Annotated in this window: 102 protein-coding genes and 1 other annotated feature (2 of these 103 only partly in view); of the genes, 20 read left to right on the top strand and 82 right to left on the bottom strand. The window is 34.6% G+C overall.

What is annotated here, in order from left to right:
* Together secE and rpmG are read right to left on the bottom strand one after the other, a co-directional pair.
* Positions 1-186, bottom strand: the 5' portion of a protein-coding gene (gene secE, locus C8E03_RS11500) for a preprotein translocase subunit SecE (protein WP_094377600.1). Its footprint begins 21 nt before the window's first position; 186 of the gene's 207 nt are visible here — the first part of the coding sequence; its start codon is at positions 184-186; its stop codon lies beyond the left edge, outside the window.
* A 27-nt stretch (positions 187-213) separates the two neighbouring features.
* Positions 214-363, bottom strand: a complete 150-nt coding sequence (gene rpmG, locus C8E03_RS11505) for a 50S ribosomal protein L33 (RefSeq protein WP_094377599.1) — start codon at positions 361-363, stop codon at positions 214-216.
* Positions 364-723: 360 nt separating this feature from the next.
* Here rpmG and fliD (C8E03_RS11510) point away from each other — a divergent pair, with 360 nt between their 5' ends.
* Positions 724-2,025, top strand: a complete 1,302-nt coding sequence (fliD, locus tag C8E03_RS11510) for a flagellar filament capping protein FliD (protein WP_170122982.1) — start codon at positions 724-726, stop codon at positions 2,023-2,025.
* A 102-nt stretch (positions 2,026-2,127) separates the two neighbouring features.
* Here the strand turns inward: fliD (C8E03_RS11510) and C8E03_RS11515 are convergent, their stop codons facing one another.
* Positions 2,128-2,505, bottom strand: coding sequence for a hypothetical protein (locus C8E03_RS11515; RefSeq protein ID WP_094377597.1), 378 nt, complete (start codon positions 2,503-2,505; stop codon positions 2,128-2,130).
* A gap of 370 nt (positions 2,506-2,875) precedes the next feature.
* On the opposite strand from C8E03_RS11515, the gene C8E03_RS11520 reads away from it, so the two are divergent.
* Together C8E03_RS11520 and C8E03_RS11525 are read left to right on the top strand one after the other, a co-directional pair.
* On the top strand, positions 2,876-3,067 hold the full coding sequence (locus C8E03_RS11520; RefSeq protein WP_094377596.1) for a hypothetical protein: 192 nt from the start codon (positions 2,876-2,878) through the stop codon (positions 3,065-3,067).
* A 7-nt stretch (positions 3,068-3,074) separates the two neighbouring features.
* Positions 3,075-4,247 carry a CgeB family protein gene (locus C8E03_RS11525; protein ID WP_094377595.1) on the top strand — a complete coding sequence of 391 codons (1,173 nt, stop codon included), beginning with the start codon at positions 3,075-3,077 and terminating at the stop codon, positions 4,245-4,247.
* Here the strand turns inward: C8E03_RS11525 and C8E03_RS11530 are convergent.
* From C8E03_RS11530 to flgM, 15 genes are all read right to left on the bottom strand, one after another.
* Positions 4,228-5,853 carry a CgeB family protein gene (locus C8E03_RS11530; RefSeq protein WP_110291119.1) on the bottom strand — a complete coding sequence of 542 codons (1,626 nt, stop codon included), beginning with the start codon at positions 5,851-5,853 and terminating at the stop codon, positions 4,228-4,230. The two genes, C8E03_RS11525 and C8E03_RS11530, sit on opposite strands and share 20 nt — an antisense overlap.
* A 43-nt stretch (positions 5,854-5,896) precedes the next feature.
* Positions 5,897-7,747, bottom strand: coding sequence for a motility associated factor glycosyltransferase family protein (locus C8E03_RS11535; RefSeq protein WP_110291120.1), 1,851 nt, complete (start codon positions 7,745-7,747; stop codon positions 5,897-5,899).
* Positions 7,740-8,048, bottom strand: coding sequence for a hypothetical protein (locus C8E03_RS11540; RefSeq protein WP_094377592.1), 309 nt, complete (start codon positions 8,046-8,048; stop codon positions 7,740-7,742). Before C8E03_RS11540 ends, C8E03_RS11535 begins: the two co-directional genes overlap by 8 nt.
* Before the next feature lie 155 nt (positions 8,049-8,203).
* The gene (locus C8E03_RS11545) at positions 8,204-9,013 is read right to left on the bottom strand and encodes a flagellin N-terminal helical domain-containing protein (RefSeq protein WP_094377591.1); all 810 of its coding nucleotides are present in this window, start codon (positions 9,011-9,013) and stop codon (positions 8,204-8,206) included.
* A 231-nt stretch (positions 9,014-9,244) separates the two neighbouring features.
* On the bottom strand, positions 9,245-9,727 hold the full coding sequence (locus C8E03_RS11550) for a hypothetical protein (protein WP_094377590.1): 483 nt from the start codon (positions 9,725-9,727) through the stop codon (positions 9,245-9,247).
* A 20-nt stretch (positions 9,728-9,747) separates the two neighbouring features.
* The gene (fliS, locus tag C8E03_RS11555; protein WP_094377589.1) at positions 9,748-10,119 is read right to left on the bottom strand and encodes a flagellar export chaperone FliS; all 372 of its coding nucleotides are present in this window, start codon (positions 10,117-10,119) and stop codon (positions 9,748-9,750) included.
* Between the two features lie 19 nt (positions 10,120-10,138).
* On the bottom strand, positions 10,139-11,683 hold the full coding sequence (gene fliD / locus C8E03_RS11560; RefSeq protein WP_094377588.1) for a flagellar filament capping protein FliD: 1,545 nt from the start codon (positions 11,681-11,683) through the stop codon (positions 10,139-10,141).
* An 11-nt stretch (positions 11,684-11,694) separates the two neighbouring features.
* Positions 11,695-12,105 carry a flagellar protein FlaG gene (locus tag C8E03_RS11565; protein ID WP_094377587.1) on the bottom strand — a complete coding sequence of 137 codons (411 nt, stop codon included), beginning with the start codon at positions 12,103-12,105 and terminating at the stop codon, positions 11,695-11,697.
* 168 nt (positions 12,106-12,273) lie between these two features.
* The gene (gene csrA, locus C8E03_RS11570) at positions 12,274-12,492 is read right to left on the bottom strand and encodes a carbon storage regulator CsrA (RefSeq protein ID WP_094377586.1); all 219 of its coding nucleotides are present in this window, start codon (positions 12,490-12,492) and stop codon (positions 12,274-12,276) included.
* A 1-nt stretch (position 12,493) separates the two neighbouring features.
* Positions 12,494-12,958 carry a flagellar assembly protein FliW gene (gene fliW, locus C8E03_RS11575; protein ID WP_094377585.1) on the bottom strand — a complete coding sequence of 155 codons (465 nt, stop codon included), beginning with the start codon at positions 12,956-12,958 and terminating at the stop codon, positions 12,494-12,496.
* Positions 12,959-13,109: 151 nt separating this feature from the next.
* Entirely contained in the window at positions 13,110-14,852 is a 1,743-nt protein-coding gene (locus C8E03_RS11580; protein WP_094377584.1) for a flagellin N-terminal helical domain-containing protein, read from the bottom strand.
* A 12-nt stretch (positions 14,853-14,864) separates the two neighbouring features.
* On the bottom strand, positions 14,865-16,907 hold the full coding sequence (flgK, locus tag C8E03_RS11585; protein WP_094377583.1) for a flagellar hook-associated protein FlgK: 2,043 nt from the start codon (positions 16,905-16,907) through the stop codon (positions 14,865-14,867).
* Positions 16,908-16,922: 15 nt separating this feature from the next.
* Positions 16,923-18,734: a flagellar hook-associated protein FlgK gene (gene flgK, locus C8E03_RS11590; protein WP_110291121.1), complete on the bottom strand. Its 1,812-nt coding sequence runs from the start codon at positions 18,732-18,734 to the stop codon at positions 16,923-16,925.
* A 22-nt stretch (positions 18,735-18,756) separates the two neighbouring features.
* The gene (locus C8E03_RS11595) at positions 18,757-19,272 is read right to left on the bottom strand and encodes a flagellar protein FlgN (protein WP_110291122.1); all 516 of its coding nucleotides are present in this window, start codon (positions 19,270-19,272) and stop codon (positions 18,757-18,759) included.
* A gap of 87 nt (positions 19,273-19,359) precedes the next feature.
* Positions 19,360-19,638 (bottom strand): flagellar biosynthesis anti-sigma factor FlgM, encoded by a 279-nt coding sequence (flgM, locus tag C8E03_RS11600; protein ID WP_094377580.1) that lies wholly within the window; start codon positions 19,636-19,638, stop codon positions 19,360-19,362.
* Positions 19,639-19,891: 253 nt separating this feature from the next.
* Here flgM and C8E03_RS11605 point away from each other — a divergent pair, with 253 nt between their 5' ends.
* Positions 19,892-20,278 (top strand): BlaI/MecI/CopY family transcriptional regulator, encoded by a 387-nt coding sequence (locus tag C8E03_RS11605; RefSeq protein WP_094377579.1) that lies wholly within the window; start codon positions 19,892-19,894, stop codon positions 20,276-20,278.
* A gap of 1 nt (position 20,279) precedes the next feature.
* Positions 20,280-22,076: a BlaR1 family beta-lactam sensor/signal transducer gene (locus tag C8E03_RS11610; RefSeq protein ID WP_110291162.1), complete on the top strand. Its 1,797-nt coding sequence runs from the start codon at positions 20,280-20,282 to the stop codon at positions 22,074-22,076.
* A 160-nt stretch (positions 22,077-22,236) separates the two neighbouring features.
* On the opposite strand, the gene C8E03_RS11615 is transcribed toward C8E03_RS11610, so the two are convergent.
* From C8E03_RS11615 to C8E03_RS11625, 3 genes are all read right to left on the bottom strand, one after another.
* On the bottom strand, positions 22,237-23,424 hold the full coding sequence (locus C8E03_RS11615) for a DUF6070 family protein (RefSeq protein WP_110291123.1): 1,188 nt from the start codon (positions 23,422-23,424) through the stop codon (positions 22,237-22,239).
* Positions 23,425-23,547: 123 nt separating this feature from the next.
* Entirely contained in the window at positions 23,548-25,665 is a 2,118-nt protein-coding gene (locus tag C8E03_RS11620) for a penicillin-binding transpeptidase domain-containing protein (RefSeq protein ID WP_110291124.1), read from the bottom strand.
* Between the two features lie 305 nt (positions 25,666-25,970).
* Positions 25,971-26,513 (bottom strand): PadR family transcriptional regulator, encoded by a 543-nt coding sequence (locus tag C8E03_RS11625; RefSeq protein WP_094377576.1) that lies wholly within the window; start codon positions 26,511-26,513, stop codon positions 25,971-25,973.
* A gap of 119 nt (positions 26,514-26,632) precedes the next feature.
* Here C8E03_RS11625 and C8E03_RS11630 point away from each other — a divergent pair, with 119 nt between their 5' ends.
* Complete coding sequence (locus C8E03_RS11630) at positions 26,633-28,006, top strand: MATE family efflux transporter (protein WP_094377575.1); 1,374 nt, start codon at positions 26,633-26,635, stop codon at positions 28,004-28,006.
* A gap of 504 nt (positions 28,007-28,510) precedes the next feature.
* Here C8E03_RS11630 and C8E03_RS11635 read toward each other — a convergent pair.
* The 17 genes from C8E03_RS11635 to C8E03_RS11700 form a co-directional block, all read right to left on the bottom strand.
* Positions 28,511-28,831 carry a hypothetical protein gene (locus tag C8E03_RS11635; RefSeq protein ID WP_110291125.1) on the bottom strand — a complete coding sequence of 107 codons (321 nt, stop codon included), beginning with the start codon at positions 28,829-28,831 and terminating at the stop codon, positions 28,511-28,513.
* Positions 28,828-30,687: a DEAD/DEAH box helicase gene (locus tag C8E03_RS11640; RefSeq protein ID WP_110291126.1), complete on the bottom strand. Its 1,860-nt coding sequence runs from the start codon at positions 30,685-30,687 to the stop codon at positions 28,828-28,830. The genes C8E03_RS11635 and C8E03_RS11640 overlap by 4 nt, the downstream gene beginning before the upstream one ends.
* A gap of 147 nt (positions 30,688-30,834) precedes the next feature.
* Positions 30,835-30,918: a hypothetical protein gene (locus C8E03_RS22835; RefSeq protein ID WP_242993516.1), complete on the bottom strand. Its 84-nt coding sequence runs from the start codon at positions 30,916-30,918 to the stop codon at positions 30,835-30,837.
* A gap of 28 nt (positions 30,919-30,946) precedes the next feature.
* On the bottom strand, positions 30,947-31,561 hold the full coding sequence (locus C8E03_RS11645; protein ID WP_242993500.1) for an N-terminal phage integrase SAM-like domain-containing protein: 615 nt from the start codon (positions 31,559-31,561) through the stop codon (positions 30,947-30,949).
* Positions 31,558-31,722 carry an integrase DNA-binding domain-containing protein gene (locus C8E03_RS22840; RefSeq protein WP_334294026.1) on the bottom strand — a complete coding sequence of 55 codons (165 nt, stop codon included), beginning with the start codon at positions 31,720-31,722 and terminating at the stop codon, positions 31,558-31,560. The genes C8E03_RS11645 and C8E03_RS22840 overlap by 4 nt, the downstream gene beginning before the upstream one ends.
* A gap of 14 nt (positions 31,723-31,736) precedes the next feature.
* On the bottom strand, positions 31,737-31,913 hold the full coding sequence (locus C8E03_RS21970; RefSeq protein WP_170122983.1) for a hypothetical protein: 177 nt from the start codon (positions 31,911-31,913) through the stop codon (positions 31,737-31,739).
* Positions 31,914-32,442: 529 nt separating this feature from the next.
* Positions 32,443-33,933: a lysine--tRNA ligase gene (gene lysS / locus C8E03_RS11650; RefSeq protein ID WP_110291127.1), complete on the bottom strand. Its 1,491-nt coding sequence runs from the start codon at positions 33,931-33,933 to the stop codon at positions 32,443-32,445.
* A 14-nt stretch (positions 33,934-33,947) separates the two neighbouring features.
* Entirely contained in the window at positions 33,948-34,430 is a 483-nt protein-coding gene (gene greA / locus C8E03_RS11655; protein WP_094377573.1) for a transcription elongation factor GreA, read from the bottom strand.
* A 242-nt stretch (positions 34,431-34,672) separates the two neighbouring features.
* The gene (gene dusB, locus C8E03_RS11660) at positions 34,673-35,635 is read right to left on the bottom strand and encodes a tRNA dihydrouridine synthase DusB (RefSeq protein WP_110291128.1); all 963 of its coding nucleotides are present in this window, start codon (positions 35,633-35,635) and stop codon (positions 34,673-34,675) included.
* A 12-nt stretch (positions 35,636-35,647) separates the two neighbouring features.
* A complete protein-coding gene (locus C8E03_RS11665; protein WP_094377571.1) occupies positions 35,648-36,421 on the bottom strand; it encodes a type III pantothenate kinase in 774 nt (257 codons plus the stop codon).
* A 1-nt stretch (position 36,422) separates the two neighbouring features.
* Positions 36,423-36,776, bottom strand: a complete 354-nt coding sequence (locus tag C8E03_RS11670; RefSeq protein ID WP_110291129.1) for a DUF6145 family protein — start codon at positions 36,774-36,776, stop codon at positions 36,423-36,425.
* A 67-nt stretch (positions 36,777-36,843) separates the two neighbouring features.
* Positions 36,844-37,824, bottom strand: a complete 981-nt coding sequence (locus C8E03_RS11675; RefSeq protein WP_094377569.1) for a biotin--[acetyl-CoA-carboxylase] ligase — start codon at positions 37,822-37,824, stop codon at positions 36,844-36,846.
* 1 nt (position 37,825) lies between these two features.
* Complete coding sequence (locus tag C8E03_RS11680) at positions 37,826-38,098, bottom strand: hypothetical protein (protein WP_094377568.1); 273 nt, start codon at positions 38,096-38,098, stop codon at positions 37,826-37,828.
* A gap of 57 nt (positions 38,099-38,155) precedes the next feature.
* Positions 38,156-39,145 carry an ornithine carbamoyltransferase gene (gene argF, locus C8E03_RS11685; protein WP_110291130.1) on the bottom strand — a complete coding sequence of 330 codons (990 nt, stop codon included), beginning with the start codon at positions 39,143-39,145 and terminating at the stop codon, positions 38,156-38,158.
* A 13-nt stretch (positions 39,146-39,158) separates the two neighbouring features.
* Positions 39,159-40,331: a patatin-like phospholipase family protein gene (locus C8E03_RS11690; RefSeq protein WP_110291131.1), complete on the bottom strand. Its 1,173-nt coding sequence runs from the start codon at positions 40,329-40,331 to the stop codon at positions 39,159-39,161.
* 137 nt (positions 40,332-40,468) lie between these two features.
* Positions 40,469-41,389 (bottom strand): SPFH domain-containing protein, encoded by a 921-nt coding sequence (locus C8E03_RS11695; RefSeq protein WP_094377565.1) that lies wholly within the window; start codon positions 41,387-41,389, stop codon positions 40,469-40,471.
* On the bottom strand, positions 41,377-41,823 hold the full coding sequence (locus C8E03_RS11700; protein ID WP_330410796.1) for an NfeD family protein: 447 nt from the start codon (positions 41,821-41,823) through the stop codon (positions 41,377-41,379). Before C8E03_RS11700 ends, C8E03_RS11695 begins: the two co-directional genes overlap by 13 nt.
* 271 nt (positions 41,824-42,094) lie before the next feature.
* Here C8E03_RS11700 and trhA point away from each other — a divergent pair, with 271 nt between their 5' ends.
* Positions 42,095-42,763 (top strand): PAQR family membrane homeostasis protein TrhA, encoded by a 669-nt coding sequence (gene trhA / locus C8E03_RS11705; RefSeq protein ID WP_094377563.1) that lies wholly within the window; start codon positions 42,095-42,097, stop codon positions 42,761-42,763.
* 56 nt (positions 42,764-42,819) lie between these two features.
* Here the strand turns inward: trhA and C8E03_RS11710 are convergent, their stop codons facing one another.
* The 6 genes from C8E03_RS11710 to ileS form a co-directional block, all read right to left on the bottom strand.
* Entirely contained in the window at positions 42,820-43,068 is a 249-nt protein-coding gene (locus C8E03_RS11710; RefSeq protein ID WP_094377562.1) for a GIY-YIG nuclease family protein, read from the bottom strand.
* A 360-nt stretch (positions 43,069-43,428) separates the two neighbouring features.
* Positions 43,429-44,262 carry a M23 family metallopeptidase gene (locus C8E03_RS11715; RefSeq protein ID WP_094377561.1) on the bottom strand — a complete coding sequence of 278 codons (834 nt, stop codon included), beginning with the start codon at positions 44,260-44,262 and terminating at the stop codon, positions 43,429-43,431.
* A gap of 79 nt (positions 44,263-44,341) precedes the next feature.
* Positions 44,342-45,253, bottom strand: a complete 912-nt coding sequence (locus C8E03_RS11720; protein ID WP_094377560.1) for a SpoIID/LytB domain-containing protein — start codon at positions 45,251-45,253, stop codon at positions 44,342-44,344.
* 200 nt (positions 45,254-45,453) lie between these two features.
* Positions 45,454-47,007 carry a putative bifunctional diguanylate cyclase/phosphodiesterase gene (locus tag C8E03_RS11725; protein ID WP_094377559.1) on the bottom strand — a complete coding sequence of 518 codons (1,554 nt, stop codon included), beginning with the start codon at positions 47,005-47,007 and terminating at the stop codon, positions 45,454-45,456.
* 302 nt (positions 47,008-47,309) lie between these two features.
* Positions 47,310-49,772, bottom strand: coding sequence for a glycogen/starch/alpha-glucan phosphorylase (locus tag C8E03_RS11730; RefSeq protein ID WP_110291132.1), 2,463 nt, complete (start codon positions 49,770-49,772; stop codon positions 47,310-47,312).
* Between the two features lie 231 nt (positions 49,773-50,003).
* On the bottom strand, positions 50,004-53,132 hold the full coding sequence (ileS, locus tag C8E03_RS11735) for an isoleucine--tRNA ligase (protein WP_110291133.1): 3,129 nt from the start codon (positions 53,130-53,132) through the stop codon (positions 50,004-50,006).
* A gap of 642 nt (positions 53,133-53,774) precedes the next feature.
* Here ileS and C8E03_RS11740 point away from each other — a divergent pair.
* Entirely contained in the window at positions 53,775-54,233 is a 459-nt protein-coding gene (locus C8E03_RS11740; RefSeq protein WP_094377556.1) for a hypothetical protein, read from the top strand.
* Positions 54,234-54,301: 68 nt separating this feature from the next.
* Here C8E03_RS11740 and C8E03_RS11745 read toward each other — a convergent pair whose 3' ends face one another.
* From C8E03_RS11745 to C8E03_RS11770, 6 genes are all read right to left on the bottom strand, one after another.
* Entirely contained in the window at positions 54,302-54,757 is a 456-nt protein-coding gene (locus C8E03_RS11745) for a DUF1934 domain-containing protein (protein WP_094377555.1), read from the bottom strand.
* A gap of 58 nt (positions 54,758-54,815) precedes the next feature.
* Positions 54,816-55,667 (bottom strand): glutamate racemase, encoded by an 852-nt coding sequence (murI, locus tag C8E03_RS11750; protein WP_242993502.1) that lies wholly within the window; start codon positions 55,665-55,667, stop codon positions 54,816-54,818.
* Between the two features lie 109 nt (positions 55,668-55,776).
* Positions 55,777-56,427 (bottom strand): stage II sporulation protein R, encoded by a 651-nt coding sequence (gene spoIIR / locus C8E03_RS11755; protein ID WP_110291134.1) that lies wholly within the window; start codon positions 56,425-56,427, stop codon positions 55,777-55,779.
* Between the two features lie 52 nt (positions 56,428-56,479).
* The gene (locus C8E03_RS11760; protein WP_094377553.1) at positions 56,480-57,154 is read right to left on the bottom strand and encodes a GntR family transcriptional regulator; all 675 of its coding nucleotides are present in this window, start codon (positions 57,152-57,154) and stop codon (positions 56,480-56,482) included.
* Positions 57,155-57,160: 6 nt separating this feature from the next.
* On the bottom strand, positions 57,161-58,033 hold the full coding sequence (ispE, locus tag C8E03_RS11765; protein ID WP_094377552.1) for a 4-(cytidine 5'-diphospho)-2-C-methyl-D-erythritol kinase: 873 nt from the start codon (positions 58,031-58,033) through the stop codon (positions 57,161-57,163).
* 437 nt (positions 58,034-58,470) lie between these two features.
* Positions 58,471-60,027, bottom strand: coding sequence for a DUF3794 and LysM peptidoglycan-binding domain-containing protein (locus C8E03_RS11770; protein WP_094377795.1), 1,557 nt, complete (start codon positions 60,025-60,027; stop codon positions 58,471-58,473).
* A 213-nt stretch (positions 60,028-60,240) separates the two neighbouring features.
* On the opposite strand from C8E03_RS11770, the gene C8E03_RS11775 reads away from it, so the two are divergent.
* Entirely contained in the window at positions 60,241-60,507 is a 267-nt protein-coding gene (locus tag C8E03_RS11775) for a DUF6171 family protein (protein ID WP_094377796.1), read from the top strand.
* A 43-nt stretch (positions 60,508-60,550) separates the two neighbouring features.
* Here C8E03_RS11775 and C8E03_RS11780 read toward each other — a convergent pair whose 3' ends face one another.
* The 8 genes from C8E03_RS11780 to C8E03_RS11815 form a co-directional block, all read right to left on the bottom strand.
* Complete coding sequence (locus tag C8E03_RS11780) at positions 60,551-61,576, bottom strand: glycoside hydrolase family 88/105 protein (RefSeq protein WP_110291163.1); 1,026 nt, start codon at positions 61,574-61,576, stop codon at positions 60,551-60,553.
* Positions 61,577-61,669: 93 nt separating this feature from the next.
* Complete coding sequence (locus tag C8E03_RS11785) at positions 61,670-63,331, bottom strand: type 2 periplasmic-binding domain-containing protein (protein ID WP_110291135.1); 1,662 nt, start codon at positions 63,329-63,331, stop codon at positions 61,670-61,672.
* 67 nt (positions 63,332-63,398) lie between these two features.
* Positions 63,399-64,322, bottom strand: coding sequence for a carbohydrate ABC transporter permease (locus C8E03_RS11790; protein WP_094377798.1), 924 nt, complete (start codon positions 64,320-64,322; stop codon positions 63,399-63,401).
* Positions 64,323-64,336: 14 nt separating this feature from the next.
* On the bottom strand, positions 64,337-65,308 hold the full coding sequence (locus tag C8E03_RS11795) for an ABC transporter permease (RefSeq protein ID WP_181899252.1): 972 nt from the start codon (positions 65,306-65,308) through the stop codon (positions 64,337-64,339).
* Between the two features lie 331 nt (positions 65,309-65,639).
* Positions 65,640-67,958: an AraC family transcriptional regulator gene (locus C8E03_RS11800; RefSeq protein WP_094377800.1), complete on the bottom strand. Its 2,319-nt coding sequence runs from the start codon at positions 67,956-67,958 to the stop codon at positions 65,640-65,642.
* A gap of 334 nt (positions 67,959-68,292) precedes the next feature.
* Positions 68,293-68,763 (bottom strand): Cys-tRNA(Pro) deacylase, encoded by a 471-nt coding sequence (gene ybaK, locus C8E03_RS11805; RefSeq protein WP_094377801.1) that lies wholly within the window; start codon positions 68,761-68,763, stop codon positions 68,293-68,295.
* A gap of 37 nt (positions 68,764-68,800) precedes the next feature.
* Entirely contained in the window at positions 68,801-69,211 is a 411-nt protein-coding gene (locus tag C8E03_RS11810; protein WP_094377802.1) for a protease complex subunit PrcB family protein, read from the bottom strand.
* 136 nt (positions 69,212-69,347) lie between these two features.
* On the bottom strand, positions 69,348-70,133 hold the full coding sequence (locus C8E03_RS11815) for an IclR family transcriptional regulator (protein ID WP_094377803.1): 786 nt from the start codon (positions 70,131-70,133) through the stop codon (positions 69,348-69,350).
* A gap of 505 nt (positions 70,134-70,638) precedes the next feature.
* On the opposite strand from C8E03_RS11815, the gene C8E03_RS11820 reads away from it, so the two are divergent.
* The 3 genes from C8E03_RS11820 (at position 70,639) to C8E03_RS11830 (ending at position 76,558) form a co-directional block, all read left to right on the top strand.
* Positions 70,639-71,601: a bifunctional 4-hydroxy-2-oxoglutarate aldolase/2-dehydro-3-deoxy-phosphogluconate aldolase gene (locus C8E03_RS11820; RefSeq protein ID WP_094377804.1), complete on the top strand. Its 963-nt coding sequence runs from the start codon at positions 70,639-70,641 to the stop codon at positions 71,599-71,601.
* A gap of 61 nt (positions 71,602-71,662) precedes the next feature.
* On the top strand, positions 71,663-72,694 hold the full coding sequence (locus C8E03_RS11825) for a sugar kinase (RefSeq protein ID WP_094377805.1): 1,032 nt from the start codon (positions 71,663-71,665) through the stop codon (positions 72,692-72,694).
* 483 nt (positions 72,695-73,177) lie between these two features.
* Positions 73,178-76,558 (top strand): Ig-like domain-containing protein, encoded by a 3,381-nt coding sequence (locus tag C8E03_RS11830; protein ID WP_110291136.1) that lies wholly within the window; start codon positions 73,178-73,180, stop codon positions 76,556-76,558.
* 166 nt (positions 76,559-76,724) lie between these two features.
* Here C8E03_RS11830 and C8E03_RS11835 read toward each other — a convergent pair whose 3' ends face one another.
* Together C8E03_RS11835 and C8E03_RS11840 are read right to left on the bottom strand one after the other, a co-directional pair.
* Positions 76,725-78,206, bottom strand: coding sequence for a UxaA family hydrolase (locus tag C8E03_RS11835; protein WP_110291137.1), 1,482 nt, complete (start codon positions 78,204-78,206; stop codon positions 76,725-76,727).
* 22 nt (positions 78,207-78,228) lie between these two features.
* Positions 78,229-79,722, bottom strand: coding sequence for a tagaturonate reductase (locus C8E03_RS11840; RefSeq protein ID WP_094377808.1), 1,494 nt, complete (start codon positions 79,720-79,722; stop codon positions 78,229-78,231).
* Positions 79,723-80,035: 313 nt separating this feature from the next.
* Here C8E03_RS11840 and C8E03_RS11845 point away from each other — a divergent pair, with 313 nt between their 5' ends.
* Positions 80,036-81,037: a LacI family DNA-binding transcriptional regulator gene (locus tag C8E03_RS11845; RefSeq protein ID WP_110291138.1), complete on the top strand. Its 1,002-nt coding sequence runs from the start codon at positions 80,036-80,038 to the stop codon at positions 81,035-81,037.
* 47 nt (positions 81,038-81,084) lie between these two features.
* On the top strand, positions 81,085-82,491 hold the full coding sequence (gene uxaC / locus C8E03_RS11850; RefSeq protein ID WP_110291139.1) for a glucuronate isomerase: 1,407 nt from the start codon (positions 81,085-81,087) through the stop codon (positions 82,489-82,491).
* Positions 82,492-82,588: 97 nt separating this feature from the next.
* On the opposite strand, the gene C8E03_RS11855 is transcribed toward uxaC, so the two are convergent.
* Complete coding sequence (locus C8E03_RS11855; RefSeq protein WP_094377811.1) at positions 82,589-82,822, bottom strand: hypothetical protein; 234 nt, start codon at positions 82,820-82,822, stop codon at positions 82,589-82,591.
* Positions 82,823-83,091: 269 nt separating this feature from the next.
* On the opposite strand from C8E03_RS11855, the gene C8E03_RS11860 reads away from it, so the two are divergent.
* The 4 genes from C8E03_RS11860 to C8E03_RS11875 all read left to right on the top strand — a co-directional run bounded on the left by C8E03_RS11860 (position 83,092) and on the right by C8E03_RS11875 (position 87,642).
* Positions 83,092-83,817, top strand: coding sequence for a lysophospholipid acyltransferase family protein (locus C8E03_RS11860; RefSeq protein ID WP_110291140.1), 726 nt, complete (start codon positions 83,092-83,094; stop codon positions 83,815-83,817).
* A gap of 152 nt (positions 83,818-83,969) precedes the next feature.
* Positions 83,970-84,746, top strand: coding sequence for an alpha/beta fold hydrolase (locus tag C8E03_RS11865; RefSeq protein ID WP_110291141.1), 777 nt, complete (start codon positions 83,970-83,972; stop codon positions 84,744-84,746).
* Positions 84,747-84,749: 3 nt separating this feature from the next.
* The gene (locus tag C8E03_RS11870) at positions 84,750-86,318 is read left to right on the top strand and encodes a Mur ligase family protein (protein WP_110291142.1); all 1,569 of its coding nucleotides are present in this window, start codon (positions 84,750-84,752) and stop codon (positions 86,316-86,318) included.
* A 127-nt stretch (positions 86,319-86,445) separates the two neighbouring features.
* Positions 86,446-87,642 (top strand): D-alanine--D-alanine ligase family protein, encoded by a 1,197-nt coding sequence (locus C8E03_RS11875; protein WP_110291164.1) that lies wholly within the window; start codon positions 86,446-86,448, stop codon positions 87,640-87,642.
* 272 nt (positions 87,643-87,914) lie between these two features.
* On the opposite strand, the gene C8E03_RS11880 is transcribed toward C8E03_RS11875, so the two are convergent.
* The 7 genes from C8E03_RS11880 to C8E03_RS11910 all read right to left on the bottom strand — a co-directional run bounded on the left by C8E03_RS11880 (position 87,915) and on the right by C8E03_RS11910 (position 96,361).
* The gene (locus C8E03_RS11880; RefSeq protein WP_094377815.1) at positions 87,915-89,105 is read right to left on the bottom strand and encodes a GGDEF domain-containing protein; all 1,191 of its coding nucleotides are present in this window, start codon (positions 89,103-89,105) and stop codon (positions 87,915-87,917) included.
* Between the two features lie 304 nt (positions 89,106-89,409).
* Positions 89,410-90,684: a glycosyl hydrolase family 18 protein gene (locus C8E03_RS11885; protein ID WP_094377816.1), complete on the bottom strand. Its 1,275-nt coding sequence runs from the start codon at positions 90,682-90,684 to the stop codon at positions 89,410-89,412.
* Positions 90,685-90,739: 55 nt separating this feature from the next.
* Positions 90,740-91,237, bottom strand: a complete 498-nt coding sequence (gene ilvN, locus C8E03_RS11890) for an acetolactate synthase small subunit (protein WP_094377817.1) — start codon at positions 91,235-91,237, stop codon at positions 90,740-90,742.
* 13 nt (positions 91,238-91,250) lie between these two features.
* A complete protein-coding gene (gene ilvB / locus C8E03_RS11895) occupies positions 91,251-92,975 on the bottom strand; it encodes a biosynthetic-type acetolactate synthase large subunit (RefSeq protein ID WP_110291143.1) in 1,725 nt (574 codons plus the stop codon).
* 244 nt (positions 92,976-93,219) lie between these two features.
* Positions 93,220-93,503: a binding site (T-box leader), on the bottom strand.
* A 163-nt stretch (positions 93,504-93,666) separates the two neighbouring features.
* Entirely contained in the window at positions 93,667-95,145 is a 1,479-nt protein-coding gene (locus tag C8E03_RS11900) for a glycoside hydrolase family 32 protein (RefSeq protein WP_094377819.1), read from the bottom strand.
* Between the two features lie 117 nt (positions 95,146-95,262).
* Complete coding sequence (locus C8E03_RS11905; protein ID WP_330410782.1) at positions 95,263-95,958, bottom strand: DNA alkylation repair protein; 696 nt, start codon at positions 95,956-95,958, stop codon at positions 95,263-95,265.
* Positions 95,959-95,971: 13 nt separating this feature from the next.
* Positions 95,972-96,361, bottom strand: a complete 390-nt coding sequence (locus C8E03_RS11910) for a DUF6483 family protein (RefSeq protein ID WP_094377821.1) — start codon at positions 96,359-96,361, stop codon at positions 95,972-95,974.
* Between the two features lie 272 nt (positions 96,362-96,633).
* On the opposite strand from C8E03_RS11910, the gene C8E03_RS11915 reads away from it, so the two are divergent.
* On the top strand, positions 96,634-97,434 hold the full coding sequence (locus C8E03_RS11915; protein ID WP_094377822.1) for a CPBP family intramembrane glutamic endopeptidase: 801 nt from the start codon (positions 96,634-96,636) through the stop codon (positions 97,432-97,434).
* A 220-nt stretch (positions 97,435-97,654) separates the two neighbouring features.
* A complete protein-coding gene (locus C8E03_RS11920) occupies positions 97,655-98,779 on the top strand; it encodes a M23 family metallopeptidase (RefSeq protein WP_242993517.1) in 1,125 nt (374 codons plus the stop codon).
* An 85-nt stretch (positions 98,780-98,864) separates the two neighbouring features.
* Here C8E03_RS11920 and C8E03_RS11925 read toward each other — a convergent pair whose 3' ends face one another.
* From C8E03_RS11925 to C8E03_RS11990, 14 genes are all read right to left on the bottom strand, one after another.
* Entirely contained in the window at positions 98,865-99,611 is a 747-nt protein-coding gene (locus C8E03_RS11925) for an adaptor protein MecA (RefSeq protein WP_170122984.1), read from the bottom strand.
* Between the two features lie 220 nt (positions 99,612-99,831).
* A complete protein-coding gene (locus tag C8E03_RS11930) occupies positions 99,832-103,170 on the bottom strand; it encodes an ATP-binding protein (protein ID WP_170122985.1) in 3,339 nt (1,112 codons plus the stop codon).
* Complete coding sequence (locus tag C8E03_RS11935) at positions 103,115-103,774, bottom strand: DUF4194 domain-containing protein (protein WP_094377825.1); 660 nt, start codon at positions 103,772-103,774, stop codon at positions 103,115-103,117. The genes C8E03_RS11930 and C8E03_RS11935 overlap by 56 nt, the downstream gene beginning before the upstream one ends.
* The gene (locus C8E03_RS11940) at positions 103,758-105,173 is read right to left on the bottom strand and encodes a Wadjet anti-phage system protein JetA family protein (RefSeq protein ID WP_110291146.1); all 1,416 of its coding nucleotides are present in this window, start codon (positions 105,171-105,173) and stop codon (positions 103,758-103,760) included. The genes C8E03_RS11935 and C8E03_RS11940 overlap by 17 nt, the downstream gene beginning before the upstream one ends.
* A gap of 14 nt (positions 105,174-105,187) precedes the next feature.
* Positions 105,188-105,952: a DUF6062 family protein gene (locus C8E03_RS11945; protein ID WP_094377827.1), complete on the bottom strand. Its 765-nt coding sequence runs from the start codon at positions 105,950-105,952 to the stop codon at positions 105,188-105,190.
* A gap of 145 nt (positions 105,953-106,097) precedes the next feature.
* Positions 106,098-107,021: a cysteine ABC transporter substrate-binding protein gene (locus tag C8E03_RS11950; RefSeq protein ID WP_094377828.1), complete on the bottom strand. Its 924-nt coding sequence runs from the start codon at positions 107,019-107,021 to the stop codon at positions 106,098-106,100.
* A gap of 19 nt (positions 107,022-107,040) precedes the next feature.
* Positions 107,041-107,814: an amino acid ABC transporter ATP-binding protein gene (locus C8E03_RS11955; RefSeq protein ID WP_094377829.1), complete on the bottom strand. Its 774-nt coding sequence runs from the start codon at positions 107,812-107,814 to the stop codon at positions 107,041-107,043.
* Between the two features lie 10 nt (positions 107,815-107,824).
* Positions 107,825-108,502 (bottom strand): amino acid ABC transporter permease, encoded by a 678-nt coding sequence (locus tag C8E03_RS11960; protein ID WP_094377830.1) that lies wholly within the window; start codon positions 108,500-108,502, stop codon positions 107,825-107,827.
* Positions 108,471-109,142 carry an amino acid ABC transporter permease gene (locus C8E03_RS11965; protein WP_094377831.1) on the bottom strand — a complete coding sequence of 224 codons (672 nt, stop codon included), beginning with the start codon at positions 109,140-109,142 and terminating at the stop codon, positions 108,471-108,473. Before C8E03_RS11965 ends, C8E03_RS11960 begins: the two co-directional genes overlap by 32 nt.
* Positions 109,143-109,514: 372 nt before the next feature.
* Positions 109,515-112,085 carry an ATP-binding protein gene (locus C8E03_RS11970; RefSeq protein ID WP_110291147.1) on the bottom strand — a complete coding sequence of 857 codons (2,571 nt, stop codon included), beginning with the start codon at positions 112,083-112,085 and terminating at the stop codon, positions 109,515-109,517.
* A 175-nt stretch (positions 112,086-112,260) separates the two neighbouring features.
* Positions 112,261-112,953, bottom strand: a complete 693-nt coding sequence (locus C8E03_RS11975) for a LiaF transmembrane domain-containing protein (protein ID WP_094377833.1) — start codon at positions 112,951-112,953, stop codon at positions 112,261-112,263.
* The gene (locus C8E03_RS11980) at positions 112,950-113,411 is read right to left on the bottom strand and encodes a LytTR family DNA-binding domain-containing protein (RefSeq protein WP_094377834.1); all 462 of its coding nucleotides are present in this window, start codon (positions 113,409-113,411) and stop codon (positions 112,950-112,952) included. The genes C8E03_RS11975 and C8E03_RS11980 overlap by 4 nt, the downstream gene beginning before the upstream one ends.
* A gap of 247 nt (positions 113,412-113,658) precedes the next feature.
* Complete coding sequence (locus tag C8E03_RS11985; protein ID WP_110291148.1) at positions 113,659-114,717, bottom strand: hypothetical protein; 1,059 nt, start codon at positions 114,715-114,717, stop codon at positions 113,659-113,661.
* A gap of 31 nt (positions 114,718-114,748) precedes the next feature.
* Positions 114,749-115,343, bottom strand: the 3' portion of a protein-coding gene (locus tag C8E03_RS11990) for an L-ribulose-5-phosphate 3-epimerase (protein WP_094377836.1). 251 nt of this gene lie beyond the right edge of the window; only the last 595 of its 846 coding nucleotides appear in the window; the start codon falls outside the window, past its right edge; its stop codon occupies positions 114,749-114,751.

Raw genomic sequence — 115,343 nt, forward strand, 5'->3', positions numbered from 1 at the left:
ACCGTATTTGATTACCGCATCAAGCATTGAAATAATCAAACCTAAAATAATTGATATAGCTACTACAGCCGTTGTCTGTTTTACAAGTGATTTTTGATCTGGCCAAATAATCTTATTGAATTCAGCTTTAAGGCCTTTGTACCAGCTTTTCTTTGGAGCATTTTCTACACTAACATTTTCTCCCATTCTATTCACTCCTTTAGCTAAATTAAACTATTTTGTTTCTTTGTGTAATGTGTGTGATTTACAGAACTTACAGTATTTCTTTGTTTCCATTCTGTCAGGATGAGCTTTTTTATCCTTTGTCATGTTGTAATTACGTTGTTTACACTCTGTACATGCCAATGTTATCTTTACGCGCACAACTTCCACCTCCGCTTATTAAAAAAATTTCACTGCTAATTTAAAGCACTGATTTTTAGGCATAAAAAAAAGACCTACTTCCATCGCTAGTCTAATATATCATAATAATACTATATCGTCAACTCTTTTTTGCTGTAAAACTACAAACTGATTAGTTATTTTAACATGTTATGTAATATTTTTCAAGCTTATTTTCCAAAATAAGTGATATAGTACTAAATACCAGCTGACAAGTTTAGCCAAATATATTATAATGTTTCTTATATAATGCGTATTTACATATTTTATTTATAACTCCCCTATAAATAAGTATAAGATATGCGTTATTTGCAACTGATAATAGCGAAAGGAGGCTTTCATATGCTTTATAATTTCTATAACTACTATCTAAATACAATTATGCCTAAAACAGCAAGCAGGTATGATACACATAATAAGAGTGAATTGAAAAATGTTTATAGCACAATTGTCAAGTTAAATAAAGAGTCTCCTCTTTATATGATAAATATGTCTGATGATTTACAAAATGATGTAATTGATATAAAGGAGCATGCACGTGAACTTAAAAATGTAATCACTTCTATATCCGAAAACGAAGACAACAATACTTCCAAAATGTTTAATGATAAAATTGTTACTTCCAGTAATGAAGATATTATTAGTGTAAATTATATTGGTACATCAGAGGATATTGATCATGCTCCATCCTTTAACATAGAGGTAGAAGAATTGGCTTCCCATCAAATTAACAAAGGTCGATTTATTTATTCAGACAATAGTAATTTATCAAGTGACACTTATTCTTTTAACATAAATATTGTAAACACAAATTATGAATTTCAATTTATTGTGAAAGATAATGAAAAAAACAGTGAGATATTGAATAAAGTATCAAATATGATCAATCGAGCAGATATAGGAATTTACTCTTCTTTGGAAACAGACTCAACAAAGGAAAAACAAAGAATTGTGCTTACCTCAACTGCTACAGGAACTGCTAACTTTAATGACATTATTTTCAGAATATCCGAATCTGATACCAATCATTCTAAAGGTTCAGTTCAATATATGGGTCTGGATTTAATCGCGCAAAAGCCAAGCGACTCTTATTTTACCATAAACGGCATTGCGCGTTCCTCATCATCAAATACTTTTACGGTAAATAAACTTTATGAATTGAGTCTTCATAGCACTACACCACCAGGTGAAAGCGTTAATATTAGTTTTAAAAATGATAATAAATCTATCTATCATAAAATTTCTGATTTTGTGGATTCCTATAATAATATGATTTGCTTGGCAAATGACACAAGTTCTTCTGTCAAGAAAAGTTCAAAACTTTTAGCAGATATCGGCAGCATAGCACAATGCTATAAAAGTGAATTGGAATCTATGGGAATTATGGTTAAAGATGATAGTTCATTAAAGATTGATGAATCCTTATTAACGCAGACAATCGATATGGAAGAGGCTGATTCAGGAACATTTGCTTCTTTTAGAAGCTTTCGAAATCCATTAAACATGAAAATCACTAATGTTTTGTTAAATCCCATGGACTATATTTCAAAAGTTGTTGTAACATACCCTAATACAAGTAATATGCAATCAAATGTCTATGTTACGTCTATGTACAGTGGTTTAATGTTTAATAATTACTGTTAATAAATTTAATCTTTTTAAAAATATTTTAATAAAAGGTGAATCAAGACCACTTGATTCACCTTTTATTAAAATATTAAAATAAATATATACTTTATAATTAGTTTAATTCATTTCTAATTGTGTAATTTCCATTGCTGTATTGGATACTAATTGAATAAATGGTATAATTCCAGTCTCTATCACTTTTGCTGTTTCCATATTATTTTCTTCTTTAATGGATTGATTCAAATTCACAATAACCTCATTCATCGCATCTTTTTTAATAATATCCTCTTTTTCATTAATTAGACTCTTTGTACCGTTCACTACCTGAATCACCCAATTAACACCTTTTAATATATAATTTAAATATTCCTTTGTATCTTCTTTCTGCGAGCCTCTAAGCTCTACTAACACTTCCTCTAATGCTGGAATAAGCTTCTTATTATAATCAAACACTGCCTTTAAAGCATCCAATTGTTGCTCTCTTAAATTTTCCATAATTGATTAACAGGCTAATCACTAGCCTCCTCCTTACTATATTTTATATATCGAGTGCCAATTGCAGATCTAATACATTTATTTCATAAGAGCCATGCAACTGCCATTATTCTATTTCTAATATCGACATATTTCTTATATATCTTAACGTTTTACTTATATTTTTTTTATTTTATTTAATAATTTATCGAAGAAATACCCATTTTATGGTATAATAGGAATAAAGTTTACCATTTTAACAAAAGAATTCTATCCATGTTTCATAAGAATTCAATTTTTGTGAAATTAAAAACCACAAAATGTTTTCAACATATTTGCTTTATAATAATGACTCAATATCTAGTTAGTTTTATATCTGAGAGGAGGAATTATGCTCAGAATATATATATGTACACAATGTGGTTCAACCAGAATAGTATCTAATAATCATGACAGCTCTTGTTTAGTCTGTAATAAACCAATGTCCCGTGCTCCAATCACCTATGAAAAATATATTGGTTTTGACCGTACTCAGCGAGAAGAATTTATAAAGAATTGGTTAAATAAATTAGAAGGTGAATAACAACAACATGAAAATATTATATTTATATCAGCTTGATAGCACAAAAATCGATATTCCTTTTGCCTTATCGGAGTTAGGTCACGAAGTTCATTTTATTGATGCAATGCTTACTGATTCTTTCCAAAACGAATTAATTCAGGAAAAAATTATTCAAGAAGTTCAATCAAATCCATGCGAATGCGTCATTACTTTTAATTTTTATCCTTATGTCTCAAAGGCATGTGAGTTGCTTCACCTGCCTTATGTTGCATGGCTTTTTGACAGTCCCGTTATGTATACCTATACACCTAGCATTCTTAATAGCTGCAACTATATTTTTTGTTTTGATAAAATATTATGTAATGAGCTGATTAAAATCGGAATTCAAAAAGTATTTTATATGCCTCTTGCAGCCAATACCTCTCGTCTTGATTCTTTATCAATGACAGAAGATGAATTCTCAAAATATAATCACGACATTTCTTTTGTTGGAAGATTATTTCAAGATAACAACTTTAATAAATTTTATAATCAAATAAACAGCTCATTTATGGAGTATTTCAATCAACTGTTTCAGCTTCAGTATATGACACCTAATCAAAATATTTTTTATAGTATGTTATCCGAGAAAGCTATCAATTTATTTCAAAAATTGATTCCCAATAATTTACTTGAAGATTATCCGTTGTGTGAAATAAAAAAATGCTATTCTGATATCATGCTTTCCAGAAAATTTACAGAACTGCAACGAACAAATATACTTGATTTAATTTCAAAATATAATACTATTCACATTTATACCGATTCCGATATTTCCATGCTTACTAATGTAGTAAACATGGGAGGAATAGAAAGTATTAGTGAGGCGCCCAAATTATTTTATGCAAGTAAAATCAATCTTAATTTTACTCAGATATCAATTCAGTCTGGTTTACCTTTAAGAGTCTTTGACATCATTGGAACCGGAGGCTTTCTAATCAGTAATGCTCAAAGTGAATTTAACGACCTATTCACTCCTGGTGAAGATGTTATATTATATCATAATCCAGAGGAACTAATCGAACTCATCAACTATTATCTTACTCATGATAAGGAAAGAAAAGAAATAGCTCATAATGGATACGTTCGTATTAAATCCGAACACACATATACAAATCGGCTAGAACAAATACTTCAAATAGTTACTGCTCATTCACTGTAATTAGCAGTAACTTGCATTCGCCTAATTGTAAGCTTTGAACATTATACTCACTATAGCTCTTAAACAGAGTCATATAATCCTCATCAAAATCTACAAGGATTGTATGACCTAATCGCTTCAACTGTGCCATAAGGCATAAAATTTCGTCCACCTTTAGAAATTTTAATATCTCAATCATAATTATAATATCATAATACATATCTGACATATTATCCAATTTATAAATATTTCGATAAATACATTGCTTACTAGTATGATCGATTTGATAAACTATTTCAACCCCATCAACAATATATTCGGGTGTTATACCATCTAATAAGCTTTCATTGTTATATAAAAACAGACCGACATCCAATATGTTGGTAATTTTAATTTGGCTTAGCAGACTCTTTAAGGCTAAATATTGATGTATGCTTTTATGGCTGTTAATCCCATAGCAATTACATTTATTTTTCCATACACTCTGAATTATCTGTTCTAGTCTCTTTTCATATGTATACAACTCTTTTACCTTGTGATATCCATTTTGTGCTATTTTCTTTCGTTCTTCTTCATGCTGCAGATAATATGATATTTTATAAACCAAATCTTCCAAACTTTCGTATACAACTAAATCCACATCAGGAATAAAATATTCATTAATTTCACTCTGGTAATTTGTGATTACAAAGCCCCCGCACCCCATAATATCATATACTCTCAATGGAATTCCCGTTTCGATTGTTTTGATTGTCATATTAATATTAATCTTACTGCATTTAAATATTTTAGGCATGTCGATCCTTGAATCTGCCGGTCCTTTGTTATTAACATAAGGCATACTTTTAGTATCACTAAGGGTATATAAATCGAATTTAAAATTTTTAGCCAGCTTACTTACAACTCTATGTCTTTCTACCTCGGCACACTTCTTTCCGATAAACTCAGTGAGAACGATTTCTCTTTCTGTTACCTGATAGTCTCGTCCAAGAGTATTCCAGCCTGCACACGAACTAAATTCTTTAACCGCCTCATCTGTTATAACATCATTCAAAAAGTTATATCCATATACATTTGTCTGCGCCTCTATGATACCCTCAAAATACCCCCGTAAATAGTCTGGAATTTCTACTTTATCGAAATCATGTTTATCCTCATATAAAGAACCTACAAAGGAAACATCTGTAGAAAATCTTAATCGGTCTTCCTCCGATAGCTTTATAGAATCCCAGTATTTAACATTTGTACCAAGTGGCATATAATAAATTTGAGTTGACTTTTTTCTAAAGCGTTCATACAATTGTCTTTCAAAAATAAATATATAATTACAGTCATTACTTATTGTTTCAGAATTAAAATAAAACCAAGGACTGTCAACAGTCCAGGATATGTATTTTATATGGTGAACCTTGCACACTCTTGAGATGATAGGTATATAATTAATTGAAAATAAGCAATCATATCTGCATTTTAATAATTCATTTGATACTATATTCAAATAGTCTGCATCATAATCCTTATTTTTTATCTTGGCCTTTAAAACATCTATCTCATGCCCCATATATCTTAAACTAATCTCTAAATCTGCTTCACAAATATTTCCCCATGAGCAAAATAATATTCTCATCTTAGAATTCCCTTTCCAAGTAAACTTATTAATAAAACTCTAATTATTCTACTGCTTGTTTCACCTGTGGAATAATGGTCTCTAAAGCCTGTCTCAAAGAATCCATCATAACTATTCCCCGCTTAGCTACTTCTAGCGCATCCTCTGTTGCATCGTCAGCAGAAATGCCTAAATTGCTAAGTGCAATATATTCAATTGCTTTCAACTTATGTTGAGCAACCTTATATGTCTTTGTTATTTCAATTTTATCTGTAATTTCACCAATCTCCTTACTTATCTTCAACAGTTTTTTCCTATCCGGCTTTTCAGTTTCCAGCTCAAGAATCAACTCTTTATACAATTGAAATCCCTTATCAGCATCTTCTGATAAAGTTTCAAATTGCTTTGGAATATCACGAATCAGCTTTGATAGTTCTCTTCTTTTCTCCTGATTTAGTAGGGGCGGTATATTCTTCATATATTCTTCCATATTGAATTCAATTGTACACTTTGCATCAATTGCTTCTTTCAGACTTAATATCCGACTTCCGTGGATTTTGGCTCCGCCTTCTGTGGCATCAATTGTATCAATTTCCTCGTGTAGTGAAATTTCAGTTTCAAACCAATCTAAATATATTTTAAAATCCTTAGACGTAGTAATCTTCTCTCCGTTAACATCTTCTACTTGTATAAAAATACTATCGTTATTCATATTATCATAGAAGCTATTCCCCAGTCCTTTTTCATAATGCCTTTCATTATTGGTATATGCCAAATCCTGACCTACCAATATAATCGTTCGAAATCCCATTGCCATTGCCATTGCATAGGCATTCGTAGCCACCGAACTTCCTCCGCTCCAATAGCGATATGTAAATCCCATTTTGTTAAATATTTCATCGCCGAATCCAAAGGTATCATTCATAAAAATTTTTTTGCCCTTATGCTTTTCCAAAATAACATTTTGAGAAGTCTCAAAACAAACCATAGGAATTAAATCCGTTCTTGGATCTTCAAACTTCTTGGGATTTTTATTAGAATCTATGGTTACTATGACATCAGGAATAATACTTTCTTCAAATAAACCTTTTAAAGCAGTATCCGTTCCTATGAGAAAGGCTTTATTCTTAACTCTTTTCAATTCTTTAATATTTTTTTTCAACGATGGTCCTGCACTAACTATGATCGCCGGAAAGTCATTTGGAATTGAAGTTCCTACTACTTTTTGAATCTGCTCTAAAATAGAGGAATCAGGAAGAAACTTTAAATTGTATATACTGTTCCGATAATATGCTTCCGATAACCTTATATCAGAATTTGTATAGGCTTCGAGAACCTCAATACCCCTTTTTACCTTTTGTAGATACCTCTTTCCTGCTTCTTTAAAGCATTCAAAGTAGTTAGGATGACATAAATATTTACAAACCGATAAATTGCTATATGTAGTAAAGGTTTGAAAATAGGCATCAAAATAATTATCATTTATTCCATCTATCGAAATATATACTCTTTCATCTAGAAATGATAAATCTATTTCTTTCATCACCTTTAAAAATATCTGAATACTAGGTTCATATATAATAAATATGACAGATTGATATGATCTGTCCATAATTTCTTTCAAATATAATCCATTTCCCATTCCAAACATGCAAATCACTGCCGTACTTTCTATTTTTCCTAATGTGTCTGCCCATTCCTTAACTGCATTCTTTGCCTGATATTTACTATTAAAATACCACTCGAATTGATTTATAAATGCTTTTACTATCTTAATATTATCTACTGATAGTTCCGTTTCCACATTTTCGACTTCATAACTTTCTAAATCATATTTCACTAATTCATCATATAATAATTTATCACAATTTTTTATTACTTCCAAGTTTTCTATTAATAAGTTATTATCATTCAAATGTTTCACCTATACTTTCTAAATATTCTTCCAATATAGATTTAATTTCAAACCTAACAATATCCATTGTTCCGATACTATCTCCTACTTCAGTAGCACCTAATAATTTCTCTGTCCTTTCTAAAATGACAGGACTGATTTTCAATCCTGCTTCTATTATAATAGGAAACGAATCATTTAGTCTATGAATTAATTGTGCGCTTTTTGATCTAATCTGATTCCTGTCTTCAATTAATGCAGCATTGTATATTTCATCCGTTAATGTAATACATTCCTGTAATAATACCTTTAGTTCTTTCATAACATCTCCTAACAATTAACTTATTTGCTTAATATGCATTTTGCTTAATTAATTATTATAAGTATAATCTTATCACACTTTATAACAAGACCTTTCCTATAATTGAATAAAGCTGACCGTAAGGTCAGCTTTAAATTCTTTCATTCAGCTAAATACTATTGAAGAAGTGATAATACACCCTGAGTCTGAGAATTAGCTTGAGCTAACATAGACTGTCCAGCTTGCATAAGAATATTATTCTTGCTGTATTTAACCATTTCAGAAGCCATATCAACGTCTCTGATTCTTGATTCAGCAGCCTGAGTATTTTCAGATGAAGAATCTAAGTTAGAGATAGTGTACTCTAATCTGTTCTGAAGAGCACCAAGAGCTGAACGCTGTTTTGATACAGTGTTGATAGCCTCTTGAACTTTAGTAATAGCACTATTTGCTTTAGCATGGCTTGACATTGACAATCCATTAACTTTAAGAGAAGAAGCTGTTACTTTTGAAAGAGCTAAACCGATGCTCTGTCCATTGTTAGCACCAATCTGTAATGATAAAGTCTTGCTTGATGTAAATAAGTTCATCTTGTTGAACTGAGTTGAAGAAGCAATTCTAGTTACTTCTGATGCTAATGCATCAATTTCATCCTGAATAGCATCTCTATCGATTGATTGGTTAGTATCATTAGCTGCTTTAACTGATAATTCGTTCATTCTCTGTAACATTGAATGAATTTCACTAAGAGCTCCCTCAGCTGTCTGAATTAAAGAAATTCCGTCTTCAGCGTTATCAGATGCCTGATCAAGTCCTCTAATCTGACTTCTCATTTTTTCTGAAATTGAAAGACCAGCTGCATCATCACCAGCACGGTTAATTTTGTAACCTGATGATAATTTCTCTGTTGATTTTGCAAGAGCACCTGTAGTGATGCCTAACTGTCTGTTAGTGTTAGCTGCTGACATATTGTGTTGTACTACCATAGTTAATTCCTCCTTGAATTTGCTGCAACATCCATGTTGCATTTATTTTTTATTTTGTAAATCACTTATAAGGTTAAGTAATAACCTAAAGTGATAATACACCTTGTAGTGTGACATGGTCAAGAGTTTCTTGTCAAAAATTATATAAATTTAAGATTTATAATCCCTTTTTGTTTTACAATAAGTATATCGGATAATATTTGCATATACTTTATAACAAATTATGAATTTTTATTTTTTTTTATCCAAAAAATGTGGAGGCATATAGTTGATTTTCTGCATCGTATTGTAATATGTATTTGCAATCTTTCTATTATCTCTGAAATTTTTCACCTCTCGTTTGAGTAATGAAAATTGTTGAGCAATTATCTGCCTGTTTTTTTCTTCACCGTTCTGAATCTCAACGCTCTTATCAGTTATTATACTAATCAGCTTCTGCATTTCTTTTATTTCTTCTTTATGACAATCAGCATTGTTAATTATTTCTTCTTGGATACGATTGTACAAAGCTTGAAATCCATTATCTAATAAGTTTAGCTCATCAATTAGCAGTTGCTTTTTATCAATACAGGCTTCGTATGCAACCATATTCTTTTTGATATCTACAATGATTTCTGCTTGTTCTTTATTTGCAACAATTAAGTCTTCCAAAATCATTACTTTTTTTCGCAAACTGTCAATCATGACCTTTATATAATTAACATTCTGTTCCATCAGACACCTCCATTATAAGTCTACTTTGATAGTCTTATAACTTCTTTCCATGTTTCTTTCATAGTTCTTAGATGTTCTAATACTTCTTCAAGAATAGCTTTATCCTTTTGCATATTAGCATCCGATAACCTTTGCGTAATATACACATAGACATTTTCGAAATCCTGAGCTACCGGATAGTCAAAATTTAAGGTTGCTCTAAGTTCTGTCACAATTGCGCGGCATTTTTTAATATTGTCATTTGCTTTTTCAATATTATTTTGTTCAATTCCTAACAGTGCTATATTGCAAAATTTAATTGCTCCTTCATATAGCATTAATGTTAATTCTCCAGGTGTTGCTGTCAATACCTGATTATTTTTGTAAGTTGCATAAGCATTTGGTAAAGCCATAACATTTTCCTCCTAAGAATCAGCTTCCTAACATACTTAAAAGTGATGAACTGCTTGATTGTAATTTAGCCAACGCCGTTTCCATCGCTGAAAATTGGTCATAATATTTGTTTTCCATCGTTGTAAATTTATCTTCTAACTCATCAATTTTATCTTCATAATCATCAATCTGGCTTGCCATAGTCTTGTCTTCATATACATGGTAAACACTCTTGATACCCTCTACGGATTTCATGTTTTTATCAATTTTGTCATATAAGCCTTTTGACAAAGAGGTAAAAAAGCTGATTACCGTATCAGGATCTGAGACAATTGCAGTCATCAGTTTATCTTTCTCCGTAGACACTGTGGTGTCATCAGTATTGCCGTCAAGGTGATAAGCACTTCGCTCATTTTCTTCTGTTGTAAAATACTCTCCTGTAGAAATACCAAAGCTTGCTAAGCTATATGTCTTACCATCTATTTCATATGTTTCAGTCATAGCGTTCTTCATTGCATTGGAAACACTTCCCAAAGTACTGTCTCTTCTTAATAAGGCATCCTTAATTTTCGTCTCCCACTTCTCAATTTGAGTATCTGTCATTGAATCCTTTTCATCATCAGTAAGAGGATCATACCCTTTTGCGCTATCTGCATTATAAAGACTATCCATCTCGTTAATCAAAGTATTATATTCAGACAAGAAGCTTTTAACTGTATCATAGATTCCCTGATAATCCATTGAAGTCGAAATTGAGACTGTGTCATAGATTGTATTTCCAGACGAGTCAGTGCTTGTTCCAGTTAACTCTTTTGCCACAATATTCAAGCCATTGATACTAAAAGCATTGCTAGTTGATGTAAATGTTGCACCATTTAATAAAATCTCTGAATCCTGCCCATCTATTTTAGTTGCTCCACCCTCTATTTCTGTATTAAGCCCCAGTGCTGTTAACGCATTCGTTCCATCTGAATCAGATGCCGTAATGGTAAAATCAGACGCTGCTCCACTTGATTTTGAACTAACAAAAATGCGGCTGTTGGTTGAGTCAAAGCTTGCATTTACTCCCGCTGATTTTAACTGGGTTATTACATCACTTATCGTAGTAGAACTGTTAATGGTAATCGATGTAGCGGCCCCAGAACCAACCGATACCTGAAAGCTTGTATCACCAGTAGCCGAATACCCTGTCAATTGGCTCATAGTAGAACTTGAAGAAAGCGTAGTTGAATCTGAAGTTGACAACACACTTCCCGTTAAATATCCTGGTTTTGCTAATTTTTTCACTGCCAATTCCTGCGTACCGTCAACTGCCGAACTGTCTGCTGTAATTGTAGCAACAGTAGAATCCGAAATCGTTGTAGATTTTTTATTGTATTTATCTGTAAATCGCATTTCGTTAAGAGTACCTGTATACAAAGAATAAATCTTAGAGTTCAATGTACTCCATGCATCTACTTTCCACTCCAATTTTGTTTTCTTCTTTTCAATCGTTTCTATTTTAGTACGCTGTGCTTTCATAAGCTGAGATATAATTGAATCAGTATCCATGTTTGAATACATACCCGTCATTCTAATGGTCATACTTTTCCCTCCTAAAGCTTTTCATCCACTAAAATCCCCGCAAATTCCCATATTTTTGCGAGCATCTCCAATGTTTTTTCTGGTGGAATTTCTTTGATTACTTCCTTAGTATCTTTATCCACAATTTTAATTGTTACCCTGTTTGTCTCATCATGAATTCCAAAAATAGCCTGCGTATTTTTGTTTAACTTACTGTTAATCTCACTGATAGACTTTTTCATATCATTGTTGGTTGCATTTTTAAAATTATTTACCTTACTATTATCTTCAGCTGTATAACTATCTTTATCTTCTGCCGTGGCAGAAACTGACTTGATAGCTGTTTCTTCTGCTTTATCATTTGTTGTTGGCTGAATTGGTTTGATGCTCACCTTGGTATTACTTCCTTGATAACCATTGTTGCTTACCGCATCTAGTTCCATAAAATCACCTCCATGTGACTTATCCTAAGCAGACAATAAAAACTGCTTTATTACTGGCTCATAGCTGACAACTTTAAATATTCAATTATAACATTAAATGCTAATTACTAATATTATCGGCATTTTTGATATATTCTTAATAGCAAACATATATTTTATTTATTTCTTCTATTTCAACAATTCATTCAATGCTTCCAGTCCTTCAACTGTAACAGCTTTACGGTTCTCCTCTTGAATCTGTAAATATAATTCTTTCCGGTAAATTGTTACATCTTTTGGTGCTGAAATTCCTACTTTTACTTGATCCCCTTTTATTTCTAAAATGGTAATTTCAATATTGTTATTTATTACAATTGCCTCATTTTTTTTCCTGGAAAGGGCAAGCATATTATTCACCCGCCTTTTCTTGTTTTGACTTAAGGATGTCATAAACCGGGTATTTTACTAGATATTCTTCATTCTCAACAACTATTTGACATGCTTTTCTGGTAATTGCATTAATCACAATCGGAGCTTTTAGATTAACTGTCATATTTTTTACTTCTGCCGGAATCGTCATTGTTACCAAAACAAGCATCTCCTGTGGATCTAAGTCGCCAAGAGGTTTCATCAGTTCATCATTTACTGTTGGGTTATAATCCATCCTAACCAAAAGAGGGTTAATAACCGGAATTGCAAACCCAGGTTCTTCGATTGATTGCAGCCAAGAAATCTTAGCTTTATCTCCCTTTTCTTCATCATATATAATTAAATAATTTTTCATATCAGGAAATCCTATAATTCCGTTTTCAAAATGAATGGTTTTTTCATTATCAACCGCTATATTTCCAAATAATTTTGTCTGTATTGTCATTTCTATTCTCCTTTTTCAAGAATCAATTTTATGCACAACTTTACATTTTTATGTTGCTTACAAATATTATAGCATTTCATCATAAAAAGATGAAATGCTTTTTTCGTTATATGAAAATCGGCATGAATTATATATAAACCATTACGATTTTTTATAGAAAATCCAGCAATGAATGTGTAATTATTTTACTTGACGCTGTAAGTGCTGCATCATAAGCTAAACTGGCCGATTCCTGTTCAATTAAAACGTCAGATAATTCAACCCCTATATTTTCTTCTGATAATGTCTTTAAATTGGTTAACTGATTGGATGCTCTTTCCTTAGTTAATGACAGACGGCTTATCTTACTTCCTACCTCTGTAACGGCACTTGAAATATCATTAACATATCCCTTAAAATTAGTAATACTTTGCTCTGCTAACTGTTGAAGCTTATTTTCAGCATATGTCTGCTCCTTTTCACATGCCTCAATCATTGATTCTATGTATTCCGTCTGATCACTGTATTGGGAATCCGTAAGCATTGACTCAAGTTTTTCCATCTTTGTATCTGCTGCTATCGCACTCTCTAACGCAGAAATCAAATCATCCACATCTCTTCCGATTGATTGATCAAATACATCCTTACCCTCTGTATTAACAGTAAGCGTCTGATTAAAATTAACGATATAATCTATCTCTTGCGATTCGTTTTGATTAACATATTCAGCCCCGGTGACTAAATTCGTGCAATCAAAATAATGCTCCGGCCTTAATTCACCTTTATCAAATCCTGTTTTTTCATACGTAAAGCTAATCGAATCATCTCCGGCATTTTGAAATGCCTGGTAAACGCCGGATCCCAATATTAGTTCTCCTGTTTCTTTAATAAATGTAATTTGCTCTGCTGATGTATTCAGGTATGCTGCGTCACTTCCTCCGGTATCCTCTAATGATACCGCATTTACTGTAACTGTTTTGGATGCTGTGACTGTATTACCATCCACGGAGTAATCAAATGTTCCTACCGTCGTTCCACCTGAGTCCAGTATTGATATCGTACCTGTTGAGCTGTCAACTGTGGTGCTATAGCTTCCCCCTGACGAATCGGTTCCATCTATAGACGCAGTTACTACACCACTCGCAGCATCTAAGCTAACACTGGCTTTCACATATCCTGTTGTAGAACCAGACATTGCAACAGTCAGATTTGTATTTAATTTTCCTGATGCGGTATAGGTTACATTCTGTGCTGTAGTATCGGAATTCTCACTCAAATCACCATATGACAATCTCAAACGGTATACAGAATTATTCTTAACGGTATTTGTATCATATTCCGTATCTGTATTATTTAAGATATCGCTTGAATTTACATCAATACATCCAGATACATAGTCAATACTCTCTACATCAGAACCTGAGAAGCATTCCGTTATTCGATAGCTTGCCGTTGTATCAGCTTCTGAAAAGGCTAGCTCCATATTTGTTTTGTACCCTGTTAAAATACTTCTTCCAGAAATATCCGCATTGCCTTCATCATAAATTTGCTCTCTCAGAGACTGATATTCTGCCAGCAAATCTTTCTTTTCAGATAAAGAATATTGGTTAGAGGATAGCTTTGTAGCAATTTCAAGAATTGATGAGGTACAAGTTTTCATATTCCCAAGGGCAGTCTGGGTTGCGTCCAGCCAACTCTCAGCATCCGGAATATTTTTAGAATAATACTGATTTAAGGTAGTGATACTGTTTTTTAACCTGAGTGCTCGAATTGCAACAATTGGATCCTCTGATGCTCTTGTAATCTTTTGTTGTGTTGCTACTTGTGTTGATATTTTATCAAGCAATGTTTTATTAGTATTAACATTATCCAATGAATTATTGGTCATAATCTTATTTGTTATTCTAATTCCCATTCTTTATGCCTCCTACACTCCGGTTTCATTAATTAGTTTGTCATACATCTCTTGTAAAACTGAAACCAACTTACATGATAAATCATATGCATTTTGAAATTTAACAAGATTAACTGCTTCTTCATCATTGTCAACTCCAGAAACAGACAATCTTTGATTTGTAATTGTTTTCAAAAGTGTACTAAATTTTGTTGAAAATGTAGATGCTTTTTCCGCATCCACAGAACTGTCGGAAACAAGGCAAACCAAAAATTGAGATGCAGTTCCTCCTCTAAAGGAAAGTTGACTGGTATCGCTTTGTATACTATATAAACTATTTAAAACATCGGCTGAACTAGTTAATGAAGTATTTGTTGTTGTTCCCAACAAATTAGGATCTGACAGCAACTTACTAGATACCTTTAAGTTTCCTGCTGTCAACTGATTATAACTATCTGTACTATTTGTTTTAGTAAGGGAATAAGTATCCGCATTCTTACCAACCAAGGAAGTAGATAGGCTGCCGCTTATTTGATAGGAATAAATATTTGTTGCTGAATCATAGGTATAGCTATCATAATCATATTCCACTCCATTAATATAAATACTGCCTGATTGAGCCGGTGTTGCTGTTTCTCCGCTGTCCGCAGCCACTTTTACTGTAGATGTACCACTTGACTCTGTTATTTCAGTAACAGCACCTGAAACAGCAAAATCATATTCTGCTCCTGTTACTGACGTACCTGTAAATAAAATACCTCCAATATCACCTGATGAGTTAAAGCCAGTCACCAATATATTATTTACTGACTCTGCAAAAGTTCTAGCAAATTCATTAATTTGAGACATATAATATGGTACTCCACAATAATCAACACTGGAACCAATTTTTGCATTTGTTCCAACCAAGGAAGCAGTAACCGCTGAATTATCACTGGTAATATTGAACGTATATTCATACTTATCGGTTGTAGAATTATAAGCTGCTGTGTATGAATCATAGGTATACTGCTTATTGCCCAGTGTAATCGTTCCTGCAGCATTTAAATTCATCTGATTTAAGTTATCATAAGTTGTGCTTGATATTGTAACCAAAGTATTGTTTGCATCTACTGATGTTACATTCGTAATGCTTCCAGAAAAATTATTTGAATTATTACCATCTCTTACCTCAATTAAAGCCCTTAATTTTCCACTCACATTAGAACTTGCTGCGCTGAACTTATTTCCATTTGTCCACTGCACATCATATAAACCATCTACATCTGACTGATTCACTTTCTCTGTACGTGCAACACATTCTAATTGATTATAGCTGCTGCTGTCAACCAGCTTTTGACCAACTATAGTTACTGTATAATTGGTAGCGGCAGAATCTTCGCCTTCTGAATTCTTAATTGAAACCTCTGTTACCTCGACGGGTACAATTTCCGACAGTTCGTCCACCAAAAGGGCCCTTTGATCTTTTAATTCATTTGCATTTCCGCCTGCTAGTAATGATGTATTGATCTGAGCATTCAACTGATAAATTTGCTGCGCTATACTGTTTATTTTATCCGTATAAGTTTTTATTTCTTCATTTGAATCTTCTTGTACTTTCTCAAAACTAGTTGATAAGGCATTGAAGTAATCGGCAAAGCTTTGAGCATCATTGACAAATTGCGTTAAGCTAGATGTATCCAAAGAATCACCAGCAGCTGTATTTAATGAATTAAAAAAAGTATTGAAAGCTGTCAGGTAGCCAGATGTTGTAGTGGACTCATTCAATATGTATTCTATCTGCTCCATATAATAATCTTTTGTCTCATATTCGCCTACTGCTGTATTTGTACTCCAATACTTAGCATCATAATAGCTGTCTCTAAGCTGTTCAATTGAAGTTGTTTGTACACCTGTTCCAATTTGACCATAGGTTGTGTAAGCTCTTAATGCTTCTGATGCAGATTGTACAGCATTCTGTCTTGTATATCCTGTAGTTTCTACATTGGCTATATTGTTACCAGTGACATTGATAGCCGTTTGATATGTATAAAGGCCGGATGTTGCAATTGTTAAACCTAAAAATGTTGATGGCATTATCTTTCCCCCCTATCAGCTTCTTCCTAATGAAGTAATTATAGTTTCAAGCATTTCACTTACAACATTGATGTAACGTGAACATGCATTATAAGCATTTTGATATCGCAGCATATTGCTTAATTCCTCATCTGATGAAACACCAATCACCATCTGCCTATCATCATCGAGTCCTGATACCGTGCTGGCCTGTGAATCAGAATAGCCTTTATATAAATACCCCATATTGCCTACTTCATCTACTAATTTTGAATAATAATCCTGAAATGAAGATTTTGCAGTTGAATTTGGATTTAGAGCAACTGACTTATCTGTCCATGCGCTATAAAGTGCTAAACCCTTTTCATAATCTACTGCACCATTTGAAGTATACAGTGGTAGTTTTTCTACATTATCTGTAATTGTAGAATTTACTTTCAAATTTTCCGTTGTGTACATTGAGTTAATGTCAGTTGTATCTTCTTCATTATATATATAGCTAGTATGAACCTCTCCGCTTGTATCTGTATAAGTATATTTTGTATATCTGTCTGTTGCCCCTCTTGAAAATAACTCTGTTCCAATTGTACCATCTGCTGATTGTCCACAATTATCTACATCAAGACAGGTATACGTTTCTCCTGCTGTCAGCGTATTGCCATTTTTGTCCGTCCATGTTTCGCCTGTTGCTACAGTCATTGTAGTATTGGGACACAAAATATCGTTAATTTTAGTAACAACGCTATGAATCAGTTGATCAAATTCAGCAAGTGTATTCATCATACCGGATAAAGAAGTGTTATTGTCATAATAATTCTTAGCCGCTGAATAAGCCGACTTTCCATCCGTATAAGTGGTTCCGTCAATTGTCCAGCTTCCCGTTGTCCAGTTTCCTGATGAATCCTGATAATCTTCAGCTACAGGTATATCAGAATAATCTGCTGTATCTGAACCTCTTTGAACCAAGAGAGCCTTTAATTTACCGACATTTGTATTCTTCTCAGTAGAAATCTCTACATTCATGTTGTATACATTTTTGTCCTTATAGTCTGGCCATGTAGGTGTTATAAATCCAGTCGTATCATCGATTGTATATCCCATTTCATTCACGCTGGTCGTTGTAACTAACGGAACACCTTCCGCACTAACCGTAACCACGCCATTGGAATTCTCAGAATAAGTAATATTAATTAATCCAGCAAGCTCGTCTAACGCCGAGTTTCGGCTATCTCGCAAATCATTTGCGTTTTCAACTCCCCCGGCCTCTACCAATTCAATTTTCTGGTTCAATTCATTAATGGTGTTGGCCAATTCATTGATATCATCAATCGTATCTGCCACCTGGTCATTCAAACTATTTTGATATTCTTTTAATAAAGAATATACATTTTGTGCATCCTCAATAAATTCAGAAGCTCTTTGCTTTAAAAGAGTTTGAACAGAAGTATCCGATGGATCAGTTGAAAGTGAATTAAATACATCACTTAATTTATCTAAGGAATCGCTAAATTCAGAGCCTCCTAAGGTTCCCAATATCGATTCAATTTCATAATAAGTATTGTAAGTCACATCATAGTAATTAGACCGTCCTGATTCCAATCGATAGGACTGATCTAAAAAAATATCTCTTACCTGCCTGACCTGAGCTACTGTCGAACCGATGCCGACTTGTTGTAAGCTTACAGCGCCATATTTGATTGTATTATATAATGTATCCGACTGCACTACCTGCTGCCTTACATAACCGTCTGTTCCTATATTGGCTAAATTATGTGCAGTTGTATTTAATGCATTCTGGCTTGTCTGTAATCCAGATACTCCAATATATAGGCTGCCCATTCCACCCATTTTCTCACCTCTTTATACTTTCTTATTGTTTGGCATCAAATCCGCTTGTATTAATAAGTACATCTCCAGTGCTGTAGGCATCCTTGCCATAATTAGCTGTTTCTGGTGCTTTTTTCATGCTCTGAATTAAATTTATTTCAAAACCAATCATTTCTAATGAATGCTCCAAAAGCATTTTGTTATTCTCATTAATTGCTTCCATTTTCTTTACCGTAGAACTTAAATTATCATGTACCGTTGCAAGCTTATATTGGTCATTTGGCTGACCCTTTAGTATACGAATTAAATTTTTTAAATGAAGTGTTGTAACATCCTTGTTCAATACAATAGCTACATCATTAATAATTTCTACACGTTTTTTTTCTAATTGATTGATTACATCAATAATTGGCTGTTCTTTATCGACAATTTCCTGTAGCTTAACAATATCTCCTTCTACAATAATTGTTGTTTTTTCTTCAGATAATACGACCAGCTTTTCATATTCTTTGTTTTCTCTTTCCAAAACATCTATCAGATTTTCTATCAAACTTGCCACGTGTCATCCTCATTTCCATTATTGAAAATATTATTTGTTTATTTATAGCTTTATATGGCTGGCTATATAACCGTTAACACAATTATCCTAAAGCATTAGCTTATTGTAGCTCTCAATTACTTTATTTGCAAAATCATCAGCACTGACCTCGTATTCCCCTGATTGAATCTCTGCTTTATATTTAGCAACCAAATCCTCTCGAACATCATCTGTCTGTGCAACGGCATTTTTGGCAATCTGATAATCCCGAGCCTGCTGAGATATTTCTAATTTATCATTCTGACTAGCTTTCATATTCTGTTTTATATTATTTGCTTTTTCCGTATTGTATACTTGACTTATTTGATTGTACGCTTCTATTCTCATATTAACACTCCTTTCTGCATTTCAAATAATTCTTACTAAGATTATCGGCTATTTGGTGTGAGACTTTAGTATATTTATAAAATTAATTTAATAAATTAAGATAATCGTTTCATTAACCTCTTACCATCAAGTCTAGATAACACTAATAAATATTTTCTACGTCTTCTTATATAGTCTTATATTTCATTGACAGGAAAAATATAAAAAGCTATAATACTTATATTACAACCGTAAGATTAAGGAGGTACTAAATTTGAAAGATTTGCCACAAATTTCTGAAGCTGAATTTGAAGTTATGAAGATCGTATGGAACTATGCTCCAATTAGTACTAATGAAATAACAAATTATTTAACCAAACAAACGACTTGGAGCCCCAAGACCATACAAACCCTGATAAAACGTCTTGTTACCAAAGGTGCTCTTGCTTATGAAAAACACAGCCGAGTATTTGTATACACCCCATTAGTGAAAGAAAGTGATTATCTCAGTCAGGAAAGCAATTCTTTTTTAGATCGATTTTATAATGGTGATATAGCTGCCATGCTATCTTCCTATATCGAAAACGACAAACTGTCTGAACTGGAAATAGACAATCTCCGCTCTATTCTCTCAAAGAGACCTAAAAATGGAGGGAATTAATGTGGAAAATTTCGCTATTCGTTTTCTTATCAGTAATCTTTTTGTTTCTATTATCATCGGAATACTTCTGTCCGCCAAGCTTATTTTTAAAAAGAACCTTTCCAACCGAATGCAATATAACTTGTGGTTCGTTTTTCTTACTATTCTTGTTGTACCATTTTTACCAATTCGCTTAGTCGGGTTTTTGCAAATTTTATCTTGGATTGAAAACTTAGGAAGTCCAACCACTTTTGATAATAAAATAATCACTCAGCCAACCATACTCCTTAACGCTCCCGACACAACAAACTGGGTAAATGACTTTACCCTATCAGTTAGTAGAAAAGCCCCATCAATTGTCTGGCTTTTCCTTTTGGGTATATGGGCAGTCGGAATATTTATTACATTTATACTAATAATAAAATCTTACTTGCTTCTACATCAATTAAAGAAATCCTCGCTCCCTTTGCAAAATAGGGAAGTCTGGAAATTATATACACAATGTTTAAGAGAAATGAATGTAAAAAAAGAGATTCCAATTTACAGTACTGCATTTTTGAAATCACCTATAATAGTTGGACTTTTTAAACCAAGCATCTATTTACCGATACACTTAATTTCTGACTATAATATCACAGAAATGCGTTATATGTTACTTCATGAACTACAACACTATCGCTACAAAGACGCTCTGGCAAATCATCTAATGAATTTGGCAGGTGTAATTTACTGGTTCAATCCATTTGTCTGGTACGCATTAAAGGAAATGCGCAATGACCGTGAGGTTGCCTGCGATACCTCTGTTTTAGAGATGATAAGCGAAAATGAATACGAAGCTTACGGAAACACACTGATTGATTTTGCAGAAAAAGTTTCTCTCCTCCCATTCCCATTTGCTAGCGGCATCGGCGGAAACTTGAAGCAAATGAAGCAACGAATCCTAAATATTGCATCCTATGAGACTCCTTCTTTCCGTAAGAAATTGAAAGGTATCGCATCCTTTAGCCTGATTGCTCTCCTGCTCATTAGTCTTACCCCTGTTCTTTCTATTTATGCCTGCACGGAAAACCATTATCAGTGGGAGACAAAAAATGAAACGATTACCAGCACTGATCTATCTTCATACTATAAAGGATACGATGGAAGTTTTGTCTTATACGATTTAGAAAATAATGTCTGGGAAATTTACAACAAAGATTACGCTACCCTTCGGTCAGCTCCTAATTCCACTTACAAAATATTTATCGCATTGTTTGGATTAGAAACTGGTATCATTACGAGGGAGCAGTCGCAGATGAAATGGAATCAAGAAATTTATCCATTTGAAACGTGGAATACTGATCAGGATTTGAACTCAGCAATGAAAAACTCTGTTAACTGGTATTTCCAGTCTATTAACTCACAAATTGGCTTTCAGACAGTCAAAAAATACATCCAAGAAATCGGATATGGGAATCAGGATATTAATGGGGATTTTTCGTCTTACTGGATGGAATCCTCTTTGAAAATTTCTCCGATTGAGCAGGTTAACCTATTAAAAAAACTATACCGAAATGATTTTGGATTTTCTACAGAAAATGTTCAGGCATTGAAAGACGCCATCTGTTTATCCTCCTCTACACAAGGTTCCATCTATGGTAAAACAGGAACCGGCCAGGTAAATGGTCAGAACATTAACGGATGGTTTATTGGTTATATTGAGTTATCTGGTCATACATACTTTTTTTCAACAAATATACAGGCAGAGTCGGATGCTACTGGAAGTAAAGCATACGAAATAGCACTATCCATATTATCTGATCTGCAAATTTGGAATTAACTATTATAAGAGGCACTCCTTGAATTTGAACTGCCCCCATAAAATAGATTTTTAAGTCTAACTTATTGGGTGCACCTCAATTTTCATTGATTGAGTGCCTTTTGTTATTATAATTGCAACTAATATTAGGAAAAAGAATATGCTCTCATTTCAATACCCCCTATTGCTCCTCCCATTCCTCATCTGTAAACTTTTCTGTGTACCATGTGGGTTCCACATTTTTCTCTGATTGAATTACACGATTTGAGACATACTGTAATTTCCCATCTTCTAATGGTCTTATTACAACCTCATGACAAAAAGCTTCCGCCAGATGTTCTTCCGGCCAGACAACATTTACAGTAAGCTTAATTGTTCCATCCTCATTTTCTTGATATGAAATTACTTCGGGATATGGAATATTAGGGGTACATGCACAGTCGTAAAATCCTCTCGTTCTATATTCGTAAACTTGATTCTGTTTTAAATACCTCGTCTTAGCTTGTAATGCATCACTGTCTATTTCAAAATATGACTGGATGACTTTTTCAAACTCGTCCTTAGGCACATGATATATTTCTCCTTCTAAAGATTTCACATAAGGTGTAGGGTTTTTATACACATAAGGATACAAGATGTCAAAAAGATCATAAAAATTAAGTGTATCAAAATTATCTTCACTCCAATTTAAAATGAACATATTGTTTGAGCCATAACCAATTGGAAGAATATATTGTCGATTCAGTTCCCTGCATTTTTCATCTAATGATTTCACACGAACAGCCGTATAGCCAGGGGCTCCATCATACCCTGGCGGGAAGTATTCTTCAAAAAACAAATACCCATTTTCAGAATAAACCCAATCATATGCCTCATAACAGTCTTTGTAACTAACAATTGGAATGCCATCCTCCCAATTTAAAACACTCCTGGTGACATATACCTTCCCTTCAGAGGTTTCCAAATCAAAGCGTATAAACCCCCCACTTTCTATAATAGAAAAAAAAGTTGCCTCTCCCTCTTGCTTATCTTCAACCTTCTTGATAAACTGCTCTATCAACTCTGGATGAAGCATATTAATCTGATTCTGATTTTCCGTGTCTATTGCAGCGTACCCATATTCTCCAAGTCGATTTGCGATATTCTGAACAACACCCAGGCTGCCCAATTTATTCTCGTTCACAGCTTTCTCATAAATATCTTGATAGAGCATTGCAATCTTTTTTGACTCTTCATCTATATTCTGCTCTAAAGTCGTTGCATTAATTTCACTCGCCTCTGCAGGTTGGATATTTTGAGAGCTTCTACTACATCCTGAGATTCCGAACAAAATTAAAATAAGTACAGTCAATAATTCTCTTCTTCTCATCTGTCACCTCCCTTAACTTGTAAGGATTTAAAGAAAATTTCTACTCTGTTTCAACTATTAGACTTCGATAAAGATTACCATCTTTTATAAATAATTGTAACCAAGTTCCTTTTAAATATTATCTTACTCTGCTCTGCTAAACCAACCATCCAAGACCTGATTGACTTTCCCCACAACATAACCACTTCCCCCTCTTCCTTTTACATCTTCCACCATACTAACAATCATAATTGGCTTTTTCGCGGTCTGTTCCGCAGTCAATACCGCAAACCATCCAAGCTCTGTACCGGAAGTATCTTCTTTGGAAGCTTTTATCTCGGCTGTTCCTGTTTTTCCCGCTAAAACAGTATCCTCTCTATGAGATGCATAACCAGTTCCATTGGGATCATTAACCACCTTTTTCATTCCTTCTAATACTTTATTTGCCACATCTTTTGAGAATGCTTCTGAAATCCAACTCTCTGCTTTTAATTCTTCTTGATATTTCAGATACGGCTGTAACACATTTCCATTATTACAGAAAGCTGTATATAAACTTGCTAAGTGCAATGGATTGACCAAAATTTGCCCCTGTCCATAGCCACTGTCTGCCAATTGAATTTCGGTTTCAATATTCTCTGTGTTGGAATATTGTGAAACAGCCATAGTTATCTCAAACGGCAGTTCTTGATTAAATCCCAACTGTTGTAAAGAGGTTTTTAATGTTTCAGCACCGATTTCAAGCGCTGCTTTGGCAAAATAAATATTGTCTGAATAGATTAACGCGTTTTCCAGAATCGCAGACTTATAATCATGAAGTGTTGTCACATAATAGGAGCCCCAAGAAGAATCTTTTTGCCAGCTTAAGCCTTCATTTCCATAATCTTTCGTCGGATCAATTGCCCCTGATTCCAGACCAATTGCAGCAATAATCGGTTTAAATGAAGACCCTGGACACCATACTTGCCGAAATCGATTATATAATGGCTTCCTTTCATCTTCATTGAGCGAAGTCCATTGTTCATCAGTCATTCCCAATATAAAACTATTGTTATCGTATGATGGTGTACTGACCAATGCCAATACTTCACCGGTATATGGATTCATAGCTACAGAACAGCTTTTATCTTCTTGAAATTGTTCATACAATGCAGACTGAATATCTGAATCTATCGTTAATTTTATATTTTCTCCATTCTGCACCTCCTTGTTTACCAATTCTATTTTCTCATTTCCATTAGTATCTTCAATATAGATTCTACATCCGTTTTGTCCTTTTAATTCTGTTTCAAATAGACTTTCCATTCCACTTCTACCAATCACACTGTTTGCCGTGTATCCCTCATCAGCATGCTTTTCTAAATCCTCTGCTGTAACACTTTGGACATACCCAATCAAATGAGCAGCGGCATCTTTTAAAGGATATTCTCTTACTTTTGTATCAGAAATCATAACGCCTGGAATTGCTAGCAATTTCTCTTGCCTTTCCTTTTCTATCCGCGTTTCTTCATCTGTATTTAAAGTCATCCATTCTATTTCCTCTACTTTAGCAACAGTTTTTATTGGAACAAAGGAATCTTCTTTTACCCACTGCGCAGCTAACTTATTTTCTATAGTTTGTGGCTCAATCTCCAGTAATTTTGCAATTTCTTCAATCGCGCTATCTTTGTTTTCCAATTTTCCCGGAACAATTCCTACCGACGAAGCTACTCCTTTTCCTGCAAGTACGTTGTCGTTTCTATCCAACAATTCTCCACGCTCTGCTTGTGTTGTTGATACCCTAACCTTATCCGTTGATTGTAAAACTGGAAAAATTAATGCATCATTCCATATAAGCTTATAACTATCTTCTCCTTTCACAAAATAAGCCTCATTTTCAAAAGCAATGTTTCCCGCAACGGAGTCAAAGGATGTTTGATACTTTACAGTCATTTGTTCCTTATCATATTCCATTATCTCCACTGTCATATTCTGCATTTCTATTCCTTCATAAATAGCAGAATTTCGTTTTATAAAATCCTCCTGGCTGATATTTCCGGAAGCTTCCACATCCAGAAGCTTATACATTTTCTCGTATTCTTTTTCCGGAATGTGATTCATATATTCAACCAGAAGTTCCTTAGGATTTTTCCAACCATTACTCCTATTTAAAAATACAACTGCGCATACGATTATGCCCACCGAAATAGTTGTCAAAAAAAATATTAACATCATTATAAGTTTACTTTTGCGCTTCTTCCTTCTTCTATTTTTGTCTCGCATTTTGACCTCCATATAAATACCATTTTAAATCATACTTAGAATTTTCTTTACGCTCTTAAATATTACACCCGTAATATTTATATGTCAAGTATAATACTTTTGTTGTTAGTTAGCACTGTCTGATCAAGATACAGGCAAAATCTTATACTTTATTTCTGACGTACTTTTCTACATAAATATCATCTTGGTTAAGTGTTGGTCTTTTTATATTTTTTTGGTCAAAGAATTATTTAGTATTCTCTAATAAATAACTCATCTTCTTGAATCCAGTTTTCAGCAGCTTCTATCTTTTCAAATGCAAGGACTCAATTTCTTTCATCTTTTATTATTCTTTCTTTCACAGACACAATCCACTTTTCAATTGACTGCGTCAGTATATATTGTTGCTCCAAAACCGCAAGACCTGATTCTGGAATTGTAGTATTATCTTGTTTTTTATTCATGTTTTCTTCCATTTGTAATTTTAATGTTCTAACATTTTTTTCTATTTTCTCTAAACATAGTTTTTGTTGTTTAACTGGTAAATAATTTATATTCACTATAACAGCATTAAAATCCAAAAAAAAGCGGATTGGATTATCTGAAATTTCTTCCATAAGCTTTTCAAATTCTTTTTCTCCTGTATTTGTAAGAGAATAGATTGCTTTATCAGCCCGATTCTCACCCAGAACAGTCAACCTTGAGATTAGTCCCTTTTCCTCTAGCTGAATTACTTTTTTATATATGGATGGTGTACTAATCTTTACCCATTTTGAAATATTACGGTACTCTACCAATTTTTGAATATCATATGCACTTAAGGGTTCTTTTTTTAACATTCCCAAAACGATTAAATCAATTGCTGCCATATCTTTCTCCTTTTTCTTGACATGTACTATAAATTATAGTACTATGTATATTGCCTTTAGTACTGTAATTTATAGTACTCTATTAAATATCTCATGTCAAGTGAAAGGAGCTTATTATTATGAATGAATCAAACAAAAAAATGCAACTACTAGGTAATGTTCCAATCCCCAAAGCGCTACTAGCACTAGGCCTTCCCACAATGATTGGAATGCTGATTAATGCCCTGTACAATCTAGTGGATACTTACTTCGTAGGAGGGCTTGGAACCGATCAGATGGGCGCAATCACCGTAGCTTTTCCATTAGGTCAAATAGTCGTTGGACTGGGACTGTTATTTGGAAATGGTGCCGCTGCGTACTTGTCAAGACTGCTAGGGCGCGGGGACAAAGGCACTGCCAATAAAGTTGCAAGTACTGCCCTATACAGCAGCATCACAATAGGTACTTTCACAATCATAGGTTTTCTACTTTTTTTGAAGCCAATTTTAAAACAACTTGGAGCGATAGAAAGCATCATGCCCTATGCACTTACCTACACTGCAATCTACCTCACTTTTTCAATTTTTAATGTCTTTAATGTTACAATGAATAATATTGTATCCAGTGAAGGGGCTGCAAAAACAGCAATGTATGCATTGATGTGTGGAGCTGTTCTTAACGTAATTTTAGATCCTATCCTAATCTATACTTTACACCTTGGTGTTGCCGGTGCAGCCATTGCAACAGCCATATCACAAATAGTGACAACAATCATTTATCTAGCTTATATCTTTCGTAGAAAAAGTATGTTTACATTTCGCATCAAAGAATGTCATTTTGGTGATGGAATTATATCTGAAATATTGAAAGTAGGCATTCCAACAATGCTATTTCAGATACTTACCAGCTTTTCCATTGCAATGATCAACAACGCTGCAACAGAATACGGGAACTCAGCTCTAGCTGCAATGGGACCTGTGACGAAAATAATGACTGTAGGAACTTTGATTGTTTTTGGTTTTTTAAAAGGCTTTCAACCAATTGCCGGCTTTAGTTACGGAGCAAAAAATTTTGACCGTTTAAATGATGCAATCAAAACTTCTATCATTTGGTCCACTGTATTTTGTATCATTTTTGGTCTAATTGCAGTCATTTTCTCTAAAAACATTGTTTCTCTATTTACCAAAGGAGATCTGGAAATGATTAGAATCGGTGAACTGGCACTACGGGCTAATGGAGTTTCCTTTATGCTTTTTGGATTTTATACCGTCTATTCTTTCCTTTTCCTTGTAATGGGAAAAGCAAAAGAAGGGTGCTTTCTCGGGGCTTGTAGACAGGGTATCTGCTTTCTTCCAGTAATTTTGATTTTACCAAGACTTTTTGGTCTGAGTGGCATCCTATTTGCACAGCCAATTGCAGATCTGCTTGTTGCTGTTATAACTGTTTTTATGGCTCATCATTTACACAAAGAATTGACTATTGAAAAAAACAATATTGCTGTTGAGCAAAAATAAGCAACAAATAAAATTCTAATACTCAAAAAGAGCAGAACGGTTTTTAATCGGGGCATATCATGGTTCACTTGTGCTAATTTCCATAATGCAAAAAAGGATAAATTCTAAATTTCTTTAGAAAATATCCTCTAATAGTGCTTTATTCTATTAAATTAAACTCTTAATAATTCTTTATCTAAACGTTAATCCATGTAAATGACTTCTTTTTTCTTGGTCATTTCTTGGTTAACCTCTTCTCAAAATCCTCGTAGCACTTAATTTCACTAGCCTTATTTATCAAAGCTCTTCATCGTCGGGAAATGAAATACCCTCTTTTTATCTTTGTTTATAACATTTCATTATTATATTAAATGCAAAGTTTCAGCGTCACATCAGGCATCAACCTGTTTATCTTATATTATCATTCACCCTGTAATTGGTGTAATCTAATTTTACAATAATAAAAAATTAAAGTGATGTACAAGATTGCTGCAAATCCTCACTATAATAAAAAACTCATACTACTCAAGCTATGCTAGATTTCATAGCATCATCATATTCAGCAAGTAAACACTCTAATTCTTTACCTCTATTAAATATTTCTATATTCTCATTTCTATATTCTGCATACGCGCGTTGCAGTTGATTTTTCATATTAAAATAATATAAATATACAGCCTTTTCCTTATCCTCATCTTCTGTTAGCATTTCACAAACGATTTCGTTATTTTTAGTAAAATACTTAATTTCTAAGTAATTGTCCAGTTGAATATTTTCCACTAAATTCTGAGGTGTTAATAATGCAATATTTGTCAATCCATATATTTGATTTATAAAATTATTCATTCATTTTCTCCTTTCAAAAAATTCATTAAATATTCCGATTGTTGATCTAAAAGCTTTGCAGCTCGTGCGTAATCATCATTACTCCATTCTTCACGTTTTCTTCCTATTTCGTTTTTCAAAAAAGTATTTAGATATGTAGCAAGCATCCCTCCATTAGTAGGAATTCTTGACGGAATCCATGAATATCTACCTCCTTGAAAGATTTGAAAACTTTTCAACTCTTCTCCTTTGATATCTAATTCCGCTGCAACTAGTAATTCTGGTACAATAACTTCTCTTATGTTTCTATCAGTGAGTTTATTTCTTTGCTTTAGTATAATATCAGGTCTTTTATATTGACTTGAATCAGAATATTGTTGTTCCAATATCTGCTCTGCTTGTTCGTCAGAAATTTCTAATAACTTTATTAATTCCTTTTTCTTACGTTCTCGCTCTTTTCTGATTCGCTCTGCTTCCTGTAAATAACGCCCGTCCATATATACTTCATGTTTAAGACTACCATTTCCCGATTCAATTACTTCGCCAAATTCGATTAATTTTCCCGTTTCCTTATCCTTTATGTAATCTCCATCGTCCTCCAAGTCAATATCACGTAATTCCTTAATAAAATCACTTTCTTGTATTTGTTCTTTATAATAATTCCAGAGATCATTTAAGAATAAAAGTTCATGTGCAACAACACTTCCAATATTATCTGTCTCTCGGGCGATTTCATCTTCCGGAATTGCTCTAAGAATTCTTCCAATAAACTGCTCATACGGTAATAAACTTCTAAATGCTCTAAATATAGCAGCTATCGAAAGGTACTTATGGTCATATCCCTCCCCCATCATTGACACATTAACTACTGCGTCAACTCTATGATTATCAATTTCCAAAAATGCTTGTTCTCTATTTGGCATATCATTATATATTGCAATCGCCCTAACTCCAACTTCATTATACATAGCCGTTATTTTTTTAGCATCATTTATAGATGGTGCTGCTGCAATAATTTTATGCGGTACCCTAGTTCCACTACGTTTCTTTCTTAGCAATTTTACACTTTCATCTACTATTCTTTTTTTACACTCATCAGATAACGCTACTGAACGGCTAACCCATTCTTCATCCTTAATTTGTAAAACATCTTCCAGTGAATATAATTGCCCATCATCATCTATAGTAAATTGAGGATTTTCCGGAATGTAGTCAAACTTTTCTAAAGATTTTACATATCCATTGCTCATAGCTTGACTTAACTTATACTTATAAATTAATTCCCCTACTAATTTTTTCCCATCTGTTCGAAAAGCTGTTGCTGTAATCTTTATTACTTTTGCGCTTGAGAAATGTTGAAGATTCTCTAACCAAGTTCGTGCTTCTGCATGATGTGCCTCATCAATTATAATCATATCAAAGAAATCTGGATCATATTGATTTAAAAGAGCCATTTCATTACGCGCTTGCAATTTTTGAATATTGGCTATAACAAAATTCGCATTAATCATATGTTCCATTCTAGTTGTTCTTCCCTCATATCGTACAACTACTGGCAAATTATTTGGGGTTTTAATTACACCTCTCTTAGACCAAAAATTATCCGCGCTTCCACTATCTAAACTTTCCTCTATAGTATCTAATATTGTTAATTGTGGTGCAATAACTAATACACGTCCCTCAGCTATACCATACGGCAAAGTAGCAATCAATCCCGTCTTTCCACTCCCTGTAGGTAAAACTATTATAGCATGTGTATTATTATTATTTGTTACAAAGTGATTATAAGCCTCTACATATGCTTCTATCTGAGGTTCTCGTAAATTCTCATTTGAGAGAATATTAGCGTCAGTAATTTGAAAGTAATTATCATTCATTTTATTTATACTCCCCTATGTATTTTTTATATCATATCACATTATAACTAGTTGTAGTAATATTTTATTTATTTTATAAACACAAAGCAGCAAGTAAATTAATACATGCTGCCTTTTTCCTATTCTATGATAGTTTAAACTTTTTATCTAAATTTGCATAGTCTCCCTTGCTTTGTCCTCTGTAACATGACTATAGATATTCATTGTTACACTAATATCTGAATGCCCCATAAATTGTTGTATTACTTTTATATTAGTTTCATTCTCGCAAAAGCAATACAAAATGTATGCCTATATGTGCAATAAAATGGTGCAATAATGCAGGTGTTCTATGTTCTTCTTTAGCCTGCTGCTTTTCCTGCTCATTGAATGCTGTATATATCCTCTTTATTGCCCTGTTAATACACATTGGATTGTGTGGTTTATCAAATCTATTTGTAAATACAAAATCCGGTTTTGATTCGGTCTTATCTAATGCCTGCAATACTCCATCACTTGGATTCTTTCTTATAATATCATCATCTACCGCCATACTCAAAGTCGGATGCATGATAGTGTGTATAGTCTCCAACGAATTGGTTTTGAATCCTGCATCTAACAGACTAGTGTAGAATCGTATCACATCACTTTTTCTAATCTTTGCGAGTGGTCTGTTGCCTATTGTGCTGTCTTTAATATATTTCTCCCACATATATATATAATTGCTGCGTGTTGACATTTTAAGATTCCGTTTTGTCTCCATGTAACTTTCAAACATATCATTGAGTGTAATTTTATTACTCTCCATTGTCCGGATACCATCATCAATGTCTCTATCAATTTGCTTTTCTAGTTCTCTAAGACTTAATTCATCGCTTTTTTTACCATTAATCATATCATTCGGCAGTGTTTCAAACTATACACGCACTGCCTTTTGCCGAATCTATCTGTATAGCGATACTGATATCGACCATCTTTCCTTTGGCTTTCTCCACTTTTCAGTGTTCTTCCCTTGCTATCTATTCTTTTTTGTTTGCCATATTTACACCTCCGTATCTCCTACACTGCCTCTATTCTGCATAAATGTACAAGTATGTTGCTAACTTGTACATTCTTTTAAGATGACTTGGTTTCATCTTACCAATAATGCTATGCAATGCATGTATATAGGATTCATCTGCTACCTCTACATTACTACTTGCTTGCTCTGTTGATACTTTTATGCTGTCTGTAATACTCTTTTTCACTGCCATTCTCAATAAGCTATTAGAAAATCCATCATGTGTTTGGCTACTTAATACAATCAACAAACATTGCATTACTGGCTATAATATTAGGCATAATGTTCACACTGATGATGGCTATAATTTTGTTATTAATGGTGAGACATTAAAATATCAGATATTAAATACTTTAAACATTATACTTGGGCAATTTAAGGAGGATTGGAATAATAAAAACGAAAATGAGTGAAGAAAATATTAAAAGAATGTATGAGACAGTCGCTCGAATTATATCCGAGCGTGAACATGTAGACATAAAAGTAACTATTGTAAAAAAAGATGAGATAACTGATACAACTGATAACAAATCAATCTGAACTACTGTTCATCATAATATACCAATTATATTTATGAGCATCTAAAAAGCACTTACTTTCAATACAGAAAATGAGTGCTTTTTATATTTATTGGTGTAAATATAGTGTAAAACAATCCTTTAAAGCAATTTTTACACTTTAAAAAGTAGCGTATTTATAAGCTTTTAAGGCTATTTTTATATCTCTTTCGATTTCATCGTAGGGAATAATAATACATCTCGAATCGCCGGTGAGTTCGTCATCATCATTACCATACGATCTATTCCATAGCCAATGCCGCCTGTTGGAGGCATACCTACGTTTAATGCATTTAAGAAGTCTTCGTCAATACTGTTTGCTTCATCATCCCCTTGAGCCTTTAATTCTTCCTGCGCTTCAAATCGCTCTCTTTGGTCAATAGGGTCATTTAGCTCTGAATACGCATTTGCCATTTCCCACCCATTCATAAAGAACTCAAAGCGTTCAACATATTCTGGATTCTCAGGTTTCTTCTTAGTAAGCGGAGAAATCTCAATTGGATGATCCATAATGAAAGTAGGCTGAATCAGATGCTCCTCTACATATCTCTCGAAGAAAAGATTTAATATATCACCCTTTTTATGTCTTTCCTCAAATTCAATATTATGCTTTTTAGCTAATTCCTTTGCTTCCTCTGTCGTTTTAATCTCTGTAAAATCTACATTACCATATTTCTTAACAGCATCTATCATAGTAAGGCGTTCAAAGGGTTTTGATAAATCCATTTGATGCTCACCATAAGTCAGAATCAACGAACCATTTACTTCCTGTGCTACATAGCGGTACAGATTTTCCGTCAAATCCATCATGCCGTGATAATCTGTATACGCCTGATACAATTCCATTAATGTAAATTCCGGATTATGTCTTGTATCTAGTCCTTCATTACGAAATACTCTTCCAATTTCATAAACTCTTTCTAAGCCACCTACAATTAATCTCTTTAAATATAATTCAAGCGATATTCTAAGATGTAAATCTTCATCAAGAGCATTAAAATGTGTGTCAAAAGGTCTTGCTGCCGCACCACCTGCATTTTGTACAAGCATAGGAGTCTCAACCTCAATAAAGTTCTGTTCATCCAGATAGCTTCGAATAGCATGAATCACTTGAGAACGCTTCACGAAGCTTTCTTTTACCTCTTTATTCATAATAAGATCAACATATCTTTGTCTATAACGAATATCTGTATCTTTCAGACCATGAAATTTCTCTGGAAGTATCTGCAAACTCTTTGATAACAAAGTTACCTCAGTGGCATGAATGGAAACCTCACCTGTTTTCGTCTTAAATACTTCACCTTTAATTCCAATGATATCACCAATATCATATTTTTTAAAATCCTTATAAGATTCTTCTCCAATATTATCACGTGCCACGTAAGATTGTATATTGCCCGGCAAATCCTGAATATTACAAAAAGACGCTTTTCCCATGACACGTTTTGACATAATACGGCCAGCTACAGACACCGTTTTGCCTTCCATGGATTCAAAATTATTAATAATATCTGTACTATGATTCGACACATCATATTTGGTTATTTCAAACGGATTCTTACCCGTACTTTGCAATTCACTCAATTTTTCATGACGTACCTTGATTAATTGATTAATATCCTGTTCCTGTACATTCTTTTGCTCTGACAAAATTTTCACTCCTCTTAGTTCGATCTTTGTATATCTAATACTTTATACTGACAGTTACCAGCCTGTGTTTCTACCGTTACAACATCATCCCTTTTAGATCCAAGCAAAGCTTTCCCTACAGGTGACTCATTTGATATCTTTCCCTGTAAGCTGTTAGCCTCTGTTGAACCAACGATTTTAAATTCCATTTCCTCATCAAATTCAAAGTCAAATACTTTAACCTTACAGCCTACACTTATTTTATTTAAATCAACTTCCTCTTCCACAACAACTTCAGCATTCTTTAATATTTTCTCAATCTCTTCAATTCTTGCTTCAATATCCCTTTGCTCGTCCTTTGCAGCATCGTATTCAGCATTTTCAGAAAGATCACCTTGCTCTCTGGCCTCTTTGATCTTTTGCGCAACCTCTTTTCGCTTGTTAACCTTTAAATCCTGAATTTCTTCCTCTAATTTTCTAAGCCCTTCATAAGTTAGTAAGTTTTTCTTTTCTTCCATCTCACACTACACCCTTCCTGTACATAATATATATTAATATGGATATTCCCATCTTCTACAATAATTAATTTTCCATAACGCTGCAATTACAGAATTATAACTTATAGGTTTCTTAATGTCAAGATTTCCTATACTTTTTTGTCATTTAGTTTTCCATACTTTTTGTCTTTTAGAACCTACAAATAAAATTCCTTAGAACTTTCTTTTTAATCTCAAACTAGTATACTTTATTCGTATGTGATTTATACCAAATACTGATCCAAAAGAAAAATAAGCTCCTCAAGCGTTTCGACCTCATTCACTTTTTTCCTAAGCTTTGCAGAATTGGGAAATCCACCCATATACCAGGCTGTATGCTTACGCATTTCTTTGATCCCGATCCATTCACCCTTATGTTCTACCTGAAGCCTTGCATGTTCTATAATTGCCTCCTTTACCTGCAAAGCAGATGGCTTTTCAATTTCCTTTCCTGTATTTAAATATTCATTAATTTGTGAAAACAGCCAAGGATTTCCCCTGACTCCTCTCCCTATCATAACTGCGTCACAGTTTGTTTCATTAAGCATCTTAGCTGCACTTTGAGGACTGTCAACGTCTCCATTCCCGATAACGGGTATACAAACATTATCTTTCACCTGTCTGATTATATTCCAATCCGCCTTACCGGAGTAGTACTGTTCTCGTGTCCTGCCATGTACAGCAATTGCCGCAGCTCCACAATCTTCAATTATTTTAGCAATTTCAACTGCATTAATGCTGTTCTCATCAAAACCCTTTCTGATTTTAACAGTAACCGGCTTTTTAATCGCCTTCACTGTTTTTGAAACAATTTCCCTTACAAGCTTTGAATTTTTCATAAGTGCAGAGCCTTCCTGATTGTTTACCACTTTTGGTACCGGACATCCCATATTAATGTCTAACAAACTAAAGGGTTTTTCTTCAATTCTTTTGGCCATCTCACTCATTATTTTAGGATCAGATCCAAACAGTTGTAAAGAAACAGGACGTTCTTGCTCACTTATTTCCATTAAAATATCTGTATTCTTATTATTATAATAAATGGCTTTGGCACTTACCATTTCCATGCATAGTAAACCAGCTCCTTGCTGTTTACACAATAATCGAAATGGCAGGTCCGTCACTCCTGCCATAGGTGCCAGTATTAAATTGTTTTCAAGCTCTACGTTGCCGATTTTTAATTTCATGTATACACCCTTTTAGCTTTTTTTACAACGGTTATAAATGCATTGTAAGCCTTTTAACGTCAATGTGGGATCATAAATATCAATCAGGCTTGTTTCCTGTGCTATTATGATGCCCAGTCCACCCGTCGCTACAACTTTGATTCCCTCAAGCTTACTTTCCTCTTTCATTTTTGATATAATATATTCCGTCTGTCCAATATACCCATATACAATTCCAGCCTGCATGCTTGATATAGTCTCTTTGCTTAAAATGCTGGCCGGTTTTTTAATCTCTATTTTAGGAAGCTTTGCAGCATCTTGCCATAAGGCCTTAGCAGATGTACTAATACCCGGTGCAGTTACTCCTGCGGTAAAGGCGCCCTCTTGCGTCACCAAATCATAGGTGGTAGCTGTACCAAAATCTACTATAATAACCGGCCCTCCATATAATTCATATGCACCAACTGCGTCCACAATTCGATCTGCTCCAACTTCTTTTGGATTATCCATTGCAAGACGAATACCCGTCTTAATTCCAGGTCCTACTATAATAGGTTCTATATGAAAATACTTAATGATTGAACTATTAAGCGAATACATAATATCTGGCACAACAGATGCAATAATTACATCCTCAATATCCCCTATTGTAAAATTTCTATGCTCCAATAAGTTACAAATATCAATGCCGTATTCATCGGAGGTCCTTGGCATCTTTGTAGTAAGACGGAAGTTGCCAATCAACCCCTCCTTTGAGAATATACCAAGTGTTATATTTGTATTTCCTACATCAATTACTAATAGCATCTTATCTCTCCTTTGTCGCATCCAAATCCAGTTCTTCATTTAAAAAGAAAACCTTATAAAATAACTCAAGTGCTTCCATCATCTCGGCCTTAGTTCTCTGAATTTCCTTAATCTTTAGGCCACTACCTATTTCATCATAAAGTATATCGTCTTCATCAGCAGAAACCTCCAGATTAAGATTCCCTTTTTCATCAAAAACAAGCGTTATAATTCCTCCAACCTCTTCCGTAAAAAGCACACACATGATTTTAAGCTCATCCTTGATCCCTTGCGGCAAGGCTTCAAAATCTTCATTTAAGTAAAACTTTTTCTCATAGGCATTAGAGCCACATAGAATCACTTTGTCCTGATACATAAATTTGTTCCTTTCCTATCATACAACTATTTCACATTACATATGTCCATGGACTGAGGCTTCTATCTTATACATAACCGTAAATTCCTCTTACTGATACTTCTCCGGCATAGATTGCCATCATCTGTCCATCCTCTTTTTCTACCATTAGTTCGCCCTTGGAATTGATTCCTCTCGCGATACCAATAAACTCTTTGGATGGTTCCATAATAACTACCTCTTTATCTAAACTAACTAACATATTATTGTATCTTTCTTTCTGCGCTTCCAGAGTATGATGCATCATAAAAATCTCATACTCCTCTTCAAAACACAGCATAACTTGATTAATTAATTCAGCCCGTTTGACAGGATACCCATTTTCAATTTTAATTGAAGTAGCTTTTTCTTTTAACTCATTTTGAAAAGTATCCATATTGACATTGATGCCAATTCCTATCACTATATGATTAATGTAATCCATTTCTGCACTCATCTCGGTCAGTATACCGCAAATCTTTTTACGATTTAATACAATATCGTTTGGCCATTTGATAAAACACGAATCTTTCGTCAATTTATTACATGCTTTAGCTACCGCAATTGCCATAACCAGAGTTAACATAGAAGCATCAGACGGATTCAAGCTGGGTTTTAAAATAAGTGTCATGAATATACCAGTGCTCACCGGTGATTCCCAACTTCTTCCTCTTCTCCCCTTGCCTCCTGACTGGTTATCAGAAACGACTAAGGCTCCATGATTCGCACCTTCCTCTGCCAACTGTTTAGCCTTTGTATTAGTGGAATCAATCGTATCAAAGCAAAATAATTCCTGTCCTGCCCATTTTGACGTCAACACAGACTTTATTTCACTATAGGCAAGAACGTCCGGGCACTCTTTTAAAGAATAGCCTTTATTAGGGACGGCTTCAATAACATAGCCTTCCTCTTTTAATTGATTAATTGCTTTCCATACTGCCGTTCTTGAAACGCCAAATTGATTGCATAAATCTTGACCAGACAAATAGGAATCCGTATTTTTTAATAAAGTTAATATCTTTGTTTTCAAATCAAAAGCCTCCAAAACCCATAAATAGCATCAGTGATATGACAAAAAGAAAAATTCCTCCAAACAGATATATTTTCCCTTTATTCACTTGTATCACTCTTTTAAGTCCAGCCAATATATTTACTATTGCTCCCATTAAAATAATATAAGGAAACAAAACAGCATTATTTTCTATATTAATTAATGCAATAATTGACATTCCAAGCATAACAGTACATAATATTACATTCGTAACATCCAATATGAAATAATTATCTTTGATTTTTGATTTCATATCTGCCTCCAACCGCGCACTTTACTCACTTTTTGACAGACAGAATGGTTACCTCTTCTATTCTCCAAGTGTTGCCATCATAACTGCTTTAATAGTATGCATACGATTCTCTGCTTCATCAAATACGACAGAAGCCTTCGATTCAAATACTTCGTCAGTAACCTCCATCTCATTAACCTGGAATTTTTCATTCATTTCCTTACCAATTGTTGTTTTTAAATCATGAAAAGCCGGTAAGCAATGCATAAATATGGAATCTGCTTTTGCATAACTCATTGTCTTCTTATTTACCTGATACTCAGATAATTCCTCTATTCTGCTTTCCCAAACCTTGGCAGGCTCTCCCATTGATACCCATACATCTGTATAGATAACATCCGCATCCTTGCAGCCCTCAGCAACATCCTCAGTAAGAGTTATCTTAGCGCTTGTCGATTTCGCCAACTCCATACATTCCTTAACAAGCTCCTCATTTGGAAAATACTTCTTTGGAGCACATGCAACAAAGTGCATTCCCATCTTCGCGCATGCAATCATGAGAGAATTTCCCATATTAAAACGAGCATCACCCATATAAACCAGTTTTACACCCTTTAGTTTTCCTAAATGCTCTCTTATCGTAAGCAAATCAGCAAGCATCTGTGTCGGATGGTCTTCATTGGTCAAACCATTCCATACCGGAACACCAGCATATTTGGCAATTTCTTCTACGATTTCTTGTCCAAAACCACGGTATTCAATTCCGTCGTACATCCTTCCCAGCACTCTTGCAGTATCTGCAATACTTTCCTTTTTACCGATTTGAGAACCACTTGGATCAAGATAAGTAGTGCCAAGTCCCAAATCATGTGCGGCAACCTCAAAAGCACATCTAGTTCTGGTACTTGTTTTTTCAAAAATCAGTGCAATACTCTTACCTGGATATTGTTTTGGCAATATTCCCATCTGTTTCTTTTCTTTCAAATCTGCTGATAGATTAATTAAATATTCAATTTCATCCGGTGTAAAATCCTTTAATGTCAAAAAATGTCTTCCCTTTAAGTTCATAATATCCTCCTACTTAATTCTCTGAATGATTTATTATTACTGTTATAAATGCAGGTAACTCAAACGTACCCATCCCTGAATTTATTTTATTTAAAACCTCTTTTCTAAATTCCTCCACTGTATATATCTTATACTTTTGTACTCTTAAAATCTTAGCAGCAGCCTCCAGAATACTCAAATACAGTTCACAATACGACCACTCTTTACCTAATTTAAGTTCCAATGCAATGGCTGCAAGTACACGCTCAACAAAGTTTCTGGTAAGCATCTCTTTTTTGTCCTCAATATTATAATACTCACAAAGCTTCTTTTTTTCGTCTTCTGAAATATGAATCAGTTGCTTTAAATAATAACACTCTTCTTGATTTTCTTCAATATAATATATTTTTCCTTTCAACCCATAAATCAGACGCATTGCATCATAATAGCCTATTTTAATGTTTCGGCTGCTTTTATTGGAGTCGAAATCCAGTATATTTCCAAGATCTACTCTGGGTTCAATTGATAAAACCGTAACTCCTTCTGGCAGTTTGACTTTCTTTTCTCTGCCGATTCCAAATATACGAACCACAATTATGTCTTGATAACCTCTTTTCACAAGAGATTCTAAAGGCACATTATTAAACATTCCTCCATCCATATAGGTTTTACCATGTAACTTTTCATTCTTAAACACTGGCAGATAGGCGCTTGCCAAAAGTAAATCCTGCATCCTCCCTTCCTCAACCTCTTTCATATCCAAATCAAGCTCTTTCATTTCGGATATCGAAAAGGTGAGTAAATAAAAGTTTATCTTTCCATTTCGAATACAAGATTCATCAATATTTTGGGCAATCAGTTCTTTTAGTGGCGTGATATCAGCTCCTCCATCCACAAACAGCCGCAATGAATGCTTTAATGCCTCTGATATTTCAAGCTTTCCCTGAAATACCTGTGACATAATGTGATCATCAACCTTCATTACTTTTGAATAAGAAATGTTTTCCCATAATTCTTCAGCTTTCTTATAATCTCCCATGCATATCATAGCAGCGTTGAGTGCTCCTACTGAGGTCCCTGCAACCGCATTTACTTTTACTCCCACTTCCTCAAAGGCCTTCCAGGCACCAATCTGATAGGCGCCCTTTGCTCCTCCTCCTTCTAATACAATTCCGTATTCCTTTGATAAATCTATGACAGGGTTCATACTCATTCTCCTTTAATGTAGCGGCAATTTCAGGAGGAATTTTACTAATTATATGAAAGAAACAGCGGCAGGGATTATTAATCCGCCACCGCTTATCAAATATACCTCTAGCTCTTACCTTCATTACCATTTGCTTTTTAATTTTCTTTGGCAACCTCTGTAATTGCTTTTACCATTCCTGCCATATTCTGAATATCAGATGGTATAATAATTTTAGTAGCTTTTCCGTCTGCTGCTTTTTCAAAAGCTTCCAAGCTCTTCAACTGTAATACGCTGGCATCAGCGCCTGCCTCTTTCAGGAATCGAATACCGTCAGCTTTTGCCTGCTGAATCTTTGCGATTGCCAACGCTTCACCTTCAGCCTCCCTGATTGTAGCTTCTTTCTTAGCCTCTGCTCTAAGAATAGCTGCCTGCTTTTCAGCTTCTGCATCAAGAATGGCAGATTCTTTATGGCCTTCTGCAACTAGAATAGTTGACTTTTTCTCTCCTTCTGCTCTTAGGATTGATTCTCTTCGCTCGCGTTCTGCTTTCATCTGTTTCTCCATCGCATCCTGAATTGCTGCCGGTGGAATGATATTCTTTAACTCAACTCGATTTACTTTAATTCCCCATGGATCAGTTGCTACATCTAATGACACTCTCATCTTAGTGTTGATTAATTCTCTTGATGTTAATGTCTCATCCAACTCTAAATCACCTATGATATTTCTTAACGTCGTTGCAGTTAAATTCTCAATTGCCATAAGTGGATTTTCCACTCCATATGCATATAGCTTTGGATCTGTAATCTGATAAAAAACTACTGTATCAATTCTCATAGTTACATTATCTTTTGTGATAACCGGCTGTGGTTCAAAATCAACCACTTGCTCTTTCAAAATCACTTTTTTTGCAATTCTATCAATGAATGGTACTCTAAAATGCAGACCTACACCCCAAGTGTCCTGATATCCTCCTAAGCGTTCCAATATCATAGCCTGAGCCTGTGGAACAATTTTAATACATGATGCCAATATAATTAAAATTACAATGATTAATATTAATACTAGAAATTGCATGATTTATTTTCCTCCTTTTTCTCCTCAACGATAAGCTTAACACCGCTGATTTCCTTAATCATAACCAACCGTTCTTTTTCTATGGTCTTAGTTTCGTCAGCACTTCTGGCTGTCCATTCCTGTCCACCTATAACAACACTGCCTTCACCTTTTATATTGTTAATATCTGCTGTTACGATTGCCGTCTTTCCAATAAGACTTTCAGCATTGGTTTTGATTCTATTTTTATTTAAATACTTCATTGCTATTGGTCTTGTAACAAATAATAGCAAAAGTGATACTAAAAAAAACAATGTTATCTGTATACCCAATGAAGCGCCAAAGACAGTCGCAACAAATGCTGCGAGTGATCCGCCTGCAAACCAAATTGTTGTTAATCCTAATGTAATAATTTCTATGATAAGCAATATTACAAATAGGATTAGCCAAAACATTTCATACACATCAAGTCCCCCTTTTCTGCAATTGTAGTGTATTAAAACTCTTATTAGATACGAGCTTTGATACACTACTATATTACTATAAATAATACTTTATTACAAGATTGATTCGTAACACTATTTAGCAAAATTTTACTTGCTATTTCATGTATCACGGTGTAGTATATACATATACTACAAGTAGTATTGATTACTACGTTGTGTGCTATCCGAAATTGTACACTTGGTTTTATTTGTCACATACGTATTTGAAAGGAGCTTATTTATGAAATTTAAACCCAAAGACCCTGGCAGCGCAATTACACATTTTATCGGAATGCTTATGGCTATTTTTGCAGCAACTCCCCTTTTAATCAAGGCAGCTAATGCACCAGACCGCATTCACACAATATCCTTGGCAATATTCATCATGAGCATGATATTATTATATGGAGCCAGCACCACTTATCATTCTTTTAATTTGTCAGATAAAACAAATACTTTATTAAGAAAGCTGGATCATATGATGATTTTCGTACTGATAGCTGGTTCTTATACCCCCATTTGTCTTGTTGTACTTGGAGGCAGAACAGGAAAAATGCTATTTCTACTTGTTTGGGCAATTGCAACTCTTGGCATCATAATTAAAGGATGCTGGATTACCTGCCCCAAATGGTTTTCCTCTCTGCTATACATTGCAATGGGCTGGGTGTGTGTAATTGCTTTCACACCTCTTGTTAATGCGCTATCAAATGCAGCGTTTTTCTGGCTTTTAGCCGGCGGTATTATTTATACAATAGGCGGTATTATATATGCTTTGAAATTGCCTATATTTAATTCCAGACATTCTTCCTTTGGCTCTCATGAAATCTTCCACCTTTTTGTTATGGGCGGAAGCATATGTCATTTTATTTTAATGTATTACTTTGTAGCCGTTATGCCAGTCAGTTTATAACTTTATGAAATCTTGTTAAGCCATAACTCTAAGCAATTAAATTTATTTGCTTAGAGTTATGGCTTTTTAGAGAGGATTAATTTTTCTTTTTGCATTCTAGTTAGTTTTTTAATTTCACATTCCCGCCTCAATGCCTCCTCTTTACTGTCAAAGACTTCATAGTATTCTAAAGTAACCGGAATTCTTGCTTTTGTGTATTTGGCTCCTCTTTTATTATTATGAGCTTCCAGCCTTTTCTCCAGATTGTTTGTCCAACCTGTGTACAAGGTATTATCACTGCATTTTAAAATATATGTATAATTCATTGGCTTCTCCTAATTTTAAAAACTTATAATTCAAGTATAATACGTTTCTTGTATGACGTAAAGCGCTTCTCTGCATAACAAGCTTTGTAAGTTTAAAATGATTACGGCATTTATCAAATGCTCTTATATTCCCTTGAACTCGTGAAAAATTAATATAAGGAGCATTTTTTAAAATGCCCCTCATTCTATCTAAAGCAATCGATCAATCTAGTATGGTATCGATGTATTACACCCTGTCAATCCAACGAGAATCTAAAGTAAAAAAAATCGATTGCATATTTTTAGATATGTAGCTTCTCGTTGGAGGGTTTACTACATTTATACTATTATTATATTCAAAAGGTATTTCTTCGTTCCTAGTTATTCTAAGAAATTTAATGGGTTGATCGGAGTATCGTCTTTTATCACCTTGAAATATACATTACTTCCCTCTATACTATAATATTTGGTGGGTTCACTGATATATCCGATGATTGTACCTTTTTCTATTGTATCACCTTTTTTAACTGTTAATTCTTTTAACTGACCGTAGATTGCTTTATAACCATTTCCAAGATCTTCTTTCATGGAAATACCAGTTTCTTCATCTGTATAAATTTCTTCCACGATACCATTAGCAGCAGACGCTACTTTAGAATTTACATCTCCTTGAATAATGAGTGCACTGTTATATTTATACTGATTCAATGTTGCGAAATATATGGTGCTATCCATACTGTAATTAAGAAGTACGTTTCCTGCAACCGGCCATGTCATTTTGCTATCCGACTTAAAATTCACTGCTGTTGCATCAGCTGTGGTTTCCTTTACCTCATTTTCATTTGTTTGATTGTCCTCTTGCTTTTCATCATCTTTTAATTCGATTTCTGCTTTTATTAGCTCATCTGTATCGGTAGATGCTTCCTGATATTCATCTGTAGCATCCATTACATTATCCATACCAAATTCCTCAGCAGAATAATTATTTGCCTCAATGTTTTCTCCTGCAACAGTATTAACTTTTGCTTCCTCCGTCGTATTGGATGCACTGTCTGGCAACTCGTTTAAATCAATTAAATTTGTGTTATCTTCCTTTCTATTGTCCATTGATAATATATTCGTTCCAACAACCGCAGCCGCAACTGCCATGAATGCTACCGCTCCAACAATAGTTACTTTACTTTTTAACTTTTCTGTTAATTTCCTTCTCATCATAATAATCACCTCAGCTATAAGTTAAAGAAATAAGCAAAACTTATCCTCTTTACTCATAGGTTTGCCCGATTATTAGATTTTATTCACTTACAATACTGATATTTTGATAATAATAATTCAATATATCTTTATAGCTTTTACCCTTTTTTGCCATTATATTTGCACCATATTGACTGAGTCCTAAGCCGTGCCCTTTACCCTTAACTGTTATATTTATTTCATCTGAATTCAGTTTCATTTGAATACAGGCAGAAGAAAGTGATAAGGTTTTTCTAAATTTTTCTCCGTTTATGATCTGATCATTTATTTTTACTTTTTCTACATAACCAAGCTCATCGCAAGACAATATTTCAGGCAGAACGGTTACATTTTGATTGAATAATTTACTCATTTGCTCAAACGAAACCGTAACACTCGTTAAGTATTCCTCTGATTCAATATCTTCTTCGCTTTTCACGCTTTTTAAATATGGATATTTGTCACTTTCTAATGCACGCTCTCCATCTCTGGTTGAACCTACGCTTACCGCATGAAATGCAGCTTCAATCGGTTCTCCTTCATACTCTATTATTATTCCTTTCGTATCCATTACAATTTCCTGCAATCGATTATAATTTTCATAGAATTTATCATAACCCCAGTAATCCTCCATACTTAAAATATTCATGTAATCCAAATTTAACTCACTTGTGTTTATCGATTGCCTTCCTCCGATTTTTTTAATAATACTGGTTCTAGCAATCACACATTGCGCTTTTAATGCTTCATCTTCGTAGGATATTGGTATTTGAGAAGCCAGAACACCAATGACATATTGCTCTATATCAAGCTCCATCTGAACATTATTATCATTGACGACTACTGTTTTTTCACTATTGGCCTTTTCTTCTTTCGCAAAATTAATTCCGCCTTCAAACATTATTGTGAGCACATAGGGTAATATTATTATCGTTACCATAATTAATAAAACATTTTTGTTATAAATTTTCATTTTTGCATCACCTGTTCCTTATTAACAGTATATGCAAAAATAAAAGTTCCTAGACTTTTCAGTATTTGCTAAGTGCTCATGCAGAAAAATTTTCAAGTATATAAAATACTGCCAATGAACTTATCGTTCACTGGCAGTATTATTTTTATCTTTTCATTAATGATTGATGGGTTGCAGGACAAATATATTGTTTTTTTACACTATGCATAACACTTTTGCTCAAGTAACTGAGCCGCTGTTTGTTCATCCATTGGTTTGCCTGTATAAAAGCCTTGAATATTATCACATTTCATATAACGGAGGAAATCATATTGTTCCTTTGTTTCTACTCCCTCTGCAATAGTTTCCATATTTAGCTTATGCACGAGCTCAATCAATGCATCTGTTATCTCTGCTTGTCTATTATTTTCAGTTATATCATTAATAAATGATTTATCAATTTTAAGAGTATCCATTGGCAAATCTTTTAAATAGGTTAAGGAAGAATACCCTGTTCCAAAATCATCAAGCGATAAGCTTACTCCAATATTCTTTAAACTGTTCAGCGTACTAATAATACTGTCTGTATCGTTTATAAATACACTCTCAGTAATTTCAAGTTCTATTTCGCTTGGATTAATCTTATATTCTACAATCACCCGGTCGATCAATTCTACAAAATTTGTTTTTGTCAACTGCGCAGCAGAAACATTAATGGAAATCACCCCATCTTGACCAAACATTTTCTTCCATTTAGCCCAAGTGTTACACACCTCGCGCAATACCCACTCACCAATTTCTATAATATCTCCGCTTTCTTCGGCTATTGGAATAAATATTGCCGGACTAATCCATCCCAGTTCTGCGTCATACCAACGTATCAGAGCTTCAAATCCTCTAAACTGGTTCTGATAAAAATCATATTGTGGCTGATAATACATTTCAAAGCCATTATTTTTAATGCATTCAACTATCTTTTGTTCTAATATCATTCGGTTTTGCATGTCCTTACACATATCATGATGAAACATCATAACTGCATTCTTTCCTGATGACTTAGCATGGTACATAGCAATGTCTGCATATTGCAAAAGCTTCTTCCACTCCTGCGCCTGTTCCGGATAAACAGCATATCCCAGACTTGCAGTTAAATGAATTTTTTCTTTATTCACATCAAAACCAGCCATAAAAGCTTGTTTTATTTTTTTAATGCTTTTTTCAATTTCAGACAAGTTCTTATGTCCCGACATTACAATGACAAATTCATCCCCACCAAACCTTATCGTTTCATAGCTCTCATCATTGCTCGAAAACAATCTTTTTGCCACCTCTTTGATAATGGAATCACCAATCGCATGACCTAATGTATCATTTATTTTTTTAAAGTTGTCCAGTCCGATAAATAGTACTGTAACTTTATGATTCATAAGCTGAGCTTCTGATAATTTAATTGGAATAATATTTTCAAAATAAGAACGATTCGGTAATCCTGTTAGTATGTCATGATAAGACCAATACTCCGGCTTTTCTCCACTTTCATTCTTATACTTAATTTTTATTTTCTTATTACTACTTCTTTTAAAAATTTTCAAAAAAGCTATACTAAAGCAAATATACAAAATAACAAATAATGAGCACAAAAAAATTTCTCTTGTTAAGTTATGAATTTTCATAGCAACAATAAGACTGTTTAAAACTAAAAGGAATGCAATTTGTAATAGAATAAATCTTACCATCCAATGTGTGTCATTAGATTTTTTACTTTTTATCATCATAATACGATTTCCTTCATTTCTTAAAATTGTTATTTATTGTTATTTCTCAAATCTATCATAGCATTATTTTTTACATGTGTAAACTTAAATTAATTTAAATAAGCAAAAAAATTATGTTAATGTCAAACAAAAAAGAGGTAATAAACCTAATAAATTAACTATGAGCAACATTCTTTGTGAGTTACTTAAGTTATCGCATTATTCGCCAAAACTTATATTTGCATACATTTAGCCCTATCAGAACTATCCATTATTTAAATAAAAAGTAAGTAAACAGATATAACTATTTACTTACTTTTTATTTATTTTTGTCTTAATATTACTTTATCTAAATGCCATATTTCATCCACATACTGCTGTATTGTTCGATCGGAAGTAAATTTGCCTGCACAAGCGGTATTGAGCATTGCACTTTTGGCCCATCCCTTTTCATTCCGATAAGCGGCCTCCACCGCTCTTTGTGCCTGAGCATAAGCTTTAAAATCCTTTAAAATAAAAAAAGTATCTGCTCTTTCTGAGGAATTCGTATTAAGCAAGGAATTATATATTTCTCTAAAAAGCTCCGGATTTTCAGGACAATAAAAACCATTAATCAACTGTATTAGCACCTTGCGGATATCCTGATCATTGTTAAAGATATCCATAGGATTGTAACCTCCCTCATTTTCGTATTGGATTACCTCATCAGAGGACAGTCCAAATATAAAGGCATTTTCACTGCCAACCTCTTCAACAATTTCAACATTTGCTCCATCCATTGTGCCAAGAGTAAGCGCACCGTTTAGCATAAATTTCATGTTACTTGTTCCCGATGCTTCTTTACTGGCAGTTGATATTTGCTCGCTGACATCAGCGGCAGCAAATATCCATTCAGCTATTGATACACGATAATCTTCAATAAACACAATCTTAATCTTATTATGGATCAACTGATCATTATTTACCACATCAGCAACAGAATTAATCAGCTTAATCGTAAGTTTGGCTCTTTGATAGCCTGCTGCTGCCTTTGCTCCAAAAATAAAAGTTCTTGGATAAAATTCCATATCTGGATTTTCTTTGATTTGATTATATAAATGCATAATATGAAGTATATTTAGAAGCTGTCTTTTATACTCATGCAATCTTTTTACCTGTACGTCGAAGATAGAGCGAGGATCTATCTCAATCTGGTTATGCTCCTTAATGTATTTAGCCAGTCTTATTTTGTTTTTATACTTAATATTCATGAATTCCTGCTGCGCTTTTTCATCTTCTGCATATAAAGCAATCTTATTGATCGTTGGCAGATCTATGATCCATTCTTTCCCTATGTGCTCGGTAATCCAGTCAGCGAGCAGATAATTTCCATGCATTAAAAATCTTCTTTGTGTAATACCATTTGTCTTATTATTAAATTTATCAGGCATCATTTCGTAAAAATCCTTTAATGTCTGCTTTTTAAGAATTTCTGTATGAAGCTTAGCAACGCCATTGACCGAATAACCTGCTGCGATTGCCAAGTGTGCCATTTTAACCTGACCATCATATATAATAGCCATGTTTTTTATTTTTTCTTGATTATTCGGATATCTTTGCTGAATTTCCAAAATAAATCTGCGGTTAATTTCTTCTACAATTTGATAAATTCTGGGAAGCAATCTCGAAAACAGCTCAATCGGCCATTTTTCGAGAGCCTCTGACATTATGGTATGATTGGTATACGCACAGGTTTTGGTTGTTACTTCCCACGCTTCATCCCAATTTAATCCTTCTTCATCCATTAAAATACGCATTAGCTCTGGCACTGCCACTGTTGGATGGGTATCATTGAGTTGAAAAGTTGCTTTTTCATAAAACTTTCTAATTTCCTCATGTGTGCTTTTGTATTTCTCTATAGCAGTCTGAACGCTGGCAGATATAAAGAAATATTGCTGCTTTAATCTTAATTCCTTTCCAGCATAATGGTTATCGTTGGGATATAAGACCTCGCAAATAATTCTAGCAAGGTTCTCTTGCTCTACTGCCTTTTGATAATCTCCTTTATCAAATGAATCTAATTGAAAGCTGGTAATTGCCTCTGCATCCCAGATTCTTAATGTATTTACAAATCGATTTCCATATCCTGTAATAGGCATATCATATGGCACTGCCCGAACTGACTGATAACCTTCTTGTATAAATCTTGTTCTCCCATTCATATCCGTTGCAATTCTTACATAACCACCAAATTTTACAATCTTTGCATGTTCACTCATTTTTAATTCAAACGGATTTCCATGCTCTAACCAGTAATCCGGAACTTCTGTCTGATAGCCATTTTCAATCTTCTGTTTAAACATTCCATAATGATATCGGATTCCACAACCATATGCAGGATAGCCAAGTGTAGCAAGCGAATCCAAAAAACAGGCGGCAAGTCTTCCAAGCCCACCGTTTCCAAGTGCGGCATCCGGTTCCATATCCTCTATAAGATTAATATCAATTCCAAGTTCTTCAAGAGACTCCTTTACCTCCGTATATGCTCTTAAATTCACCAAATTATTACCCAGTGCTCTTCCCATCAAAAATTCCATTGACAGATAATATAAAAATTTGGGATCTTCCTCTTCAAATCCCTTCTGCGTTTCTAACCAATTATCAATAATAACATCTTTCACTGCATACGCCACTGCCTGAAAAATTTGCAAAGGTGATGCTTCGTCAATGGTTTTTCGAAATAGATTTTTAACACTGTCCTTTACACTTGCCTTAAACTTTTCTTTCTCGAATTGTTCATTATACATATGGACTCCTCCTTTATTTTGTGCACTCTTTTATAAAACAAAGTATACGTTTCTACATATAGAAAGTATTAAAAACTTCCTATATGTGAACATCGAATGCGCAAAGAATATACGATATAATAACAAAGATGCCCCAAAACAAGCCATAACATGTACAGCATCAAACAATGATGCTGAAACATCAGCTCTTTTAGGGCACCTCCTTTCATGAACTTGTTAATCAGCAGCTTTTTACTGCTTTTCAACACCTATCATAACTGTTTCGCCATTGATATTCCATTCCTTAACATAGCCTTTTGTGATACCTGATATAATATCTTCTGCTAGTACTTCGCTTTTAATTTTCTCTGTAAAGCCGGTAAATATATCATTAATTTTGTCATTTTTATCATGATATACAATAATTTTATCCATAACCTCGAATCCAGCTTCTTTTCTCATGGTCTGAATCTTACTTATAATTTCTCTTACAAATCCTTCCTCTATCAGTTCCTTAGTCAGGTTTGTATCCAGTACTACCGTAATTTCATTGTTACCATCTGATACATAGCCTTCTGTCTGAGCAGTATCAATCAACAAATCTTCTTTAGATAATACAACCTTTTCTTTGTCTATGTCAAGATGCAGTTCTCCTGTTGCATTAATCTCATCCATTGCTTCATTGCCGTTTAGCTCACTAAGCTTTGTACGAATTTGATTTAACAGTTTACCGTATTTTGGTCCAACGGTCTTTAGCTGCGGTTTAAAGCTGTAGGAGGTAAAATCTCTTACATCATCGGTAAATTGTACCTCTTTTACATTTAACTCATCTCGAATGATTTCACTGTAAAATTCAGATAATTTAAATGGTGCTTTTACAAACATACTGCCGATTGGCTGGCGATTCTTAATATTTGCAGTATTTCTGCAAGCGCGTCCCATCACTACAATATTAAGGACTAAATCCATATTCTTTTCCAATTCTTTGTCTATATATGATTCTTCTGCCTTAGGAAAGTCGCACAAATGAATACTTTCTGGTGCTGTCTTATCTATATTTGTTACCAAATTTTGGTATATATCCTCTGTCATAAATGGAATCATAGGAGCTGCTGCTTTAGCAATCGTAACCAAGGAGATATACAAAGTCATATATGCATTAATTTTGTCTTGCGGCATTTCCTTTGCCCAGAAACGTTCACGGCTTCTTCTGACGTACCAATTGCTCATATCATCTACGAATTCCTGCAATGCTCTAGCTGCCTCCGGTATTTTGTAGCTTTCCAGGCTTTCATCAACTGCTTTCACTGTAGAATGCAGTTTTGACAAGAGCCACTTGTCCATTACGGCAAGCTTATCGTATTCAAGTGCGTATTTGGTCGCGTCAAACTGATCTATATTTGCATATAGTACAAAGAATGCGTAAGTGTTCCAGAGAGTTCCCATGAATTTACGCTGTCCTTCGACTACTGCTTTGCCATGAAAACGATTTGGCAGCCATGGTGCACTGTTAATGTAAAAGTACCAGCGAATGGCATCTGCTCCATATTCATTCAGTGCATCAAATGGATCAACTGCGTTACCTTTGGATTTAGACATTTTCTGACCATTTTCATCCTGCACATGACCAAGTACAATTACATTTTTGTATGGTGCCTGATTAAAGAGCAGGGTCGATTCTGCAAGGAGTGAGTAAAACCAGCCTCTTGTCTGGTCAACGGCCTCGGAGATGAAGTTTGCTGGAAACTGTGCTTTAAATAAATCCTGATTTTCAAATGGATAGTGGTGCTGTGCAAATGGCATTGCCCCCGAATCGAACCAACAGTCGATTACTTCCGGTACCCTTTTCATTTGCCCGCCGCATTGTGGGCATTTAATGGTAACGGCATCAATAAATGGTCTGTGAAGCTCGATATCCTCGGGACAATTGTCTGACATTTGTTTTAATTCCTCGATGCTTCCAATGGAATGCATGTGTCCACACTTGCATTCCCAAATATTTAGAGGAGTTCCCCAATATCGGTTACGGCTGATTCCCCAGTCTTGAACGTTTTCAAGCCAGTCTCCAAAACGTCCTTTTCCTATGCTTTCCGGTATCCAGTTGATGGTATTGTTATTTTTAATTAAGTCCTCTTTGACTGCTGTCATTTTGATAAACCAGGACTCTCTTGCATAATAAATGAGAGGCGTGTCGCATCTCCAGCAATGTGGATAGCTATGTTCGAAATTGGGTGCCGAAAAGAGCAGACCTTTATCTTCTAATGCTTTTAACACCTTTGGATCGGCTTTTTTACAAAATACGCCTTCCCAATCAGTTTCCTTGGTCATTTCCCCCTTAGAGTCAACAAGCTGTACAAATGGCAAATCATAGTTTCTTCCAACATTTGCATCATCTTCACCAAATGCCGGTGCAATATGAACGACTCCCGTACCGTCTGTCAAGGTTACATAATTATCACAGGTCACATAAAATGCTTTTTTCTTCTGTTTTTCGCAGATTTCGTTTGCAAATGAAAATAAAGGCTCATATTCCTTGTATTCCAAATCTTTTCCAAGACATGATTCAAGGATTTGATAATTGTCTTCTCCTAATACCTTGTCACACAGTGCTTGTGCAAGATAATAGATGTTTCCATCACTGTTTACCTTTACATAGGTTTCCTTAGGATTAACGCAAAGTGCCACATTAGACGGCAGAGTCCATGGTGTTGTTGTCCATGCCAGAATATAAGCTGCTTCTCCTTTTACAGGAAATTTGGCGATTGCTGACTTTTCTTTCACATCCTTATAACCTTGTGCTACCTCATGAGAGGATAGCGGAGTTCCACATCTTGGACAGTATGGTACGATTTTAAAACCCTTATATAACAATTGTTTATTCCAGATTTCCTTAAGCGCCCACCACTCTGACTCAATAAAGTTATTATCATAGGTTACATATGGGTCTTCCATATCAGCCCAAAAACCAACGGTTGAAGAAAAGTCTTCCCACATTCCTTTGTATTTCCACACACTATCCTTGCAGTGTTCAATAAAAGGCTCTAAGCCATATTCTTCTATCTGTTCCTTACCATCCAGACCCAGAAGCTTCTCTACCTCCAGCTCAACAGGTAATCCATGTGTATCCCAGCCAGCTTTTCTGGGCACCATAAACCCTTTCATCGTTCTGTATCGAGGAATCATATCCTTTATCACCCTAGTCAGTACATGCCCTATATGTGGCTTACCGTTTGCGGTCGGCGGTCCGTCGTAGAACGTGTAGGTTTCCCCCTGCTTACGGCTTTCCATACTCTTTTCGAATATTTTGTTCTCTTTCCAGAATTTTTCCGTCTCTTTCTCTCTCTCAACAAAATTGAGATTGGCCGATACTTTTTCGTACAAAATTATTACCTCCATTATATAAATCTTTTTAATTTTCCGTTATGTCTCACTTTAAGTGTGAGCTTAGCTGACATGCCCATGCCTGAACAGGTTAAAACAACATACATACTAGCTGTGAAGTGTGTACTCACGGAGCACTTTTTCTTTTATAGTATTTTACTTTATTATTTGCATAATAAAATTATTTCTATAAAACAAAAAAACTCCATCCTAAAACAGGACGAAGACTTATCATTTCGTTATACCACCTATTTTACATACTTATAATATTTACGCTTGTAAATATCTCTATACGCATTCCTGTTAACGTTGGAAAACCGTCAGTACTTAATCATAATATTAAATATTACTTTCAGCCTGCAACTTAGGAGTGATATTCAACTTTTTCTACTTGTACCGGTCTTGCACCATCACCAGTTCGCTTTGACTTTCAAAAAAATCTACTCTCTCCGTCATCGTCTTTCTATATAATAACAATGTGGTTATTATAATACTTCTTACTCTGGGTTGTCAATTACTTCTTACTTTTGGTTGCGTATGTAACTACTTGAACTTTGTCCAAAACAATGCTAAAATATAGATTAGGGCAGTGTGTTTACCCATCACACATATGGCTTATGTAGGTTAATTTAAGGAGGATATATCGTGGCAAAAATTTTAATTATCGTTTTAGTTGTACTGATTGCCATTTTAGTTGTTTTGTATTTTCTTGGCAAAAGGCTGGAGAAAAAGCAGACGGCGCAGCAGCAACAGATTGAAGCAGCAAAACAGAATGTAACAATGTTAATTATTGATAAAAAGAGGATGAAACTAAAGGAAGCAGGATTACCTGCTATGGTATTAGATCAGACACCAAGGCTGCTTCGCGGCTCTAAACTACCAATTGTAAAAGCTAAGGTGGGTCCTAAGGTTATGACTTTAATATGTGATGAAAAGATTTTTGATCTTGTTCCATTAAAAAAGGAAGTAAAGGCAGTAGTCAGCGGTATTTATATTACTAGTGTAAAGGGTGTACGCGGTCCTTTGGAAGCTCCTGCTAAGAAACAGGGATTTTTCAAAAGAATGACTTCAAAATTTACGAAAGACAAAAATAAAAAATAAAACCATTAAAGAGCTGTTCAATTGAATCAGCTCTTTATCTTTTCTTTTTATATTTTTATTATGTGGCTCTACTGTTCCAGTGAAAAATTTTTGGCATCTTTTGATTTTATATTAATCGCTATGCTACATTCTGCAAGATGCTCATAATTAATGTATAGTGTATAATCTACATTCACATCAATATTTTCTTCCTCTTCTGCAATAATTACATCTTTCGCAGCAATACCAACCATCAGATTACCAAAGGGTGTATTATAACAGGTGATATTTTTTTTATTTTTTTCAAATATCATATGTACGTTAGTCACTCCCTTTTTCGTAATATCAAGGGTATCTTTACTAATCTTTAAAGTATTCTTTGTAGTTCCTGTAAACCCTTCGGTTACTTCACTAAACATAATATAGTGCTTGTCATTCTTTTTATAGTATTCTCCAATTGTAATGATTTCGACCGGTTCTCCAGCATCTATTTGAGTATGGTCAAATTGAAGACCTGATATACTTAGAATTACATCTTTTGTCATTTTAACCTCCATCGGTGGTAATTTCTTTTGCACATTTTACATGACAAAAAGTTACTGCTTAAAAATCTTCTATATTTATTAATTTGGTGGTTGCTATATCATATGGCAATATGGAATTGGCAAACTGTTTAAATTTGTCTGCGGCATCACTGACATAAAATTCATAACCTGAACCATCATTTTTCTGAGGTTTTGTATTAATCAACTTTTTCTTTTCTAGCAGCTCTTTTAGCTCAAGAGCCGTTTCATAAGCAGGATTTACCAATGTAACACCATCACCAATTACTTGTCTAACAGTGGAGCGAATCAGAGGATAATGAGTGCAGCCCAATATGAGGGTATCAATTTCAGATTCCTTTAGTTCGCTTAAATATCTTTTTGCGACTTCAACTGTGACACTGTCTTTAATCCAGTTTTCCTCTACTAAAGGTACAAATAACGGACACGCCTTTCCTACAACGGTTAATTCGGAATTTCTTAAATATAAAAATTCTGAATACATACCACTGTTTATCGTTCCTTCTGTTCCAATTACACCTATTTTTCCATTTCTTGTTGTTTCTGCTGCTACTTTTGCTCCAGGCTTTACTACGCCTATAATTGGTATGTCAAGCTCTGCTTCAACAGTATCTAAGGCATAAGCACTTGCCGTATTGCACGCAATTACGATTGCCTTAACCTGTTTGGTTTTAAGAAAGCGAATGATCTGTCTTGCATACCTAATAATAGTATTCTGCGATTTACTTCCGTAGGGAACTCTTGCAGTATCTCCAAAATAAACAATACGTTCATTTGGCATCTGACTCATAATTTCTCTGGCAACGGTTAAACCTCCGACTCCTGAATCAAATACTCCGATTGGTGCTTCTTTGATCATAGATTCTTCTAATTCATTAACGATTAAACTCATGATATTCTCCACTTTCATTCTCTCTCATTATTTTTATTACAAGTGGCTGGCTAATCAAATGGATTATTTTTCAAGACTTAACAGTCATTCAAAAAGAATGACTGCGTTTTTATTGATTCAAAAAATTTAAATATTTAAATGATATTCTTGTTTTACTTCCATCTAAAAGCATGTGATATTCATCTGGTGTAAGCATGTTTTCTAAAGTTTCTTTCACTTCATCGCTGACTACTGCATATGCGCCATTTACAAAACAAAGATTCGGATACATAACGCACCACCAATTTCTGCCTTCGGCCTTACCAAGCTTGATTCTAAGCGCTTCATAATCACCTGCCGGAAAAATCAGACTTCCATATTCCTTAATTGGAAAATAACAGGTTTCAAAATCTGCACTTACATTATATTCGTATCCTTCACTTTTCACAACCTCTAATGCAAAATTTTCAATATTTAATAAATTTTCTTCAAGGATTTTCCGTGTCGCATCCAAATCTTCATCACCATGAAGCAGATTTTTCATATAGTCCAGAGTTTTATCTTTCACCTTAAGCTTTAGATTTTGAGAAGCATCACTGTCATTATCAGCAATAACATGGAAGCGGATTATTTTCTGAGCAAGAGAATTTTGGAGTTCATCCTCCTCTGTTTGATTGTATGTACCCTTATAATTAGCCTGACTAAACCCCATCTGATCTACAATGACGATTCCTGTTACAAGTATAGTAAATATGATAAAGACTTTTTTTATTTTTTTCATTTCAATACCCCCTTATGTAATATATTGGAAGTATTGACATATAAAGTGAATCTTATTCGTTTTCTTTAATACTATTTACAACTGCCATTTCCTGATTGTCTATATGATTATATATTGCAATAGTTGCTTTTTCCTTGTCATGATTTTTTAAACATTCAATCATTGTTTCATGCTCTTTAATCAGTCTGCCATGGCTGCTATAATCCTTAATGTATTCAATTCGGTATCGATACATCTGTTCTCGCAGATTATTCAAAATAAGAATTAATTTCTCATTATTAGTAGCATTATAGATGACATCGTGAAAATTTACATCTGCCTCAGCAATGGAAGTTAATTCTTTCGAATTGATTGCTTTCTTAAATTCCTCCAGAGCAATTTCGAGATCTTTTATTTCACTGTCAGTTACTTTATCACAAGCTATTTGCATCGCAAGCTCTTCTAATGCTTTTCGCACTTCTAATACATCCCGTAAGCTTTTTTCTGTTATTTTTGCTACTTCTGCTCCTTTTCTTGGAACCATTGTTACCAAACCTTCCAGCTCCAATTTACGAATGGCTTCTCTTATCGGAGTTCTGCTTACGCCTAAACGCTGTGCCAGTTGAATTTCCATCAGACGCTCCCCCGGCAGCAATTCTCCCTTTAATATAGCTTGTCTTAATGTGTTGAATACTACATCTCTAAGTGGTAGATATTCGTTGATGTTTACTTTTAATATGTCGCTCATTAAACCTTACCTCCTATTATTATATACACTTGTTAAATAGCTCTGCTTTACTTGTGGATTCGCATTTATAATTTGAAATGCCCGTTTTGCTTTTGCATAATCTGAAAAAATTCCAAATACAGTCGGTCCGCTTCCGCTCATCATAGCATTTAAAGCTCCGTTTGCTTTCATCATATTCTTGATTTCCTCAATAACCGGGTATTCATTAATTGTTACTCCCTCTAATACATTCTCCATTTTATCAACAATTGTTGTTAGGTCATTGTTGTTGACTGCTTCTATCATTCCATCAATATCCGGATGATGTGAAATTTCATCTGCTTTCAGATTGCCATATACAAGTTTGGTCGATACACTGATTCCGGGCTTTGCAATCAGTACGTAGCATTTTGGCATTGGTTTTAGAGGTGTAAGCTTCTCCCCAATTCCTTCTGCAAGCGCCGTCCCTCTCATGATACAATAGGGAACATCCGCTCCAATTCTAACGCCACGTTCCATAAGCTGCTTTCTAGTCAAACCAAGCTTAAACATTTTATTAATGCCAATCAAAATTGCTGCTGCATCTGAACTTCCTCCAGCCATTCCGGCTGCCACAGGAATATATTTTTCAAGGTTAATACTAACTCCTTGCTGTATCTTAAATTCGTCAATGAGCAGCTTAGCAGCCTTATATACTAAATTATTCTCATTATTTGGTAAATAATATAAATTAGTTTTGACCTTAATTTCCTGCTCATTTATTTTTTTAATTGCTATCCGGTCATACATATTGATTGTCTGCATAATCATTCGCACTTCATGATAGCCATCTTCTCTTTTTCCTACAACATCAAGACCTAAATTGATTTTTGCAAGAGCTTTTAGTTTTAATTGTTCCATCATTTTCCTCCAGTGCCCATATTTCATAGCTTTGTTGTATTCTGTATACATTATAACTATTTTTTTTATAAATTGCAATGTTTGTCGATAACTATTTTACGACAATATATGCTTTTTTTTACTATTTTATGCAAGATAAAGCTTTTAATGTCTATTTTTATTGACTTTTGTAATTAGTGTATCAAGATTGTGTTTGTAGGCTCAAGAATGATACATCACTTCCTACATCCATACCATTACTGATACTAACTTATGGTTCGCTACACTTGACGGTAAATACCCATGACTGGACTTTCACTAGCTAGATTAGAGTCATGCCTGACACACATAATAAAGCACCAGTTTCTAAAAAACTGGCGCTTTCAGACTGTAGACAATATGGAATGACACATCTTGCTTTTTTGTTAATTGTTTCAGGGTGTCTGCCTCTCTTATAACTATACACTTTTTACAATGATCAGGCTGTCTCCCATCTTGATAAAATCATTGTTTAAATCATTTGTCTCTTTAATTTTATCCACAGTAGTATAATATTTCTTGGCAAGTTTCCACAAAGTATCATCACTTTTCGCAACATAACCCACTATACCCGGCAACGCTTCCAGTTTCGAATAATCCAAAGGTTCTTCATTAATGTCTGTAATAATATTCTCCGTCATTTTATTTAGTACGATGGCATTTAAATTAATAACTGCCTTGACTTCTACCTCTTCGCTGTCAATCATAGTACTTGTAAGCTGTTCTAAATCTGCCCTTACATTATTTATGGAAGTGTCATTCATTCCTTTTGCTTCGATAATATGGTTAAATGGAATAACTCCCTTTATAACATTAAAGGGAACATTATCATCAGCGGTTATGTATAAAATCACTACTTCAATCACACCTTCTACGCTGATTCCATCCTCAATCGGAATAATCTCATCAATTTTAACATCACCTGTCGTATGACAAATCTGTAATATTCTTGCTTGATTATTCGGAATCTTAACCTTGTCGGTAACGCGGGCTTTTGCAAAATTCTTCACCACAAGACTTTCAAAATTACCCTCCTGTGTTACGGGCGTTAGTTCCTTATGAGGTGAATATACATCTGCTATAATGTCAACATGATTTTCTTCATACAATTTAATATCCAGATTCAATGCACAATCTACGTTAATTAATCTTTGTTCGCCATCATAATCGGGCTTTGCTTCAATTTCACAATGTTCAAGTGAAATCTCAATGTCTCCTATCATACCATCATTGCAACCGCTGCAATCTACAGTTCCACTAAATGGAATCGAAGTTTCAAGCCATTGAAGAGAGCGCTCTTCATCCTCACCTTTATATAGTACAAATACATCCAGCTCACCCTTAATAGAAATACTTTGATCCATCAGCCTTGCATCCAGATTTCTTAATTGACAGTTATACCATACAATTTCGTAAATATTCGGTTTGTTAGAGTTAATTGCAATTTCATCCTTAATTCTAAAAATATCTTTCTTATTAACTGCAAGCTCTATAATATCCATTCCCTTTTTCAAGCTTTGAACATCATCTTCTCCAACAACATCCACTGTTGTTTCTTCATCTACGATTTGTTCTATACAAAGGATAAAGGTCACAATGGCCTTAATACTAATCTTTCTGGAATTGATTAGCGATACATTAAAATCTTCCGTGTCCCATTTCATTTTAATACTATCGCCATCCATAGCCCCCTCAATATTAATCGTTTCCTCAAAAGGGACTTCACCTGATAAGCTTTGTATTTTTTCTTCCGGAGAATCACTTACGTATAGAATACTAAATTTCAGCTTACCTCTTACCAGTGCATGCCCATCAGCCGCCTTAACCTCCGTTACAATGATTTCACTATCATCTTGTATAATTTTTAACACATCTGCTTTACTATCCGGTACATTATAGTCGTCTTCTAAGGTAATTTGATTGACAGCTTTTCCTTTTAATCCGTTCATATGTATATTTTTTTTAATGAGCTCCAATACATTCCCCTCCACTTTACATTTTCATAAATCTGCTACTCTATTTATATTTTTGTTATATACAATTTATAACACAAATTGAAAAAAACTAAAAAAATGCTATACTGTTACTGTAACTTATCAAAAGAAAAACAAGCACGAACAATGCGAGTATTTGTTTTTCTTGATCAGTTAACGAAGAAACAATATTTAAATTCTATGGGAGAGAAAAATATGAGTGACACGACAACGAATCGTATCTGTAAGAAATGTCTTCTGAAAGACTTTCCGGATGCTGAGTATTTTACACATTTATATGAATATATTAATAATCTGGATGAGGAAATTAAGGTAAATGAGGTAGAATACGAGCGTCGTTTGGAAATCTGCATTACATGTCCTGATTACTATCAAGGTATGTGCCGGGTATGTGGCTGCTTTGTAGAATTAAGAGCTGCCATACGTGAAAATAATTGTGCAGCACCAAAGATGAAATGGTAAAAGGAAAATCATAATAATTTATTGATTCTCCTTTTATACTTTTTTATTTATCATTTATAATTGCTGTTAAAAAGGAAAGGGCAAGCCCTTGTCCCCAGCCTTGAATCCAATTCTTTGGTATATTTCTATATCCATCTCTGTCTTTCATCACAGCTGTTCCGCCTGACACATTAAGTACCCTTCCATCCTCTGTAATATTCTTAAGTATTCCATCTAATGCCTTTTGGATATACTTGGTATGCAATGGATTCTTATTCGTAACCATTGCTGCTGCAATTCCGCAGGAAGCTGATACTTCCTCATAGGCTTCTACATCATCCAATATGGTTCTCCATAAACCATTTTCGGTTTGCAACAGCTTAATTGCTCCAAGCTGATCCCTTAATGCACAGTCAATATCCATATAAATTGGGTATAAATAAGCCTCTGGAAGTCTTCTTCCTACCTGAGACATCGTATAGGCTGCCCATGCATTTGCCCTACCCCAGTAAAAACCTGACATATGATCCTTATTTATGTTATTATATCCGTGATACCAAAGACTGGTTGCCGGATCTTGCAGATATTTGATATGCCAGTAATACTGATTCAGTGCATCATCTATTGTTTCTTTATCCTTTAACTTGATTCCTACTCGCAACAAAAAGAATGCCGCCATGAAAAGAGTATCTGCCCAAGCCTGCTCCGGAAAATCATTCTTATCAGATACTGTATGTTGAAGCACACGATCACCAAAGCGGAGTGCATGGTTTCTAAGATAATCTACTTTGCTCAATACTATTTCCCAGTATTTTTCATCATTGGTTGCCTCATAAAGTGTAATCATTGCATGTCCCATAGCGCAGGTATTGACATTCCATTCCGGCAGTCCAAGTGCAATATATTCTTCAGTAAAATCTGATAACATTTCTAAATACTCTTTATTTTTTGTAATTTCATAGGCCTCTGCAATGCCATAATAAGCTACACCGCAAGGCCATTCCCATGTCATATCCATTGTCATGGTTTTTCTCACTATGTTATCAATTACCTGTAGTATCTGATCCTTATCATAATTAATTTTAAACATAATATCCTCCATAAAGATTTTACTAAAATATCCCCTCCTATCATACCACAGGAGGGGAATTATTTACATGAATTGGTAAAATAATAATTTTATTTAGTTGTATTTTCCAGCCTCAATTGCCTGCGTCTTTTCATCAAGAATATCCTGATATCCTGCTGCATTATAATCTTCTACCGCCTGCTTGTAAACAGCATCAAAATCAGCCTCCGATGCTATTACACATTTCACATAAAGCTCTTTCCATAAATCATTTAATGTTGTCTTGTACTCTGCAACGCTTTCAACTACAACTGAATATAATGCGTCGGCTGTCATATATTGCTTGTAATTATTAAAATATTCATAGGAGTCTTCAATTAAATATTCATACCCAGAGGGAGCCCAATTTGCAAGATTTGCTTTGTAATTAAGTTCATCCTTGTCATATTGTGCACTTTCTGTTACCAGACACCAATAATCTTTATTATTGTTTTGTGATAATTGTGATTCACCAGTATAATCCGTATTTTTAACTGCCAGACCATCTGCATCTAACGTATAGGTTTCTCCTTCTACACCATTTTGTAAAAAAAATAAGTTTTCCGGCTGGCTCATCCACTCAAGATACATCCAGATAGCCACTCTTTCTTCATCAGAGGTAGTGGAATTGATTCCCATAATCATACCAAAAGGCCAATAAGCTCTTGACTGGGGCTGTTTTCCTTCAGGCACCATGGCTGCCGGGTCTAAAACTGCCAGCTTTGCATCTGAATCATTTGCCAACAGACTGCCGATTACATCGGTACTGCTTGCCAAATACAGAGCATAAACTCCTGATGAACCAGCTACAAAATCAGCTTTCGTTGCAGCGTCATCCGTGTTTAGGTAAAATTCAGGATCGATTAACCCATTGTTATACTCATAATTTAAATTCTTTAAAAAATCGTATGTAGGCTGCCAAGGAAGTGCTGCCACTGAAAGGTCTGAGTACAATGCCCTCTGCTTTTCGTCAATTGGCCATTCACGAAACGCATAATCATAGGTAAAATTATTTTGTTCTAATTTTCCACCACCATTGCCAAGGCCGGCATCCTTCCAAGCCTTTAATACGGCGTTATATTCTTCTAAATTATGTGGCATTTCCATATTTACTTTATCCAACCAATCTTGACGGATTAAGGTCAACCAGTTATAGGCATCCGTACGCTTTGCAAAGAAAAAGGTTGGCTTATCCTCAACTGATCCATATTTTGAAATTGATTCTCCCATGCTTTCAAAATAAGTCGGAGCATAGTTTGCAATTTCTCCTAAATCCAGTTCCTGCATAGCTCCTTCACCATAATATGCCAATGCCTGCGGCATGTCATAGTGGAAAATAATATCTGGAGCAGTTCCGGCCGCCAGCATTTGCGTATAATCGGTTACCTCAGTAGTTCGTCCAATCGACACAAATTCAACCGTTACATTATATTTGTCTCCAAACTCCTTTTGTATCCATTGTGTATAATAGTTATCCGTTACATTAAAGCCTTCAAAGGCTCTGTCATAAACAGGAATTTGGATTTTAACATTTTCCTTAAAGCCTGTTGAATAATCTGCATATCCTCCTGTTGATGACTGGTCTGTTGTCTGATTGTCGGTTTCGGCTGCTTGATCCTTTGTGATATCAGTTGATGTTGCATCCGTTGTTTCACTTTTATTACACCCACCAAGTGAAACGGTCACCATGAAACACGCTAAGAATAGCGCTGCTGCCTTTTTGAACATCTTTTTCATATACTTATACCTCCTTTTATATAGAACCTTTATATAGTATTAGGATTCACCTAATGAACTATCTGTCTTAGCCCTTTACAGAACCAATCATCGTTCCTTGCACAAAATATTTCTGTGCAAAGGGATAAATACATATAATCGGTATTGTAGCAAACATAATACAAGAAGCCTTTAGTACTTCAGGATTGGTTAGCTGCGCGGATCCCTCCACTGCTGCCTGAAAACTCTCGGTTGCTGCCACTACCAGATAATATAGCTTTAGCTGTAAAGGTCTTAAATCCGTTCTTTGTTTTATGTAAAACAGTGCATCTTGATAAGCGTTCCATCTGCCTACCGCATAAAATAGTGATAGTGTTGCTATGATTGGCTTTGACAGCGGCAATACGATACTTCTTAAAATCCGAATCTGCCCTGCACCATCTAAATAGGCTGACTCTATCAAGCTGTCTGGTATCGAACTTTGAAGCGATGTTTTCATAATTAATAAATTATATGGACTAAATGCCAAGGGTAAAATTAGAGCTGACCAACTGTCTAATAAGCCTAATTGATTCATTAAAAGGTATTCTGGGATAATTCCACCCGCAAAATACATGGTAAACATAAATATAAATGTCAGAGCCGTTCTGCCTTTTAATTGCTTTCTAGAAAGAGGATATGCAGCACATATCGTAATAATCATTCCTAAAATGGTAAACAAAAAGGTTACAACAACGGATACATAAAAAGATCGGATAATACTTGCATCAGCAAAAATTTTTTTATAGGCTGACAGGGTAATACCCTTTGGTAATAGAATAATTTTGTTCGCGATTACATATGCTTCACTGCTGATTGATTTAGACAATACATGTATAAAAGGCAATACACAGGTTAACGAAACAATTAAGATAAATGAATAAATGAAAATATCAATGACACGATTTTTTGCTTTCGCCTTTGTCCAAGCTTTATTCGTTTTTGGTAAAATTATTTTTGTTGCAGAATCCATCTTTAAGTCCTCCCTTACAGTAAACCTTCTTCGCCAAGCTTCTTTGCAAATCGGTCAGCAGCCAATACCAATATAAGTCCAACCACCGACTGAAACAGTCCAATTGCCGTTGCCTCGCTGAATTTACCGCTCTTGATGCCATAGTTGTATACTAGGACAGGAATAGTAGTTGTAAATTTCGTAGTTGCAACATTCATCAATGCATATACACTTTCAAAGGAACCGCCCATAATCTTACCCAAGTTCATTATCAATAATGTAACAATGGTTCCCTTAATGCATGGCAAAGTAATATTGATACATTTTGCCCATCTTCCTGCGCCATCTACTGTTGCAGCTTCATATAATTCAGTATTCACACCTGTAATTGCGGCCAAATAAATAATCGTACCCCATCCCATACTTTGCCATACACTGATGGCTACGTAGGTAATGAGCCAGTGGTTATCCTCTTGCAAAAACGGTATTCTCGTTCCATTGCATGCCTCAATCAGATTATTCACTATACCGGATGCCTGCCCAAATATCTGGTAGGCAATAGCTCCAATGATGACAAAAGATAAAAAGTGTGGTAAATAAAGTAATGTCTGCGTGATACTCTTAAAATACTTATTTTTGATTTCATTTAGCAGTAAAGCTAACAAAATTGGCATCGGAAAACCAAATATAAGTGTCAAGCCATTCAGCAATAACGTATTTCTGACTGATTTGCCAAAATCTCTCATAGCAAAAACCTTTTCAAATACCTGAAAACCTACCCACTTGCTTCCTGCAAAACCTTTGAGTATTTTGTAGTCCTTAAATGCAATCACAAGACCTGCCATTGAGCCATATTTAAAAATCAAAGCAAATACCAATGGAATCAGTAATAGTAGATACAATTGCCAATCTCTCTTTAAATAGAACAAAGCACCATGCTTATTTGTTCCTAACGGCTTTGTTCTTTTTGTATTTATTCCATCCTTTACCCAACCGGCACTCTTCATAATCTGCTCCTCCTGTTTTGTTTTCCTATTGTGCATCTTCACATGCTCAATTAAACACACTATAATTGGCAGTAATGCTTTTGTAAATCATCATTTTTGATACATACCATCATTTTTGACACTAATAAAACCTTGGATTTTACTGCTTTTTTTTTAATTTATTGATTAATCTTACTTGTTTTACAATCTATTATTTCACTCTTTTTTATCTATTTATAATCAAAAACGATTCGAATTAATCAAAAAAATACCCATACAGTTTGTGCTATTTCAACAAATTGTATGGGTTAATGTAATTACTATCTTTAGGCATTCGGTATATACTGATGTTTTATTGATTATTTTTAAAATCACTTGGAGACACTCCTTCATATTTTTTAAAAAATCGGTTGACACTTTGAACATTACGATATCCAACCTCAATTGCTATCTGGGATATATTTAAATTGGAATGAAGCAGCAAGCGCTTGACTTCTTCTATCCTTAATAGATTGACATTATCCATTAAGCTTTTACCCGTTTCCTCTTTCACAAGTTTTCTTAAATAAGAATAACTGATTCCTATCTTCTCTGCCAATTCCTCAAAAACAATTTCCTCCTTATAATGCTTATTAATATACTTCATAATCTGCTCCCAATATCTGACTTCATTCATGTCATGATCTTGGGAAGAGCTTTCAATAATTGCCCGATACAAGTCATTTAAATAAGCTTCAATTTCTTCGAGAGTATCAAATTCAGCTATATTAGAATAAATATTGCTGTTATGTCCAACCAATCTATTTGTATTCATATTATGTTCTGCCATATATTTGACAGTAGCTCCTGCTAACTGGTTAAAGATAAATACAATATTGTCATTTGAAACGTTAGGAAAACTCTTAATCTCATTTATCATCATCTTTAATTCTTGCTCAATACTATTCTTATCTCCCGTATTTAAATAATTTAATATCTTTTTTTCACTATTATAGGAATAATGATATTTTATCTTCTCATTGTTCTTGGATTTCCAAAATATAATGCTGTTGCGGCCTTCTACCAGCCGACTTTTAACAGCCTCTGAAGCCTCTGACGTGCAATCCTTAATTCCTTCATAATTATTATGAACCGCACTCACACCAATCGTAATGGTATATCCCATTACCTGAGCAGCTTCATTTTTTAATATAGTTAAAACATTACCAATTGTTCTTGGAACCTTACTATGATCATATTCTTTCATGTTAATAATAATTCCAAGCATACCGCCAATATAGCGTACACAACTGACCTTATAACCATCTGGAAAGCTTCTTTCAATTTTCTCAAATAAAACATATCTTTGATAACTTCTAATATCATGGTTTGTTTCATGCAAATAAGCTTTCATGTTATCCACGGAAGCCAGCGCTACAATATAGTGATTGTATGGAAACAGTTTTTTTATTTCATTCAACTCTGTTTCATTTGTAATTTCACCCATCATCAAATTGTTAAGAGCTAAATTTTTCGTCTCTTCCTCTCTCTCTTTTAAGAGCTTATGCAGATTTTCCTCCTGCTTTTGGATTTGAGAAAATGCATTTGCAATAAAGGTTAAGTCATTTTTACTCCGGTTGTATTCGACGCCCTCCCTACTTTTTAAATCCTTGATTAATTGTCTCATCGGTTTTGAAAATCTTGAGGCAGCAAAAATAGCAAGCATGGTTCCCACTATAATAATGATAATGGTCAGCAATGTATATCTCGTTCTCATATTGTACGATTTTGCCATCAGCTTGGCCATCGGATATTTGGCTACATAGGTCCAGTCGTTGAAAGACGTCCGATAATAAGTATATAACATCTTCTCTTTGCTGTTGCTTACGTACTCAAAACCCGAATTATTCCCGCTATTTAGCATGTCTTTGATATGTGCTTCATCTTCTAACTCCTTAAAAAGCTTACTCTTATCCACATCCGAAATCACAATGCCATTTTTATCAATCAGCATCCCATCCATTTCGGTTCCAAAGCGGCTAGAATTTAAATATTTACAAATCTCATCCTCTGAAACATTGATAACAATGGTTCCCTTTGTTGCCGTAACAAGCTTACTAAGCCGATATACATAAGAAATGACTTCCATTTCCTGCATATCACCATTCTCCGTATCCTTCACCGACTGTGAAGTTAATATTCTGGGATACCACAATCCGCTTGGACCTGACATTTGCTCTTGAGCTTTGGTAAGCCAGTCAATACTCTCATAGGAATCCAATCTGACAATTCCTTTATCAGTTGATACTAAATAGTCCGCATCGTCTAAATAAAAAAATGCAGAATGTACCGCTGTATTATTATTTACAATTTCATTCAATGCATCGACGATCACAAAAGCTTTACTGATATTATCGTAATCATGATTTAAAATTGTATATGTATTTGCATCCCTTAGGGTGTTAAAAGTACTTCCCTTTACTATCTGTAAAACATTTCTTACTGTATTATTTAATACAAGTTCAATTAAATCGCTGTTTGATTCCAGCCTAGCCATTGCCGATTCTGCTATCTCTTCTTCTGAATATTTGAGCATACTTTTGCTGCTGTAGTAAGTAACAATACTCGTAGGTATCACAAGTAATAAGACCAATAACACAATGAGTTCAAAAAGAAACGGTACTTTCTTCATGGCACCCTCCCATTCACGTTCTATACTCCATTTTCATTATAGAGTACCTCATTGTATTTTTCAAGCCAACACGAATGGATTTTTAGTTTTTTGTCAAATATTATAGTTTTTTGTATAAAATAATAAAAAATTGAAAACTTAAATTCAACTAATCTCCCATCAATGTATCAAATAGATAGTTATATTTTCCACATGCATTCGTGCTCAATGTGTTTTATTTCATAGAAACAAAACTTTTAGCGTTAACAACAAGGTCTTTTCTATGAAATAAAAAACAAAAAGAGCTGTTACAAAACTAACCTAATACAATTAGTTTTGCAATGGCTCTCTTTTCTTATTTTACTAGATTTGCTGTCTGCGCTTGTGTAAATGCGATTAAATCATCTGGCTTTATAATAATCTGTGCCCCTCTTATTCCTGCACTCACATATATAAAATCAAAAAGGATTATTGTCTCATCAAGATAAGTCGGAAATTTCTTCTTCATCCCAATTGGAGAACAGCCTCCTCTTATATAACCTGTCAATCCCAACAGCTCTTTTACATGCACCATTTCAATTTTCTTATCCTTTGTCAGTGCAGAAGCTTTCTTAAAATCTAATTCTTCATTTACAGGAATGCAAAATACCATAATCCCATTTTTGTCACCTTTTGCAACCAATGTTTTAAAAACCTGCTGACAATCAAGACCAAGCTGATTAGCAATATGCTCTCCGGATAAATCATTCTCATCCACTTCATATTCTTTCGTGTCAAAAGGAATATCAGCCTTTTCTAATATTCTCATAGCATTTGTCTTTATCAAGTTATCACTCCTTCATTTGTGTCTTATAATTACTATTTTATTCAAAAACAACATTTTTGTCTATATATTCTGTTTTTACTACCACATAAGGATAGGACAGACCTTCGCTGATTTTCTCATCCTTTGACGGTCCAATCAAATTTGTATCAATATAAATGGCATTGCTTGTTAAGTATAAATCATTAACTGCAATGCTATAGCCTCCGGTCTGCTGCTCTCCATAGCCAACACAAATATAAAGGCTCTCATTATCTGTATATGTAATTTTAAACTCACTGGTTTTCTTTTCTTCTATAATTTTCATAAGTTCTTCCGGTATATCACTTTCACTAACAACCGTAAATTCTAAATCACGCAGTTTTTCATTGCTTGATTCCTCCATTGAACAGCCATTCAAAAGAAATGACGAAACTAACACCAATACTACTATTTTTATAAATCGCCTCATTGTATGTTCCTCCTTCCATGCGATTTTTGAACAGGTGGCAACCAAAATTTGTAACGAGGTCTTTCTTATTATAATAAAAAATCTACTATACACATTATTAATACTTTATGCATAGTAGAACTCTTTCTTTCATTTTCTATTTTTTTACCCGATAACCAAGTGCCAGAGATAAATCATTTTTGACCTGAAGCACATGGCTAGACAGTTCCTTAATTCTCTCATCTGCCATTCTGCTAACTGGAGCTGAAATGCTAAAAGCATATTTTGCCTTTCCTCTATAATCATAAATACAAGCCGCAATACATCGAACACCAATTTCGTTTTCTTCATCATCCATAGCATATCCGCGCTCTCGTACAATTTCAAGTACTTTAAACAATTCCTCTAAAGAAACAATAGTCTTTGATGTTTTCTTCTCAATCAAACTTGCATTCCATATTTTTGTCACTTCCTCTATTGACAGTGTTGCTAATATTGCTTTTCCTACTCCTGAACAGTACATGGGATGTATCATACCAATTTGCGATACCATTCGAATAGAGCTGACTTTTGACTCTACTTTGTCAATATATATAATATCATTGTCATTTCTTTGAACCAAATGCACCGTTTCCTGACTTTGCTCCGCTAATTGTTTCATATAAGAGTGTGCAATGGGTAAAATATCAATTTTGTCCAATAACTGTCCCGACAGCCCTACAATTTTATAAGATAGCATATACTTTTGCGTATCTTCGTCCTGTCTGGCATACCCCATGTAGATAAGTGACATAAGTAATCGATGAGCCGTGCTCTTATGAAGCTCTAAATGATTGCTTAAATCCATAAGACCAATAGGACCCATTTGTGCCAGTGTTTCCAGCACTTGAAATATCCTCTCTGCCGATTGGATTGGATTTTTATTTGATGTATTTTCAGTCATTCATATTCCTCCATTTTAAGCAAAGACCTATAAATTTTGCCATCTTTGCTATGTTTCATTTATTCTATTATTAAGTCAATCGTTACGGTATGAAATAATGAAACCCGTTCCGCCTTGTGAAACATTGTTATTCTACCACGCTTTGAGGCAAATGACAACCTATTAAAATTCTACATAATAATTATATTCAAATTTTAAATTATGATTATTTCATTAAAAGTTTGTTTCCTAGTAAGTTTTATTTCTGTGAAAGATTATTGATCAAAAATTTTGTTTTATCTTGACATCTGATTAAATGATAGTATAATTTAACTATGGTATCGTTATATGAAACATGGTTTTGTATTATGAAACAACATATGCTACGAATATAACAATTTTGGTATGCTATACGTATTCGTAGTTTTAAATACCTGTCAAAACTAAGTTAGATGCTGTTTATTCATATTACAGCATATTCTGCTAAGATACTACACTTTTTAGAAAATGAAAAGGAGAAATCGTAATGAACGAGATATTACAAAAAATTCAAAAAATTGGTATTGTACCAGTTATTAAGCTTGATGATGCAAAGGATGCAAAACCATTAGCAAAGGCATTATGTGACGGAGGTCTTCCTTGTGCAGAAGTTACCTTTAGAACTGCATGTGCTGCTGAAGCAATTAAAATTATGACGACTGACTTTCCTGAAATGTTAGTTGGTGCCGGAACCGTATTAACAATTGAACAAGTGGATGCAGCAGTTACTGCAGGTGCCAAATTTATCGTCAGCCCAGGCTTAAATCCCAAGATTGTAAAATACTGTGTTGATAAGGGTATTCCTGTAACACCGGGCACCTCTAACCCAAGTGATATTGAACAGGCAATCGAATTAGGTCTTGATGTTGTTAAATTCTTCCCCGCGGAAGCTGCCGGCGGAATCAATATGATTAAAGCAATGGCTGCTCCATACGTAAATATAAAGTTCATGCCAACAGGCGGAATTAACGCGAATAACATAACAAATTATCTGGATTTCCCTAAAATTATTGCTTGCGGCGGCAGTTGGATGGTAAGTGATGCTTTGGTAAAAGCTGGTAAATTTGATGAAATTACACGTTTAACAAAAGAAGCTGTAACAAGTATGTTAGGCTTTGAATTAAAGCATGTGGGAATTAATGCTTCCAATGAGACTGAGGCTGATTCCACTGCAAACTCCTTTGAAAAAATGTTTGGTTTTGAAAAGAAAGCTGGCTCAAGTTCAATTTTTGCAGGAAGTGGTATTGAAGTTATGAAAACTCCATACCTTGGCGCTCATGGTCACATTGCAATCGCTACAAATTACATCGAACGTGCTAAATTCCATATGGAAATGCAAGGTTTTAAGTTTGACGAAAGCACAGCAAAAACAGATGACAAGGGCAACTTAAAGGCAATTTACTTTGTTGGAGAATTAAGCGGCTTCGCAGTACATTTAGTACAAAAATAAGAGATTTTTTTAGATATATTATGTTAAATACAAGATTATTCATGTAATGGAGGAATTAATAATGGCTAAAGTTATTACTATGGGTGAGATTATGTTAAGACTATCAACACCTAATAATGAGAAATTTATACAGGCAGATGAATTTGACGTAAATTACGGCGGTGGAGAAGCAAATGTTGCTGTTTCTCTTGCTAATTATGGACATGACGCTGAATTTGTTACGGCTGTGCCGGATAATGAAATCGGTGAATGTGCCGTTGCAGCTCTTAGAAAATATAATGTAGGTACTAAAAATATCGCAAAATGCGGCGAAAGACTAGGTATTTACTTCTTAGAATCAGGCTCTTCTATGAGACCATCGAAAGTGGTTTATGACAGAGCACATGCATCAATCGCAACTGCAACTGCTAAAGATTTTGATTTCGACAAAATTTTTGAAGGAGCTGATTGGTTCCATTTTACCGGAATTACTCCTGCTGTTTCTGATTCTGCTGCACTTTTGACTGAAGAAGCTCTTAAAGCAGCAAAAAGACATAATGTGACAGTTTCTGTAGACCTTAACTTCCGTAAAAAATTGTGGTCTTCCGAAAAAGCACAAAAGGTAATGACTAGCTTAATGCAATATGTAGATGTTTGTATCGGAAATGAAGAGGATGCAGAATTAGTATTAGGCTTCAAGCCTGGAAATACTGATGTTACAAGCGGAGATCTTGAGTTAGCCGGATACAAAGATATTTTTGAACAAATGGTAGCTAAATTTGGATTTAAATATGCAATCAGTTCATTAAGAGTAAGCCACTCAGCGTCTGATAATGGCTGGTCAGCTTGTATTTACAAAGGAGAAACAAAAGAATTCTATCATTCAAAGGAATACAGCATACATCCAATTGTAGACCGTGTAGGCGGTGGTGACTCATTTGCAGCAGGTGTAATCTGCGGATTAGTGGACGGTAAAGACTTCAAGGCTGCTCTTGAATACGGTGTAGCTGCTTCTGCTCTTAAGCATACAATTCCAGGAGATTTCAACCTCGTATCAAGAAAAGAAGTTGATACCTTAGCCGGTGGAGATGCTTCAGGAAGAGTTCAAAGATAGTTTTTATACTTTTATGATTTTAGTTCAAAGATTTACATTTCTTTGAATTGGAATAGATTTTAATACCTATGCTCCATACTATGTTAACCCATTTCATATTATGGAGCATATCAATAGAATTTTGCCAAGTTCTATTGTCCTAAATGATAATGTACCTTTTGCCAGAGGTACATTATTTTTTTTACCCTGTTAAGAAAATTTGGCTCACCTCTCAAAATTTGCTTTATGACTTTACAAGACTAATGTTTTTTAATTATAAAAGAACGTGCTTTGTTCTCTTACAATTCAACTTTCATTTTTAAATAGTCAGAAATTAATTTGTATATATTGTACAATTTTTTATTAAATTATTATGCATTTTAGTAGTTTTTATTTTTATAGCCTGCAAACGTTTACATGTCATTGTTAAAGTGCTATCATTTTTAATGATAATTATCAAAGTTAAGTAACTATTAATAAGGGTGAAACATAGGGGGAATAGAATTGAAAAAAGTATTTTCTAAAACTTTAGCCATGCTTCTTGCCAGTACTGTTATGTTTTCTAACACTGGTTTTACAACATTAGCGTCATATTCTGTAATAAAAATTGCAAACGTTTACAATTGTTCTTCCAATAAAACTTCTACAATAGAAAGTAGTTCTTTAATTGAAGGGGATCTCAATATGGATGAAACAACAAATATAACCGGAACCGAATCAGAAGATAACAATGCGTCTGTTACTGAAACTGCACAATCAGCACAAAGTTTAGAAGAAAAGCCGGCTAATCTAATGGATGATCAAACTGTTACCGCTGTGAGCTCGACAACTTCGAGTTCTGCAAACGAAGCCAGTAATTATACCTGGCAAGGCATCACCTTTGGTCAATCTACTGATTTAGACTTTCAATCAACGATTTTACCAGAAAAAATCGGTACTCAATATGCAACTGAGACACAAATTAGTGTTATTGACTCAACCGATACAAATGCTGTTTCTGAAACTAAGGATGCTGTTGTGATAGAAAGCCGCGGAGGCAAAATTGCTAATGCACATGATGGTTTAACCTTTTACTACACAGCACTTCCAACGAACAAAAACTTTGTATTGGAAGCCAAAGTATTTATTAATCAATTTGGTCCTGAAAACGGCACAACACCGAGTAAGCAAGAGGCTGTTGGCGTTATGGCAAGAGATGTCATCGGTGCTGCCAGACAAAATCCTATGGCAGAGGGCTATGAAGAACTTCCTGCTGCTTCTAACTCAGCCGTTACTATGGTTTTGGCAAATGCTAAGGATACAAATACTCCGCTTAATCTTGTATCGTATCAAAGAAATGGTGTCTTTTATCCTTATGGCAATGCACATATTTCTTATAGCTCTACTAAATTCGCTCAAATAAACACGGATAAATCCAGAAAAGTAACTACAGACATAACGCCTGCTAACGGTGAATCCTATGATAGCAATGACTTCATTACTCTTCGACTGGAAAGAAACGATAACGGTTTTGTTACTACTTACACAGATGCAAAAGGAAATTCATCCAGTGGCAGCATTGATGATGCCGATCGTCTAGCCATTATTGATAAAGATACAATGTACATTGGCTTCTTCGCTTCCCGTAACGCAAAAGTAACTTTTACCGATATTTATCTTGAAACCTCAGATGCCAATACCTCTCCATGCAATTTTGTGCCTGATTCATATGATTTATCCTTTATAAATCTATCGAATCAAACAACAAGCTCAAGCAATTATACCGTAGCATTTCGTGCCAACTTTGATGGCATTGTTTCAATCACACAGGATGGTTCTGTAATAGAGCCAGCAGGAAATGTAACAGCAGGTGAAATATATGAGCTTCCAACTACCCTGACAAAAGATACTACAAGCTTTGAAATCAATTACATTTCAAGTGACGTCTCTAAAACTGACAGCTTTACCGTAACAAGAAATGAAGCTTATCAAAAGGACCTATTTGTATCCGTAAATGGTACAAGCACTGCAACGGGAGATATAGATTCACCACTTGATATGGATACTGCACTTCATTACATAGCAGAGGGTCACACAATCTATCTTAGGGAAGGAATCTATGGTCCACTTGAAGTTGAGAGTATCTACTCTGGAAGCTCAGGTGGCACAAAGACATTGACCGCTTATAATGGCGAAAACGTAATCTTTCGTGGTAATTCATATGTTAAAGCAAGTTATTTAAACTTTAAGGGCATCGCAATTACAGGATCAAACTCTGCCGGCATCCGAGTTTATGGAAATCATAATACCTTTGATAGCTGTACGTTTTACGGTAATGAGGATACAGGCTTTCAACTTGGTATGGGCTCTGACACTGACCCTTTGACCTGGCCTGAAAACAATACCATAACAAAATGTACTTCCTTTCAAAATGTTGATGCTTCCGGTATTAACGCAGATGGCTTTGCTGCCAAATTAGGCGTTGGAAAAGGAAACCTATTTGATTCATGTATTTCCTACGAAAATGCGGACGATGGTTGGGATTTATTTAACAAGTTGGGGGATGCAAAAAACGAACCAATTACTATACAAAACTGTATTGCCTATAAAAACGGAAACAATGGATTTAAGTTAGGAGGTGAAGGTTATGCCGTTGACCATATTGTAACAGGCTGTCTGGCATTTTCTAATGGCTTGGACGGCTTCACCGATAATTTCAACACAGGCGTACTTACTATTACAAATTGTACCTCAGTTAATAATGATAGATATAACTACATATTCCGGCTCAATCCATATAAGACAGCTTCGCAACAAGGAATATTTACCAATAATATTTCCTATCGAAGCGACTACGACGTAGATACAAAGGGTGATTATATCTCCGGTAATGTTGTGAATTCCTATTTCTTTAGCGATGGTAATGACACGATAACAGCTAATGATTTTGTCAGTGTAACGACTCCTGACAGCTACACCAGAAATGCAGATGGAACGATTCACTATGGCGATTATATGTGCCCTGTCTCATCAAGCTTTCTTTCTAGCAATGGAGCAGGTGATATTTCCTATATTGGCGCTGTAAAACCAATTACCCCTTCTAGTGTTTTGGTAACCGCTATTAGCTTTTCTACAAATGCCGCTACTCTTAAGATCGGAGAATCGTTAACTATAAACAGTTCTGTTACTCCTGATAATGCAAGTAATAAAACGCTTAGCTGGTTCTCCTCCAATGAGGCTGTGGCAGTTGTTGACCCAAATGGATCCATACAGGCTTTGGCTGAGGGAAATACTGTGATTACTGCAACTGCTAATGATGGCAGCAATATAAGTGCAACCTGTATGATAGCCGTAGAATCAAATGAAGTTCGCGTAACCTCAATTACGTTCCCTTACACAACACTTAACGTTGCAAAAGGATGCACAGAAAAACTAACTGCTGCCGTTAGTCCTCAAGATGCTACCAACCCTTCCATTACCTGGACATGCAATAAACCAAAAGTTGCAACCGTAGACGAAAACGGTAATGTAGCCGGAAAGGCTTATGGTTATGCCACTGTTACTGCCATATCAAATGATAATAATAGTATTAAGGCTATTTGCAAAATCAGAGTGGGCTATAAAATTACTTACAAATTAAATGGTGGAACCAACAATGCCAAAAATCAATACGCATATTATAACAAAAGGATAAAGCTATATGCACCTACAAGAAAAGGATATATTTTTAAAGGTTGGTACACCGATAAAAAGTTCACAACAAAAATTACAGTCATCCAAAAGAAAAGTAAACAAGATTACAAACTTTATGCAAGGTGGGAGAAAGTAACTAAGCCTGCTGCTCCTATCATAAAGAGGGTTTATAGTAAAGATAGCTTTGTTATGAAAGTGAAAATAAAAAAGTAATTTAAGTAATTAATGCTTTAAAAGAAGCGCTGCTAAATGACTATTAAATAGCATTAAGCAACGCTTCTTGATTCTTATTGATTAAGTAAAATCCACCATTTTGAAAGCAATGTAAAACAGCAAACTTTCATATTATAAAAATGATAATAAATTTAGATTTCCATTGCTATAATGTAACACCCTGTTTAAAAATAGCCATATCATGAAAGCCTGCTTCCTCTGCTTTTACTTTCTTGCCAGAAGCTACTGCCAGTACATACTCAAATAAGTCTTTTGATAACTGCTCCATGTCTTTATCTTCTACCAACCGGCCTGCATTAAAGTCGATCCAATTCCCCTTATTACCAGCAAGTAATGAATTACTAGAAATTTTAACCGTAGGTACCGGAGAGGCAAATGGGGTTCCGCGTCCTGTTGTAAATAATACAATATGCGCTCCTGCAGCACTCAACGCAGTAGACGCAACCAAATCATTCCCCGGCGCACTTAGCAGGTTAAGTCCCTTTTCTTTTACTGTATCGCCATATTGCAATACACCTTTTACTAAGGCACTGCCTGATTTTTGCGTACAGCCAAGTGATTTATCCTCAAGCGTAGAAATACCACCCTTTTTATTGCCTGGAGATGGGTTTTCGTAAATGGTCTGATTATGGCTTATAAAGTAATTCTTAAAACCATTGATTAAATCGACTGTTTGATGAAACAGCTCTTCATTCGCACAGCGATTCATTAAAATTGTCTCTGCTCCAAACATCTCAGGTACTTCTGTTAAAATAGTCGTACCGCCCTTGGAAATTAAAATATCTGAGAAAGCCCCAACACAAGGATTTGCAGTAATTCCTGATAAGCCATCCGAACCTCCGCATTTCATACCAATGATAAGCTCTTTTGCACTGATCTTTTCTCTTTTAAATTGAGAAGCATACTGTGAAAGTTCTTCAATAAGCTCTAGTGCATCTGCAATTTCATCTTCACTTTCCTGAGCCACTAAGAATTTAACACGATTCTCATCATATTCACCTATAAATTTCTTAAGCTCTTCAATATTGCTGTTTTCACATCCAAGTCCCAATACCAAAACACCGCCTGCATTTGGATGATTGACAAGATCAGCCAGAATTTTCCTTGTATTATCCTGATCCTCTCCCATTTGCGAACAGCCATAAGGATGTGGAAATGCTACAATTTCTTCCACTGTTCCCTTTACAAGGTGCTGTGCCTTCTTCTCAATTGAGGTGGCAACATTATTGACACAGCCAACGGTCGGAATAATCCATATTTCATTACGAACACCGACCTTACCGTTGCTTCTTTTGTACCCGTCAAAGAATGCTTCTTCCGTTTTCGTTTCTTCTACCACCTCAGGATGATAGGTATATTCTAAAACCTCGCCAAGCCCTGTCCTAACATTATGTGTGTGAATCCATGCACCTTCCATAATATCTTCTTTTGCGAGTCCGATGCTTGCGCCATATTTCATAACTGGCTCACCTTTTTTTATGTCCTTAAGCGCGAATTTATGTCCCTGAGGCACATCCTCTAGAAGAATAACCTTTTGTCCGTTTACATGAATGATACCGCCTTTGGGAAGTGGCTTTAATGCAACACAAACACTGTCATTTGGGTGTATTTTAATAATTTCTTGCATAGTGCTCCTCCTGTCTGCCATATTATTTGGTTAAATCCTCTACTACAGCTCTCATCCCTCTTACTCTGATATCCTCAAGGTAGGCAGCAATCGCATCCACCAGACCGTCTATTTCAGATAAATTCTCTCCGCCAAAAAATTTCGTATTACTTAAATACGCCTTGGCAAAATCCATTGGAGTCTTTGCTGAATTTACTTTAAAGAAATCAAGAACAAACTTGTCATCACGGATATAGTATTTCTCCTCATTTCTCTCACCGACTAAGCAGACTCCTCCGTTCGCCTCGCCTTCCTCCTGGGTCGAATAAAAGCTCATCAAAGCCGCAATGGAAAAAGTAAGATATTTCGGCAGCTTATTAAATTTATCTACATAGCCAAGGAAAGATGGCATACAGCGTGCTTCCCATTTTGAAACTGAATTTAATGATATATCTAATAATTTATGCTTTACAAATGGATTTTGAAATCTTTCAATTACTGCATTGGCAAATTCCATACATTCCTCCTTTGGTAAAGAAAGTGTAGGAATGACTTCGTCAAATAAGGTTTCTTCCATATATTTACGTATTGTTTTGTCATCCATAGACTGCTTTACTATGTCATTTCCTGCAAGATAAGAAGCCAATACAAAGGAAGTATGGGAACCATTTAATATTCTTACCTTTCTTTCTTTATATGGATGATGATCTTTTGTAAAGACAACATTAAGACCTGCTTTTTCGAATGGAAGCTCTTTTCTTAACGCATTAAGAGACAGATTTAAATCGCTTTCAATTACCCAAAGTCCAAAGGTTTCTGCTGTATCAATTAATTGATCCTCATATCCAAATTCCTTGCAAAGCTCCTCTGCTTCCTCTCTTGGGTATCCCGGAACAATTCGGTCAACCAAAGTAGGGCAGAAAGAACATGCACTGTCAATCCATTTCTTAAAGTCATCTCCCAACTCCCAAAGTTCAACAAATTGCATGATGCATTTTTTAAGCTCGATGCCATTATCTGCAATCAATTCACAAGGAATTACAATAATACCTTTATCCTTAGCAGCATTAAATTTCTCAAATCTTTGATAAAGTAATTTAGTTAACTTTCCGGGATAGGTTTTTGGAGGGCATGACTCAAATTGGTCTGTCTCATCATAGACGATGCCAGCCTCTGTTGTATTTGAAACAATAAATCTTAATGTGTCACATAAGCCATATTCCACATATTTATCATAATCCTCAATCGCTGCAACCGCATCCATAACAGAAGTAATCACGCGTGTTATTTTCTTAGGTTGTCCATTCTCAAAGCCTCTAAGCTGAAGAGTATACTGGCATTCCTGATTATGAAATTTTTCCAAATTACCATACTCAATTGGTTTAACAATAACAATTCCGCCGTCAAAATCCGTTTTTTCATTCGTTACATCAAATATGTAATCCACAAATGCTCTTAAAAAATTACCTTCTCCAAACTGAAGAACTTTAACTGGTCTTTCTACTGCTTTTGAAATCTTTTTACTTAATAATTCCATATTTTCACCTCATGATATTCTTCACTTATTATGGCTATCCATAATCGTTTCTAGTTTGTTCCTTACTTATCTATGAATTGTTTTTCTCAATAATACGATACAATTCCTGTAAGTACTTACATTTGTATTTTACATTCTTTTATTATTTAAGTCAATCAAATCTTTCTTAATTTCAATATTATTACTTATATCATGATACATATAAAACAAATTTTATATAATTCTTCAATTATTATTGAATTTTTAAATTTTTCATTGTATAATAACTTTAAATTTGTTGTAAGTATTTACAATAACGCAAAGGTGGATTAGCATGAATATTTACGATGTATCAAAGGCTGCTGGGGTTTCCATTGCCACTGTTTCAAGAGTGATTAACGGAAATTCAAATGTAAGTGAAAAGACCAAGCAAAAGGTTCTTACCGTAATAGATGAATATGGATACACTCCAAATGCTTTTGCCCGAGGGCTTGGTCTTAATACCATGCAGACAATTGGAATCATGTGTCCTGATTCCTCTGATCCTTATCTTGCAGATGCCATTTATTATCTGGAACGTGAGCTTAGACAAAATGACTATGATTCCATTCTTTGTTGTACCGGCTATCAGCTTGCAACAAAGGAAAAATACTTAAAGCTCCTATTATCCAAGCGGGTTGACGCTGTTATTTTAATTGGATCGAGCTTTATAGAGCCTAACGACAAAAATAATAAATACATCTATGATGCCTCAAAAGAGGCACCTGTCATACTGATTAATGGTAGTTTGGAAGGTGCTAATATTTACAGCACGGTTTGCGATGATTATCAGGCCGTCTATGACAGTGTAACTTCACTTATTCAATCCGGCAGAAAGCAGATTATGTACTTATTTCATTCACTTTCTTATAGTGGAATAAGGAAATTAGAAGGCTATAAGGCAGCGATTTTAAAAGGCGGGATGAATTTAGATGAGACATATATCAAACAATGCTTTGGAACCATTCATGAAGCTAAGAACTACCTAATCAAATTAAATCAAGACGGCTTTAACTTTGATGCAGTCGTAACTTCTGATGACAGTCTTGCTGTCAGTGCATTAAAATATGCCAAAGCCTGTAGCTTATCTGTTCCTGATGATTTAAGTATCATTGGTTATAATAATTCCATTATGGCACAGTGCTGCGAGCCAGAGTTAACCTCTGTTGATAACAAGGTAGAAACTGCATGCATCAATGCTGTTACAACTTTAATGAGAGTGTTTTCAGGAAATAATGTACCTGCAAAAACGATGTTTTCGGCTGATATTGTAAAACGTGGTACCACACGCTTTTAATATAATATAGAAAGCTAATGCTTTCTCATTTACAGGAGGATTTGTTAATGAAACAATTTATGGACAATAATTTTTTACTTTCTACTCAAACTGCGCAGACGCTTTATCACGATTATGCTGCAAAAATGCCCGTTTTAGACTACCACTGCCACATTAATCCAAGAGAAATTGCAGAGGATAGAAAATTTGAGAATATTACTCAGGTATGGCTTGGCGGTGATCATTATAAATGGCGTCAGATGCGTTCTAATGGAATTGAAGAAAAATACATTACCGGAGATGCTTCTGACCGTGATAAATTTCAGAAATGGGCTGAAACACTTGAAAAAGCAATTGGCAACCCATTGTACCATTGGAGTCATTTAGAACTTCAGCGATATTTTGGCTATACCGGACATTTAAACGGTCAAACGGCGGAAGAGGTATGGAGTTTATGCAACGAGAAATTGCAAGAGAATTCTATGAGTGTTCGTAATTTAATTAAACAATCTGGAGTAACTTTGATTTGTACAACGGACGATCCGGTTGATTCCTTGGAATGGCACAAACTCATTGCTGAGGATACCAGCTTTGATGTACAGGTTCTTCCGGCCTGGAGACCTGACAAAGCTATGAATATTGAAAAGCCTGATTATCTTGATTATTTGACCAAGCTTAGTACTGCAAGCTGCATTATGGTAAGCGACTTTGCTTCTTTGAAAAAGGCACTTGTCAACCGACTTGATTTCTTTACATCAATGGGCTGCAAGGCTACTGACCATGCTTTGGAATATGTTATGTACCAACCGGCCACAGAGGCTCAAATAGAAGCTATCTTTGCAAAAAGAGTAAGTGGGACTTCCATTTCCAGAGAAGAAGAATTACAGTTTAAGACTGCATTTATGATATTCATGGGTCGAGAATACCAAAGACGAAACATGGCAATGCAGCTTCATTATGGCTGTAAGCGTGATAACAATGTATTTCGCTTTAACCAGCTAGGACCTGATACTGGATTTGACTGTATTAATAATTTTGCACCATCTGCACAAATGGCTGATTTTTTAAATGCCTTAAATGCAACGGATGAATTGCCTAAGACCATTCTTTATAGTCTCAATCCAAATGACAATGCATCTATTGGAACGATTCTTGGTTGTTTTCAGGATTCTTCCGCTATTGGAAAGATACAACAAGGTTCTGCATGGTGGTTTAATGACAATAAAACAGGAATGACGGAACAAATGATATCGCTTGCTAATTTAGGTTTACTTGGAAACTTCATCGGTATGCTGACTGACTCAAGAAGCTTCTTATCCTATACCAGGCATGAATACTTTAGAAGAATTTTATGTGAGTTGTTCGGAAATTGGGTAGAAAATGGAGAATATCCAAATGACATGAAAGCTCTCAGTCAAATGGTACAAAATATTTCTTATAATAATGCAGTACACTATTTTGGATTTAATCTATAATACATCTAAGAATGCCAGAAAGGCTTATAAGCTTTTCTGGCATTCTTAGTATAAGGGACACTGAAAGTCTCACTATATGATATTTTAAATGTAACCATTATGCCTCCTGCAAATTTTGTATCAAATCGAATGGCTTAAAAGATACCTGATATGCATTTTTTACATACTCAGCACTGTTATTTATAACAGGAGTCTGATATGTATTCGTTTGGGTCGTCTCAATAAGTTTAATATCTTTGCTAACAGTCTGATTTGCTCTGGTTATTATACTTGCTTCATTCTTTTGATAATAATACCGATTATAGGATGTCCTGATTGCCGTTACTTTCATAAAAAACTCCTTTCTTTAATCACTTATCAATGTTTACTTGTTATTTACATTTTATGCCAGTAATGAAAGGAATATGTGTGTTTTATCTGAAAAAAACATTTTTATTTTTTGAAGATTATGTGAAGATCGAAAAAGCGTGAATATGATATTGAATCAGCTTGATTAGAACGGATAGCAAGAAATTTTATTAACATTTTACCCTAAAGCATGTTATAATAACGTTTGAAAGATTCTTCATATTCAGTTATAAAGTGGCCTTGGAGGTAAATATGATTCGATTTATTTTAGTATCCTTATTTTTAATAACATTTTTAATACTTAGCATTCCCATCCATCTCATAGAATGGATAATCGGTAAATTTAATCCTCAGTTAAAGAATAAAAGCTCTCAAAATATTGTGCAATGGGCTTTTAAGGTGATTCTATTTATATCAGGAGTTCAGTTGACTATAAAAGGCTTTGACAATGTACCAAAGGATAAAGCTGTATTATATATAGGTAATCATAGAAGCTATTTTGACATTGTTATCACTTACTCATTGGCTCCCGGACTGACAGGCTATATTGCCAAAAAGGAAATGGAGCACATCCCTTTGTTAAGTACCTGGATGAAATTTTTGCACTGTCTGTTTCTTGATCGCGATAATATTAAGGAAGGATTAAAAACAATTCTTACTGGAATTGAGTATATTAAATCAGGAATATCCATTTGTATATTTCCGGAGGGAACTAGAAATTCCGGTCCGAAAATGCTTCCATTTAAAGAAGGAAGCCTCAAAATGGCAGACAAGACAGGCTGTCCAATTATTCCTTTTGCTATGACGAATACGCGTGATATTTTTGAAAATCATTTTCCTAAGATTAAGAAGACGCACGTTATTTTAGAATATGGAACACCAATTTATCCCAAAGAGCTTGATAGGGAACAGCGTAAATTTTTAGGTGCTTATACTCAAAATATTATTCAGGAAATATACGATGAAAATATGAAGTGAAACATCGGCAACTTGTGTGTTAAAGTAAAGAGCTATATTTAGCACTTTTTACATGATATGGAGCAATTTTCTCCATTTTTTTTAAGTTCGTTTTGTATATACTTATAAAGTAAGTATTTGGGTAATATATTTATGGAAAGGAAAGAATTCTTTTGAATATTAATATAGATCATATAAAAATTAATTACATTATGGAAGGGGAAGGCGAAACGATATTGATGCTTCATGGCTGGGGTTCCAATATTTTACCTTTTCAGCCTTTAATCAAGCATCTATCCTCTTATTATAAGGTTTATGCACTGGATATGCCCGGATTTGGGCAAAGCAATGAGCCATCAGCTGCATGGACTGTGGATGATTATGTTGAATTTATCATTAAATTTGTACAGGAAATGAAAATAACAAGTGCGATCTTAATTGGGCATTCATTTGGCGGTGAGTGCATTATTAAGCTTGCCAGCCATAAGACCTTGCCATTTCAGATTAATAAAATTATATTAATGGGATCAGCCGGAATCAGGCGACCCAAAACATTGAAACAAAAGTTTAAAATCTGCACCTATAAATGCGGAAAATGGTTTTTAAAACGAAAGCTGATTCAATTTCTGTATCCGGATGCCTTGGAGAATTTTCAGTCTAAAAGCGGTTCTGCCGACTATCGTGCAGCATCTCCCTTAATGCGTCAATCCTTTGTCAAGGTAGTGAATGAGATTTTAGATGAAAGCTATTTTACAAATATTAAACCTTCCACACTGTTAATCTGGGGTGAAAATGATACTGCTACTCCTCTGATTGACGGCCAGTATATGGAAAAGACAATTCCTGATGCCGGACTTGTAACCATCAAAAATGCAGGCCATTATGTATTTTTAGATCAGGCTTTTACGGTTCATAAAGTAATTGATTCATTTTTAAATATAAAGGAGTAACCAATGCTAGACACGATTATTTTACTATGCTTTATTGCAGCATTTACATGGACATTTACTGAATTGCTTCTCTATCACCTGCATATGTTTCAACTTAATTCCTATAAGCCAAAAGAACATAAGATATGGTTAAAAGCACCTGATAATTCAAGAAAGCTCATACTGCTTTTGCTTCAATTTGCTCTGGCTATGTCCGCTTATCTGTTATTTAATATGGCAGGAAAATGCATTGGCATTATCTTTTTATGCTTTATGGCAATCATGAATCGTCCTGTGAAAGCAAAAAAGCCTCTCGTTTATACCAACCGCGTAAAAAGAATGTTGATAACCTCTTATGTTATTTATACATTGTTTTTAATAATTGGTTTCGTATTGAACAGGCATATTTATGCTACAGCACTTATTTTCTTTATCATTGCTGTATTGATACCTGTTTGGGTTTTAATCGCTAACCGTATCAATCAGCCAATTGAAGCTTCCATTAACAGGGGCTTTATCAATGAGGCACAAAGCATAATTGACTCAATGCCAAATCTTACAGTAATCGGAGTAACAGGAAGCTACGGAAAAACAAGTGTTAAGTTTTACTTGCAAAAGCTGCTTTCAGCCAAATATAACGTCTTGGTTACTCCTGAAAACTTTAACACCACTTTAGGTGTTGTTCGAACGATAAGAGAGCATTTACGAGCAACCCACGAAATATTTGTCTGTGAAATGGGTGCTAAAAACATTGGAGATATCAAGGAAATCTGTGATTTGGTTCATCCTGTTCATGGTGTAATAACCTCAATCGGGCCTCAACATTTAGAAAGCTTTCTTTCCATCGATAATGTCATTAAGACAAAATTCGAGCTTGCAGATGCCATTGGCAAAAAGGGAACACTGTTTTTGAATTATGACAATGAATCTATTGTAAACCATAAAACTGATAACAACGTAATTACATATGGAATTCATAATGAAGCTTCGACATACCGTCCGTACGATGTCAGTGTATCAAGCAAAGGCTCCGCCTTTAAGCTTAAGGATACGCAGAATAAGGAATGGGAATTTTCCACTCGATTAATCGGTGCGCATAATGTTGTAAATATCGCAGGAGCCATTGCTGTTGCGCATACACTTGGTGTTCCTATGGAAGCACTTGTAGTACAGGTAAGACGATTAGAGGGCGTTCCTCACCGTTTACAGCTTATTAAGGGAAATCATGCACTCATTATCGATGATGCTTATAACTCGAACCCAAGCGGTGCCAAAGCAGCACTTGATACCTTAAATACTTTCGAGGGAATCAAAATAGTAGTGACACCCGGCATGGTAGAGCTTGGAAGTCAACAGTATGAGTGCAATAAAATATTCGGAGCACAAATTGCTGCCGTTTGTGATTACGCCGTTTTAGTCGGTTCAAAACAGACTAAGCCAATTCAAGATGGCTTGCTGGAAGCAGACTATCCTGCCGCTAAGACCTATGTAGCTGAGGATTTAAAGGATGCCTTGGCCTACGTTGAAAAATTAAATACAAACAGTGTTCAAAAGGTAGTGCTCTTAGAAAATGATTTGCCAGACAATTATTAAGGATGAGTTTATAAAGGGTGAAAGAATTTTAATGAAAGGATAAATGCAAACACAAAACTTTCCCCTGGAGTGTTTGCGTCTTAACTGAACATGCTTGCATGGTTTTATTAAGACTTTGGTAAAAATTATGAAAATTAAAGTAGGAGTATTTTTCGGTGGTCAAAGCGTTGAACATGAAGTATCCATTATTTCTGGGATACAGGCTATCTATGCTTTTAACAGAGAGAAATATGATATTATACCAATTTACATTACAAAAAATAATGAATTTTATATTGGCGACAGCATCAGTGATATTGAGGCTTATAAGGATATTCCTTCTCTTTTAAAAATAAGCCAGAAAATTATATTGGTGAATGAGAATAAAAGACTTACTATTGTCCGCTATCCTATGAAAAAATTCGGTAATAACGTGATTGATACAATCGATGTTGCCTTTCCAATTGTGCATGGAACCAATGTGGAGGACGGTACTCTTCAAGGCTTTTTTAGAACACTTTGCATCCCTTATGTAGGTTGTGATGTAACTTCTTCTGCTGTCGGTATGGATAAATATGTAATGAAAACAGTATTAAAGGACAATGATATTCCGGTTCTTGATTGTATTTGCTGTGATGTAAAAAAATATAATATAAATCCTGATTGCATTATTTCTAAGGTAGAAGAAAAAATTGGCTATCCTGTAATTGTAAAGCCTGTCAATTTAGGCTCAAGTGTTGGAATTAAAGTTGCTAAAAATAAGACGGATTTAGAAGAAGCTTTCGATTATGCGTTTCAATTTGCAAATAAAATACTGGTGGAAAAAGCAATTACAAGCTTAAGGGAAATTAATTGTTCTGTATTGGGTGATTACGAAATTGCCGAAGCCTCCGAATGTGAAGAACCTGTAGGCTCTGACGAAATTCTAAGCTATGAAGATAAATACTTATCAGGAAGCGGTGGTTCAAAATCCGATGGCGGCTCAAAAGGCATGACAAGTCTTACGCGTAAGCTTCCTGCACCCTTGTCAAATGAACAGCGTGAAGAAATTCGCTCTCTTGCGGTAAAAACCTTTCAGGCTCTTAATTGCAACGGTGTTTCCAGAATCGATTTTATGATTGATACACAAACAAATCAATTATATGTAAATGAAATCAACACAATTCCAGGATCTCTTGCCTTTTATCTTTGGGAACCGGTCGGTGTAAAGTATGATGAATTATTAGACCGCATGGTTACATTAGCACTCAAACGAGACAGAGAACAAAATGAAATTTCATACTCCTTTGACACGAATATTTTATCAGGTGTAAAGCTAGGCGGTATGAAAGGAGCAAAACTTTAAAAAGACAAGAAAACAATTGGAGTTTTCTATAGTACAAGAAAGTGTGCAAAGTATACGTTACCACAACAAGGTCTTTCCTCGTATGAATTAAAAAATGAACCGCTTTCTGTCAAAATAGTCGAAAAGTGGTTCATTCTTTATTTTAATACTTTTACTCAATTTACTTTTTTACAATATAATCATCTTTTTTGGAAAACTTCATATATAGATGGATTAAGGAGTTGAGTCTAATAACGGTCAGTTATGCTGTGCTAAACTTTATTACTAAATTCTTAGCTATTTGTTGCCACTCTGACTCGATTTAATTCAATCGACATATTATTTATAGTAATTCGATTCCTTCCTCTATTTTTGGATAGGTAAAGCTGCTCATCTGCCTTGTCTATTAAGTCATATATCGTATTACTAGAACTCACTGCCATGCTTGCAATTCCCATGCTCACTGTCACGATAGGATAAGAAGCTTCCTTACCTGCTTTAATCTGAAGACCATTAATTCTTTCCTGTATGTTAAGTGCCATCTCAATGCAATTTTCTTCACTCATATCTGTAAATACGACTACTATTTCTTCACCTCCGTATCGAACTACGAAATCCGTCTTTCGTGAGGCAATATCATAAATACATTCTGAGATATCCTTAAGGCACTGATCTCCTTCTATATGACCATAGGTATCATTATAGGTTTTGAAGTTATCAATATCAATCATAATTGAAATCATTGCTTTTCGCAAATCTCCCCACAAAGCCCATTGCTTGTCAAGCTCGTCCTCAAAGCCTCTTCGGTTTAATAAATTAGTGAGACAGTCAACTCCACCCATGGTTCGAATGGTAATTCGTGCCCACTTATCCTTAGTATAATGATAATACTTCATAATCATGATCAACATTGAAACGAACGCTATTATCACAATTACAGAAATAGCAACTCTGATGTCTATATCAGAATTTGAAAAATGGAATAAAAATTTTATTGCTATAACCGAATCCAATATAATAAAGAAAACAGCATAAAACGATGAAATATAAAAACCTGTAATTAAATACATTAATAGGTAAAAATATATGATGGAATGGTAGATTTGTATTTCCATATATAAATATTTTAATCCAAACAAATTAATAAATATCCAAAAGGAAATATAGATATACTTTTGTATTTTAATATCTTCAAGTATTTTGATGTGAATAAAGTAGTATATTAGGCTGTAAACTAATGTTATTAAAAACAAACCTATCCCTGAATCTGCACCCCAGATTGCTTTCACCTTGCATATTATTTTGATAACTGATAGTAACATCAGAATCAAAGACACCATGAGCATATTATTAATATTGTCAACCGTTATGTAATGCTCCAATTCTTGCCGGTTTTTTTCTTTCTTCTTTAATAAATTTTTTAAATATAATAAGGTGCTGTTTGATTTCCTATCATCAGTTTTCGAATCTCTTTCATTCCCCATTGCATATCCTCCCCTATACACAAAGTAAACTGCTCCATCTATCCTCTATAAATATAGTATATAGTTAATGTGCTTATATATCAAGACATAACGCTATTTTTCAAAATTATACATTTTATACTAAATCTAATCCCTCACTCATGAGGGACTTGACCGCTTTACCGCGCCGAATGCTGTCACGTTGTGACATTTTCCACTTGCATTCGTGCGCATTGTGTTTTATTTCATAGGAATCAAAACTTTTATACGTTAACATCAAGGTTTTACCTATGAAATGAAATAAAATAGCTGTAAAACCTTAGTTTCACAGCTTATTTATGGTATAGAGTGAATTTAAAACCGCCCAGTTTGGTGGAAATTTACGCATCAAATTCCAATAGCCTCCACCAAGAAGTTTGTATTCATTGATCAGCTTAAGTTTCGCTTCTATGCTTCTGGCATCTTCAAACCAAACAACATGTGCCTTTCCTGCCGCATCTGTATAATAGAAATATGGTGACATTGCAAGTGTATCAAATTCGATGGTTGCCTGATTTTTTGCCGCTATATCAATTGCTTCACTATTTCCTATAATGACAGCAACAGTCTCACCTCTTACATACGGTAAGGTCCAGTCATAGCCATAGTTTGGAATTCCAATCATTATTTTGTTGACATCAATCTGAGTTACTGCATAATCAATGACTCTTCTTACTTGGTCAATTGGTGCAACTGCCATTGGGGGGCCATAGGTATAACCCCATTCGTATGTCATTAGCAAAACCAAATCTGCAATCTCACCAATCCTCTTATAATCATGTGCCTGATAAATCAACCCCACCTGTGTACTTGATGTCTTAGGCGCCAAATCAACATTTACGATAAAGCCCTCTGCATGTAATCTAGTTGTAACCGAACTGATAAAAGATAAATAATTTTCTTTATCCTGAATAAATTCAAAATCAATGTCAAGCCCTATGTACCCCTTGATATACATTGTATTAATTATATTCGTAATTAAGGTTTGAGTGGCTGTAGAGCTGGCAAAAAGAGTCTCAGCATGCTCATTACTGAAATTACCGTTTTCATCTATAGAAGAAATAAGCATCATAGGAGATGTCTTCAAAGAATATGCTTCTCTTATTAATTCTTCATCATCTATAGGAATCAACTCTCCCTGTGCAGTAAAGCCATAGCCAAATATCGTTAACGTTGTCATGTAAGTTAATGCTGTTCTTAAAATATTTTTATCGATAAAAGGATAAGCATAACCATTAAATCTTCCACTTCGAAGCTTTTCTCCTTCAAATGTAATTACTAGTACTTCTCCTTCATATAAAACAGGATTATTAATCAAATTAGGATTGTTTTGTAAAAGATTAATTTGACTGATTCCATAATTATTTGCTATGGATGTGATAGTCTCTGCGCTCGCAACAACATGTATTGTCTTTGGTATGAGAATGACAAGAGCCTGACCTAATACAAGTGTAGTAATATGATCGATTCCATTATCTGTCATAATACGCTCTACAGAAACACCATACTGGTCTGCAACACTTTTTAGTGTATCTCCCTGTTTCACAACATGAATAAGCAAATTTTTACCTACATTTTTTCCTCTTACTAAAGTATATGCACCGTACTTTTCTTTATTACCTGTCGGAAATACTAATTGATTCGATTGCCACGCTGCCGCCTCTTACCACTTCAATATTTGTAAATTCTTTTGCAGCAAGCTGCACCAGTTCATTATTTCTAGCTTCTGTCTGAATACACTCAATTAAAATAGACGATCTTCCAATATCCACTATTTTAGCCCCAAATACATCGCTAATACGGTAAACCTGTGTTTTCTCTTTTTCATTGGCTGTAAGAATTTTAAGATACAAAATCTCTTTCATGTGTATTAAAACATTTGTTAAATCAACTACCTTTATCACCTCAACGAATTGATTCAACTGTTTTTTAATCTGTTCAAAAGTTGCATCGTCGCTGTCTACACATATTGTCATTCTAGATATCGTTGGATCTTGCGTTTCTCCGACAGTAAGACTATGAAGATTATAGGATTTTCCTGAAAACAGCCCCGAAACTCTTGCTAATACACCAACTTCATTTTCAACATATAATGACATCCATCTTTTTTTCATTCTTATCTCCTCCTTAACAATCCAAAATCATTTCATTTAATGCATTTCCCCCAGGTACCATAGGCAATACCAATTCACTTTCCTCTAACATAAATTCAATAATTGTTGGACCTTCCTTATTGGATGCTGCCAATTCAAATGCTTTTTTAATATCCTCTTGCTTAAATACCCTTATTCCTTTTGCTTGGTAACTATTTGCCAGTTGTATAAAGTCCGGTGAGTAGGGCGGACATTCCTTATTTGGATCAAAACAGTTTTTCTCGCAGCTTTTTCTGCATCTAAGACAGGTACTGGAATACCTTTTGTTAAAGAAAAGCTGCTGAAATTGTCTAACCATCCCCAGATAGCTATTATTAAAAATACAAAAAGTAATTGGAAGTTCACAGGTTACTGCAGTTGCCATCTCCTGAATATTCATCTGCATTCCACCGTCTCCTGATATGCATACAACTTGCTTATCAGGATTTCCCAACTTTGCCCCGATTGCTGCAGGCAGTCCAAATCCCATCGTACCAAGTCCGCCTGAGGTCAATAACTTTGTGCGTCCATTCATTTCCAAGTACTGTGTCGTCCACATCTGGTGCTGTCCTACATCGGTTACAATAATCCCGTCTTGATATCGGGCGCTGATTTCCTTTATTATTTTATCCGGTGTTAATCCTATTGCATTTTGCGGTCTTATTGTATGCTCTAACTTCCATTTGTCAATTTGACTGTTCCATTCCTCATGAAAGCAATCTTTAACTCTTTCCAGCATGGTTTGAATTGCCAGTTTCGCATCTGCAACGATTGGTACATCAACCTTAATATTTCTCGAAATGGAAGAAGCCTCTATATCAATATGAATAATGGCAGCATTTGGAGCAAATTCACTGATTTTTCCTGTAATTCTATCGTTGAATCTTGTTCCAATAGAAAAGAGCAAATCACATTCACTAATTGCCATATTAGATGCATAGGAACCATGCATTCCAACGTTTCCAACGTAATATGGATTGTCTGTGGGTATTGCACCTTTCCCCATAATCGTCGTTACTACGGGTATTCTAGCGATATTGACAAGATTAGTAAATTCCTCTCCTGCCCCTGCTATATTCACTCCTCCTCCTGCCAAAAATACCGGCCGCTTTGCCTTATCAAGCATATCCATAGCCTTTTTAAGCTGTCCCATATGAACTGAGGTATTTGGTTTATAACCTCTTATCGAAACTGGTTTATCAAAGTCATCCTCAAACAGTGCAAGTTGAATGTCCTTTGGAATATCTACTAATACTGGACCGGGCTTTCCACTTTTTGCTATATAAAAAGCCTCTTTTATAATTCTTACTAAATCCTTTCTTTCTCTTACCGTTATCGCATATTTGCAAATACTTCTTGTGATGCCAACAATATCTACCTCCTGAAAGGCATCATTGCCGATTAGATTCTTTGACACCTGTCCGGTAAAGCAAACAAGTGGAATACTATCATAATTGGCAGTTGCAATTCCTGTCACAAGATTGGTAGCACCTGGCCCGCTGGTTACTAAACAAACACCTACCTTTCCCGTTGAGCGAGCATAACCATCTGCTTCATGAATCAAGCCCTGCTCATGCCTTGGAAGAATCACTTCAATATCTTTTTGTCCATAAAGAGCATCAAATAAATCAACTGCATATCCTCCAGGATATCCAAATAAAATATCTACGCCTTCTTGCTTTAAAGTTTCTACAAATGCTTGTGTTCCTTTTCTTTTCATTTTTTGCCTCCTATTATTATTGTTATTATCTGCAATCTTTTAAAAGTTACTATTTTTGTGACTGAATTGTATAACATTGTCCTCTATAACTCATTGAACTGCTTAGAATCGCATGCAGTCACGCTGTGACATTTTCCTCTTGCATTCGTGCGCATTGTGTTTTTATTTCATAGGAATCAAACTTTTTACGGTACCACAACAAGGTCATTCCTATGAAATAAAAAAACCCTAAGCTAATAAATTAGCTTAGGGCGAATAAATCTTATCCGTGTTACCACCTAAATTCAGAGATTTCTCTCTACACTCTGCCAATACAGAAACGCTGCTGACAGAATATCTATCAGTACAGACGAATCGATACCGTTTTCCCTGTAACGTAGAAAATTTACGTTGAAGCCTACTTAAGAATAATCTTGTTCGGTTCACTGCTCAAAGGCTACTTCCATACTTCCTTAGTAAAGATTTTCACCAACCATCTTTTCTCTGGAACCTCGGTGAGTATGTACTCCTCCTCATCATTGCATTTATTATGTTTATATTGTTCTTGATTATATACAATTAAATTTCATTTGTCAATGATATATTTTACTGTAATAAATTGTTATATTTTACTGTAATAGATTGTTTTTTTATTTCATAGGAATGACCTTGTCGTTATCGTATAAAAATATTGAACTGGTTAGATATATTTTCAGTCATCTTGTTCAACGATTATGTCATATTTATTTATGTTTACCATTATTGTTCCTTCCACTAAAAAAACAATATTTTGGGCTTCTAATGTTGTATAAATCAATGATGATAAAACTTTCTCACCATCATTTACAAACACTTCAGCAGAATATTTATCAACGATAATTCTTAATTTAAGATTTTCGTATCCGATTTTTATTTGTCTTTCGCATACTACATCTTTTCGAAGTCCTGAATACTTCCTATCAAATGTTAGAATATTTGTAGTATTATTATATATGATGCTAGTATGAAACTCATTATTAGCTGCTAGTCTTATCTCAACACTTTGATAATTTCCAGATATCACTTCAAACTCCATATCAATTTCTCTCCCTGATATTTCCGGAAGCGAAAGCTGTCCACTCAGTTCATAATTACTGTATTGTTTGGGATTATGCCTATAATTTTCGATTTCTTTGATTGGTTTTTGATATATTTTTCCATCTAAAATTGTTATCTCTCTTGGTAATGTCATCATTCCTGACCAACTAAAATAATTTGGATTTATATTATTATCCCAAGTTTGCATCCAAGCGATTACTACCCGTCTACCATCTTTTGTCTCCACTGTCTGCGGTGCATAATAATCAAGCCCATAATCCAGAACTCCAGTTAGCTCTCTCTTAAACGAATACTCGTTTTTGTCATAGTCTCCAATAAAATACAGACTTCCATTCCCATTATGTATTTCATATTCTTTTGCCTGCATTTCTTGTGGTGAAACAATAATTACATATTTATCATCCAATTTAAAAAAATCAGGGCACTCCCACATCTTTCCATATTCGTTATTGTTTTTAATTAGTATAGAACACATTTTCCACTCTTTTAAATTCAACGATTGATAAAGTATTAATTGCCCACTGCCATCTTCACTTCGATTTGCTATAAGAGCATAAAAAGCTTCCTCCTCTTTCCAAATCTTTGGATCCCTGAAATCCTCCATACTGCATCCGTCTGGTAAAAGAGTTTCATCTATCACAGGATTATTATCCAATTTACAATAATCTAAACCATTTCCTATTGCTATACATTGCATCTGTTTTATTATTGTACTTTGATCTGGCTGAATCTCTTCGGCTGTTCCAGTGTACATTAATATATGTTTTCCACCATCTTCTATTGCTGTACCCGAAAAACATCCTGCCTTGTCATACGACTGATCTGGTGCTAAGGCAATCGGTAAATGCTGCCATGTAATAAAATCTTTTGTTTTCATATGTCCCCAATGCATGGGACCCCATTGAATATCAAACGGGTGATATTGAAAGAACAAATGATATTCATCCTTATATAAAGAAAATCCATTCGGATCATTAATCCATCCTATTGGTGCGGTTATATGAAAAGACGGCTTTAGATATTTATTAACATCTGTCTTCCCTTTCTCTTCAAATAATCTAACCTCATGCAAAATACTATTACTTATAGCCATTACAAGTTCTCCTCTCAATGAACCTTTTTGTATTCGTATTCATATCTTATAAATTCGAATGTCATTCATCTGATAAATCCTTCTGTTTATTCTACTGTATAAAATTTTTAACCATTCTTATCTTTTCATTGATCGGATTTCACTTTTTGTGTATTGATCCACCTTAAGTGATTCTGTGATTTTTTGCAACGCCTTATTATAGGTAAAGTCATCTAAATGATTGTTCTCCAAGTAAGGCATTGTTTGACTTGGAAGCTTAACGTAATACATCGATATCGCCCAGGCAATTCCCATTTGCACATAATAAGCGCTGCTTGTAATTGAATCAAGAGCAAGCAATGCTTCTTTCACATATTTTTCACTAATAAAATAATTCAGTAGCATAACTACGCCAAAGCGTATAAAATATTCCCTTGAATCAGTCAAATAGGTTTTTAATAATTCCCACATTCTTTCCGGATCGTTTTTTGTTATTTTAAGGCTGCTGCAAAAAGAGTCACACACAGACCAATTATCTATTTTAGGAACAAATTCTATAATATACGGTATTAATTCATCTAAATTAGTATTTATATATCCTATTACCATTCCTTGCAGCATTATTTCCTCATAGGAGGCATCCGATGCTTCCTTAAGATAAGTTCTCCAATCTTCCTTTGCTATCTGCTTTGCTATTTTACGCAAATTAGGTAATCTGACTCCTAAAATATTGGATACTCCCGGTAAAAGCTTACTGGAAAATTCCTGATATTCCGGCTCTGCTAATTTTGTTATTTGTTCTCGTATTTCTCGATTCATTTTACTCCTTATCATACAGCAAATACACCTATCTTTGTAGATTATTAAAAACATTCATAATTCCTGAATATCCATATTTCTTAGCAATTGCTTCAATTCCCTCACTTATTTCATTTCTGGAGTAATTTGCAGATTCTAAAAAATCTTCCTCATATTCATTGATATGAAGATAAAATGCCATAGCAATTTCAAGCTCCTTTGGCTCTTTAAATTCAAGCTTTGTAAACAAAAGATTTTCGGCTTCATTGATTTTACCCTCGTCTGCCAGCTTTGTAAGCTTATCAAACAACATATCATTATCGGTACGTTCATTTTCCTTTGGAAGCTCATAATTTAATTCACTTTTCCCCAGAATCGCCTTAACAATTGCTTTTACCATATCTTTTATCATTCTTGTTATATAATCGTCCTCTAACATCGTTTCACCTTACCTCTTAATTTTATTCAATACTGATTGCTTAGATATTTGTTTTAGTATATATCGCCTTGTCTCGATAGTCAACGTTACTTTTATCAAAACACTTTAAGCTGTTATGAATGATGTTATTGCATTTTGAAAGTCAAAGGCATATCATATATTATAATAATAAAAATTGACAATTTTATTTATAATTCTAAATATTTTGTCTTTTATGACGATATGTATTAGAGGATACTGCTTTTAATATACATTTATATCAGGGGGAAGCAATGAAAAGAAGAGAAAAATCTATTATCATTTTTTTATTATTAACATTCGCATTAAGTAGTATATGCTATTTTGTTTATATTTTCTATGGAGAAACTGCTTCCAGCATAACTGCTCTTCTTATGTGGTGTCCTGGCATATCTGCATTCATTATAAAAATTATTTTTTATAGAAAAGAAAAAATAATTAAATTTCAAAGATGTCCTATCGTATTTATCCTTTTAGGGATTTTCATACCGGTATTCTATTTAGGGATCTCATACGCAATTTATTGGCTTATAAACCCTTTTGCTTTTACTGGTCAGATATATAGTACCTCTATTACTTTTTATATCCTTGCCTTTCTTTCAAGCATAATAACCGCTATGGGTGAAGAAATCGGCTGGAGAGGCTTTTTGTTACCTAAAATGAGTGAAATTTTTCATCCTGTACCGACTGTAATCATATGTGGTCTTATTTGGGCTGTATGGCATTATCCTCTTTTGATTGCAGGCTTATACCAGTCAGGAACGCCCCTCTACTACCAGCTTCCTGTATTTACCTTAGAGGTTATTCTTATTACGGGTACACTTTTCTATTTAAGAATGCGCTCACATTCTATATGGCCAGCAATTTTACTGCATGCAAGCCATAATTATATTGATCAATTAATTTGTGCTCCTCTTACTCAGTCCGATGATAGTGCTTATTTTGCCGGCGAAACAGGCCTTATAACCGTAGTCTGTATTGTTATAATTGTTATACTACTAGCAACAAAATCTTCAAAGAATTCTTTTATTTCTTATTCAAATAAGAGATATTAAAAGATACATAACGATTTCGTGTTTTCACAATCTTACCCAAGATTTATTTAAATTCTTGGTACATATAAACTTAAGATATTCTGTTAAAATTCATCCAATATCAGGGTCGAAATCTTTCATATATCAGGGTCGAAATCTTTCATATTTTTATGTAAACAAACCTTTCATATTTTCATATTTCTTGACATATAGTATTATTACATTATCATATTTAGCAGGTATCGATTTGAATAAGATTAAAAAAGGAATCATCGGTGAAATTCTCTTTCTCTTACTATTTGTCGCTATTTTCTCTTGTAAAAATAATATTGAAGCCATCCTGACATCACAAATGAATACTGAATCGGAAAGCAATCCCTTTAAAAACCGTGATACAACTCCAAAGCAAAAAAAGGATTATATTAAGTGGGTAGAATTTAATGTCACCTCAGACGCACTCAGTACGGCCTATCACTATGATATTGATTCCTATAAAACGGATATTAAGCTTGATTGGATTGAATTATTAGCCTATGCCGCCAGTAAGTGTGGGGGAGAAGTTAATAAAAAAGCAATCCTTGAAATAAAAAAAGCCGCTGAGTTAATCAAGTCCGGCGAAAGTACAATGCAAGCATTGACAGCAGATTTAAAATATTATTCGTACTATTATGAGGCTTATAGTGCTATCTTAGATGGTTTTGTGGGTGAATACGAGATTGAAGAAGATGATGAAAACGGAGATAAGGTCTGGGTAAAAAAATATGGTCTGAAAGCTTTCTCTCCTATTGCAAAAGGCTTTCCGTACAGTGACTATGATGATTTCGGAGTATCTCGCTCTTATGGATATCGAAGAAATCATCTAGGGCATGATATGATGGGTCAGACTGGTACACCTATTATCGCAGTAGAGTCAGGTTACATAGAGGCGCTTGGTTGGAATCAGTATGGTGGATGGCGAATCGGCATACGAAGCTTTAATAAAAAACGCTATTATTATTATGCTCACCTTAGGCAAAATTTCCCGTATTGTAAAACCTTAAAGGAAGGGGATACAGTAACTGCGGGTGATGTCATAGGCTATATGGGGCATACTGGTTATAGCTCTAAGGAAAATGTTAACAATATTAATACAACCCACCTACATTTTGGCCTACAATTAATCTTTGATGAATCTCAAAAAGAATGTAACAATGAAATATGGGTTGATTGCTATGCTTTAACTAACTTTTTATCTAAAAATAGAAGCGAGGCTGTCAAGAATGAAGAAACTAAGGAATGGTACCGTGTGTACGATATGAAAGAAGAAAGTACTGAAACAGCAGAAAACGCAGTAACAGAAGCCTTTCTTATAAAAAGTATTGAATAATTCTCTAACACATTACGGCTAATTACCTCTCAAAGATGATAATTAGCCGTAGGATGAGTTATATTATATTATTTCAAAATTTTTCTTATAGTTTTTTTAATACATCTATAGCTTCTTTCTCAAGCATATGATTTGCATGTTCTTTTATATAGGCCAGTACAAGCTTATTATTTTCTATTCTTGCTGCAAATTCCATGGCGCGAACTATAAAGCTATTCACCACATCTTGATCCATTCCAGCAAAGTCCGTAAGCAGGTAATATTGTTCGTTGTTTCTATATAAACTAGAAGGTATCTGTGACTTAACTGACTTACATAATTGCTCCAGATGAGATAAGTTAGCAAATTGAAACATATACTGCTTTTTATCCTTAATGTTACTTTTCTCCTCTTTTAGCTCTTTTGTTTTTGCTTCGTCTTTGTTTGGCTGATCAATCATGTCATTATACTGAGCCATTATTTCTTGAAAGCACATAAACTTTTCCTTGCCAGTCATATGAAGAATTTCCTTTAGATGTTCCTTGCCTATCAATTCTACTGCATCACTGGCTGCCAGTATATTTTCAATCATTTGATTTACCTGACGATCTGGATCTACTGCAGTAAAGCTCAATACAAGCTTACTGTCAGAAAGTAACATGGCTTGGATTTCTTGCAAATTACTGTTTAATTGAAATCCTGCCTCTTCTCCCTTTTTCATTATATTTCTCATAAACTCAGAGGCAGCCTCTCTATTTGTATAAAGCTCCTGCAAAGCATAACCCATTTGATCAATTTCGCTCATAGTAATTACACATTGCACGGTATATTCATTTATTTTAGAAAACGTCATATCTACCACCATCCTCTCACTATTCAATCGGTAATATATGATTCGTTTGTAATAACGCTCCTGTTATATTTGTTATACTTTATATATATCACACATTATTAGCACTGTCAATAGTTGAGTGCTAATAATAATTTATTTCCAAAAATCCCATATTTTATCTGAATATTCAACCATTGCAAGAAAGCGGTCAAATCAAGATCAACTCACTAGGAAACAATGTTTAATTACTTATATTCAACAATTTTTGAAATTCACTTTTTTCAAATGGCTGAATTGAAATATGATTTTTATTTGGATTGGCAAAAACAAAAGTTTTATCCACATAATCCACATAGTTTTGGAGCTTGTCATTGGTTGCGCTGATAATTGCTTGAAAACCCATTTTTCGTATCAGTTCTACGCAGCTTCCAACCTTTTCCCCATCCATTTTAGAAAATGCTTCATCTAAAACAACTAATCGGATGGTGGGATTTCTTCTGGAATTTTCTTTTGTATGAATCTTATAGATCTGAGCAAAGCTTGCTAGCAGAGCGATATAAAGAGGATTCTGTCCTTCTCCTCCTGAGTTTTTTGATAACATCTTGCTTAAGCGCATCGGTGGCATCCCATCAATCAACTGTTCCATGTCAAAGGATAAATAAGTTCGATAATCCGCATATTTCTCCATATGAAAACGTGCTTCTTCCAGCTCCTTAGTATCACAGTTTTCCGGTGGCATAAAGATTTCAATCAGCTCATTAATTAACTCACCGTAGTTTTCAGTATGTCCTTTCGAAAACAAATCTAGCTGATTCTCCATGTGATTGGACAATTGCATTGGATTTACCTCCAAATTCTCATCCATAAACATATTGTAAAACTTTCCATCTTCCCCCTTATTTTTTGTAATGATAAAGCGATATTTTTCCTTACCAAAGTCAGAGCTTGACAATATTTTATTTAACTCATCCTTTTGCTGCATTGCTTCTTTTATAGAATCTCGTATTTTATAGATAAAATCAGTTTTAAAATGATGAATTGCAGTTCTTGCCTGACTTGCCGCCTTTTCACTAAACTCTTGCAGCTTGTCGCTTTTTAGCTTGTTAAGCAATTCTTCAAAGTCTTTATTATCTCTACCCGTTGTCGAATACCCCCGAAAGGAATACTCTCTTTGATAATTCTCCCGGATATGAATTAGCTTCTCATACTCAGCATTGGCACTGCTGTCTACTGAAAACTTTTTATTCATAAGCCAGTTTTTTAAGCGCTCCGGCCTCTCACCTGACTTTTGTCTGATTAACTCCTGAAAGCTTTCCTCCTGCCGCTCGTCTTTTACAAAATCCTTTTCCTTTATCACAAGCTCACCGGTCAGCATGGTTCGTTCTTCTTTAAAATCTATCAGTGCTTTCGTTTTTGACCTTTGTTCAACGATAAAATGCTCTTTTTGTGTTATCTTTGCCTTTAATTGTTGCTCTAGTAAATCTTTCTTTTCTTTCCACTCCCTGATATCTTTTTCTTTTAATCCTTCGATCTTAATCTCAAGAGATTCTTTTTCTACCTGTCTGGGTTTCATTTGTTTAATGTCCAATAAGTATTTTTCGTAGACCTCAAGATCGTCTTGCAAGGGTTCAAATGCCAGCATTTCCTTATATTCACGTAGAAGCTCACTGTATGGACTTTTCTCCTCTTTGATTGAATTCAGTCTTTTGTTAAGCCGTATCATTCTTTGTTCGATTACATTTTTCCCTATATAAGCAAAATCTGTGTAGTTCCTTGGATTCATATGCTGTATTTTATAATTATGGTAGAGCAGGCAGTCCATTGTTACCGCGCTCTTATTCTGCCTTAATTGTTCTGTGTTTTCACACTTTATTACGCTTCCCATCAGGTAATCCACATATGCTTTTGCATAATCAACTTCACTTAATACCTCATTTGCTAAAGAATTGTCTAATACAGGCTTGGAAGCCTTCATCACCCGTTCTGAATCAATAACAGACACTTTATAATACTTCTTCACATCCATCGTATGATAAATCTCAATGGCCGCTTTCGCGTACTTAGGAGAAACAATAAGGGACAACTTGTTGTTTCCCATATAGCCTTCTACTGCATTTCTCCATAAATCTTCTTTTACCTCCAGTAAATCAGCTACTATATGAACCTCAATTTCCTTATCAAAGCGCTCTTTTAGCTGCTCTTTTAGCAATTCTCTTGCTTCATTTATGTATGCCGGATATGCCTTTTTCCCTGCTTGAAGCTCTTTCATTTCCTCATAAAGCTCCAACGACTCTTTTTGAAGTGTCTTAAGCTTTTCCTCTACATCATCACGATCTCTTTGCAGATTGTCTCTTGCTTTCTTTAGTGCTGACTGCATCTGAGATAGCTGATTGGAATTAGTTTGGTAACTGATAAAACCTTCTATATAAAGCTTAATCTCATCTGATAAAAATCCCATATCAAGCCAGCCTTCTAAGCCTTTTGCTATTTTATCATATTTTACCTTACTGCTATTTAAAAATTCAAGTAATTGATTCATTGACCTAAGCTCGGTTTCAAGGTGTGTATAGCCACTGTTTTCAATTGCAATCATAACCTCATCACGCTGCTTTTGAAGCTGTTCAATCTCTTCATCAACTGCTTTAATTCTTTCCTCCATCCCGTCTAAATCACCCTGATAAACACCTTGTTTTTGAGCTATTTCCTCCATGCGCTGTTCTATTGTATATATGTCTAATTTATCTATCTGATATTGATATTGCTGTGATTGCTTCCATCGCTTTTGAAAGTCTTCATATTGATTATGAATCTCCTCTAGCTTCAGAATCTCCCGTCTTGTGTCCTCTAAGCGTCTTCGCAAACGAACATATTGAATCACACTGTCTTGCATATCTTCGATATGAATATTTTTTTCCATACAAATATAGTTTTTTACAAAATCCTCCAACCTCATATTCATTCGAAATGGAATCGCTTTTTTAAACAGTGACGGAAACTTCTTATCGTCAAGACCACCTAAATAGGTTTCATATAATTTAGCTCTAAACTTTTCATTGGTTCTGCTATAATCCCACTGCTCCTTTTCGTATTGACCGTTCAGCCATTCTTTAAGCTCGCGTATAGACATTGGCCTGTCGCTTTGTCTGTAATTATTGACAGGCAGACGGCCTTTATGCCAGAAAAACATTCTTTCTGCATCATTAGCCGGCACATCAATATCAAATATAATTCCAACACACTGATACTCATCTTTTTCCATATTCTTAAATTCTAATACAATTGTAGTGGAAAAGTTCTGATTTCTCAGATAACCTGCCTCATCGTTTTCCGAAACTACTTTCATTCCCCTTAGGTATTCCATCAAGGTTCTGTCCGAATCATCCTTTGCTGCCTTATTAAAAAAGCCGCGCCCATTTGTATCGGCATATAATAAGAGCTGTAGTGCATCGAGTACTGTTGATTTACCGCTTCCTGAATGTCCCGTAAAGAAGTTAATTCCAGTACTAAAGGATAATACTTTTTTATTAATATAATGCCAATTGTTCAGACACATTCTCGTCATCCCCTGAAATGCAGTCATCTTCCTCCTCCTCACTTTCCTGATATTGTGTAATAATGTTTCGTACTTCTTCTGCATGTAATAATAAATTAATGGAAGGATATAAGATTAGATTAGTTTCTCCTTTTATCTCACCATCAAAATCGAGTAAATCGATTATCTGATATTTACGAAGTACTGTTATCGTTTTTTTGATTTCTGTAATGGGAAGTGCTTTATTATCCCATAACCGAAACAGATTGATTTTATCGTAAACCTCATCAAGTGAAGCATAGACATGTACAGCATTTGATACGCTGTTCATCTTTTCTTCAAAAATCAGTTTGAGTAAAAGGATAAAAATTGTTGTCAGCTTACTTAATTTTTCTCCCAGCAAATGACTGCTTCTAAGAGCCATCACGCCGTACTGCCTGTTTTCGATTAGTTCAATGCCTGCTATTTTGAAATATTCCATAAGAAATTCAAGGTGTTTTTCACATACTCTGTATTCTTTGTTGTATTGATATCTGGCTGTCTTTTTGTCATATTTTCGCTCTAGTATAAATGTCTGAGCCTGCAAAAGTGATATGGTCTTTGTCACTTCTTCCTGTTCCTCTTCTGTGAGGTCTTTATAGTACTGAATCATCGCGCTCCTCCTTGTTTTCTTGCAATGTCTCTTTCTTTAATTCAAAGGTAAGCTTTGGATAGCTGTATCTGTCATTTTGGATGATGGCTTGTTTGTATTTATTGACCCGAAACGGACTTTTCTTTCGTATGCTATAGTCGTAGGCCAGAATAAGCAATTCAAATTCTCCCTGTGTCTTAACACTGGCTTCATTGGTTGTGTATACTCCCTGTTCCATTCTCTGTAAAATAAAGCTTTCAATCTCTTTTTTACTGTATCTATTTTTATTTTGATTCAGCTTCAGTATTTCTTCTAGGCTTAAGTCTTCTGTTGCATTTTCTTCTGTTGCAATGGTATCTTCAAACGTCTTTTTTTTCCCTCTCTTTTGATACATTGCTTCTTGTGAAATGATAGTAAAGTCATTAAGCAATATGGTATCAGCGATTTTTTCCAGTATGCTGTCCTTTCGCCTTTCATTCATCATACCAAGCAGCTTCACCACATTTCCTTTGACATTGTCATCATTATTTAGCATATATTCCAAACGTCTTACCGTAGCTCTTATATATTTGCTATGCTCTGAATCAATACGTGCAATTCTTTTTTCCATATTGGCAACGCCGCGCTCTACATGGTCAAGGATTTCATTCATTTCTTGTTCTATCTTTTCAGAGTCTATCCGGCTTAACTGCATCCTCTGTCTCAGCATCAATTGTCTTTGCTCATCTTCTCTAATTTTCTTTAGAAGTGTTTTGATATCATTTTTATAGATATAGAAATTATCGCCTGTTTTTAACAGCGCATATTTTTTATTAACAACATTTTCTACATAGCCGTTTAAATGCTCTTGCAACAAAGCTTCATAGCTTTCCTGCTTTAATAATGCCTCGAAAAATTTATCCATATTGTGAAGCATGTCCTGAAGTGCCCGATTTAGCTTTGCTGTATTAACCATGGCGGTCTTAAGCAGCTCAATACCTGCCTTATTGTCATGATAAAAAGAATAAAGGTTTGTATAAACATTCTGAATGTATAAATCAGTCTCATCTGCTTGAGGATTGTCAAGCTTTTGAAATGTCTCTATGAATATAGATGCATAATCTGGAATTACGACATTCGTTTTAAACGCTCCGTAATCTTCTATCTTACGAAGCCATCCAAACTTTACTAATTTCGTGAAAATCCGTGTTGCAATAGGCTCAAGCTTATCGGTATCCTCCTCTGTATCATCTGCTGATATATCTACCAAACGATTTGAAAAGCAGTCTGCCAATAGCTGAATGCAAGTTTCTTTACTAAGGAAATAATCATTATAAAGATATTCATCGTAAATTAAAAGTAACGATTCAATATAAATATAACGATTTCTCGACTTAAATAAACTAAAGAACTGCTCTGGTATATTATAAATTCCTTTCACACTTACCTCCCAGGTTATCGATTGCCTTGATAGCTTTTCTCTGCCGGATATCCACCCTTTAGTTTTTGCATGCCTCTTTGTAATGCATCCCTGGAATTTTTCCAGTCTGCATCTGCATTACGATAATCATACTTATCCACCAGCCACGAAATATCCTGCTCCATTCTTGCCATGTTGTTCTTCATAATTGGAAATACCACTTGCGTGTACTGTATATGTTGCTGCTGATTCAGCTTAGATGCTGCAAGATTTGTTACCTCCCCAAAATGATGCAGGCAAAAACCCTTCGAATGTTTGATATGCTCGATAAATTCAGGCTGATTCATAAATAAATAGAAAAAGGTATCCAAATATCTATTATAGGTATTTTGAATATAATCACAGACAAAGCAGGTGCTTTCTTTTTGTGCCATCCATTCTGCAAGCTGATTTGACTTGAGATTGTTAGGTTTTTTCAACTTATTTAAAAATGTCTGTTTCTCTGGAGCGTATTTTTCTAGCTGCTTCTCCAACTCTTGATTTATTTTCTTTATATGAGTTTTTAAAATTAAGGCATTTCCTAATGAATTTCCATACTGATACATTTTCTTAAAGTGATGCCTGCAAAAACCCATATGATCGGTTTGCTCTCTGATGTCACTTTCCATATAGGAAGAACAAGCGCCTAGTGTAAAATCTAAGGCATCTTGTTCTAATTTATTTTCAATGTAGCAAAATGGACACTCATCATCAGCCTGAAAAGCCTCTATCAGCGGTATTGTATATAATTTTTCTTTCATTTTGAACCCAGCTTTCTATTCTTGCTCTAATATTTCGCTTTATTATATCATAATTCAGATAAACTTAGCAAAGGCTGAGCGTTTGCTCAGCCTTTGTGAAAATTTTACCTTTGTTATGTTTCAACTTATCTTTATAATACAAGCTCTACTGCTCTATGACTCCACCTTCTACAACCAGGCTTTCAGGATCTGCGGCGTCACCATATACTGGTGCTAATGTTTCTACATAATCCTTATGAAAGAAACTTTCATCTGCAAGACTTACGATTTCATTATTTATCCACTCTAACAATTCGGTATTACCTTTTTGTACTGCTGGTGCAATGGTATCAATGTTTCCAAGTGCATCGACGCCTACAGAAAATCCATCATTCTCAAGCGCCCATGCCAGCACCTCGGTATTGTCAGTTGATAAAGCATCTCCACGACCATCTAATAATGCATTATAGGCCTCACTGTATTGATCAAACTTAAGAAGTTCTACTTCCGGATAATTCTCTGTAAAATAAGTTTCAGCCGTAGTTCCCTTACTGACAATCAAAGTTTTGCCATTTAGCTGGCTTGCATCCGTAATTAAAGCACTATCCGGGGATACTATACCAAGTGCTACTTTCATATAGGGAAGCGCAAAATCAACCTGCTCGGCACGCTCCTTAGTAACCGTAAAGTTTGCCAATATGATATCAACCTTTGCAGTAACTAAATATTCCACTCTGCTTGCTGCCTCAACTGGCACATATTCTACCTCCACACCCAGATCTTTTGCAATTCTATTTCCTAAATAAACATCATAACCTTGATATTCTCCATTTTCATCTACATAACCAAACGGTTTTTTATCACTGAATACACCGATTACGATTTCACCACTTTCTTTAATCTGTTCCAGTGTTCTTGCCGTCCCATTTGAGGTTTCCTCTTTTGCATTGTCATCCTTTTGCGTATCTGTAGTTTCTGTTTTTTGTTCTGATGAAACGTCATTCGTAACCTTAGAGGAACTTGCACAACCGGTAAGTGCCATTGCTCCTAAGGTTAATGTTAATAATACTGCCAATAATTTTTTCTTCATATCATTTCCTCCTCGTTTTCTATTTATTTGAATCGCTATGTTTTACGACTTCAAAATCAAATACATTTAAAAACTGCTTTGCCCGGCTTGTTTTGGGATTTTCAAAAAACTCCTGCGGTGTACTCTCCTCGATTATCCTGCTTTGATCTAAAAAGATAATACGGTCGGCTATTGCTCTGGCAAACTGCATCTCATGTGTTACAATTACCATAGTACCGCCTTCCTTTGCCAGTTCTAGCATCACATCCAAAACCTCACGAACCATTTCAGGGTCGAGCGCTGCTGTAATTTCATCAAACAACATTACCTGAGGATGCATGCAAAGTGCTCTTACGATCGCAACTCTTTGCTTTTGCCCCCCAGAAAGTTGTCTTGGATAAGAATTTCTTTTATCAAGCAAACCAACTCTTTCAAGCAGCTTTTCTGCCTCCTGTGTCGCATCCTTTTTATCTCTGCCTTGCGCTTTGATAGGTCCTAACAAAATATTTTCTACAATCGTTAGGTGTGGAAATAAATCATAGCTTTGAAATACCATTCCTATCTTCTGCCTTACGAAATGCATTTTCTTATCCTGATTGCTGATTTTCTCTCCATTGAGATAGATTCCTCCTTCCTGAATTGTCTCTAATCCATTAATGCAACGAAGCAAGGTACTCTTTCCACAGCCTGACGGTCCTAATACGACGACTACTTCACCCTTGTATATATTAATATTAATATCATTTAGAATGACAGTATCATCATATTTTTTCTTCAAATGCTTTATTTCTAAAATTTTTTCATCATTTTTCATTTCTTCTACCTCAATTTTTCCATCTCTTCTCTAAACATGCTGAGAGCCTTGATATCGGATAACATACAATAAAATATAAGAAAAAAATAAACGCATAAACCCATAACGACGCAGATGGAACTGTAAGTCTGTTTGCTTCAATAATCTGTTGTCCAACCTTAACCATTTCAACCACTCCAATCAATACTATTAAAGATGTAGTTTTAATCATTCTGGTTATTAGATTAATGGCTAAGGGTAATAGCCGTCGAATCGTCTGCGGAATAATAATATAACAATATATCTGTAACTGTGTTAATCCTATGGCTTTACCACTTTCATACTGATGCTTTGGAATCGACTGCAAGGCTCCCCTTACCAAATCTCCCATCTCCGCTGTACCCCATATGGAAAAAACAATGACAGCCGCTGTTTCACCTGTAAGATTTATTCCAAATGCCTTAGTCAAGCCAAAATAAACTAAAAACAATAGCACGAGCTGAGGCATAATACGGATGAATTCTAAATAGACTCTTGTAATTGCTCTCGTAATCGGATTTTTTCGATTCATCACCATACCAAGTAAAATTCCAAGTACAATTGAAATTGCTGCGGATAAGAGTGATATACGAAGAGTAACCCACAAGCCGCCCAATAATCGTATTAAGTTTTTACCTTCAAAAAGAACTCTGATTCCCAAATCCTGCATAGCGCATTTTCCTCTCTATAAGTGTAAAAATAATTGATACTGGAAGTAAAATAACCAGGTATGCCATTACTAACATGAGCAGTGCTTCATCGGTCTTATAGTACAGTCCTATTAAATCCTTAGCAACATACATTAGATCAGCCAAAGCAACTGCACTAAATACCGAGGTTTCTTTAATTAAAAAAATAACATTAGCACTAAATGCCGGAATTGAAACTGTAACCGCCTGCGGTAAAATAATATAAAGAAATACCTGCATTTTCGTCAGGCCTATACTAAGACCAGACTCTCTTTGGATATTTGGAATTGATTCCAATCCGCTTCGAAATGCTTCGGCCATATAACTTCCACCTAAAAATACCAAGCCTGCTATAGCACAAGACTCTGAGCTAAGCCGTATTCCAATTTTAGGCAATCCAAAATACAAGAAGAATAACTGAATCAGCAATGGAGTATTTCTTGACAGCTCTATATAAATATCTACTATTTTATGTAAAATTGGTATCTTGATATAGCGAATCAAACTGCATATAAATCCAAGTAAAACAGAGAATAAAATTCCAATGAATGCTATGAATACTGTTAATCTTGCAGCTTCTACATACATAGGAAGATATTTTGATATAAATTGTATATCCATTTGTCAACCTCTTTCTATATTATTTTTTAATTCTATATTGAACTGACATGAAGAATAGAGTTAATTAAAATTATGAATTGTAATAAGCTTTCATTCCTTTTGTCATATCTTAACCATTCAGATCATTTCCTTATACTTTTAAAATATTTTTTACTGTTTTTATTTCTTATTGTTTAATTTCATAAAACATATAATTCATATCGATTAAGTATGTTTTAAAATAATACTATTTTTTACTTCAGAAGTCAAGAAGAATTTTTAATATGAGAAAAAAGCAAAAAAATAGAACAAACATTCAAAAATGTCTATTCTATAAAAGGGTAAACTTATTTCTACTCTCTTAAATACGATTCTATACTCCTAACCCCTTAATTAAATATCATTCCCTACAATTAAATTATTTAGCAGCTCACAAAACTGTGACATTTCAAATGGCTTTGCTAAATGTGCATTCATACCGCATTCTCTAGCTCTTGCAATATCTTCTGCAAATACATCAGCCGTCATGGCTACAATAGGTATTGTTTTTGCTTGTTGATGAGTACTTTCACGAATTGCTTTTGTTGCCTCATAACCATTCATAACAGGCATCTGAACATCCATAAACACAATATCATAGTAACCATTTTTGCTTGACACAAATTTATCAAAGCCAATTGAGCCATTAGCCGCAGTTTCTACACTTGCTCCCAGCTTTTCAAAAAGCTGCGTTGCTACCATTACATTTATTTCATTATCTTCTACTAATAAAATTTTAACTCCACTGCAATTAATATTAGTATTAATTTTCTTCTCTACCTTGTCCTCCGCTAAAATATCTGACTTATCCATAATCGTGCCTGCAAACTCAAAAATAAATTTTGAGCCTTTTCCAACTTCACTCTCCACCCATATTCTTCCACCTCTGGCTTCTACCATGCTCTTAACAATTGATAATCCTAATCCAGTTCCTTCTACTTTGTTAATCGCACCTATGCCATCGCGTACGAATGGATTAAATATAGCCTCCTGCATTTCTTTTGGAATTCCAATTCCATTATCCTCTACACTACATCTAAAATAAGCATATTCTTCCTTAGTTGATTTAATCTCTTCCAAGGTTAATAAAATGTGTCCTTTGTCAGGAGTAAATTTATTAGCATTGCTAAGCAAATTAATAATAATTTGCTTTAATTTTAATTCATCCCCCTTAATAAGCTGATGCTGCAAATGAATAAAACGCGTTTCGAAGGATTGCTTCTTCTCATCAATAAGTGCCCGATTCATAGATGCAATATCCTCTATCAACGCCCTCAAATCAAATTCTTCCTCTGCAAATATCAGCTTCCCGCTTTCTATTCTGGACATATCTAAGATATCATTAATAATACTAAGCAAATGCTTTCCCGAAGAATCAATAATATTCAAATGATTCAGCACCTTTTCCTTATTGTCAATATCCATTTTAGCCAGCTTTGTCATTCCTATTATTGCATTCATAGGAGTACGAATATCATGGCTCATACTGGATAAAAATACTGATTTTGCTTTATTTGCCTGCTCTGCTGCTGCAAGTGCATTTTTTAATAAATCGTTCTTCCTTTCTTCTCTTTCAAAAATCTCTGTGATATCAACTCTAGTCCCAATTATTACCTGATCCATTGCATCCATGTAAACATAGTAGCTCTTTTTCCAACGTATCCTGTCATTTGACTCCATGACACGGTAGTAGATAATAAAATACTTACTTCTTTCCAATTGCTTCGTTATTTCCATCAGGGATGTGTCATGTATATATTGTTCCCTATCCTCCTCATACACAAACTGAGCCGCATAATGATAAACCTCTTTTTCATAGTTATGATTGACTCCCAATGGTAATATGATGTCTTGATTGGTTTGATAAAGTATATAGGTATTATGCCTGCGATCTATAACCGTAATTAAATCATAGTCCAGACCTATAACGATTCTCATAATTTGCTCATTCATTTTCAGGTTATTGATATTACGTGAATAAATAAAACCTTCTATATCTCCGGTATCAGGATTTTGAATCATATGAATCACTGTAGTAATCCATATAACTTTTCCCTCTATGATTACCTTATGGTCAAAAGTTAATTGAGAGGTTCCTTCATAAAAGCAGTTGAGCAGATTCTTTCTCGTAAATCTTTTCTTATACTCACTTGCTATTTCTAAATCAACATTCATTTCATATTCTTTCTCAAAAAAACCATCTACCGTTCCACTGCTTTGCAAATCTAACACCTGAGGAATGTTGCTATGACCATCCCCACACCAATTCTTTGTTAAATTAAAATGAAAGGAACCTATTACATCCTTATCGACACAGGTATGGTAGTAGATTTCTTCCTTATATTTTTTCTCTATATCTTTTTCAATTGTAATGTCCTTACAGGTTCCAACCGCCTTTGCCGGTTTTCCAAATTTATCATATAGGGTCGTATAGGTAACTCTCATTAATCTTTTTTGTGAACTTTGCGGAATTTTCATCCAAAATTCTCCAACCACCACAGGTTCTCCAGCATATACCTTTTCATACATCTGTAAAAACTGATCAAGGCTTTCTAAGGTAACATAACCAGCCTCTATCAATGACTGCGGAACATTTTCAAAAATTTCCCTCATGCCGTGTTGGCACCCAGACTGGTTTGAGCAAATAATTCGTCGATTTACTATGTCAAGCTCCCAGAACGTAAAATCCGCATTTTTAGATGCAATTAAGTATTTTTCTCTACTTGCTTTTAAGTCTTGTGCTATTTTCTTTACTTTTAAGTTCTCCGTAATCAAAAAAAGTATTACAATTGCAAAGATTGATAAACCAATTCTATAATAGGTACACTCATCCTTTAAAGCATAAACGAATCTGGGTATTATAATGTAAATAAAAACTGCTAAGGCTGCCATTAAAATAAGTATACTTTGATGCATTTTTCTCATTAGTAACCCCTCCCATATGAAGCTTATACTCTTTGATAATTATATAGCATATAAGCTTCAAAAGCAATGTTGAGGGATATGATATCCTATAAATTGTATTATTTTTTTGTTTAAACAAAGAGCCAGCAGCACCCAAACTATTTCCTGTTAGAATAGAAAATTCGTAAGCATCTATCTAAACATATATAATCGTAATTCCTGCAAAGTTTGAGCTTCCAATCAAAGTTACACTTGGAACACCTGTGCTTTGGTTTCTATTCTTCTCTTCAATTGCTCCAAAGGATACATCTGCTTTGTTAATAACGTTCCAAGACTTTGGAATATATAGTTCTACACCTGCAAAGGAAACGTTAAGCTTAATGATTGCACTGCCATTTTGTATTACAGCATTATCAAAATAAACTTTCATTGCACCAAAAGAGCAACTAAGAACAGACTGATGAAAATCCTCTGAATTTACATATTTGATACTTGAACCAAAGGTAGTTTCAAAGTTAAAGCTGCTTTTGTCCTCCTGGTCAATAATTTCTGAAAAAATCTCTTCCTTTTTGGAGTGTACAAAGTGGCACTTATTGTGAAAAATAATAGATAATCCAATACTGCCAAACAACGCTGCACCTAGAACCGGCCATGGAGTAATCTCTGTAATACCCAGTGGTTCTGCATAAATAATACATAAGAATGCAATTGGAAATAAAATTCCTGAAAAGTTTAGATATCTCACACTCTTAATCATACATGCAACCAAAAATACGGAAATCACCAGGCTGAAAACATTTAACTCTGCAAAATAACCCAGTCTGCTTACAATCATAAATAATCCTGCCAGAATAAAAAACAATCCCCAGAATACTTTATCTCTTTTCATACGCTCATCCTCTTTTCTTCTAATTTCTGCTTTAATAATTTATAATAATATCTTGATACATACACCTGCTTATGTGTATTTTGGAATTGAACAATACTAGAAGCTGTTAAATTACGGCTAATCGAATAGATTTGATTCACATTTAATATGGCTGATTTTGATACTCTCATAAAAAATCCCGGTAAGAGTTCCTCTAATTCATAAAGTTTATATTTTGTTTGATACACATTATCTAATGTGTGCACACATATACCGTTTGCCTCTGTTTCAAAAAATAAGATTTCTTCCAGTAAAAGATAATATTCTGTATCACCCTTATAAAATACAAAACGCTGCGCCTTAGAGGTAATATCGGATACTGCTTGTTGTATTTTTTGAATATCCGTATTCAGCCTGCTGCATCTTATCACAACTTCTTCTTCGATTAAGTTTTCATCCACTTCAATTCGTATTTTCATTTCCTCATCTCCATAATGCTATTATAACAAGAAAATTTTCGCTGTAAACAGCTTTTGGGTTAGTGGTAAAATATCAGAGGTAAGTGGTTATATTATATTACTATCATAGATAAAGATTATTTTTATTACTATCTAAAAGTGATTTCGTTTTTAAATTAGATAATAATTAAAAAAAGGACTCCATAGAAACTAATTCCTTTCTACAAAGTCCTATTCAATCTAATCCATTATTTGTTTGTTCATCTTTCTATGATTCAGTTGCAATCAGCGTATACATTGCTATCTCGTTAATCTCTCGATTGGTAGATATCAGAATATCCTTATTGTCTTTAACAAAATGATATACATTGGCCGGACCACAGTCTTTATCTATTATTTCAACTTGATATGTTTTCTCTGTCGCATTGTAAGTAAATGCCATAAGATTTCTCTCTCCCTTTCGATGTCCAATAACCACTGTCGGTCGGCCACACAACATTCCTCCATAAATAGCATGTGTAAATTCTGCCGCTTTATCATACTCATACACCTTTTCAAAAGTCCCATTTACCCGCTTGTATATACTGATTTGATCTCCATGAAACGGAGATAAGACAGCAAGTTCCTTTTCACCATCCAAATCCAAATCAATCAATACTGCATCACTTGCAGGTGTATCTAGCAATTGCTTGATGCTCCAATCTCCTTTAGGACTTTCTGGAGGTATAAACTGGAATACTCCGCAATCTGCTGAAATAATGCAGGTTTTTAAGCCATTGTCACTTACACGGTAATAACCATGATTTTTAAGCATATTATCTTTGATTACTTTCATTTTTAACTGGTGCTCCTCATCAAATACGCTCAAATCATCCGGAAGAACCGCTGCATATACCTTTCCTGGCATAGACCAGTCATCCTTATATTCATGTCCGGATTTTAATGTACAGGCAATCAGATAATTGACTCCATTACGGCTGACTATGTCAAAGCGATGCACATGTGAAAGCTTTACTAACGTTCTAATCTCCCAATCTCCTTTTGAAACAGGGGTAACAATTACTATTTTTGATTCCTTGGAATCATTAGGTGAATAAAACCGCTGTGTTGCGAGGAACTGACCATTGCTTTTAGGAACTTGTACCATACTCATTGCCCCGCCCGGTTCTGTCCAAACTGTATCCATCTCATTTCCGTCATCATCAAATAAAATACAACGGTCTGTTTTTTCGGCCGCTACCAAAAAATGCTGTTTTCCTTCATATATTAATGGTGCTATGGAGTAGCATTTGTCTAAATTAGAAATTACTTTTTTATTTACTTTCATCTATATGCCTTTCTATTTCTATATCTAAAATTTATTTTTGCCTGTCCAATATCCCACTTAACATCTTATATGCAGATATTAAGTCGTTCTTCCATTCTGGATTTTTTGTATACCAAAATTCAGCAACGTATTTTCGTACTCCCAAATTCCAGGCGGTTTCTATCGCTTTGTCAAAATCAACATGCCCCATTCCATAAGGTATTTCTCTGAATTTACCAGGAACAGTTTCCTTAAGATGCATTGCCACTAAATGTCCTTTGCCCATGTAGAGATCCTCAAGTACATCTGCTTTATAGGTAGATGCCGCATTTGTAATATTTCCGATATCCGGATAAACATTAAGATATGTGGAGTTTACCAAGGTAACATATTTCATTGCCTTTTCAACGGTGTTCATAAATTCGGTTTCCATCGTTTCAAAGCCTAAAATAACTCCTGCCTTTTCTGCCATATTAGCAGTGATTCTCAAGTGATCGAGAAAGCGTTTTTTTGTTTCAAGACTTGACTCTTCATAATAAACATCATAACCCGCCAATTGAATAATACGTATTCCCAAATCATCTGCAAATGAAATGGCCTTTTTCATAATTTCCATTCCTCTTTGGCTGACTTTGGGATCATTACTG

This window comes from Lachnotalea glycerini, assembly GCF_003201285.1.
In the GTDB taxonomy this organism is placed as follows: Bacteria; Bacillota; Clostridia; order Lachnospirales; family Lachnospiraceae; genus Lachnotalea; species Lachnotalea glycerini.

Bases quoted from the DNA above. Each gene is read 5' to 3' on its own strand.
- fliD (WP_170122982.1), top strand. From the start codon at position 724: ATGCTTTATAATTTCTATAACTACTATCTAAATACAATTATGCCTAAA.
- C8E03_RS11515 (WP_094377597.1), bottom strand. From the start codon at position 2,505: ATGGAAAATTTAAGAGAGCAACAATTGGATGCTTTAAAGGCAGTGTTT.
- C8E03_RS11520 (WP_094377596.1), top strand. From the start codon at position 2,876: ATGCTCAGAATATATATATGTACACAATGTGGTTCAACCAGAATAGTA.
- C8E03_RS11525 (WP_094377595.1), top strand. From the start codon at position 3,075: ATGAAAATATTATATTTATATCAGCTTGATAGCACAAAAATCGATATT.
- C8E03_RS11530 (WP_110291119.1), bottom strand. From the start codon at position 5,853: ATGAGAATATTATTTTGCTCATGGGGAAATATTTGTGAAGCAGATTTA.
- C8E03_RS11540 (WP_094377592.1), bottom strand. From the start codon at position 8,048: ATGAAAGAACTAAAGGTATTATTACAGGAATGTATTACATTAACGGAT.
- C8E03_RS11545 (WP_094377591.1), bottom strand. From the start codon at position 9,013: ATGGTAGTACAACACAATATGTCAGCAGCTAACACTAACAGACAGTTA.
- C8E03_RS11550 (WP_094377590.1), bottom strand. From the start codon at position 9,727: ATGGAACAGAATGTTAATTATATAAAGGTCATGATTGACAGTTTGCGA.
- fliS (WP_094377589.1), bottom strand. From the start codon at position 10,119: ATGGCTTTACCAAATGCTTATGCAACTTACAAAAATAATCAGGTATTG.
- fliD (WP_094377588.1), bottom strand. From the start codon at position 11,683: ATGACCATTAGAATGACGGGTATGTATTCAAACATGGATACTGATTCA.
- C8E03_RS11565 (WP_094377587.1), bottom strand. From the start codon at position 12,105: ATGGAACTAGATGCGGTAAGCAACAATGGTTATCAAGGAAGTAATACC.
- csrA (WP_094377586.1), bottom strand. From the start codon at position 12,492: ATGCTTGCCCTTTCCAGGAAAAAAAATGAGGCAATTGTAATAAATAAC.
- fliW (WP_094377585.1), bottom strand. From the start codon at position 12,958: ATGACAATACAGACAAAATTATTTGGAAATATAGCGGTTGATAATGAA.
- C8E03_RS11580 (WP_094377584.1), bottom strand. From the start codon at position 14,852: ATGGGAATTAGAATAACAAATAAGATTATGACCAATAATTCATTGGAT.
- flgK (WP_094377583.1), bottom strand. From the start codon at position 16,907: ATGCCATCAACATTTTTAGGTTTAACAATTGCAACATCCGGCCTTTAT.
- flgK (WP_110291121.1), bottom strand. From the start codon at position 18,734: ATGGGTGGAATGGGCAGCCTATATATTGGAGTATCTGGATTACAGACA.
- flgM (WP_094377580.1), bottom strand. From the start codon at position 19,638: ATGAGAATAGAAGCGTACAATCAAATAAGTCAAGTATACAATACGGAA.
- C8E03_RS11615 (WP_110291123.1), bottom strand. From the start codon at position 23,424: ATGAGAAGAAGAGAATTATTGACTGTACTTATTTTAATTTTGTTCGGA.
- C8E03_RS11620 (WP_110291124.1), bottom strand. From the start codon at position 25,665: ATGCGAGACAAAAATAGAAGAAGGAAGAAGCGCAAAAGTAAACTTATA.
- C8E03_RS11625 (WP_094377576.1), bottom strand. From the start codon at position 26,513: ATGGCAGCAATTGATTTAATCGTTTTGGGAATGTTAAAAAAAGAACCC.
- C8E03_RS11630 (WP_094377575.1), top strand. From the start codon at position 26,633: ATGAATGAATCAAACAAAAAAATGCAACTACTAGGTAATGTTCCAATC.
- C8E03_RS11635 (WP_110291125.1), bottom strand. From the start codon at position 28,831: ATGAATAATTTTATAAATCAAATATATGGATTGACAAATATTGCATTA.
- C8E03_RS11640 (WP_110291126.1), bottom strand. From the start codon at position 30,687: ATGAATGATAATTACTTTCAAATTACTGACGCTAATATTCTCTCAAAT.
- C8E03_RS22835 (WP_242993516.1), bottom strand. From the start codon at position 30,918: ATGGGGCATTCAGATATTAGTGTAACAATGAATATCTATAGTCATGTT.
- C8E03_RS11645 (WP_242993500.1), bottom strand. From the start codon at position 31,561: ATGATTAATGGTAAAAAAAGCGATGAATTAAGTCTTAGAGAACTAGAA.
- greA (WP_094377573.1), bottom strand. From the start codon at position 34,430: ATGGAAGAAAAGAAAAACTTACTAACTTATGAAGGGCTTAGAAAATTA.
- dusB (WP_110291128.1), bottom strand. From the start codon at position 35,635: ATGAAATTAAAAATCGGCAACGTAGAGCTTGAAAACAATTTAATACTG.
- C8E03_RS11665 (WP_094377571.1), bottom strand. From the start codon at position 36,421: ATGCTATTAGTAATTGATGTAGGAAATACAAATATAACACTTGGTATA.
- C8E03_RS11670 (WP_110291129.1), bottom strand. From the start codon at position 36,776: ATGTATCAGGACAAAGTGATTCTATGTGGCTCTAATGCCTATGAGAAA.
- C8E03_RS11680 (WP_094377568.1), bottom strand. From the start codon at position 38,098: ATGAAATCAAAAATCAAAGATAATTATTTCATATTGGATGTTACGAAT.
- argF (WP_110291130.1), bottom strand. From the start codon at position 39,145: ATGAACTTAAAGGGAAGACATTTTTTGACATTAAAGGATTTTACACCG.
- C8E03_RS11690 (WP_110291131.1), bottom strand. From the start codon at position 40,331: ATGAACCCTGTCATAGATTTATCAAAGGAATACGGAATTGTATTAGAA.
- C8E03_RS11695 (WP_094377565.1), bottom strand. From the start codon at position 41,389: ATGCAATTTCTAGTATTAATATTAATCATTGTAATTTTAATTATATTG.
- C8E03_RS11700 (WP_330410796.1), bottom strand. From the start codon at position 41,823: ATGTTTTGGCTAATCCTATTTGTAATATTGCTTATCATAGAAATTATT.
- trhA (WP_094377563.1), top strand. From the start codon at position 42,095: ATGAAATTTAAACCCAAAGACCCTGGCAGCGCAATTACACATTTTATC.
- C8E03_RS11710 (WP_094377562.1), bottom strand. From the start codon at position 43,068: ATGAATTATACATATATTTTAAAATGCAGTGATAATACCTTGTACACA.
- C8E03_RS11715 (WP_094377561.1), bottom strand. From the start codon at position 44,262: ATGATGAGAAGGAAATTAACAGAAAAGTTAAAAAGTAAAGTAACTATT.
- C8E03_RS11720 (WP_094377560.1), bottom strand. From the start codon at position 45,253: ATGAAAATTTATAACAAAAATGTTTTATTAATTATGGTAACGATAATA.
- C8E03_RS11725 (WP_094377559.1), bottom strand. From the start codon at position 47,007: ATGATGATAAAAAGTAAAAAATCTAATGACACACATTGGATGGTAAGA.
- C8E03_RS11730 (WP_110291132.1), bottom strand. From the start codon at position 49,772: ATGTATAATGAACAATTCGAGAAAGAAAAGTTTAAGGCAAGTGTAAAG.
- C8E03_RS11745 (WP_094377555.1), bottom strand. From the start codon at position 54,757: ATGACAAAAGATGTAATTCTAAGTATATCAGGTCTTCAATTTGACCAT.
- murI (WP_242993502.1), bottom strand. From the start codon at position 55,667: ATGAGTTTAATCGTTAATGAATTAGAAGAATCTATGATCAAAGAAGCA.
- spoIIR (WP_110291134.1), bottom strand. From the start codon at position 56,427: ATGAAAAAAATAAAAAAAGTCTTTATCATATTTACTATACTTGTAACA.
- C8E03_RS11760 (WP_094377553.1), bottom strand. From the start codon at position 57,154: ATGAGCGACATATTAAAAGTAAACATCAACGAATATCTACCACTTAGA.
- ispE (WP_094377552.1), bottom strand. From the start codon at position 58,033: ATGGAACAATTAAAACTAAAAGCTCTTGCAAAAATCAATTTAGGTCTT.
- C8E03_RS11775 (WP_094377796.1), top strand. From the start codon at position 60,241: ATGAGTGACACGACAACGAATCGTATCTGTAAGAAATGTCTTCTGAAA.
- C8E03_RS11780 (WP_110291163.1), bottom strand. From the start codon at position 61,576: ATGTTTAAAATTAATTATGATAAGGATCAGATACTACAGGTAATTGAT.
- C8E03_RS11785 (WP_110291135.1), bottom strand. From the start codon at position 63,331: ATGAAAAAGATGTTCAAAAAGGCAGCAGCGCTATTCTTAGCGTGTTTC.
- C8E03_RS11790 (WP_094377798.1), bottom strand. From the start codon at position 64,322: ATGGATTCTGCAACAAAAATAATTTTACCAAAAACGAATAAAGCTTGG.
- C8E03_RS11795 (WP_181899252.1), bottom strand. From the start codon at position 65,308: ATGAAGAGTGCCGGTTGGGTAAAGGATGGAATAAATACAAAAAGAACA.
- C8E03_RS11800 (WP_094377800.1), bottom strand. From the start codon at position 67,958: ATGAAGAAAGTACCGTTTCTTTTTGAACTCATTGTGTTATTGGTCTTA.
- C8E03_RS11810 (WP_094377802.1), bottom strand. From the start codon at position 69,211: ATGAGGCGATTTATAAAAATAGTAGTATTGGTGTTAGTTTCGTCATTT.
- C8E03_RS11815 (WP_094377803.1), bottom strand. From the start codon at position 70,133: ATGACTGAAAATACATCAAATAAAAATCCAATCCAATCGGCAGAGAGG.
- C8E03_RS11820 (WP_094377804.1), top strand. From the start codon at position 70,639: ATGAACGAGATATTACAAAAAATTCAAAAAATTGGTATTGTACCAGTT.
- C8E03_RS11825 (WP_094377805.1), top strand. From the start codon at position 71,663: ATGGCTAAAGTTATTACTATGGGTGAGATTATGTTAAGACTATCAACA.
- C8E03_RS11835 (WP_110291137.1), bottom strand. From the start codon at position 78,206: ATGCAAGAAATTATTAAAATACACCCAAATGACAGTGTTTGTGTTGCA.
- C8E03_RS11840 (WP_094377808.1), bottom strand. From the start codon at position 79,722: ATGGAATTATTAAGTAAAAAGATTTCAAAAGCAGTAGAAAGACCAGTT.
- C8E03_RS11845 (WP_110291138.1), top strand. From the start codon at position 80,036: ATGAATATTTACGATGTATCAAAGGCTGCTGGGGTTTCCATTGCCACT.
- uxaC (WP_110291139.1), top strand. From the start codon at position 81,085: ATGAAACAATTTATGGACAATAATTTTTTACTTTCTACTCAAACTGCG.
- C8E03_RS11855 (WP_094377811.1), bottom strand. From the start codon at position 82,822: ATGAAAGTAACGGCAATCAGGACATCCTATAATCGGTATTATTATCAA.
- C8E03_RS11860 (WP_110291140.1), top strand. From the start codon at position 83,092: ATGATTCGATTTATTTTAGTATCCTTATTTTTAATAACATTTTTAATA.
- C8E03_RS11870 (WP_110291142.1), top strand. From the start codon at position 84,750: ATGCTAGACACGATTATTTTACTATGCTTTATTGCAGCATTTACATGG.
- C8E03_RS11875 (WP_110291164.1), top strand. From the start codon at position 86,446: ATGAAAATTAAAGTAGGAGTATTTTTCGGTGGTCAAAGCGTTGAACAT.
- C8E03_RS11880 (WP_094377815.1), bottom strand. From the start codon at position 89,105: ATGGGGAATGAAAGAGATTCGAAAACTGATGATAGGAAATCAAACAGC.
- ilvN (WP_094377817.1), bottom strand. From the start codon at position 91,237: ATGAAAAAAAGATGGATGTCATTATATGTTGAAAATGAAGTTGGTGTA.
- ilvB (WP_110291143.1), bottom strand. From the start codon at position 92,975: ATGAAAAGAAAAGGAACACAAGCATTTGTAGAAACTTTAAAGCAAGAA.
- C8E03_RS11900 (WP_094377819.1), bottom strand. From the start codon at position 95,145: ATGGCTATAAGTAATAGTATTTTGCATGAGGTTAGATTATTTGAAGAG.
- C8E03_RS11905 (WP_330410782.1), bottom strand. From the start codon at position 95,958: ATGATAAGGAGTAAAATGAATCGAGAAATACGAGAACAAATAACAAAA.
- C8E03_RS11910 (WP_094377821.1), bottom strand. From the start codon at position 96,361: ATGTTAGAGGACGATTATATAACAAGAATGATAAAAGATATGGTAAAA.
- C8E03_RS11915 (WP_094377822.1), top strand. From the start codon at position 96,634: ATGAAAAGAAGAGAAAAATCTATTATCATTTTTTTATTATTAACATTC.
- C8E03_RS11925 (WP_170122984.1), bottom strand. From the start codon at position 99,611: ATGACGTTTTCTAAAATAAATGAATATACCGTGCAATGTGTAATTACT.
- C8E03_RS11930 (WP_170122985.1), bottom strand. From the start codon at position 103,170: ATGACTGCATTTCAGGGGATGACGAGAATGTGTCTGAACAATTGGCAT.
- C8E03_RS11935 (WP_094377825.1), bottom strand. From the start codon at position 103,774: ATGATTCAGTACTATAAAGACCTCACAGAAGAGGAACAGGAAGAAGTG.
- C8E03_RS11945 (WP_094377827.1), bottom strand. From the start codon at position 105,952: ATGAAAGAAAAATTATATACAATACCGCTGATAGAGGCTTTTCAGGCT.
- C8E03_RS11950 (WP_094377828.1), bottom strand. From the start codon at position 107,021: ATGAAGAAAAAATTATTGGCAGTATTATTAACATTAACCTTAGGAGCA.
- C8E03_RS11955 (WP_094377829.1), bottom strand. From the start codon at position 107,814: ATGAAAAATGATGAAAAAATTTTAGAAATAAAGCATTTGAAGAAAAAA.
- C8E03_RS11960 (WP_094377830.1), bottom strand. From the start codon at position 108,502: ATGCAGGATTTGGGAATCAGAGTTCTTTTTGAAGGTAAAAACTTAATA.
- C8E03_RS11965 (WP_094377831.1), bottom strand. From the start codon at position 109,142: ATGGATATACAATTTATATCAAAATATCTTCCTATGTATGTAGAAGCT.
- C8E03_RS11970 (WP_110291147.1), bottom strand. From the start codon at position 112,085: ATGAGAAAAATGCATCAAAGTATACTTATTTTAATGGCAGCCTTAGCA.
- C8E03_RS11975 (WP_094377833.1), bottom strand. From the start codon at position 112,953: ATGAAAAGAGATAAAGTATTCTGGGGATTGTTTTTTATTCTGGCAGGA.
- C8E03_RS11980 (WP_094377834.1), bottom strand. From the start codon at position 113,411: ATGAAAATACGAATTGAAGTGGATGAAAACTTAATCGAAGAAGAAGTT.
- C8E03_RS11985 (WP_110291148.1), bottom strand. From the start codon at position 114,717: ATGAAAGTAAATAAAAAAGTAATTTCTAATTTAGACAAATGCTACTCC.